Genomic DNA, 114,974 nt, shown 5'->3' with positions numbered 1-114,974 from the left:
CCAGGTCGCGCGGCGGCAGGAAGTCCGCGTGCAGGGTCGCTCGGATGTCCAGTACGTCCCGCAGGTACGCCAGCGCTCCGCCCTGGATCTGCTGGCGGATATCCCGCGCGGCCAACTCTTCTTCGCCCAGCTCTTGGAACCGGGCAAGCAGGCTGCCATCGGCTTCCAACTGGTAATGGTTGACCTGGGCGTCGTCGGCGCTGAGCAGTTGCTCGAGCAGGAAGTTCTGGTCGAACAGGCAGCAGTTGCCACGGCTAGCACGGGATACGCGGTCGGAGAAGCATCCGTCGGCGAAGACTTCGTAGTGACCGGCGAAAGTATCGACCAGTTCGTCGGTGACCATGTAGTAGCCGTTGATCGGTCTTTCCAGCCAGGCGTTCAGGTGGCGCTGGATGGTGCCGGAATAGCCGACATCGACGACAGCCAGTTTGCCTTCGCCGGTCAGCCCGGATTCCTCCAGATAGCGTTGCAGTGCCGGGGCCTCGAGTTCGGCCTGGGCGATAATGCGGGGCATCAGATGGCGCAGTACCGGCTCGATCTGGCTGACGTCGTTGTTGCCGATATCGAGCAACCGCCGGACACTCCACAGGCCTCGTGCTTCCAGGTCGCGCAGCTCGGCGTCGTCGAGAACGACACCGAAGCGAGCGGCGAGCAGATTCTCCAGAGTACCGGCGAAGTAGTTGGGCCGGGCGAGGGTCAGAATGTCGTCGAAATCACCCAGGCGCGGAACGCTGACTGCCCGGCGCGACAGCACGAGGTAATGTGCTGACGCCGTGCCAGGCTCGCGTTCCTCCCACAGATCGAAGGCCGCCTTGAGCAGCTTGCCTTCGCGGGAGAGGAAGTAGAGGCGGTCGGTGCCATCGCGCTCGGCACGCTCGCGTAGCCAGGTCACGAAATGGGTGAGCAGCGGTCCGACCACGTTGTAGCCTAGCAGCTCGGCTGAGCCCTGGGAGAAGGCCGCTGGGCGGAAGGTGCCGAAGGCGATCTTGGCGAAGTTGCGGCGCAGCAGCAAACCCAGGGCCAGTTCGGCGCTGAGGTCGTCACGACCCCGGATGCTTTCCACCAGGCGGCTCCAGTGCGGCAGGCCGCGCGCGAGGTCTACCGGTTTGAGCACGTGCAGCAGGTCCAGGCCCATGTCGCCAGGTATCTGTACATCGGAGCGCTCGTTGTCGCCAATCATGAGCATCTGCTCCGGCAGCAACTGCTCCTGGCGCAGGGCCAGTTCGTAGAGCTGCCCGGTATCCTTGCGCACCCCGACTTCTCCGGAGATGTACAGCTTGTCCCACTGCAGGATGCCGGACTTCTGCAGCATGGCGGTGATCACCGGCTGTGGCAGGAACATGTCGCTGAGCAGCACGACGCGTTTGCCCAGGCGCTTGGCATAGCGCAGCAGTGCGATACTGTCGGCGCGCGGAGTGACACAGGCGAATTCGGTCTCCTCCTCGCGCTGGCGCAGGGCCAGGAGGGTACCTTTCTCGATGCCGGCCAGGCGGCCCAGTTCGTCGAAGATTTCCGCGGTGGTGATGTCGCGGCCGGCTTTCTCGCGGGCGCGAGCTTCGGCGATGGCTCGGTAGCGCAGGTACTTTTCCGCCGTGCCCTTGTCCACGCGCTGGGCGGTCAGGCGCTTGATCGATTCCGGGTCGAGCAGCGGACGCAGCAGCAGGGTGTCGAAGATGTCGAATGCGACTGTCTTGATGTTCGGGTTGGCTACCTGTCGTTGCAGGTCCTGTTCGCTGCGCGCCAAGTAGTTGTCGAAGCGCCAGGCCGACCAGGAGTTGGTGTGCTGGCAGCGCAGGATGGCGGGCGGCAGTCCCTGGCTCCGGCTGGTGAGTACCAGCAGGCGTTCCAGGCAATGGGCGAAGGTACCGTCGGTCTGGCCGGCCTCCTCGGCGAAGTCTTCCAGGGTGATACCGGCCTCGAACAGCGGTGCCAGTGCCTGCCGGGAGGCCCAGAACATGCTGCCGGCGGGGAAGTGGAAATAGCTCTCTGGAATGTCGGTGATGCCCAGGCGCTGGCACCATTGGTGGCCCATGGCGCGGTTGGCCAGCCAGGTGTTGGCCACGTAGTGGAGGCGTTCGAAATTCTGTGGATAGACGATGCCGGCCTGGCGCGACGACAACAACTTGAAGATCGCGCGGATCTGCCGCTCGCTGCCGGCCAGGCTCTGGCACAGGTACTCGCGCCAGCCATCGGTGGCACCGTTGTTGAATAGCGATTTCTTGCTGTGCAGGTGCAGCAGATAGTCGTACTGCTTTAGTGCTTCGCCAAACTGGCAGAACATGGGAGCGATGTCCCGGCCACGGTTGGGGACGATCTCGACCTGCAGGGAGCCCTGGTGGGGCAGGTTGGCGAACGTCGCTTTGCAGGCCCGCAGCCCCACCTCGTCCTTGACCGAAACGTACAGGTCGTAGGGGAACGGCATGTGGCTCAGGTAGCCGCGGAATTCCTCGGCCAGATCGCAGTAGTACATGTGCAGGTGGATGGCGATGCGGCCATCCAGCGCCTCGCACGGAGCGACCTGATAGATATCCGTCAGCTCGGTGGGCCAGTGTGCCGGCGGCTGCGCCTGCTGGTCGAGCTGGCGCTTCCAGCGCTCGTAATGGCCCAGGCCCTGGAACGCGAAGCCGAAGCGGCGGTAGGCAGTCAGCAGTAGCCTTTCGCGCTGCGCGGCCGGGATGCGCCAGTAGATCGAGCGCCCGATCTGATGCAGGTAGTTGCGCAGGCTGACCAGCGCTTCCCCGCGTCGGCCGCGGGCCATGCGCGAGGCGAAACGCACGGGCTTGGTCAGCGTCCAGGAAACCGAGCGCTGAATCTCGTCCAGCGAGCCGCGGGCGCTGGCCAGGAGCGATTCACTGTGTTCCAGGTTGGCGGTGAGGCGGGCAATATCATTCAGCCGCTGTTGCGCGTCTTCCAGCTCAAGATTCTGTTTGGCAATCACAAATTGCAGGCTGTCGATGGTGGCCCGCGATTCCTGGAGCGCCGCGAGGTGCAGGCAGTCCTGCTGGTGCAGGGCCTCCAGTGTGGGGCGTAAGGTTCGGCAATGCTCACTCAGCCGCTCGATCTGCAGCATGGCTTCGGGGCTGCCGAGGGCCAGTTCGTCGGCGGCCAGGCGATGCAGCAATTCGAAGCATTCGACGACTTCTTCAGGAGCACGCTCGACCAGCTCATTACCGTCACGGGAGAAGCGGCTGTGCTGCAGATCGGCGCTGAGGAACTTCTCGATGTACTCGCTGAGTTCCGATTGCGCAGGAGCCGGCAGGTTCAGCTGCGTGGCCAGTCGCCGTATCTGCTCGGCCGGCGCACTCATCAGGCGGTCATAGCTGAGTACGGTGGCCTGCTGGCCGCGGCTGTGCAGCAGCCCCTGCAGCATGTAGTCGAGCCAGAGGTAAAGCCCCTTGGCTTCGCTGAAACCGTCGCGTTTATGCAGCGAGCTGGCCACGCTCAGGGGGTGGCGCAGACTGAGGATGAAGGCCGGTTCGATACCGGCCAACTCGAAGACGCGCAGCCAGAAGGGCAGCAGCAGCGAGATGCGCGGGTCCTTCAGGCCGAATACCGGCGCTTGGGAAAAGAACTCGCGAAGGTAATCCAGCGCGCGCTTCTGCAGTGCGGAACCGTCGAAGCTGGCGAGCCTCTCCGCGCTCAATGGTTTGAGCGAGTGCCAGGTGTGTCCGAGCTCCTCGAGGACATCGGTGTTGATGTCGACGATTTCCTGATCTTCCCAGAAGCCGCGCTCATTATTGCTCTGCGCCGCCGGCATCAGGTTATCGCCCAACTCCACGCCCAGTGTCGTGAGCCCCCTGGCAATCGCACTGGTACCGCTGCGGTGCATGCCGAGAACGACTATGGCTCGTTGACGTTCTTGCACACTGAATCTCCGACGTTCTTGTAGTTATGGTCGATCTTGGCCACCTCAGGCAGGCGGCCGTCGGTCACGAGAAGAGCTCGGCCTCTCCGAGTGCGAGGCCCTGGCGGTCCTTGCCGGACAGCTCTGGCTCGCCCTGCAATGGCCACTCGATCGCCAGTACGGGGTCATTCCACGCGATGCAGCGCTCATGCTCGGGAGCCCAGAAATCGGTGGTCTTGTAGAGGAATTCGGCGCTTTCGCTGGTGACGACGAAGCCATGGGCGAAGCCCTCCGGAATCCACATCTGCAGCTTGTTCTCGGCGCTCAACATTTGTCCGACCCAGCGACCGAATGTGGGAGAGCCACGGCGCAGGTCGATGGCTACGTCAAACACTTCCCCCTGGACCACACGGACGAGTTTCCCCTGCGCCTGGCGAATCTGGTAGTGCAGGCCGCGCAGGACATTGCGGGCGGAGCGAGAGTGGTTGTCCTGGACGAACTCGACCGGGTGCCCCACGGCCTGCTCGAATTTCCTTTGGTTGAAGCTCTCGAAGAAAAAGCCGCGGCTGTCGCCAAAAACCTGTGGTTCCAGCAGCAGTACATCGGGAATCGCCAGCGGAGTGAATTTCATCAGTAGACCGTTTGCGTCAGAAGGCGTTGGAGGTAAAGGCCATACCCGCTCTTGGCGAGCGGCGCGGCCAGGCGTTGCAGCTCCTCGGCGCTGATCCAGCCCTGGCGGAAGGCGATTTCCTCAGGGCAGGCGACCTTGAGGCCCTGGCGATTCTCCAGGGTGGCAATGAACTGGCTGGCTTCCAGAAGCGATTCGTGAGTGCCGGTGTCGAGCCAGGCATAGCCGCGGCCCATGATCTCGACCGACAACTCGCCCCGCTCCAGGTAGGCGCGGTTGACGTCGGTGATCTCTAGCTCGCCACGTGCCGAGGGGCGAATGCTCTTGGCGATCTCGACCACGTGCTTGTCGTAGAAATACAGGCCGGTCACTGCGTAGTTGGACTTGGGAACGGCTGGTTTTTCTTCCAGGCTGATCGCCTTGCCCTGGCTGTCGAACTCCACGACGCCATAACGCTCCGGGTCGTGGACGTGGTAGGCGAACACGCTGGCGCCGCTGTCGCGCTGCATGGCGCTGACCAGTAGTTCCTGGAAGTCATGGCCGTGGTAGATGTTGTCGCCGAGTACCAGGGCGCTGAGGTTGTCACCGATGAACTCCTCGCCGATCAGGAAGGCCTGCGCGAGGCCGTCGGGAGATTCCTGTACCGCGTACTGCAACTCCACCCCCCAGCGTTTGCCATCGCCCAGCAATTGCTGGAAGCGCGGCGTGTCCTGGGGGGTGGAGATGATCAGGATTTCCCGGATGCCCGCGAGCATCAGAGTGCTCAGCGGGTAGTAGATCATCGGCTTGTCGTAGACCGGCAGCAATTGCTTGGATACCGACAGCGTGGCCGGATGCAGCCGGGTGCCGGAGCCGCCGGCGAGAATGATGCCTTTGCGTTTCATGTAGCCTTGTTTCCAATCAGTTCGACCAGCATGCGCCGGACGTGGAACTGCCAGTCCGGCAAGGTGAGGCCGAAAGTCTCTCTGAGTCGGGTCGTGTCGAGCCTGGAGTTCGCAGGCCGGACGGCAGGCAGCGGATATTCCTGCGTGGTAATCGGCAGTACCCGCACCGCGGGCGTGCGCAGGGACATGCCCAAGTTCGCTGCTTCCGCGATGACAAAGCGAGCGAAACCGTGCCAGCTGGTTTCGCCCCCCGCGGCCAGGTGATAAATCCCCGTCAGTTGCTCTGCCTGCGGATGCTGGCGCAGGGTAGAGAGCGCCTGGGCTGTCACATCGGCAATCAGTTCGGCACTGGTCGGCGCACCAACCTGGTCGGCGACGACGCGCAGTTCGTCACGGTCGGCCGCCAGACGCAGCATCGTCTTGGCGAAGTTGGCGCCACGAGCCGCGTAGACCCAGCTCGTGCGGAAGATGAAGTGGCGACAGCCGCTTTCGCGAATCGCCTGCTCGCCGGCCAGCTTGGTCCGCCCATAGGCATTGAGCGGTGCGGTCGGGTGTTCCTCGCGGAATGGGTGTTCGCCCTTGCCGTCGAAGACATAGTCCGTGGAATAGTGCACCAGCCAGGCATCCAGCTCGCCGGCCAGTTTGGCGAGCAGGCAGACGGCCTCGGCGTTCACGCGATGCGCGCGCTCCGGGTCGGCTTCAGCCTTGTCCACGGCCGTGTAGGCGGCGGCATTGACGATGATGCGGGGCCGCAGCTCCCGGATCAGGGCTTGCAGGCCCTCGAGGTCTTCCAGATTGCCGCGTTGGCGGTCGCAGGCGACCAGTTGGCCAAGAGGAGCCAGCGAGCGCTGGAGCTCCCAGCCGACCTGGCCGTTGGCGCCCAGGATCAGGATATCGTTCATGCGTACTGCTGGCTCAGCCACTCCCGATAGGCACCGCTGGCGACGTTCTCGACCCAGGCCTGGTTGTCCAAGTACCAGCGCACGGTCTTGGCAATTCCGGTTTCGAATGTCTCGGCCGGCTTCCAGCCCAGTTCGCGTTCCAGGCGGGAGGCATCGATGGCATAGCGGCGGTCGTGGCCGGGGCGATCCTTCACGAAGCTGATCTGCTCGCGGTAACTGCGGCCATCTGTGCGTGGGGCTTCCTGATCGAGCGTGTCGCAGATGCGGTGTACGACGTCCAGGTTGGCTTTTTCGTTCCAGCCACCGACGTTGTATGTCTCGCCCACCTGGCCCGCCTCCAGCACGCGGCGAATGGCGCTGCAGTGATCCTTGACGTACAGCCAGTCGCGGATCTGCTGGCCATCACCGTAGATCGGCAGTGTTTCGCCGGCCAGTGCATTGCGGATTATCAGCGGGATCAGCTTCTCGGGGAAGTGGTACGGGCCGTAGTTGTTCGAGCAATTGGTGGTCAGCACCGGCAAGCCGTAGGTGTGATGGTAGGCGCGCACCAGATGGTCGGACGCCGCCTTGGATGCCGAGTACGGACTGTTGGGTTGGTAGGGGTGCTGTTCGGTGAACGCCGGAGCGTCTGCCTCCAGGGAGCCATAAACCTCGTCGGTGGATACATGGAGGAAGCGAAATTCGCTCTTGCGCTGCTCGTCCAGCGCACCCCAGTAGGCGCGCACGGCTTCGAGCAGGTGGAAGGTTCCCACCACGTTGGTCTGGATGAAGTCTTCTGGGCCGAGAATCGAGCGATCCACGTGGGACTCGGCGGCGAAGTTCAGCACGGCCCTTGGCTGGAGCTGCTGCAGCAGGGACGCCACCAACTGCGTATCGCCGATGTCGCCGTGCACGAAATGATGGCGCTCGTCTCCCTCCAGGCTCGCCAGGTTGTCGCGATTGCCGGCATAGGTCAGCTTGTCCAGGCTGACGACGGTTTCGTTGTGTATCCCCAGCCAGTCGAGCACGAAGTTGGAGCCGATGAAGCCGGCGCTGCCGGTTACGAGGATCGTCATTGGGTCACAGCCTCTGAATAAGCGATGCGGCAACCAGTCCGAGGTTGCCGGGAAGCGTTTGTCGATAAACCCCTGACTGACTGATCAGCGACAGCTTGCGATGCAGCGGCGCACGGCGCGCACTGCCGAACAACTCGAGGATCTGCTGGTTCTCGTGGGTCAGGTGCTCCCTGAAATGGGAGACGGCCTCAAGGTTCACGTCGTTCCAGTGTCGGAACGTTCCTTTCAGCATGCGTTGGAGACGGACAAACCGGTCCCTGACGCTCGAGTTCGAGCCTATCAGGTTATTGCCGTGTTGGCGGTAGTTGATCGCCGGGTGTGCATCGTAATTCACGCGGCCACCGCACCCGGTCACGATGATGTACGCCCACCAGTCGTGGGAAATGATCGGGATATGCGTGGGCGTCATGCGGAGCAAGCGCGCGGTGGTGACATTGAAGAGCATGGTGTTGCCGCCGGCGATGCTCTGCACGAGGGCATTGGCGAAGCTGGGGGCCCGTCGGAACAACGGCGAAAAGCCTATACCTTGGCCGTTGGCGTCGATCAACCGCGTACGAGAGCAATACAGCAGAGGAAGGCCGGCAGGGTGCGAAGCTGCCCAGGCAAGTCCACGCTCAAGCTTTTCCGGCTCCCACAGGTCGTCCTGGTCGCAGAATGCGAAGTACTCGGCCTGGTCGCTGGCGCGCCTGATCAGGGAGAGGAAGTTGGCGGCGAATCCTTGGCGAGGGCCCGCGTGGATCTGCAGACGCTCACTACCCAGTTGACACTGGTATTCCTGCAAGACGCCCAGCGTGGCATCGCTGGAGCCGTCGTCCGAAGCATGGATCACCCAGTCCTGGAAGGTCTGGGCAATCAAGGAATCCAACTGTTCACGGAGGTAGGCAACTCCGTTGAAGGTGGACAGCAGTATGGCGACCGTGGCCGGGCGGTTGAGGCTTGTACAAGGCACGGCAAGAGCTGAATGCTGTCTTTCCAAAGCGGCATCCCCTGCTTCTTATTAATTATTTATCGCTTATATGACCCAGAATAAGTGTCTAGGACGCGCCTGGGCAACCCTGCTGCGGAATGACCGGCCAGTCAGTTTCCCTGCGGTCGATTCGCTGGACCTCAGCCATCCTCCTGCGACTCCTGCGTCCGCATCAGAACTGGCTGATCAGCTCGATGAAGCGAGCCCGCACCTTGTCTTCGGAGAAGATCGATCTGCAGCGCTGCAGCCCGCCATTCCCCAGCGCCGCGAGCCGCTCCGGGTCGTTCTGCAGGGCGATGATCGCCTCGGCCAGCTTGCCGGGATTACCCGCCTCTATTGTGACCGCAGCCTCGCCATCGGGGGCGACCCAGTTTACACCGGTCTGCAGCCAGCAGTTGATGATCGGCCTGGCGCACGCCATTGCATCCAGTTGGGCGATGCCGAAGGCTTCCGAGTAGTACACGGAGGGGAACAGGAATATCTTGGCGTAGCGGATCAGGTGGTACTTGTCGACTTCGCTGACGAAGGTACTGATGTAGTGCACCCGCGCTGGGTAGTCTTTGGCGAGGCTGATGAATCGATGTGCTTCAGGCCCCCTGCCGAAGACCAGGAGATTGACCTGTTCTTTACGCTCCATGAGCAGTCGGAACGCCATTTCCAGTGATTCGGACCCTTTGTAGCTCACCAGGCGGCCGAAGAATACGCAGTAGCCTTCGCGGATGAAGCTTTCGGGCAGCAGTGCCTTGGGCGAGTGGGCCAGGCAATGCTCTACATGTAAGAGATTCGCAGTGTACGGCAGCACTTCGACTTCGCGGCCAATATTGCCAAGCACTTCGGAGCGTTCTTTTAATGCAGGGCTTCCACTGAGCAGAAGATCGGCCTGGCGTGCGGCATAGCGATCAAATAGATAGGTGAACTTCTTGAGGTGCCGCTGGCGATAGACATCGCAGTGATAGCTGACGACAATTTTTCCCTTGATCAACTTTCTAGTCATCCACAAGGCGATGCTGGCCAAGGGGAACTGGAGATTGAGGTGGAGAATCCTCGATTGTGCAGCGAGAAGAGCAAAGTGCCAAAAGAAAGTGGGACTCAGCGGGACTGACAGCAGGTTTCCCAAGGATGCAACGCGTAGCACTGTGACTCCGTCAATCTGCTCCATTCGAGAACGAGCTGCTCTTTCGCTCGCACAGCACAATACCACTACCCGATACCCTTGTTCGGTATACCAGTGTGCGTACTGCTTTACGGCTGTCTCGATACCACCCGTGGATGGGGAGTAGTATTTGTTTATGAGGAGAACATCTGTTTTTGGCACTGTGTTGGGGGTTTCAGTGAGGATATATTGGCCTGAACTAATGTTCAGGCCACCTAGGCCGCGAATTAGATCCGCTTGAGCAGCGTTGCGCCGTTCCTGAGCGGAATGGGCCTCCACCCGTTTTGCACCGCTGAGTCCAGGAAGCTCTGCAAGCTTTTGTCGCTGAGACCTTTAGCGTATTCCTTCATCCTGGGAGATACCATCACAGCATCAATTCCTTTTTGCTCGATGTATTGAGCCGCACTTGTGTCTGCTGGAATGTCGCTGGCGAATATGAACTGGCAGGAAAGATAGATACACCAACCTCCATCCACTTCCAGCATCTTTTGTATGGTCGTGCTGTTGCGAATATCCAGGATCGAAGAGAAATTTACCCGGTCATGAGCAGCAGGGGAGGGGATCAGAAGGTAAAGTGAAATTAGAAGTGAAAACGAGGTGATCGGGGTGTTGGCCAGGCGTTCACTGGTCAGCAGAGTCGCCAACAACAATGAGCAACAGCAGAATATGATAAGAGTGTAATGAGCTCTTGGGTATATTGAGAAAGTGGAAATCAGCGGAGGTGCACTGGCTAATATGAGGAATATAACAACCCCTTTTCTACTTCTGGCCTCCCTAAGGATTTTTTCTGAGTTGTGGCGAGTGAGAATATTTTTCGCTAGCATGAGTAGGGCGAAAGCTAAAATTGCAGCCGCGATTGTTCCTTGGGAAAATGGTGAGGAGAAAATATTTGAAATGCTGGTCAGGAAGTCGCGTGCATTGGCTAGGATATGATCTATCAGGACTCTCGGGTAGTGCCTGAGCATGTCGGATATACTATTCGTATCCGGTGCATCCTTGTGGAGGATGCTGAGCCAGTTCAGCCAGGGGTCAACGTTGGTCTGTCCCGATTCGAATTTTCTCAAAGCATAATGCTGGCCAAATGCAAGGAATGAACGGCCGCCCGAACTCAGTACCGGAAAGCTCGATATCACAGAAAGAGCGATCAGTGCTGCCAGAGAAAATACACTTGTTCGCAAGAGGGAAAGCTGGTCGAGGAGGTCACCTTTTAATGCGATCCTGAGCTGATTTGCAGCCAGGAGCATGGTAAGGAATAGGGACGCGTAAAAGCTTATTACAAACTCTGGCCTGATAAAGCAAAGAAGAAAGAATATCAGTGCGGAAATGCTGCAGGCGTCAAGGGTTGAGCCTCTGGTGTAAGTGAGCATTGCTCCGATGGATATTAGGGAGATAGCCAGGAAGCTGATGTAGGGCCAGACTTCGATCAGGTTGCTGCTGATCAAGAAGATGAAAACTAGAGTGCAGTATGAGAGTGAGCGCGTCAGTTTGTATGTGGCAAGCAGCAGCAATCCGACGCTCAGGGTGATGTTTAGTGCAGGTCCGATTATGTAAAGATTTAGTGGGTCCGAAATCTTCAGGCTCACTAAGTAGTGGTAAAGGGAATAGAGCGGGGATCTTTCATACTGGCTGAAGCTTGGAAGTTGTCCGAGGCCTTGCGATAGATATATGCTCTCGTCAAATAAAGATATGTCGATCCTGGTGCATAGGGATAAAGCAAGGAAAATAATGAAAAGAGCAAGAATGGCTCCTCCGCCCAGCTCCAGCTTGCGATGAAGATCAAGCATTTTTATTTTCCATTACTTTGTTGTAGAGCATGTAGTATTTTTCTGACATATCGGTTGCGCGGAATAGTCGCTGGTAGCGTTCTCGGGCGTTTCTACCCATCGCGTTGGCTGACTCCGGGTTTTCTATGAACCATTTCATGGCATGGTTCAATTCAGTTGGTGAGCCCGGCGGTATCACCAGACCAGTCTCGCCATGTATATTTATATAGGTTGTGCCAGTTCCTATTTCGCACGAAATAAGAGGCTTCCCATACATCGCAGCTTCCAGCAAGGATATACCGAACGCCTCTGAGCGCAGGTGCGAGGGGAATACGGCGGCCTGGCAAAGCTGAAGGAGCGCAACCTTGTCTGCGTCCGGTAGCGCACCGAGAAAGTGAATGTTGTCGAGGCCACACTGCAGTGCGGTTTGCCGAAGCCTCGCTTCCTCTGGGCCGGAACCTACGATAACCACGGGGTAGGGCAACTTTTCACATGCCTGCAGCAGCGTGTCGAGGCCTTTGTAGTAGCGGAGGACGCCTACAAACAGGAAGAAGGGTTTTGGAAACCTGGCCCTCCACGCTTGGAATGTTCCCGGCTCAGGTTTTGTATATGTATTCTCGTCCAGGCCGATAGGGATTATTTCGGTCTTTTCGGCGTACTGGCGAAGTATAGGGCTGCTCTGAATATAGTTCGGCGAGGTCGCGACTATTCTATCGACGGAACCAAGGAAACGATGCATCAGAGGCGAATAGATCTTCATTGCTGTTTTTTGTCTGACGACGTCAGAATGATAGGTCACAACGCTGGGATTGTCTATTCTTGCAATGATGTGTGCCATGTCCATGAATGGCCATGGGTAATGATAGTGGATGACGTCAACTTCCTTCGAAAGGCTCTTCAGCATCGAAATGGCCGCTGTCGAGAAAGGCGTTGAAAGCAGTTCGAAGTTCTTTTTCACAGAAACTGCGTTGTGCTGGCCAACTCTTTGGGAAACTCCTTCTCCACTCGTTGTGGACAGCACGGTACTTTCAACGCCTCGAGCGTGCACGCCCTCGCAGATCTGAAAGATGACTTGCTCTACTCCCCCAAAGGTTTCGGGGTAATAGGTCTTGTAAAAGTGCAATACCTTCATTGTCTTTTCTCAAGACGATTCCTGAGCGTCTTGAACCAAACAGCATACGGCTGGTAGGCCCACCACTTGAGGGGCACTTTTCCATGGTATTTGGCGACGACTGCCATGGCTTCCCGATAGTGGGCACTTCGTTGAGTGCTTGTCTTGGTTTCGGAATGCTCTCGGTTGGTGGCCACGAAATCTTCCAGGAAAACCGGTTGGCCGCCATGTTTGTAAAGACGCCACCAGAGATCGTAGTCCATGGCCATGTGCAGGGATGCATCAAGGCCACCTATCGCCTCCCATGCACTGCGGCGAATCAGTGTCGCAGGCTGTGAAACGATGCAGCGAAGCGCCAGGCGGCGCTCCGTGAACGGTTGGGTCCATACCGGCGAGCTGCTGCCATCCGACTCTTTCAGATTCCATGCCCTGGCATAGGCGAATGGGGCGGTCGGTGATGCTTCAAGGGTATGTACCAGTTTGTCCAGGCCACACGGTTCGAACAGATCATCGCTGTTCAGCCAGCAAACATAGGGAGCGCTCCCTTTGGCGATGGACTCATTGATCGCCGCGGCCTGTCCTGCGTCAGGATGGCTGCGCCAGCCCGCGAGCCTTGGCTCCCAGGCTTTGATGATATCCACCGAATTGTCGGTAGATGCAGCGTCCGCTACATATACCTCCATCTTGGTCGTGTTTCCAAAGATTGAGGAAAGTGCTGCTTCGAGGTATTTCCCTTGATTGAACGAGGGGACCGCGACAGTGACCAGAGGAGCGCTCAAACTAGATTCTCGTGCTTTGCTGGAAGTCGATGTAGGCCTGCTGAAGGCCTTCTGCCAAGCTGGTTTGAGGAGCCCAGCCCATTGCCTTCAGGCGCTCGATGTTCATCAGCTTCTGCGGAGTGCCATCAGGCTTGGTCGGGTCAACCTGTATCGAACCGGTATAGCCGACGGTCTGCGCGACCAATTGAGCGAGTTCCAGGATGCTCAGGTCAGAACCATAGCCGACATTGATGTGCGAAAGGGTCGGCTGCGTGACCTGCTGATAGGCTTCCAGTCCCAGTTCCATGACATGCACGGATGCCTTGGCCATGTCGTCCACATAGAGGAACTCCCGGCGCGGAGTGCCGCTTCCCCAAATGCTGACAGCGGGGGCGTTGGCCAGCTTGGCTTCGTGGAAGCGCCGAATCAGAGCAGGGATGACGTGGCTGTTCTCGCCGTGATAATTGTCGCCCGGACCATAGAGATTGGTCGGCATGACGCTGCGGAAGTCGCAGCCGTACTGGCGATTGTACGATTCGCACAACTTGATCCCGGCAATCTTGGCAATCGCATAGGGCTCATTGGTGGACTCGAGCGTCCCGGTGAGCAGTGCGTGTTCACTCATGGGCTGAGGTGCCAGCCTTGGATAGATGCAGCTGGAGCCCAGGAACAGCAGGCGCTCGACGCCGTGCTTCCAGGCCGAGTGAATGATATTGGCTTCAATCATGAGGTTTTCATAAATGAAGCTTGCCGGGTAGGTGTTGTTGGCATGAATGCCACCCACCTTCGCGGCAGCGAGATAGACCTGCTGGGGCTTCTCGTCGGCAAAGAACTGCTCGACCTGGCGCTGATCGCACAGGTCGAGTCCCTGACGGTCCCGGGTCACGATGTTCTCGTAACCGCGGCTCCGGAGCTCGCGCAGGATGGCAGAGCCCACCATCCCGCGATGCCCCGCCACATAGACTTTTTCAGTGTGTGGCATGTTCATCGTTACTCGTGGTAGTTGAACGCGCTGTAGCCGTGACGCTTGACCAACTCATCGCGCTCGGCCGATTTGAGGTCTTCCCGGACCATTTCGGTGACCAGTTCCTGGAAGGTGGTCTTCGGGGTCCAGCCGAGCTTGTTCTTCGCATTGGAAGCATCGCCCAGGAGCGTCTCTACCTCGGCAGGGCGGAAGTAGCGCGGGTCCACGGCGACGATGCAGTTGCCTTTCTCGCCGTAGCCCTTCTCGTCGACGCCTTCACCTTTCCAGGTGATGCTGAGCTCAAGCTCCTTGGCCGCGGCATTGACGAAGTCGCGAACGCTGTACTGGATGCCGGTCGCGATCACGAAATCTTCCGGCTTTTCCTGTTGCAGCATCAGCCACTGCATTTCGACGTAGTCACGGGCATGACCCCAGTCGCGCTTGGCGTCCATGTTGCCCAGGTACAGGCAGTCCTGCAGGCCGAGCTTGATACGGGCGAGCGCACGGGTGATCTTGCGGGTCACGAATGTTTCGCCGCGAATCGGCGACTCGTGGTTGAACAGGATGCCGTTGCAGGCATACATGCCATAGGACTCGCGATAGTTCACGGTGATCCAGTAAGCGTACAACTTGGCCACCGCGTAGGGGCTGCGCGGGTAGAACGGCGTGGTTTCGCGTTGCGGAATTTCCTGTACCAGGCCGTAGAGTTCGGACGTGGAGGCTTGATAGAAGCGGGTTTTCTTCTCCAGGCCGAGGATCCGGATGGCTTCCAGAATACGCAGGGCACCGAGGGCGTCGGAGTTCGCGGTGTATTCCGGCTCTTCGAAGCTGACGGCGACGTGAGACTGGGCGGCGAGGTTGTAGATCTCGTCCGGCTTCACCTGCTGGATAATGCGGATCAGGCTGGTCGAGTCGGTCAGATCACCGTGATGGAGAATGAAGTTCCGGTTCTTGACGTGCGGGTCCTGATAAAGGTGGTCAATACGGTCGGTATTGAACAGCGACGTACGACGCTTGATGCCGTGGACCTCATATCCCTTGCTAAGCAGCAATTCAGCGAGATAGGCGCCGTCTTGGCCGGTGACTCCCGTGATCAGGGCTACTTTCATGATGTTCTCCATTTACTTGCTTGCGGCCTTCAGAAAGGCTGAAAGCCTTTTGTCTTCTTGAATGTGCTTGAGCAGAAAGATGAAATGCCTGAACGGCATCTGAGCTCTCGAAAGAAGCGTAGGGGCATGTCGGCTCCGAATCCGCTTCATTTCGCGAACACCATTGCTTCCGTACTCGCTGCTGGTTTTCTGATCCTGGTGGATACGGAACCCACCCAGGAAGTGGGGGATATGGGAAAAACGTGCGCCGCAGTCGAGGAATCTCAGGAGGAGGTCCCAGTCGAGGGCAAACGCCAGTTTATCATCCAGTCGAGCACCGGAGCGCGCCCACAGGTCTCTTCGCCAGAACAAGGTTTCCTGCGGGATATAGTCGATGTGCCGCATCAGTTCGCCATCATGTCTGGGCAATATCCAGCGACCGACGATATTGTCTTCGGTGTCAATCAGAACGCGGTTTCCATAAACGGCATCGATTTCCGGGTTCTCCTGGAACAAGCGGGCCACATACGCCAGTGTTCCCGGGAGCAGAATGTCGTCGGAATTCAAGAATGCCATGATCTCACCATTGCATCGGGAGAAGCCCCGGTTTATGGCATCTGCCTGCCCGCTATCCTTTTCGATGAAGTAGTGGAAGTCAGGGGAGTTCTCAGCCCGGAGCACATCCAGCGTGCAGTCGGTCGACTGATTGTCCTGAACTATATATTCAAGATTGGAATAGCCTTGCGATAGAACACTTCTAATAGTGCTTGCGATGAAGCGCCCCTGATTGAATGACGGGGTCACTATCGAAATTCGAGGCGGAACTTGCCCGGTGCTGGATGGCAGTTCCAGTGTTTCGGTCAGTTGGAATCGCTGGCTACCCTGCTCGAGCACGCCAAGTTTGATGCCGAGCAGGATTCGCAGGCGCGTGCCGAGAGATAGGGACTGGGACATCGATTCTCTCAGCTTTCCGTGCAGATTCTGGCGCTGGAGTCCACGCCAGCCATCCCATAGAAGGGCTGCGCCTGGAAGCCCATGTGGCCTTGTGGAACGATGGAGAAACTGGAGGCGTTGGTGATGACGCAGTGGCGCGACGAAGTAGACTCGATCTCCGCCATCGAGGAGTTCTCGAGGTTGCGATGAAGCGCCCTGGGCCAGGTCGCGAAGCCGATATCCAGTGCGTATTCGCCGGTAGCGAATGCCAGGGGGATATCGAAGGAGGCGCGTACCGTGCTGCCTTTTTCCAGTCGCGACGGGACAGGCGTAGCGCACTGCCCCGAGTTCCTGCCATGAATCACCACGCCGCGATCGGTCCTGAGGACAAATCCGATAACGGGCGTCTCGAGCGCTTCGTGGACCACGAATTCGGCGTAGATGCGCAATTTCTCGAATTGCCTGAAGACCTGGCGGGTGTCGTCGAACTCGTCGGTGATGGCCATGCGAGTGCATTGCACCAAACCGTCACCCGTCTGCTCGCGGTCAGTCATGTCCATGCCGGCGCTTTCAGGCCAACGGAACTGCTCATCGCTGAATTCCTGCGGGGAGTCGTCCAGGTGTGAAGCGCTCTCGTTCAGTCGGCGCGCGTCGTCACTGAGCATCTTCTTGGCGTTGATGTGGCCCAAGGCGTAGTAGCGGTTGATCGCCTCGGTGGCATCACCCTGGTAGACCACATTGCCGTGATGCAGCAGGAGTACTTCATCGCAGTAATGCATCACGTCATCCATGCTGTGCGTTACCAGAATGACGGTACAGCCGCGCTGGCGAAGCCGCTCTAGGCGCTCGTAGCATTTGAGCCGGAAGAAGATGTCACCCACGGCGAGGGCTTCGTCGACGATCAGAACGTCCGGATCGATGCAGGCCTGAACAGCGAATGCCAACCTTACGAACATGCCGCTCGAGTAGGTCTTTACCGGTGAGTCGATGAACTCGCCAATGTCCGCGAAAGCTTCGATCTCCGGCAGGATGCGATCAAAGTCCTTGCCCGAAACGCCGAGGATCTGGGCATTCAGCCGGGCGTTTTCACGGCCGGTGAACTCGGGGTTGAAGCCCGCCCCCAACTCGAGCAGGGCGGCAATGCGACCGTAAACGGTGACGTGCCCGCTGGAGGGCTGCAGGATGCCGCTGATTATCTGCAACAGGGTGGACTTGCCACTGCCGTTCTGGCCAATGATGCCGAAGAAACTCCCTCTTCTGATTTTCAGCGACAGGGGCTTGAGCGCCGTGAAGGTTTCCTGCTTCTGCCGCCGACCGAGCAGCAGGCCGCGCACGCGTTGCAGCGGGCTCTTGTACAGGTCGTACTGCTTCGAAACATTATCGACGCTGATGGTGTGGTCAGAGCACATCGGCGAATCCTGGGCGCATTCTGTGGAAGACAACGTAGCCAAAGGCCGCGATGGCAGCCGCTACGATCGCGTAGACGCCCAGCGCCGACCAATCCATGTCGTTGTGGGAGAAGATCAGTGTGCGAACTGTCTCCACCGGGATCGTGAGTGGGTTGATGTTGAGCAGCCAGCGGAATTGCTGGGGGACCATTTCCGCCGGATAGCAGATGGGGGCGGTGAACAGCATGATGGTCGCCAAGCTGGTTGTCAGTTGCGGCAAGTCCCGGAAGAAGACGCCGACGGCGGACAACAGCCAGCCCAGTCCTGCGGTGAGTACAAAGAGCAGGAGCAGGGGAACGGGTAGCCAGAGCGCGTGCAATGGCAGGGTTCCCGAGTAATAGAGTGTGCCGGCCAGCAGGATGCCAATGCCGAAGATCACGCCGACCGCGGTCCCGGCAGCGCCCACCAGTGGAAGGATTTCCAGTGGGAAGATGACCCGCTTTACATAGGATGTGTTGCTGACGATCAGCGACGGCGCGCGGACCAGGGTATCGGCGATCAGGCTGTGCAGCAGGATGCCGCAGAACAGCAGCAGCCCGAAGGGCACGTCGCGGCCGTCGGGCGTCTGGATGCCCCATCGGGAGCGCAGTACGACCTGAAACACAAATCCGTAGAGCAGTAGTTGCAGCAGCGGTTGGCCGATCATCCACAGGCTGCCAAGAAGGGAGTTCTTGTAGCGCATGGAAATATCGCGGCGAGTCATCTGCACGATGAGTCCCCGGTTGCCCACGATTGATCGAATGCCGCTGACGAGTCCTGTACCCACGATCTGGCCCTTAGGGTTTGGGAGTATTCATAACGGAGTGAACGACGCCCATGAACGAGTCGGCGAACTCCTGCTGGTATTTTCCGTAGTCAAGCGCCTTGCGAGCAGGCGGCGCCTTCGCGTATTTCTCCAGCAGCGCAGCAAGCGCGGCGGAGTCGGTCGCATCGAAGAACTCGATGTTTTCTTCTGCCTGCTCCACATTCGCGGGCAGGCGCGAGGCGATCACATACTGTGACACCGACTTGGCGTCTTCGATCACTGTCGACCAGCCTTCGAACAGGGAAGGCTGCACGATGCAGGTCGCGTGGCGGAAGATAACCATCTGATCTTCCCGCGGGATGAAGCCGAGGAAGCGGACATTCTCGCTCAGACCCGACTGCGCAACCTTGTTGCGGAGCTTGTCGGAGTGGTCCGGTGCGCGGTGGTCGTGCTCCTTGCCCGAAAATGCCACTACGACCTCGACTCCGCGATCCTTCAGTATTTTCACTGCATCAATCACGGTCTCGTGGTTCTTGTGGATCCAGAACTGGTTCGGGCAGTAGAAGAAGTGTTCCGGCAGCTGGTATCGGTTCAGTACGTCTGCGGGTGCCAGGTCTGGCTGCATGGGTTCGAACGTAGCGAAGTGAACGACGTACTTCTGGACATCCGCTTCGGGATAGAACTCTTCGAAGTCGGTTCGGGCGGCTTTGCTGCTGAAGACGATGTGCCGAAAATCATTGAAGTAGGATCGATGCTGCGCTTCGCGTGCCTTGAGCTCGTCCGTGCTGAAAAATTCCGGGAGCCGCTTGTCCTGGAAGTCAGGTATCCAGCAGGCGGTCTGCTGCAGCCGGGTATCGATCGGGTAGGGGAAGATCAGGTCGAAGTTGAGCTGCCGCTTCCAGAAACGCGGGGTCAGCCAGGACAACAGTTTCGCCTTGCGGGAAATACCGCCGTCTATGCCATCGATCTGCCCGGGCTTGATCCAGTTGAGACGCGGATATCCCGTCTCTTTCTGAATGAACTCGAATGACGTTTCCGAATGGCTGATGATCCAGACATCCGGTTGCTTGGCGGGAGCGATCAGGTTCAGGGAGCTGACCAGATTCTTGATGTAATACGTTCCACCAATCCAGCTTTCGTCATAGTTGAAAGGGATTCCGATGACGGGGCGTTTCAACAGTTAATCTCCGGCGATTCGCGGGTCAGAGGGTTTTCAGCCAGTTGGCCACATGACCAAGGCCGCTCTGCAGTTCGTACTGGGGCGTGAAGCCAAGGCTGCGAAGGTAGGAAACATCGGCCTGCCAGTAGCTCGGGTCGCCGGTCCGCTCGTTGCCAGTGAACACGACGTCTTTTTCCACCCCGAGTGCGTCGAGCAGCGTGGTGGCGGCAGTCTTGATCGTGGAGGCGGTACCGCTGGCCACGTTGACGGCGCGTCCGTCGAAGTCTCCCCGATGCAGAAGCACATTGAGTGCATGGGCGATATCAGCGACATAGATGAAGTCGCGGGTCTCGCGGCCGGTGCCGAAGAGCTCGATGCGAGGCTGGTGCAGCGATTTCTGGTAGATGTCCCAGAACAGCTGCTTCCTGAGGTGTGGTCCGTAAGCCGAGAAGACACGCAATGAAATGGATTGCGTACCGAACAGCTGGGCGTACTCCAGGCACATTTCTTCCGCGCTGCGCTTGTGCCATCCGTATGGTGACAGGGGGCTGAGAGCATCGCTCTCCTGAATCGGCAGGGTCGTGGACGGATTGCCGTAGACGGCCGCACTGGAGAAGTGAATGAATCGGGTGTGGGCCGAGACCTTGCGAATCGCTTCAAGCGTCTGGGCAATTCGGACGGTGTTCAGGGTGTAGTCGTGCAGCGGATTGGCGAACGATTCCGGGACGCTGGCCGCCCCTGTGCAATTGATGCAGGCATCGGGCTGTACCTGCTGGAACAGCGCTTCGAAATCCGGCGTCTCCGGATGGATGTTCAGGCAGTCGGTGCGCCCGGCCAGGGGGATGTCCGCACCGACGATTTCGTGGCCGTGTTGCCCCAGCAACGTGGCGATGTGGCGTCCAATGAAGCCGTGAACGCCGAGAACTAGAACTTTCATGCCGCGACCTTCTTCTTCTGGGCTACGTAGGTGTACGGACGTCCCGCTATCTGCCGCTCATTGACGCTGGCAATGGTGTGTTCGGAGTGGGGGAAGTAGTTGATCGGGCTCTCCGCGAACTTGTACTCCCGGATCAGGGTCATGTCGGCTTCGTTGATGAAGTCACAGTACTCCTCGCTCCGATAGGCGTTCTCGCCATGCGTATACCGGTGGAAGGGATGGTTCTCCAGGAAGAACTGCATGTCTGCCTCATCGAAGATCACGTGCTCGCGTACGAAGAAGGCAGAACCGTCATCTTTCATGAGGCTGCGGATCTTTTTCAGCGCGACTACTGGATCTCTGAAGTGGTGCACGACCTGCCGGCAATAGACGATATCGAACTGATCGCTCATGGACAGCAACTCGACGGGTTGCTGCACGATCTTCAGCCGGCTCGCGACGGAGGCGTCCAGTTCCTCGGCTGCCAGTGCGAGCAGCTTTCTGGCGGCTTCGGTGCCCACGATGTCATCCGGTGAGGGCTCTGCCAGCGTCACCTCGTAGCCGGACAGCGCAAAGGCCACCGCCATGACGCCACCGGCGCCGCCGATGTCCAGGATCGAGCGGGCATTGGGATTCGCGGCCCGGAACTCTTCAAGCGTATGCAGGAACTCTTCGGTGGCCATGAAACGACGCAGGGAGCCCATCAGATCGCGGTGCAGATAAGCGTCTCGGAGTACCGAATCAAGCGCGGGATTGCCCTGGGATGCATGAATGATTTCTTCCCAGGTCCAGCGCTCCTTGGGCACGAAACTGACGAATCGCGCAGGGGAGCCGGCGAAGACGCAATACGGTGCCACATCACGGGTAACCATCGAGCGGGCGCCGATGACGGCCCCCTTGCCGATGCGCACGCCTTTGAGAATCGCGCATTCGAATCCAACCCAGACGTTGTCTTCGATATGGATCGGCCCGGAAGCAACCTGGGACCAGTCCTTGTACGCGCCCATGCGGCCCGCGTCGACGCCGGCTTTCCAGTCATAGGCATCGTTGGCGCGGATGTCCGGATCCAGCGAGTGTGCATTGGAGTCCATGAGGGTGCAGTCCCAGGACAGCATCACGTTGTTGCCGATGTGGATCCCGTCTTCCTGCGCGCAGATGAACTTGCAGCCGCTCCCGATCGAACTCTTGTCGCCGATGGTGACGGAGCCAATTCCCCGCTCGAATACATAAGTGCCGCCCACATGGCTGTATTCGCCGACGTGGACGTACGGCCTGTTTTCGATCTTCACCCTGACATCGATGTAGATCGGTTCAATCCGAGTGCCAATGCCGGCCTGCAGGAAGCGATGCCCGCTGGCATCGATGCCCACATGGCGCGTGGGATTGAGCATGAACTGCTTCAGGCGCAACAGGCGGGCCACGATCCGGCGCGTAATGGCGTTCTTGATTCTGCCGATGAAGCGCTTGGCGCCGGCTCGGCTGTACTTGGCGCGAATGCGCTGGGCATTCAGCGTGCGATTGATGATCGATGGATCCTTGCTGCGCACTGCCTTGGCGAACAGCTGGGTCGCCCAGTCACCATGTTTCTCACCGAAAGCGAGATCCTCGGGCGTCATGTCCGCATTCAACCGCTCGATGAACTCTCGCTGGTAGGGCTCAGACACGTGTGCGGAGAAGAAGTTGGCGGGCAGGATGTAGCCGGCAACTATGGGCGCGAGGGCTTCGTACTGGTCGAAGCTCTTGAAAAGCTCCAGGCACAACTTGCGGACTGTCAGGAAGTCGAGGGCTTTCTGATCATTGGTCTTGGTGGTCGAGTTTGCGCGCTGGTAGTAGCCGTAACTGATGCTGCCGTCGATATAGACGCGCTGGGCGGTCAGCATCAGGTGAATGGCGAATGGGTGATCTTCATAGAACACGCCTTTCGCAAAGGTGATGCCGTGCTGCACCAGGTGGCTGCGCCGGGAGATCAGACGCCAGGGGGGCGTGTTCCAGCAGGATATCGCCGCAAAGGTTCCGGCGCTTTCCAGTGGGTAAAGCGACTGCCCTGCCAGATGCGGAGGCACCAGGCTCGAGGGGGCTGCGGGCTGATCGTCGAACGTGAATTCGAAGTTGGCAACCAGGACATCCGGGTCTTCCTGCGACAGGATCCGGCTCAGTCGGGGGAGAACGGTCGGCAGCAGCCAGTCGTCGCTGTCGACGAACCAGACGTAGTCGCCGGTGGCCAGTTCCAGGCCGTTGGCTCGTGCCGCTCCCTGCCCGGAGTTCTTCTGGTGGAGCGCCTTGATGCGGCTATCCAGGCGCTGATACTCCTCGATGATCTGTTGAGTGTCATCGCTGGAGCCGTCGTTGACGACAATGATCTCGTATTCGTAATACGGCTGGCGCAGGATCGAGTCCAGGCACTTTCTCAGGCTCGCCTGGGCGTTGTACGCAGGAATAATGAATGAAATCGACATGTTTAATCGTTGGCGAGTCGGGAGCGGAAAAGGCGTTGGATCTTGCGCAGCGCCCTTGCCGTGAGTGAGTTGCTCAGGTGCTGCGCCTGTACAGGTGGGTTGGCCGCAGCGCTCGAGGTCGGGTGTAGTCCAGCCGCAACGGCTTCGGCCAGCAGGGTGTCCGAAGGATACCGGCTCAGGACTGCGGATACCTGGCTGTCGTCAGTCCACCGACGAACTGCCTTGAAGAGGATTTCGGCGTCCTCCGGGCTGGTCCCGGGAAAGTTGCCTGCCACCACGGCGTAGGTCTCGGCCATGATGAGATCATCGTTGGTCGAGGAGGTACCGTTCAGGCTGAAGTGGACCAGGGCGGGCTCGACTCGTGCACAGGTGCAGCCGGCCCGAATGGAGCGGTGTACCCATTCGGCATCGGCGCAGATCTTGTAGTCCAGGTTGTACTGCCCGACGTTGCGGTAGGCTTCGGGCGTCACGTACAGGCTGTTATGGCAGAATGGGATACCGCTTACCAGGGCGCCCGGGCCGTACGCTTCGTCGACGCGAAGGCTGGAGGTCCCGTCCGGCGCTTCCAGCAGTGCCTTGCCGGCTACCATGTCGGTACCTGCGTCGATCCAGGCATCATGGACGGCTTTCAGGGCGCCTTCGGCCAGTCGGTCATCCGAACCGATGACGCAGATCAGGTCGCCGGTTGCCAGCGCTACACCCTTGTTGATCGCATCGTAGATGCCTTTGTCGGGCTCGCTGACGACCTTCAGCTCGAGATCCTGAAAGGACCGCGCAACCTCCACGGTAGTATCCTTGGAGGCTCCATCGATGATCAGCACCTCGACATTCGGCCAGCCCTGATCGCGCACCGATTCAAGAGTCCGCGCCAGTGTCGGTGCCGAGTTGTACGTGGGTATGACAATGCTGAAGCGTGTCGAGTGATGGGGAACTTCAGACATCGACGCGCCCGTACTTGTCACTGAGTCGGACGATATCGTCCTCGCCCAGGTAGTCGCCGCTCTGGACTTCAATGAGCACCAGGTCGATGACGCCGGGGTTTTCCAGCCGATGCTGATGGCCCGCCGGGATGAAGGTCGACTCGTTGCTGTTCAAAAGCATGGTCTTCTCACCATTGACGACCTTCGCCATGCCGGTGACGACGATCCAGTGCTCGCTTCGATGGTGGTGCAGCTGCAGGGAAAGCGATGCGCCCGGCTTCACCACGATCCGCTTGATCTTGAAGCGGTGACCTTCCTCGAGGGTTGTGTAGGTACCCCAGGGGCGATGAACGGTGCGGTGCAGCAGGCGGGTGCTGTGCCCGTTCTTCTTCAGTTGGGCGACGATCTGCTTGACGTCCTGAGTGTGGTCCTTGTGGGCGATAAGCAGGGCGTCGGGTGTGTCGACCACGATCAGGTCCTGCACGCCCACCAGAGCAGCCAGTCGCTCAGGGCTATGCACATAGTTGTGATGTGCGCTGTGGACCAGTACCTCGCCCTCGAGACGGTTGCCCTCTTCGTTCTCGGGGGTCAGCTCGCTGAGTGCGTTCCACGAGCCGATATCGCTCCAGCCAAGATCGCAGGGCACGGTGGCAACCTTGAGCGAGCGCTCCATCAGCGCGTAGTCGATCGATATGTCCGGAACCTTGCCGAACGCCTGCGAATCGAGGGTCAGGCAGCGGTGGTCCGCCCCGGCCGAGAGACGGGAATCGGCAATGGTCAGGGCTACGGAATCGTGAATCTCGGGGGCATGGGTCTTCATTTCGGCGATCAGGGTGCCGACCCGGAAGCAGAACATCCCCGAGTTCCAGAAGTAGTTGCCGGCAGCGAGATACTCCTCAGCCTTCTCCTGGGTGGGCTTCTCCACGAATCGCTTGACTTGCAGGCCGCCGTCGAGCGCGACGCTGTCGCATTCGATGTAGCCGAAGCCGGTCTCCGGATACTGCGGCTGGATTCCGAAAGTGACCAGCCAGCCTTGAGAGGCGAGCTGGGAGGCTCGCGCCACTGCGTCGGCAAAGGCATCCGTGCGCTGGATCAGGTGGTCGGCGGGAAGAACCAGCATCACGACATCAGGGCCGTGGGTCTGCTCCAGTTGCAAGGCTGCCGAAATGACTGCCGCCGCTGTGTTCCGCCCAAAAGGCTCCAGTACGTAGCTGAGGCAACTGGCTTTGGAGTCGAGCTTTCGGTACTCGTCTTCGGTCTTGAAGAACAGCTCGCGGTTGGTGACGGTCATGACTTCAGTCACGCCGTCCAGGTCAGCCGCTCGAAGCAGGGTCTTCTGCAACAGGTTCTGCCCATCGGGCAGCGCCATGAAAGGCTTCGGATGAGCCTCCCGGGATACTGGCCAGAGCCGGCTACCAGCGCCGCCGCATATGATCACAGGGATCAGCATCGATCGTGTCCTTTGAATAAATTCGTCCTAAGCAGCGCGCTTGCCCGATTCAGCTGCTCGACGGATCGCATTCCCCGAATCTCAGGCGCTGCGAAAGATACACAATGAGGCGTGAGACTCATAGTGTCGACTAGGAATCAATTTGAGGGGGCCGCGTGAGCTCGCTTCGACATCTAGCTGCGCCGCGCGTTCCCTGCAGCGTAGGGGAAATTCCTGTTCCGCGTACAGAGATGGCGAACTGATGTCGTCTTGATTCTGAGGCGGAAAAAGAAAAAGGCCCGCTTGACTGCGAGCCTTTTTTGAAGATGGTGCCGGCACCAGGAGTCGAACCCGGGACCTACTGATTACAAGTCAGTTGCTCTACCAGCTGAGCTATACCGGCAAGGAGGGGCGCCATTATAGCCACGGCGACCGGTGTGTAAACCACTGATTTGTCAGAATGATCCGCAGTTTCTGTCAGTGTCCTCCTGCAGCCGCTGCGCCGGGCTTGGCGCCGAAGGGGGGCTTGGCCAGGCAGATGACCACCAGCATGGCGAGGAACAGCCAGCCGAGGAGGGTGAAGTAGTCGATGGTGCTGATCATGTAGGCCTGGCTTTCCACCATGCGTTCCAGCAGTGCTGCGCTGTGCTGGCCGGGGCCGCCCAGTTGCTCGACGGTGGCGCGGGTGGCCGGGTCGTACTGGCTGAGGTTCTCGGTCAGGTAGGCGTGGTGCATGGTCGCGCGGCGGTTCCAGATCCAGGTGGTGAGGGATGCGGCAAAGCTGCCGGCCAGGGTCCGCAGGAAGGTCGCCAGGCCCGAGCCGTCGGCGATCTGGTCCGGTGGCAGGTCGGAGAGCAGGATGCTCAGGATCGGCATGAAGAAGAACGCCACGCCCAGGCCCATGAACATCTGCACCAGGGCGATGTGCAGGTAGTCGACTTCGGTGGTGAAGTCGGCGCGCATGAAGCAGGTCGCCGCCATTGCCAGGAAGGCCAGGCCGGCAAGCAGGCGAAGATCGAAATGGTTCGCGTAGCGTCCGACGAGTGGCGATAGAAATACCGGCAGGATACCGATCGGTGCCGCTGCCAGGCCCGCCCACGTCGCGGTGTAGCCCATCTGCGTCTGCAGCCACTGCGGCAGCAGCAGGTTCATGCCGAAGAAGCCGGCATAGCCACCGACCAGTGCGAGGGTGCCCACCGTGAAGTTTCGGTGCACGAACAGTCGCAGGTTGACGATCGGGTGCTTGTCGGTCAGCTCCCAGATCACGAAGACCGCCAGGGCAATCACGGCGATCACCGTGCCGCCGATGATGAAGCCGGACTCGAACCAGTCCAGGTCGTTGCCTTTGTCGAGGACGATCTGCAGGGCACCGACGCCAATCACCAGCATCGCCAGCCCCATGTAGTCCATGGGCGCGTGCTTGATCACCACCGGGCGGGCGCGCAGCTGCTGGTAGACGACCATCGCGGCGAACAGGCCGATGGGTACGTTGATGAAGAAGATCCACGGCCAGCTGTAGCTGTCGGTGATCCAGCCGCCGAGGATGGGCCCGGCGATGGGCGCCACCACCGTGACCATCGCCAGCAGTGCCAGTGCCATCCCCCTTTTTGCCGGGGGATAGATGGAGATCAACAGGGTCTGGGTGATCGGGTAGAGCGGCCCGGCGACGAAGCCCTGGATGGCACGGAAGCCCACCAGCATGCCCATCTGCTGGGCGACGCCGCAGAGGAACGAGGCGATCACGAAGAGCAGGGTGGCGGCGATGAACAGGCGCACCTCGCCGACCTTGCGGCTGAGCCAGCCGGTGAGCGGCAGGGCGATGGCGTTGCTTACCGCGAAGGAGGTGATGACCCAGGTGCCTTGCTCGGAACTCACCCCGAGGTTGCCGGAGATGGTCGGCAGGGCGACGTTGGCGATGGTGGTGTCCAGCACCTGCATGAAGGTCGCCAGTGACAGGCCAATGGTGGCCATGACCAGGCTGGGTGGGCTGAAACTGCTGCTGTTGGGCTGGCTCATGACGGCGGTCGGATCAGCGCTGCGCGGTGCTGTGGTTGGCGTCGGCCAGGTTGGCCTGGATCAGCTTCTCGATCAGTTGGTCCGCCGAAGCCAGTTGTTCCTGGTACACGTCCGTGGAGAACACCGCTTCGTGCGGCGGTTGCTGGGCCAGCGCCGGGCCGCTCTGGTCGTGCAGGCTGACGTTGACGTCCATGGACAGACCGATGCGTAGCGGGTTCTTCGCCAGTTCCTCGGCGTTGATGCGGATACGTACCGGCACGCGCTGGACGATCTTGATCCAGTTGCCGGTGGCGTTCTGCGCCGGCAGCAGGGAGAAGGCGCTGCCGGTGCCGACGCCGAGGCTGTCTACGGTGCCGGAGTACTTCACTTCGCTGCCGTAGAGGTCGGAGCGGATTTCTACCGGCTGGCCGATGCGCATGTGCTTGAGTTGGGTTTCCTTGAAATTGGCGTCGATCCACACCTGGTCCAGCGGGATCACCGCCATCAACGCGGCACCCGGCTGCACACGCTGGCCGACCTGCACGGTGCGCTTGGCGACGTAGCCGGTAACCGGCGCGATGATCACCGCGCGGGCGTCGTCCAGGTAGGCCTGGCGCAGTTTGGCGGCGGCGGCTTTGACGTCCGGGTGCGAGGCGATCACGGTGTCGTCCACCAGCGCGCGGTTGGTGTCCAGCTGCTGCTCGGAATTGGTCAGCGAGCTGCGCGCGGTGTCCAGGGCGTCGCGGGCGTGGGCCAGTTCTTCCTGGGAGATGGCGCCGTCGTTGGCGAGGTTCTGGCGGCGCTTGAAGTCGGCCTCGGCCTTGGCCAGGGCGACCTTCTTCGCGGCCACGTCGGCCTTGTAGCCATCGACGTTGCTGAACAGACCGCGCACCTGGCGCACGGTGCGCGCGAGGTTGGCTTCGGCCTGTTGCAGGGCGATGTCGGCATCGCTGGGGTCGAACTTCACCAGTACCTGGCCTTTCTGTACCAGGTCGCCGTCATCGGCGCCGATGCTGACCACGGTGCCGGTGATCTGCGGGGTGATCTGCACGACGTTGCCGTTCACGTAGGCATCGTCGGTGTCTTCGTGCCAGCGGCCGTAGACGACTTCCCAGGCGACGCTGGCGAGGCCGGCCAGGATGACGACGGCGAGCAGGATCAGCAGCCAGCGCTTGCGCTTGGGGTTGCTGTTCGGGGTGTCTTGGGTCGCGGTGCTCATGTCAGGTGCCTCGTTCAGTGCGCGGCGGCCGCGTTCGCCTGGGCGAGCGGGGCGGAAGTGGAAGTGGTGTCGGGCTGGTAGCCACCGCCCAGGGCCTGGACCAGTTGCACCGAGAGGTCGATGCGCTGGGCGTCCAGGCTGGCCAGCTGGCGTTCGGCGAGGAGCAGCTGTTGCTGCACGCTGAGGGCGTCGAGGTAGTTGCCGACACCTTCGCCGTAACGGCGCATGGCCAGGTCGAAGTTGGATTTGGCGATGTCACGGGCATCGCGCTGGTCATTGATCTGCTGCTCCAGGGAGCGCAGCTTTCCGAGATCGTCGGTGACCTCGCCGAGGGCGTTGACCAGGGTCTTGTTGTACTGGGCGACGGCCAGGTCGTAGTCGGCGTCCTTTCCTGCGAGGTTGGCGCGCAAGCGGCCGCCGTCGAAGATCGGCAGGGAAATCGCCGGGGCGATCTGGAAGAACCGGCTCGGTGCCTTCAGCACGTCGCTGGTATGCAGGGCGGCAAGACCGACCATCGCCCCCAGGTTCACGTTGGGATAGAACTCGGTCTTCGCCGAATCGATGCTTTTCGACGCGGCCTCGACCCGCCACCGTGCGGCGACGATGTCCGGGCGGCGGCCCAGCAGCTCGGCCGGCAGGTTCGACGGCAGGCTCAGCGCGCCGGGCTTGAGGACCTGCGGACGTTGCAGGTCCTGGCCGCGATCCGGGCCCTGGCCGAGGAGGACGGCGAGGGCGATACGGTCGCTGGCGATCTCCTGTTCCGCGGCGGCCAGTTGCTGCTTGGCGCTGGCGACCTGGGACTGCGTCTGCTGCAACTGGACCTTGCTGTCGAGGCCGGCGTCCATGCGTTTCTGGCTGAGCTGGAAGAGATGCTGCGAACGATCCAGTTCGTCCTGGGCCAGGTCGCGGGCGACGAAGGCATGGGCCAGCTCGCTATACGCGCGGGCGACATTGGTCGAGAGGGTGATGGCAGCCGCCTGGCGGTCGACTTCGGCGGCGTTGGCCTGGCCGAGGGCGGCTTCCCAGGCATCGCGCTGGCCGCCCCAGAGGTCGAGGTCGTAGCTGAAGCTCATCGACAGGTACTTCACCGCCGAGTAGCGGCCGCCAGTCGGCGCCGGCAGGACGCTTTCCGGTGCGCGGATGCCGGCGTAGCTGGCGGTGCCCTTCACGCTGGGCAGGCGAGCGGCGTCCTGGGCCTGGGCGGCGGCGATGGCCTGGCGGGCGCGGGCGCTGGCGATATCCAGGTCCGGGGTGCCACGCAGGGCCTCGCCGATCAGGTTGTCCAGCTGCGGGTCGCCCAGGCTGGTCCACCAGTGTTCGTTGGGCCAGGCGGCGGGGGAAAGCGGGGTGCCGTCGAGGCTGACGCCGGCCTTCAGGCTGGCGGGATCGACGGCCTTAGCGCTGGTATCCAGGCCCGAATAGCTGACGCAGCCGGAGAGTCCCAGCGCAGCGGCGAACACGGTGGCCGGCAGCAGGGCGATGCGGAGGTGGTTCATCGTCATTTCTCCTGCGCCGCGCAGTGCGCCGCGGCGCCGTGGGCGCGCAGGATCTTGTCGAGCAGGCCGGTAAGAGTCTGCAGTTCGTCGCGGGAGAGGCCGCCGACCAGCTCGTTCATGGCGGCGGCGGCGATGCTCGGAGCCTCGTCGTTCACCGCCTGTCCGGCCGGGCTGAGGCTCAGACGCACACTGCGTCGGTCGTTCTGGCAGGGCTCGCGGAGCAGCAGGTCCTTGCGTGCGAGGCGATCGAGCATGCGGGTCATGGATCCGCTGTCGATGGACAACTCGCGGCACAGCTCGGCTGGCGTGTTGGCGCGACCCTGGCCAACGAAGAAGAGCACCTTGAACTGCGCGGCGGTGATGTCCAGGTGGGCGAGATGCTTGTCCATCAGGCGGTCCTTGAGGATCGCCGTCGCGCCCAGCAACTGACCAATGGAGCCTTTGAACGGAAAATCCGCGACGTTGTAATGATTCATGTCAAAACAGATAGCTGCTTAGGCAGTGAAATGTTTCGAAATGATACTGCCTAGGCAGTAATTGACAAAGACTCGATTGTCGCGATTGCGCAACAATCCGTTCGACGAAGCGTTATTGGAGCAGGAAAGGCAACAGGTATGGCAGATTTCCTACGACCTTCCGGACCTTTATGCACAACGGACGTCGATCTAGAGCGAAAATCGCATATGAGGTGTGATATCAATCACGAAGTCACGTAACTGATTGTTTTTTAAAGATTAAGTTTGAGTGATCAGAAAGTGAGCAGATCGTGCCGAGACGGTCTGGATGGTAGGGAAGGGCGTGTTTTTCCAGGGTTACGAACAGAGTTATCCACAGGCTCTGTGGGCGAAGCGCTGGAACGCCCGTCTCAGGTGCGTTCGGCCAGCAACAGCAGGTTGCGAGGTGTCATCCGGGTGGCGCAAAAGGCGCCCAGGGTGGCGCGATAGCCCTGTTCCTCGAGGAATAACGCGCGGTCGAGCAGTAACCAGAGCTCCATGGGGCGACGGAACAGTCCGCGCACCAGTTCGAGATTGCGAACCTGGGCCAGGCGTTGCCAACCCCTGGCTTCCAGTTGCTGCCAATCGACGTCGGCGGGAAGGGCCAGCCCCTTGAGCGCAGCGAGGTCGCGGCAGTAGTCGGCGAATGGCTTGTCCAGCCAGGTCGGCGCTACGGAGGGGAGGGGAAGATACTCAGCGCTGTCGCGGATTTGCCGTTGCAGCTGGTCGAATGCCAGTCGCCGGGCCATCGAGGTGTCGCGCTGTCGGCGCACGCGGGCGCCGGCTGTCACGGTTTCGGCCAGTGGCAGGCGCAGGTCGTCCCGGGAGAGTACGAGGTTGGAGCGCTGCGCAATGTGCGAAAGCGGCTGGTAGTGATCGCTGGCGATGCGGTTGTAGCAGCAGGGCGCCACCGCGAGCTGGCGACATCCTTGGGTGCTGGCCAACTGCAGCAGGCGTACATGCAGGTCGCCGCAAGCGTGCAGGGCGACGGCGGTGTGGCCGGCTTGCAGGTGCTCATGGGCGTCCGCTGCCAGCACATCCTGCTGGCAATGTCGGGCCTGAAGCTGAAGCCGGTCACTCAGGCGTTGGCCGTCCTTCACCAGTGCGCCGTCGAACTCCAGGCTCAGCAGCGGCTTGCCGTCGCGGGCCAGCAGGCGGCCCAGATGGCCTTTTCCGGCGCACCAGTCGAGCCACTGCTGTGGCGCCTCGGCGAAATCCAGGCGGCTGGCGAAGGCTTCGATCTGTTGCCATTTGCGACCGGGAACATCGACGGTCAGCAGGTTCGGCAGCTTGCCGATCGGTGTGGCCGGCAGTACACCGACGATGGACAGCTGCGCTGCCCTGGCAGCCAGGGCTGGGAAGGGCGCGGGGGCGTCGAGTCGCTCGGGTGCGTTGTGTGCCGCGTCGGCGTCGTCAAGGCTTCGGCTACGCAGCCAGGCGGCCAGTTCGGGGTGGTCGCGCTCCCAGGGCAGCTCCAGCGCCGTGAAGGGTTTGGGCCGCCAGAGCATCTGGTGTTCCAGCAGGAAGCCATCCAGTGCCAGGAAGCGCTGGAGGAGGTTGGGGCCGGTCAGGAGTGGGGCGTTCGGGAGCACGATGCGAAGCGAGGAAAATCACGGGGCACGCATTATAGCGGCCCCGTGGGCGACTGGCGCACCGGTCAGCGGCCTTGCATGGAGTCCACCTTCAGCCAGTGTTCCAGCAGGCGGAAGAGGCGAGTCAGCACCAGGGTGATGACCAGGTAGAACAGGCCGGCAAGGCAGAAGAACAGCATGGCCTCGTAGGTGCGCGCGATGATGGTGCGGGTCATGCCCATGATGTCGAACAGGGTCACGGTGTACACCACAGCGCTGGCCTTGAGCATGAGGATCACTTCATTGCTGTAGGCCGGCAGCGCGATGCGCGCGGCGCGCGGCAGGATGATGTGGAACAGTGTCTGGCGACGGGACATGCCCAGCGCGCGGGCGGCCTCCACTTCCCCCACCGGGATGGCGTGGATGGCACCGCGCAGGATCTCGGCGATGTAGGCTGCGGTGTGCAGGGTCATGGCCAGCAGTGCGCACCAGTACGGATCACGCAGATACGGCCACAGCGGGCCCTGGCGCACGCTATCGAACTGCGCCAGGCCGTAGTAGACCAGCGCCAGTTGCAGAAGCAGCGGAGTGCCGCGGAAAAAGAAGACGTAGGCATAGGGCACTGCCCGCACGTACCAGTGGCGCGAGGCGCGGGCGATGCCGATGGGCAGTGCGAGGACCAGGCCGGCCACCACTGCGATGGCAAGCAGTTCGAGGGTCAACTGCGCGCCCTGGAGCATCTTGGGCAGCCATTTGAGGATCAGCTCGAAGTCGGTCATAGCTCGTTCCTCACGAAGCCCTGGCTTGCGCGGCGTTCAAGGAAGTGCAGGACGGCCATGATGAACACGGTCAGTCCGAGGTAGATCAGCGCGGCGGCCATGTAGAAGGTGAAAGGCTCCTTGGTCGCGTTCGACGCGATACCTGCCTTGCGCATGATTTCGTCGAGGCTGATGAGGGAAACCAGGGCAGTGTCCTTCAGCAGGATCAGGTAGAGGTTGCCCAGTCCCGGCAGCGCCACACGCCACACTTGCGGCAGGACGACGCGCCAGAAGATGCGCGGTGCGGAGAGCCCCAGTGCCTGGCCTGCCTCGCGGTGGCCCTTGGGGATGGCCAGCAGTGCACCGCGGAAGACTTCGGTGGCGTAGGCGCCAAAGCACAGACCCAGTGCACAGGTGCCTGCGGCGAAGGGCGAGAGTGCGAATTCCGGGTAGCCGAACAGGCCGCCCAGGGCGTTCAGGCCGGTTACCGTGCCCAGGTAGATCATCAATACCCAGAGTGTCTCGGGTACGCCGCGCACCACGGTGGTGTAGAAGCCGCCGAGCATGCGCAGGAAGCCGTTCTTCGAGGTCTTGGCGACGGCGCCGAGCAGGCCCAGGATCAGTCCCAGACAGACTGAGGCGAGCGAAAGCTTGAGCGTCATCCAGGTGCCGGCGACCAGCTGATCGCCAAAGCCGTGCAGGTCGAAAATCATGGGGAGTCACGCCTGAAGGCGCGCGCCGCCCGGCGAGGGCGGCGCGGCACGTGCATCAGTAGATGCTGAAGGGGAAGTACTTGTCGTTGATCTTCTTGTAGGTACCGTCGTCGACGATTTCCTTCAGAGCGGCGTTCAGCTTGTCGCGCAGGGGGTCGCCCTTGCGCACGGCGATGCCGATCTTGTCGTTGTCGAACACCGGCTCGCCCTTGAACTCGAAGTCCTTGCCGGCGTCGCTCTTCAGCCAGTCGTACTGCACGAACTTGTCGGCCAGTACGCCGTCGAGGCGGCCCGAGGACAGGTCGAGGTAGGCGTTTTCCTGGGTGTCGTAGAGCTTGATGGTGACGGTGTCGGACATGTTGTCCTCAAGCCAGGTGCCGGCGATGGTCGCGCGCTGTGCACCGATCACCTTGCCCTTCAGGTAGCCCTTGTCGGTCTTGAAGTCGGTCGACTTCGGCGCCACGAACTGCAGCTTGTTGGTGTAATAGGGGTTGGTGAAATCAACCGCCTGCTTGCGTTCGTCGGTGATCGACATGGAAGCGACGATGAAGTCGAACTTCTTCGCGTTCAGGGCCGGGATGATGCCGTCCCAGTCGGAGGTGACGACGTCGCACTCGGTCTTCATCTTGGCGCACAGCGCCTTGCCGATCTCGATATCGAAACCGACGACCTGGCCGCTGGCGTCGATACCGTTGAAGGGCGGGTAGGCGCCTTCGGTGCCGATGCGCAGTTTGTCTGCGGCGATGGCCTGGCTCCCCAGTGCGAAGGTGGCCGCGATAGCCAGAACGATCTTCTTATAGTTGTTCATGCAGTGATGCTCCGTTAGCGGTGGCTGGACATGAATTGTTTACAGCGTGCCGATTGCGGGTTGTCAAATACCTGCTGCGGCGGTCCCTGCTCTTCTACCAGGCCCTGGTGGAGGAACACCACCTCGCTGGATACCTGGCGGGCAAAGTTCATTTCATGGGTCACCAGCAGCATGGTGCGACCCTCGTCGGCAAGCGCGCGGATAACGTTAAGCACTTCCTGGACCATTTCCGGGTCCAGTGCCGACGTCGGTTCGTCGAAGAGGATGACCTTCGGTTGCATCGCCAGGGTACGGGCGATGGCGGCGCGTTGCTGCTGACCGCCGGAAAGCTGCGCGGGGAAGCTGTGGCGCTTGTCGGAGATGCCAACCTTGGCCAGCAGGGCCTCGGCGATCTCGGTCGCTTCGGCGCGGGTCTTGCCCAGCACGCGACGCGGGGCCTCGATGATGTTGTCGAGGATGCTCATGTGCGGCCAGAGGTTGAAGTTCTGGAAGACGAAGCCCAGTTCGCTGCGCAGGCGGTTGATCTGCTTGTTGTCCGAGGCGACCAGCGAGCCGTCCTTGGTCTTCTTCAGCTTGAGTTCTTCACCGGCGACCAGAATCTGGCCCTGGTGCGGGTTCTCGAGCAGGTTGATGCAGCGCAGGAACGTGGATTTACCGGAACCGGAGGAGCCGAGAATGGAAATCACATCGCCGTCGCGGGCGGTCAGGGAAATGCCTTTGAGCACTTCCAGGTCACCGTAACGCTTGTGCAGGTTACGGATTTCCAGTGCGGGTATGGCCGTGGCCATAGGGGGCTCCTCTATTGTTATTCGGACGCTTTCGCAGCAGGTCACTGCAGAATCGGGGCCATCCTGGCGAGGGGCAACCTAACACGCACTCCGGGGTGCGCCAAGCGCCCATCTGCCGCGCTCGTCCGCTGTAGTGGCAAGTTGTCGCATTGCCGCTCGGCGTTGTCGCCTGGGCTGAACTAGCTGCGCCGGATGAGGGCGTCGGCGGATGGCGAGGGGGCGGGATAGTGCCAGTTTAGACCGGCCAGTAAAAGTCCGGCGGCCCTGGGGCCGCCGGTTGGCATCACTGCATCATCTGCCGCAGTTGCGGGCTCGGATCTTCGATCGCTTCGGCGGGGGTGATGTCGTCCTGGGATTCCGGTGGCTGGCTAGCCATCAGGTTCGGGTGTCCGGACAGGCGCGGGATCGGCAGAGGTTTGGCGTCGGCCAGGCTGGTACCGCCAGCTTCGGTGGCGTTGATCGTCGACTTGCGCGGTTGGGTCAGCACGTGGAAGTCGGTGATCTCGATGACGCCCTTGCCCTCGGCGAGCAAGTGGAAGGAAAACGCCTTGCGTGCTTCCTCGTTGTCGAAGCCGAAGGTCACTTCCAGCGGCTGGTTGCGTTTCACCAGCGGGAACTCCGGCATCTCGATGGGGACCGGTTTTTCGAAGGAGCGCGTCTTGAGTGTCACTTTCGCCCCATTGGCGTCCATCTGGATGGCGCGGATTTTCAGGCTCACGGTGGTGTGGGTGTTGGCCGGGAATTCCAGGTACTGGGCGCCGATCAGGTTGTCGGTGTACTCGTTATCGATCTGCGGCTTCAGGCGGATGCGCTCCTTGGTCGCAAACTGATATTCGCGGGCCGACTGCGCCTTGGTCACCGACTGGTCGAGGATGTCCGCGCGCGCGGTCATCAGGCGGGCATCGCGGCCGCTGAAGCGCCCGACGAACTTGGCGGTGTCGGCGATGAAGCCATCACTCTGGTAGCGCCGGCAGACCTGCTGGAAGTCGCACTCGGTGAAGTTGCCCTTGCCATCGTGGTAGCGCTGCATGCCGTTGGTGAACGACACCATTTCGCGGCCGGTGGTGTATTCGCGGAACAGTGAACGGCCGGCGATGTCCTGCGGCGCCTTGATGGCGAAGTAGTCGAGGACCGAGGATTCCAGGTCGACGTGGCCGTAGACGCCAGCCTTCACCGGCGGCAGCGCGGCCTGTTCCGGTGCAAGGATGAGGTTCAGGCCCCAGGCCGAGGCAAGGCGCACGTTGTCGATGCCGTGGGATTCGTCGGAGGTCACGATCACCAGGGTGTCCTTGAGCACGCCTTTCTCTTCCAGGCCCTTGAGGAAGGCATCGACGGCGTCGTCGAGGTAGGCGACCGCTGCCTGGCGCGGTGTCGGGTATTTGGCGAGGTATTCCGGCGTGGCCGAATACGGCTGGTGGGTGCCGACGGTGAGCAGCGTGAGCATCCAGGGCTGCTTCTTCTGGCGCAACTGGCCGAGGTAGTCCAGCGCACCTTCGAAGAAGGCCTTGTCATCCATGCCCCAGGCGAATTCGAGATAGGGCTGCTTCTTGAACCAGTCGCGGCCCAGGGTCTTGTCGAAGCCCATGGCGGGCATGACCTTGTCCTTGGCCATGAAGCGCAGGCCTGCGCCCTGCAGGAAGTGGGTGCTGAAGCCGGCCTGGTGCATCTGTGCCGGAAGGCATTCGGCGGCGCGGGTCGGGTTGCCCAGCAGCTCGACGCCCTTGGGCGTGCCGTTGTCCAGCTTGCTGTAGTCGCCGCAAAGCATGGCGTAGAGGCCGCGGATCGTCTGGTGGCTGTGCACCACGTAATCCGGGGTGGTCATGGCGCGCTCGGCCCAGGTGCTCAGGCGCGGCATCATCGATTCTTCGTAGCTGCTGCTCAGCGCGGCGCGGTTGGTGGCCACGTAGGCGCCCGGGATACCTTCCATGGCGATGATCAGCACGTTCTTCGCCTGGCCGCGGCCGGCCAGCAGCGGTGTGCCGTTGAGATCATGCTGGGTCAGGCCGGTGACGTCCGGGCGGACTTCCGGCAAGCCACGATCGCGCCAATCCTGGTAGGCCATCTCGCCTCCAGTGACGGCGCGGGAGACTAGCTGGTGCGGCAGGTTGAACTGCTTCCACATCTCCGCATCGCTGGGTTGGAAGTACTGCACGCCCGCGTGGGCGGCCAGCAGTGCCGCCGGCACCACATAGGCATAACGCGGCAGTGACGCTTCGCGGCGGCGCCAGAGCAGTGCACAGAGCAGGATGGCGACGCCGATGAGGATCGCCAGGTGCAGGTGGTTGAGGCCGCCGCCTTCGGTCGAGTTGGCGACGAAGGTCGGGTCGGCGAGGAAGTGCAGGTCTTCCGGCGCGGGCATTCGGCCCACGGCGCTGACCAGCTCGGCGGTGCCGATCACCGAGAGAGCCCAGATCAGCATCACGGGTATGGCGATGAACAGCCGGCGATTGTGCAGTGCGATGACGAGCAGGGTGCCCAGTGCGAGGTCCGACAGGTAACCCAGCGGTGTGCCCCAGCCAAGGCTGTAGCGGCCGATCAGAGGAATCAGCAGGAAAAGAGCAGAGAGGGAAACCAGGTTGCCCCGTGAATTCCACCAGCTAATGAGTTTGCGCACAGTCACTCCGCTACGAACGTCGAATCCCGGAGGGTATCTCACTGATCTGTGAAAATCGCCCGGATGGTCATGATTCTGAAAGATCGGTGTGCTATGTGCCAGTAGACACTGAAGTCAGGCAAACATTCGATACGAATCGGGGGAGCCGGCGGGGGCGGGGGAGTGACTTGTGCCGGCTTGTATTGGCGGAAACGAAAAAGCCCCTGAAATCGCGAGATTTCAGGGGCTTTCGGAAGGCTTGGTGCCCAGGGACGGAATCGAACCGCCGACACGGGGATTTTCAATCCCCTGCTCTACCAACTGAGCTACCTGGGCAACGTGGCGCGCATTAAAAGGGTTTTCGGAAAGGGTGTCAAGCGTGCCGCGAAAAATTTTTCAAATAATACCGAAGCTTACGCGCTGGGCGGGACGTAGCCCTCGGCCTGCGCGTATTCCTCGCCGGACAGGTACTTGTCCATTTCGGCAGTGAGGAACTTGCGATCCTCGGCATTCATCATGTTCAGGCGACGCTCGTTGATCAGCATGGTCTGGTGCTTCTGCCATTCGTCCCAGGCCTTCTTCGAGACGTGCTCGTAGATGTCCTGGCCCTTGGCTCCGGGATAGGGTGCGCGATCGAGGCCGGGCAGCTCTTCTTTGTATTTGCGGCACATCACCAGTCGGGTCATGACATTTCTCCTGCGTTCAACACGTCGGCGGCTCGTTTGAGCAGCTTCTTCACCGGGGCGGCAAGGCCGAGCCGCGGCGGGGTGGCGAGGTTATACCAGAGCCAATCGGCCTCGGCCACGGCGGGGGCTGCGTCCTCGACGCGCACCAGCCAGGGCTCGATGGCCAGCTGGAAGTGGCTGAAGGTGTGGGTCAGGCCGGGCAGCTCGCGGCGTTCGCCCAGGCGCAGGGCGTGGCGCCGGGCCAGCGGGTCGAGGGCGGCCAGGTCGTCCAGTTCGGGGAAGCTCCAGAGACCGCCCCAGAGGCCGGTAGACGGACGGCGATAGAGCAGGATGTCGCCCTCGCGGTTGGCCAGGATCGGCATCAATGTGCGCTTCTGCGGCAGCGCCTTGCGCGGCTTGGACACCGGGAAGTCGGTCTCGCGGCCGAGGAAGTGCGCGCGACAGCCCTCGCGCAGCGGGCAGAGCAGGCAGCTCGGCTTGCTGCGGGTGCAGAGGGTGGCACCCAGGTCCATCATCGCCTGGGTGTAGTGGTTGACCCGCTCCTGCGGCGTGAAGCGCTCGGCGGCGTCCCACAACTGCCTGGCGACCTTGGGCTCGCCCGGGTAGCCGTCGCAGGCGATATAGCGCGCCAGCACGCGCTTGACGTTGCCGTCGAGGATCGGCGCGCGCAAGCCCATGGAGATGCTGGCGATGGCGCCGGCGGTGGAACGGCCGATGCCGGGCAGCTCGGCGAGCTGTTCGACGTCGCGAGGGAACTCGCCGCCATGCTGTTCCATCACCGTCTTGGCGGTCTTGTGCAGGTTGCGGGCGCGGGTGTAATAGCCCAGGCCCGTCCACAGGTGCAGCACTTCGTCTTCCGCTGCGCTGGCGAGGTCTGCGACCGTTGGCAATGCCGTCATGAAGCGGTCGTAGTAGCCCATCACGGTGCTGACCTGGGTCTGCTGCAGCATGATTTCCGATACCCACACCCGGTAGGGCGTGATGTTCTGCTGCCAGGGCAGGTCATGGCGGCCGTGCGTGTCGAACCAGTCGAGCACGGCCGAATTGAAGCTTTCTGGGGTCACTTCTTGAACAGCCCTTTGAGTGCGTCTTTGAGTTCGGGACTGACCTTGTCGCCGAGCTTCTCTTCGAGTTTCTGGTTCAGCCGGTCCCCGGCCAAACGTGCGGCGATCTTGCCGATGCCGTCCTTGTCCAGGCGGCAGGCCTTGGCGCCCAGTTCCAGCGGGCCGCGGCAGCGCAGCGGCCATTCGATGCCGACGTAGCGCTTGTTCACTTCGCAGGCGGGGTCGGGCATGTCGCTCTTGTCGCCTTCGATGGTCACGCCGACGCGGTAGTCCATGCCCAGCACGCGCAGGTCGAGATCGCCGTTGGCCTTGACGGTCAGGCCGGGGATGCTGGCCTTGAGGTCGGGGTTGCTGGCCACGCCATTCTTGAACACCAGGTTGCCCTGCAGTTCGCGGAACGGGGTGTCCTTGCCGCCATGGTCGGCGGTCAACGACTTGCGGTTGAGGGTGGCGATGCCCTGGCACAGCTGCTGTTCGAGGTTGGCATTGAGCAGCACGCCCTGGGTCAGGACGAAGCGCGCGGTGCCGTTGAGGTTGTCGATCCAGGCCTTCTGACTATTGCCCTGGGTGGTGATGTCGGCGTCCAGGTCCAGCAGGCCCTTCACTGGCGGCTTCTGGCCCTGGGACTCGAGCAGGCGCTCCACCGGCACGTCGGCGATGTGTTTCTTCGCCGTCAGGGTCGGTACGTCCTGGCGTACGTCGAGGGTGGCGGTGGCGTTGAACTTGCCGTCATAGAGTTCGCCACGCAGGTCGTCGAGGTTGAGCAGACCGCCCTGGCCGCGCAGCTTGAGCACGGCGTTCTCGATGGGTAGCTTGTCCAGGGTCAGTTGGCCAAGGTTGAGGTTGGCGTCCAGGTCCAGCGTGCGCAGGCGGCCGATGGGCAGCAGCGGTGCGTCGCTCCAGGCCTGCTGGGTCGGTTGGTTGGGCAGCGGGGTGTCACCCTTGATGGCGCTCTGTTCGGTGTTCGCGACTTCCGCCTTGCGCGCGCTGTTGGCGGCGTCCTGGGCTTTCTTGACCTTGGCCGGCAGGTAGCGGTCGAGGTTCAGCCTGTCGCCGGACAGTTGGGCACGGATCGCCTGCTTGGCGAAGTCGGCGATGCCGAGATTGCCGCTGAAGGCGCTGTCGTCCAGCTTCAGGTTGATGTCGCCCAGGGTCAGGCTGTTGCGGGTGCCGCTCACGCGAGTGGCCAGCTCCAGCTTGGTAAGGGTGGTGGTGTCGGCCATTTCCGGCAGGGTCTGGCCGATGCCTTCGAGGAATTCGCGCAGGTTGAAGGGCGCCAGCGACAGGCCGCCGTCGAACTTGGGATCCTTGTCCAACTCGCGCGCCTTGAGTTCGCCGAGCGCGCGCATCTGGTTGACGGTGACTTTCAGGCCGTTCCATTCGGCGACCTGAGCGGCCTGGTCGAGTACCAGCTGGCCCTGGGCGCTGTAGTTGGCGGTCTTGCCCTGGAACGGATCGCCGGAGACCTCACCGGACAGCTTGGCGTCTTCGAGCTGGTAGCGCTTGAGCGCGCGGTCGAAGCGCAGGTTGCCGGTCAGTTCGGTGCGCGCGCGGATCACCGGCTGGTTGGTGCCCAGGTAGGCGCTGAGCTTCACCGGGATGTTGCTGCCTTCGCGGATGGCGCCGGTGCTCAGCTCTATGCCTTCGACACTGTAGTTCTTGCCGCTCTGGGCGTCGGCGTAGTCGATGCGGGCGTTCTTCACGCTCAGGCTGTCGATGTCCAGCTTCATCGCCTGGTGGCCTTCGCTGGCGGCGGGCTTGGCCGGTTCGCTGGGTGCCGATTGGGCGGCCGGTGTCGTGCCGTTGGCGGGCGTGGCAGGCTGGACGGGCTTGCCGATGCTCTCCCAGTTGCCGGCGCCATTCTTGTCCTTGTTCAGGGTGAGGGTCAGTCCTTCGACGCGGATGTCGCTCATCTGCACCTGCTTGCGCAGCAGGGGCAGCACGCGAACGGACATCGCCAGCAATTGCGCATCGGCGAAGGGTTTGTCCGGGGCTTGCAGGCTGGCCACGCTGGTGTCGTGCAGCTCCAGGCCCAGCCAGGGGAACAGGCTCCAGCCGATATCGCCCTTGAGGTTCAGTTCGAGGTTGGCCTTGTCCCGGGCGAGCTGGCGGATCTCGTCCTTGTAGTCGTTCGGATCGAAGAAATGGGTCAGCACGAAGCCGGCGGCGACGATGAGCAGCAGCAGGACCAGGGCAATGATGCCGATGATTTTGCCGAACGCTTTCATGGACGGGTCCTTGTTCAGGCGGCGAGTGGAGTAGCGGGAAAGTATACCAATGACACGGGAGCGCCCCAGCCCGGAAAGGCGGGTTCGGGTATTGCGGGGTTTGAACGGGGACTCGCCGCGCGGTTCCCTCGCGCGCTCAGTCCTGCTGCGAGCGCCGCAGAACGGCGTCGATCGTTGCGCGGGCCTGCGGGCTGTTCTTCCAGCAACGGCTGCCGGTCAGCGCGGCGCCGTGCTGGAGGATGTCCTCGGTGCTGGCTTCACGCAGCCGGGCGAAGCTGTCCAGGCCCATCTGTTCCAGGCGTTGCAGCACGGTGGGGCCGACTCCTCTCAGGGCGAGCAGGGCGTCGCGTTCGGTGGAATCGAATGGCATGGCACGTCTCCTTGTGCGCTCGGGGTTCAGGCGGGCTCCAGCGTCAGGCCCAGGTGCTCGGCAAAACGCTTGGCGTCGGGCTGGCCATCCGGTGCGTTCAGGCGCAGCGCGGCGCCCTGCAGGACGGCCAGGCGCTGCGCCTCTTCCAGCAGTCGCCGGGCGACGCCGCGGTGGCGGGTGACCTGGCGCACGCACAGTCGGGAAAGCCGCCAGGTGTCGCTGTCACGCTCGATCCAGGCGGCGCCCAGCAGGCGGTCGTTGAAGCGTCCGGTGAACAGCCGGCCTTCGGCGAGCCCGCGGGTGACCAGCTCCTGGGCGTCGGCGAAGGGCGCCAGCAGCCAGTGTGGCGCGTCGGCGTAGATCTTCAGCAGGTCCTGGCGGTCCTGGTCGCTGGGCTGGGTCAGGTGCTGGACGACGACGGGCATGGGCAATCCTCGAAAGGCGAGCCGCGCAGTGTAGGACTATCGGCCAGCGCCGACCACCGCCCATAGCCGCGCAGCGCCCGGCGCGCCTATAATGCCGCCCCTTCTTATAATTACGTGCAGTGTTAGCTGTGGAGCTGGTGATGGCCGAACGCAAGGCATCCGTCGCGCGCGACACCCTGGAAACCCAGATCAAGGTTTCCATCGACCTGGATGGAACGGGCAAGGCCCGCTTCGATACCGGGGTTCCCTTCCTCGAGCACATGATGGACCAGATCGCCCGCCACGGCCTGATCGACCTGGACATAGAGTGCAAGGGCGACCTGCATATCGACGACCACCATACCGTCGAAGACATCGGCATCACCCTCGGCCAGGCCTTCGCCAAGGCCATCGGCGACAAGAAAGGCATTCGCCGCTACGGCCACGCCTACGTGCCGCTGGACGAAGCGCTGTCGCGCGTGGTCATCGACTTCTCTGGCCGTCCCGGCCTGCAGATGCACGTGCCGTTCACCCGCGCCAGCGTCGGTGGCTTCGATGTCGACCTGTTCATGGAGTTCTTCCAGGGCTTCGTCAATCACGCCAACGTCACCCTGCACATCGACAATCTGCGTGGGCACAACACCCACCACCAGATCGAGACGGTGTTCAAGGCCTTCGGCCGCGCGCTGCGCATGGCCATCGAGCTGGACGAGCGCATGGCCGGCCAGATGCCGTCCACCAAAGGGTGCCTGTAATGCAGACGGTAGCCGTCATCGACTACGGCATGGGTAACCTGCACTCGGTGGCCAAGGCGCTTGAGCGCGTGGGCGCCGGCCGGGTGCTGGTGACCAGCGATGCCAACGTGATCCGTGAGGCGGACCGCGTGGTGTTCCCCGGCGTCGGCGCGATCCGCGATTGCATGGCCGAGATCAAGCGCCTGGGCTTCGACAGCCTGGTGCGCGAGGTCAGCCAGGACCGCCCGTTCCTCGGCATCTGCGTCGGCATGCAGGCGCTGCTGGAGCACAGCGAAGAGAACGACGGCGTCGACTGCATCGGCCTGTTCCCCGGCAAGGTGCGTTTCTTCGGCAAGGACCTGCACGAGGACGGCGAGCACCTGAAGGTGCCGCACATGGGCTGGAACGAAGTGGCGCAGAGCGTGGATCACCCGCTGTGGCACGACATCCCGGACCGCGCACGCTTCTACTTCGTGCACAGCTATTACATCCAGGCCGGTAACCCGCGTCAGGTGGTCGGTCGCGGCCATTACGGCGTCGATTTCGCCGCCGCCCTGGCTGACGGCTCGCGCTTCGCCGTGCAGTTCCACCCGGAGAAGAGCCATACCCACGGCCTGCAGCTGCTGCAGAACTTCGCCGCCTGGGACGGGCGCTGGTAAGCCATGGCCCGCCAGAAGGACAAGCCTACGATCCTCGAGCTCGATGGCGCCCAGCGCCAGAGCGCGGCGCGGGCGATCCAGCGTTTCCTCGAAGATCGCTTCGAGCTGGACGTCGGTTCCTTCGAGGCCGAAGAGGCGCTGGACTTCTTCCTGCGCGAGTTCGGCCCGCTGTTCTACAACAAGGCGATCTTCGACGTGCAATCTCACCTGAAAGACCGGTTCGAGAGCATCGAAAGCGACTTGTGGGCGCTCGAGAAGAGCTGACCCGACCCCATTCATCTTTGGATTCGAGCAGGTTCAACCCATGCTGATCATCCCCGCAATCGATCTGAAAGACGGCGCCTGCGTGCGCTTGCGCCAGGGCCTGATGGAAGATGCCACGGTCTTCTCCGACGACCCGGTGTCCATGGCCGCCAAGTGGGTGGAGGGCGGCTGCCGTCGTCTGCACCTGGTCGACCTGAACGGCGCCTTCGAAGGCCAGCCGGTCAACGGTGACGTGGTTACTGCCATCGCCAAGCGCTACCCGAACCTGCCGATCCAGATCGGCGGCGGCATCCGTTCGCTGGACACCATCGAGCACTATGTCCGTGCCGGCGTCAGCTACGTGATCATCGGTACCAAGGCAGTCAAGCAGCCGGAATTCGTCGCCGAAGCATGCAAGGCATTCCCGGGCAAGGTCATCGTTGGCCTGGACGCGAAAGACGGCTTCGTCGCCACCGACGGCTGGGCGGAAGTGAGCTCGGTACAGGTCATCGACCTGGCCAAGCGTTTCGAGGCCGATGGTGTCTCGGCGATCGTCTACACCGACATCGCGAAGGACGGCATGATGCAGGGCTGCAACGTCGAAGCCACGGCGGCTCTGGCCAACGCCACACGCATCCCGGTGATCGCGTCGGGCGGCATCCACAACCTGGGTGACATCCAGAAGCTGCTGGACGCCCGCACCCCGGGCATCGTCGGCGCCATCACCGGCCGCGCGATCTACGAAGGCACCCTGGACGTCGCCGAGGCCCAGGCACTGTGCGACGCCTTCAAGGGCTGAGCTGAACGCAGGCTGGGCATGCCGCGAAACGGCATGGCCCGGCCCTGAGGACCTGGGGTGGTCCGGCAGCACGGGTATCGCTGCGCTCCACCCATCCGACGAGAGCATTGCTATGGCACTGGCTAAACGCATCATTCCCTGCCTCGACGTGGACAACGGCCGCGTGGTGAAGGGCGTCAAGTTCGAGAACATCCGCGACGCCGGCGACCCGGTGGAAATTGCCCGCCGCTACGACGAGCAGGGCGCGGACGAGATCACCTTCCTCGACATCACCGCCAGCGTCGATGGCCGCGACACCACCTTGCATACCGTCGAGCGCATGGCCAGCCAGGTGTTCATCCCGCTGACCGTGGGCGGCGGCGTCAGGACGGTGCAGGACATCCGCAACCTGCTCAATGCCGGTGCGGACAAGGTCTCGATCAACACCGCCGCGGTGTTCACGCCGGAATTCGTCGGCGAAGCCGCTGCGCGCTTCGGCTCGCAGTGCATCGTAGTCGCCATCGACGCCAAGAAAGTCTCGGGCCCCGGTGAAACCCCGCGCTGGGAAATCTTCACCCACGGTGGCCGCAAGCCCACCGGGCTCGATGCGGTCGAATGGGCGAGGAAGATGGAAGGCCTGGGCGCCGGTGAAATCCTGCTGACCAGCATGGACCAGGACGGCGTGAAGAGCGGCTACGACCTGGGCGTAACCCGCGCCATCAGCGAGGCCGTGGGCGTGCCGGTGATCGCATCCGGCGGTGTCGGCAATCTGGAACACCTGGCTGCCGGCATCATCGAGGGCAAGGCCGACGCGGTCCTCGCGGCGAGCATCTTCCACTTCGGCGAGTACAGCGTGCCGGAAGCGAAGGCCTATCTGGCCAGCCGCGGCATCGTCGTGCGCTGATCCCTTCCGGGCCGGGGTTCTCCCGGCCCGCTGGCTCTACACTGAGTCATCCTGCCCCTGCGTCCGGTGGACGCATGCCCTTCCTGCGCACGAAGCTTGCTAGCTAAAGGCTTCGGTCAAGGTAATGGCGTTCCCAAGTCAAGGTACTGGCGTTTTTAAACCGATGTACTGGCGTATCTATGTCCCATCGCCATATTCATAGGGTTTATTGACGTCAATTCTCCGAGTAAGCTCTGCGCCTTCTCAGAAATGTCATATGCAGGAAATATCTCGATGCTGAAGCGCATTCTGCTCGCATGGCTAGGCTGCGGCCTGCTTCTGGCCAGCGCGGCACAGGCTGAAACGGATTCTTCGGACTACAGCGTGGTGCTGCTCACCGAGAACTTCCCTCCCTACAACATGGCTATCAACGGCAAGAACTTCGCCCAGGAAGACAGCATCGATGGCATCGCCGTGGATATCGTCAAGGAGATGTTCAAGCGTGCCGGTGTCCAGTACAGCCTGACCCTGCGCTTCCCCTGGGACCGTATCTACAAGCTGGCACTGGAGAAGCCCGGCTACGGGGTGTTCGTCACCGCGCGCCTGCCCGAGCGCGAGAGCCAGTTCAAGTGGGTCGGCCCGATCGGCCCCGACGACTGGGTCCTGCTGGCCAGGGCCGACAGTAAAATCAGCCTGAACAACCTGGATGAAGCCAAGAAGTACCGCGTCGGTGCCTACAAGGGCGACGCCATGGCTGATTATCTCGCCGAGCATGGCTTCGAGCCGGTGCTGGCGCTGCGCGACCAGGAAAACGCCGGCAAGCTGCAGGACGGCTCGATCGACTTGTGGGCGAGCGGCGACCCGGCGGGCCGCTACCTGGCCAAGCAGGTCGGCGTCACCGGCCTGAAGACCGTGCTGCGCTTCAACAGTGATCAGCTGTTCCTCGCCCTGAACCGCGAGACCCCGGATGCCGTGGTGCAGAAGCTGCAGGCAGCGCTGGACAAGATGCGCTCCGAAGGCTTCGTCGACGACGTGCTCAACAGCTATCTGTAACACCCGAAGGCCGGCCACTCGCCGGCCTTTGTGTTTGGCGCCGACATCCCTCGGCGCCGGTTTTGCCACGGAAGGCAGACGAGCGAAGTATTCCGTCCCCCCTGCAGGGATGCCGCAAGCCCAATAACGATAACCAAGCGAGCGGTATGACCATGCTGAAAGTCCTGATCAAGACCCTGACCGTGGGTCTGTTGTTGGGGGCCTCCACGGCCCGCGCCGAGTTGCCCACCGATTACAAGATGGTGCTGCTCACCGAGAACTTCCCGCCCTTCAACATGGCGGTGGACGACAAGAACTTCGCCCGCGACGAGGGAATCGACGGTATCAGCGCCGATATCGTCCGCGAGATGTTCAGGCGTGCCGGCATCCAGTACAGCCTGAGCCTGCGTTTCCCCTGGGACCGCCTGTACAAGCTGGCCCTCGACAAGCCGGACTACGGGCTGTTCTCCACCACCTACACCCCTGAACGCGTGCCGCTGTTCAAGTGGGTCGGCCCGATTGCCAAGACCAGTTGGGTGCTGCTGGCGCCGCCGGGCAGCTCGATCAAGGTGAAGGACCTCAAGGACGCCGCCAAGTACAAGCTCGGCGCCTACAAGAACGACGCCGTCAGCCAGAACCTGGAAAGCCAGGGCATCCCGGTGCTCAACGCGCTGCGCGATCAGGAAAACGTGAAGAAGCTGACCACCGGCGAGATCGACCTGTGGGCCACCACCGATCCGGTCGGCCGCTACCTGGCCAAGCAGGAGGGCGTGTCGGGCCTGCAGACCGTGCTGCGCTTCAACGAGGCCCAGCTGTACCTGGCGATCAACAAGGACACCCCGGACGAGGTGGTGGCGAAGCTGCAGAAGGCGCTGGATGAAATGCGTGCCGATGGCTTCATCGAGCAGGCGACGAATAACTACTTGTAAGCGTCAGACGCTCAGCCTTGCCGGTTGACGACGATGCTGCGCCTCACTCCGATTGCCTCCCTCTCCCTTCAGGGAGAGGGTTGGGGAGAGGGGCTAGCAGGCAACGCCGGCGTTAAGGGTTGCCCTCTCCCCCGCCCTGGCTGCGCGCCCCGCTCCGAAGGGATAGGGGGCTATTCGTGCGAGCCCCAGGTTCCGCGCCCGCCGACCGCTGAATCAGCGATAAACCCCGTCCCGCCCATGCCCCGCCATGGCGCGGTTGCCGCGCTCGGCGATCATCAAGGGCGGCTGCACCAGTTCGAACCCCTGGGCCTTGAGTGTCGGTAGAACGCGCCTGAGCACCGCCAGCGTGGCCGGCTTCGGGTGGCCGATCATCACGACCGTGCCCTGTTTTCGTGCCAGATTCAGGCCGCGCTGCATCTGCTCCATCACTGCCGCTTCGCTCGGATCGTCGTCGAGGAACACGTCCCGCGACAGGCTGGCGAGACCGATCTTCTGCGCCTCGGCAGCGGCCACCGTGGCGGCGCTGGTCCGGCTGTCGAGCAGGAACAGGTGGCGCCGCTGCAGTTCCGCGGCCAGCCAGGCCATGGCCGGGCGGTCGGCGGTCATGCGGCTGCCTTCGTGGTTGTTCACGCCCTGCACGTAGGGCACTTTCGCCAGCGCAGCGTCGAGACGGCGGGCGCGCTCTTCCTCGGTCAGTTCCGGGCGCCAGGCGTAGTCACCGCCCGCCGGGTCCATCGGCATGTGCAGCATCACGGTACGCCCGAGATGGTGTGCCTCGCGCGCCAGTTCTGCCGCGTGGGGCGTGTCGGGAATGATCGCCAGGGCGATGGAGGGGGAAATGTCGAGCACCTGGCGATCGCGCGCCAGGTTTTGCCCGAGGTCGTCGATGACGATGGTGACCAGTGGCTTGCTGCTATCCGGCCGGGGTGCGGCGGCCACCGGCAGGCACAGCAGCGCGCCCAGGCACAGGCCGAACAGCAGCCGGGCCGGGCGCATCGATCAGTTGCTGCCGCGGCTGACGCTGAGTCCTTTCAGCAGGCTGAGGGCTTGGCTGAGCTGGTAGTCGCCATCCTGCGGGCGATCCACCGGGGGTTTGCCGGCGGTGGTCGGACGGTCCTGGCCGCCATTGCCGTTGGCCAGATGACCTTGCAGGTCGGCTTCCTTGAAGCCGTCGAAGTCGCTCTGCTCGCGGGTCACCTTGGCGCGCTCCACCTCGATGTCCGGGGTGATGCCCTGGGCCTGGATGGAGCGGCCGTTGGGGGTGTAGTACAGCGCGGTGGTGAGCTTCAGGGCGCGGTCGTTGTTCAGCGGCAGCACGGTCTGCACCGAGCCCTTGCCGAAGCTGTCGGTGCCCATGAGGATGGCGCGCTTCTGGTCCTGCAGGGCGCCGGCGACGATTTCCGCCGCCGAGGCGCTGCCGCCGTTGATCAGCACGACCAGCGGTACGCCGTCGCTCGGGTCGGCCGGGTCGGCGGAGAAGCGCAGCTCGGAATTCGGGATGCGGCCCTTGGTGTAGACGATCAGCCCCTTGGTGAGGAAGGCATCGGCCACTTCCACTGCCGACTGCAGCACGCCGCCCGGGTTGTTGCGCAGGTCCAGCACCAGGCCCTTGAGCTTGCCCTTGTTGTCGTTACGCAGCTTAGACAGCGCCTTGACGGTCTCCTCGCCACTGTTCACCTGGAACTGCGTGATGCGCAGGTAGCCGTAGCCCGGTTCGAGCATCTGGCTCTTGACGCTCTTGACCTTGATGACAGCGCGCTTGAGGGTGATGTCGAACGGCTTGCCGCCACCGCGCACGATGGTCAGGGTGATCGGCGAGCCGGCCTTGCCGCGCATGCTGTCCACCGCCTCGTTCATGGCCTGGCCCTTGGTCGGCTTGCCGTCGATCTTGACGATCAGGTCGCCTGGCTGGATGCCGGCGCTGGCAGCCGGGGTGTCGTCGATCGGCGAGATCACCTTGACGAAGCCATCCTCGCTGCCGACCTCGATGCCGAGGCCGCCGAACTCGCCGCTGGTGCTTTCCTGCAACTCGGCGAACTCTTCCGGACCGAGGTAGGCCGAGTGCGGGTCGAGGTTGCTGAGCATGCCCTTGATGGCATTCTCCAACAGCGTCTTGTCGTCCACCGGCTCCACGTAGGCCGCCTTCACCCGGTCCAGGACCTCGGCAAAGGTGCGCAGCTCGTCGAGCGGCAGCGGAGCCTCCTTGCCGTTGGCCGCGGGAGATGCGGCTGGCGCGTCGGCGGCCTGGACCGCACCGACGCCAAGCAGCAAGGCCAGGGCCAGGGTAGAGAGACGGAAAGCTTGCGACATGTTTGGCTCCTAATGCGTGTACGCCGCTTATCCTTGCGTGCGACACCAGGTCGAAGGGTCCGCCGGGCGGCCCTGATGGCGAATGGCAAAATACACCGCCGGGGTACTCTGACCCCCGCTGGCTCCCACGGTTGCAATGGGATCGCCCGCTTTGACGGTATCGCCGGCGTCCTTCAGAAGACTTTGATTATGCCCATAAAGGCTGAGGTAGCCACCACCGTGGTCGAGAATGACCAACAGGCCTGAGCCGCGCAGCCAGTCAGCGAACACCACGCGGCCGCCGTGCACCGCGCGCACGGTGCTGCCGGCGGAGGCGCCGATCAGGACGCCATCCCAGGTAGCGCGGGGGTCGTCGCCACGCGGGCTGCCATAGCGCGCCAGCACGCGGCCATCCACCGGCCAGGGCAGCTTGCCCTTGGTGGCGGCGAAAGCGCCGCCGAAGCCCGCGCCGCTGGACACCAGCGGGCCGCTGTAATCGGGGCGCCTGGACGGTGTGTCGGGTTTCTCGCCGCGGCTGGCCAGTTCCTGCTCGCGTTTGACCCGCTCGCGCTCGGCGGCCAGGGCGCGCTGGCGCGCTTCCTCGGCTTCGCGGGCCTGGCGGGCGAGGGTTTCCTCGATAGTCTTGAGGACCTTGTTCAGGTCTTCCTGGCTCTGCTCGCGATCCTTGAGCTTGCTGCTGCCATCCTTCAGGTCGCTGTTGAGCTTGGCCAACGTCTCCTGGCGCGCCTTGCGGGCGTCGGCCAGTTCCTGGCGGCGGGCTTCGAGGGCGCTCTGCTGGGCGACCTGCTCGTCCTTCTGCGAGGTGATTTCCTGCTCGACGTTGCTCAGCTGGCGCAGGGTCTCGTTGAAGGCCGAGAGCTGTTCCAGGCGCGCCTTGTTGATGTAGTCGTAGTAGGTGAGGGTGCGGCTGAACTTCTCGGGGTGCTCCTGGTTCAGCAGCAGCTTGAGGTATTCCTGGCGGCCGCTCTGGTAGGCGGCGCGCGCCTGGATGGCGATCAGGCGCTGCTGCTCAAGGCGTGCGCCCTGGAGTTTTTTTTTCTCCCCGTCGAGGCGCTGCAGCTCTTCCTCGTTCTTCTTCATCTCGTCCTGGATCTGCTTGATCTGCTTTTCCAGGTCGCCCATCTGGGTTTCGGTGGACTTGAGCTGCTTCTGCACCCCGGACTTCTCGTCCTGGATGTTCTTCAGGTTCTTTTTCAGCTCGTTGATGTCTTTCTGCGTCTGCTCCAGCTGACGTTGGGCGTCGGCGCGTTCGTCGGCAATGACCGCGAGCGGGCTCAGGAGGCAGATCAGCAGCAGCGGGAGGAGGGCGCGAGGCATTGGGTGGCGGGCACCTGGATTCTGGACCGAGCTAGTATGCCCGTGGTGGGCGCTAAAAAAAACGCCCCAGGCCGCATGGCGTGGGGCGTTTGCTCTGACCGACGGGAGATGGCTCACGTTCCCGCCGAAAGTTCGTCCTTAAAGAAGGGTGACGATCGATTGGCCGGTCATCTCTTTCGGCTGCTCCAGGCCCATCAGATTCAACAGGGTCGGGGCCACGTCGGCGAGCACGCCACCCTCGCGGATGCTGACATTACGCTTGCCGACGTAGACGAAGGGCACCGGCTCGCAGGTGTGCGCGGTGTGCGCCTGGCCGGTCATCGCGTCTTCCATCTGCTCGACATTGCCGTGGTCGGCGGTGATCAGGGCTTCGCCACCGACCTTGTCCAGCGCCTCGACGATCCGACCGATGCAGGTATCCAGGCACTCGACGGCTTTCACCGCCGCCTCGAACACGCCGGTGTGGCCAACCATGTCGCCGTTTGCGTAGTTGACGATGATCACGTCGAAACGCTGGTGCGCGATGGCATCGACGATCTTGTCGGTGACTTCCGGGGCGCTCATCTCCGGCTGCAGGTCATAGGTGGCGACCTTGGGCGACGGGATGAGGATGCGTTCTTCGCCTTCGAACGGCTCCTCGCGGCCGCCGGAGAAGAAGAAGGTCACGTGGGCGTACTTCTCGGTCTCGGCGATACGCAGCTGGGTCTTGCCGTTCTTGGCCAGGTATTCGCCCAGGACGTTGTCCAGGGATTCGGGTTTGAACGCGCTGGGCGCGGGGATGCTCGCCGCGTACTGGGTCAGCATCACGTAGTCGGCCAGGTGCAGTTCGCGCTGGCGCGGGAATTCCTTGAAGCCCGGCTCGACGAAGGCGCGCGACAGCTCGCGGGCGCGGTCGGCGCGGAAGTTCATGAACACCACGGCGTCGCCGTCCTCCACGCGCACCTGCTCGCCGATGCGGGTGGCCTTGACGAATTCGTCGCTCTCGCCGCGCTCATAGGCGGCATTCAGCGCGCCCACGGCGGTGTCGGCGGCGAATTCGGCGGTGCCGTCGGTGATCAGGTTGTAGGCGGCTTCGACGCGGTCCCAGCGATTGTCGCGGTCCATGGCGAAGTAGCGGCCGATGATGCTGGCGGTACGGCCCTTGCCGATGCGGGCGAAGGCGTCGTCGAGCAGCTTCAGCGACGGCTCGGCGCTCTTGGGCGGGGTGTCGCGGCCGTCGAGGAAGGCGTGCAGGTAGATCCTCTCGGCGCCACGCTGGGCGGCCAGTTCGGCCATCGCGATCAGGTGGTCCTGGTGGCTGTGCACGCCGCCATCGGAGAGCAGACCGAGGATGTGCACGGCCTTGCCGGCACCGGCGGCCTTGTCGACCGCAGCGGTCAGCACCGGGTTCTGGAAGAACTCGCCGTCGCGGATGGCCTTGGTGACGCGGGTGAAGTCCTGGTAGACGACGCGGCCGGCGCCCAGGTTCATGTGGCCCACCTCGGAGTTGCCCATCTGGCCGTCGGGCAGGCCGACGTCCATCCCCGAGCCGGAGATCAGGCCGTGCGGCTGGCTGGCCAGCAGGCGGTCCCAATTGGGCTTCTTCGCGGCGTAGATGGCGTTGAATTCAGGGCTATCGCTATGGCCGAAGCCGTCCAGAATGATCAGGACCAGCGGTTTGCGCGTTGCAGTCATAGGTACGGCTCTTTCCGAGAATAGGGGTCAGAAAAGGACCGACATTTTACCGATTGGTGCCGACAGACGCCATGAGCGGCAGGGTTCAGCCGTCAGATACGCGCGTGTATACTGGCCGGCATTTTTACGTCTGGATGTCCTGCGCATGTCTTCGTTTCTTCCTCGTCTGATCGAATTCGCCACCCACCACTACCTGCTGGTCGGTGCCCTGGTCATCCTGCTGGTGCTGCTGGCCCTGCACGAAATGCGCAAGGGCGGCCGCGCGCTGTCCACCCGCGAACTGACCGCCATGGTCAACGCCGAGCAGGCCGTCGTGCTGGATATCCGCCCGACCAAGGAGTTCGCCACCGGCCACATCGTTGGCGCGCTGAACATCCCGGCCGACAAACTGAACGCCCGCCTCAGCGAGCTGGACAAACACAAGGCCAAGACCATCATCGTGGTCGATGGCATGGGCCAGCATTCGGGCACCTGGTGCAGCGTGCTGCAGAAGGCCGGCTACAACGCCGCCAAGCTCTCCGGTGGCATCGGCAGCTGGCGTGGCGACAACCTGCCCCTGGTGAAGTGAGATGTCGTCGATCTTGATCTACACCAGCGCGTGGTGCCCCTATTGCATTCGCGCCAAGGCCCTGCTGGACAAGAAGGGAGTCGCCTACGAGGAGATCTCCGTCGACGGCAAGCCTGGTGTGCGTGCCGAGATGGCCAGCAAGGCAGGTCGCACTTCGGTGCCGCAGATCTGGATCGACGGAACCCATATCGGCGGCTGCGACGATCTTTACGCGCTGGAACGCGCGGGCAAGCTGGATACGCTGCTCTCGGCGTGATCCCTCATTCTGAAACGATGCACAAGAAGGTTCCGAAATGACTGAACAAGCCAGCAACGGCGCAGCCGAGCAAGACAACAACCCGCAGTTCTCGCTGCAGCGCATCTATGTGCGTGACCTCTCCTTCGAGGCCCCCAAGGCTCCGGAAATCTTCCGTCAGGAGTGGCAGCCGGCGATCAGCATGGACCTCAACACCCGTCAGAAGCAGCTAGACGGCGACTTCTACGAAGTGGTCCTGACCGTGTCGGTCACTGTGAAGAACAACGAAGAAACCGCCTTCATCGTGGAAGTCCAGCAGGCCGGTATCTTCCTCATCAAGGGTCTGGACGCATCCAGCATGAGCCACACCCTGGGCGCCTTCTGCCCGAACATCCTCTTCCCGTACGCGCGCGAAACCCTGGACAGCCTGGTTGTCCGCGGTTCCTTCCCGGCGCTGATGCTGTCCCCGGTGAACTTCGATGCGCTGTACGCGCAGGAAATCGCCCGCATGCAGGCTTCCGGCGAGATTCCGGCTCAGTAATCACTGATGCCGCATGACAAAGGCGCCTTCGGGCGCCTTTTTCTTTGCCCGGCGTTCGGTGCTGGCCTCCGTGGGGCCATGCCTGCGGACACGTGCCGGCAGCCGGGCGGCGTTCAAGTTTGGTGCATGCGCACTAGCAGGGCGCAGGGCGCGGCGCGGCGGGGAGACCCTGGAATTCCGGTGTGAACACCGGCGGGCGCTGGTATGAGGACTTGGGGGTATCCCCGCAAGCCTCTGATTCCGGGGCTTTCAGCCAGCCAGAGAGCAACCCGGTAGTGGGGCGTAATGCTCTGCGAGCAATCTTGGCACGTCCTCTGCAGTAGCCCTGATAACAGCGATTTCAGGGGCCTCGGTACAGGCAGGCTGGGGAACCCCTCTTTTACATCTTGCGAGCGTGCCGCCCGAAGCGGTGGCCGTCGTAGCCGGTTCGGGGGTCCTGGTACAGGCAGGCCGGGAAAGCCCTCTTTTTATGCCCGCGGGCGCGCCACGGCGCGCCGCGCACCCGTTAGGGGTCCTGGTACAGGCAGGCCGGGTAAACCCCTCTTTTATGCCGCGATCCTCTCTCCGGAGGACTCGCTTCCCGCTTCGGGGCCCCGGACCAGGCAGGCCGGGAAAACCCCGCTTTTATTCGGGCTGGGCGTTGACGGTCAGGCGCCAATGGCCCTCAACCTCGGTGCTGTCCCAGGTCCCCGTGAGTCGTCGGGTCGAGAGCAGCGTCAGCAGAACTCCATTCTCCCGTGGCTCCAGCTTCCAGCGCACCGGCGCCTTGCCGATCCGCAACTGGCCCTGCTGGGGCTTGCCGTTGGCGTCGATCTGCACAGCCAGGGCACCGTCCAGCTGGCCGGCGCGCACTGCAGGCTGGGCATCGAGAATGATCACCAGACCGTCCGGCGCAGGCTCTACGTCGAGTATCTGCGCAGGGCCTTCGTGCGGCGGGCTGACCAGCCGGCCAAGCATCAGGCCCACCAGCAGGCCGAGCACGCTCAGCGAAACCATCACCTTCAGCCAGGGCCTGGGCCGCATTTGCTCCTTCGCGGGGGTAGAATGCCCGCCGTTCTCAGGTTCGGAGCGCTGCATGTTCCACGTAATCCTTTTTCAACCGGAAATCCCCCCAAACACCGGCAACATTATCAGGCTGTGTGCCAATGCGGGCTGTAGCCTGCACCTGATCGAGCCGTTGGGCTTCGAGCTGGACGACAAGCGCCTGCGCCGCGCCGGGCTGGATTACCACGAGTACGCCAGCGTGCGCCGCTATGCGAGCCTCGAGGAGTGTCTGGAGCAGCTCGGGCAGCCGCGCTTGTTCGCCTTCACCACCAAGGGCTCGCAACCGTTCCACGAAGTGGTCTACGCGCGCGGTGACGCGTTCCTGTTCGGTCCGGAAAGCCGCGGCCTGCCGGAAGAGGTGCGTGACGCCCTGCCGCCCGAGCAGCGCGTGCGCCTGCCGATGCGTCCGGGCTGCCGCAGCCTGAACCTCTCCAACACGGTGGCTGTGACCGTCTACGAAGCCTGGCGCCAGCACGGCTTTGCCATGGACTGAGCATTTTCTGATCGATCCGCGCAAACCCGCGCCGGGCGGGGAGCGCAGCGGCTTGCCCCAAGCTTATCCACAGGCGGGCGCACAGTGGATGTGGGCAAGCCGAAAATTCCTGCACAGAAACCACGCAAACCCCTAGACCGCGCGTGCTCTGGGCTGTAGCACGTTCCTTCCCCGTTCCGTGCACAGTGTTATCCACAGGTTTTGGGGATAGATGTTGCGGGCATGTGACCGTGCCTCGAGGACGTCGAGCCAGGGCGCGTCCGGTGTCGGTTAAGCGTGAGGCAAGAAAAAGGGGCCTTGCGGCCCCTTTTCCATGGGAAGGACGTCAGTCCTCGCCATCCTCGTCCGGGCCGTCGATCTTCATGCCCAGTTCCTTGATCTTGCGGGTCAGGGTATTGCGGCCCCAGCCCAGCAGCACAGCGGCATCGCGGCGGCGGCCGGCGGTGTGCTTGAGCGCCGTCTCGATCATGATCCGCTCGAAGGCCGGCACGGCGGTGTCCAGCAGGTTGGACTGGCCGCGCGCCAGTGCCTGGTCGGCCCAGTGGCGCAGGGCCTGTTCCCAGTTGGCAGCCGGCAAGCTGTCCTGCGGCTGGGTCATCAGCTCCGGCGGCAGGTCGTCGATGTGCACCTCGCGGCCCGAGGCCATGACGGTGATCCAGCGGCAGGTGTTTTCCAGCTGGCGCACGTTGCCCGGCCAGCCGAGGTTCTTCAGGTATTCCTCGGTTTCCGGCTTGAGCAGCTTGGGCTCCACCGCCAGCTCCTGCGCGGCGCGGGAGAGGAAGTGCCGGGCCAGCGCGGGGATGTCCTCGCGACGGTCGGCCAGGCGCGGGATATGCACGCGGATGACGTTCAGGCGGTGGAACAGGTCCTCGCGGAACTTGCCCTCGCGCACCAGATTCTCCAGGTTCTGGTGGGTCGCCGCGATGATCCTCACGTCCACTTTCACCGGGGTGTGGCCGCCCACGCGATAGAACTCGCCGTCGGCCAGTACGCGCAGCAGGCGAGTCTGGGTGTCGGCGGGCATGTCGCCGATCTCGTCGAGGAACAGCGAGCCGCCATCGGCCTGTTCGAAGCGGCCGCGACGCTGGTTGGCCGCGCCGGTGAAGGCGCCTTTTTCATGGCCGAACAGCTCGGATTCCATCAGGTCCTTCGGAATCGCCGCCATGTTCAGCGCGATGAACGGCGAGGCTGCGCGCGGGCTGTGGCGGTGCAAGGCGTGGGCGACCAACTCTTTACCGGTACCCGACTCGCCGTTGATCAGCACGGTGATGTTGGAGTGCGAGAGGCGGCCGATGGCGCGGAACACCTCCTGCATCGCCGGCGCCTCGCCGATGATCTCCGGCGTGCGCGTCTGGTTGGCTGGCGCTTCCAGTCCCTGCTGTTCCTGGGCGTGCTGGTTGGCGCGCTTGACCAGGGAGACGGCTTCGTCGACGTCGAAGGGCTTGGGCAGGTATTCGAAGGCACCGCCCTGGTAGGAGGCCACCGCGCTGTCCAGGTCCGAGTGCGCGGTCATGATGATCACCGGCAGGCGCGGATGCACTTCGCGGATCTGCGCGAGCAGGTCCAGGCCGCTGGAACCGGGCATGCGGATGTCGGAGATGATCACGTCCGGTTGTTGCCGGCCCAGGCGGCTCATCACGCTGTCGGCGCTGTCGAAGCTGACGGTGGTCATGCCTTCCTGCTGCAGGGCTTTTTCCAGTACCCAGCGGATGGAGCGGTCGTCGTCGACGATCCAGACGGTCTCTGATCGGCTCATGGTCAATGGACTCCTTGTTCCAGGGGCAGGAACAGACTGAATACGGTGTGGCCCGGATGGCTGTCGCATTCGATCAAGCCCTGGTGCTGGCTGATGATGTTCTGGGTGATGGCGAGGCCCAGGCCGGTGCCGTCGGCGCGGCCGCTGACCATGGGATAGAAGATGGTGTCCTGCAGTTCAGCCGGGATGCCCGGGCCGTTGTCGATGATCTCCACCTTGCAGACCAGGCGATGGCGCGTGTGGCCGATGGTGAACTGGCGCAGGGTGCGAGTGCGCAGGGTGATGCGCCCCAGCTTGAGTTCGTTCTGCGCGGCAATCGCCTGCATGGCGTTGCGCACGATGTTGAGCACCGCCTGGATCATCTGCTCGCGGTCGATCAGCAGGTCGGGGATGCTCGGGTCATAGTCGCGCACCAGCGGAATGGTGCCCTGGGTCTCGGCCTCTACCAGGCTGCAGACGCGCTCCAGCACTTCGTGGACGTTGGTCACCGAAAGCTGCGGCAGCTTGTTCGAGCCGAGCATGCGATCCACCAGGTTCCGCAGGCGATCGGCCTCTTCGATGATGACGTTGGTGTAGTCCTTGAGCGACTCTTCCGGCAGCTCGCGGGACAGCAACTGCGCTGCGCCGCGAATGCCGCCCAGCGGATTCTTGATCTCGTGGGCCAGGCCGCGCACCAGCAGCTTGGTGGTTTCCTGCTTGGACAGCTGCGCCTCTTCCTTGGTGATCCGCAGCAGTCGGTCGCGCGGGTGGACTTCCAGCAACAGCAACGTATCGCGGCGATCGAGGATCGGCGTGACCGCGTAGTCCACGGTGATGGTCTGGCCGGTCAGCGACGTCAGGGTCGCTTCGCGCTTGGTGAAGGGGTGCGCCTCTTCCACCGCCTGGCGCAGCGACTGCAGCGCCTCGGGCGATTCGGTGAACAGCTCGCTGATGAACTGCCCATGGCTTCGCTGGCCACTGACCGCCAGCAGCATTTCCGCCGCCGGGTTCATGTACTCCAGGCGCAGCTCGGCGTTGAGCAGGATCACCGCCGTGGTGAGGTTGTCGAGCAACAGGCGGAGCTGGGTTTCTGTAGGCATGGCGTAAGAGATGTCCCAAGACTGTGCGGGAAAATGCAAAAAGCAAACCAGGCCCTGAAAAGACGCGTATTTCGCGGCATCGCGCTGATTTGCGGTGCGCAGGCAGCCGATCCGGTCAGCAGAAGTGACCCGAAATGGGGAGAGTATAGAAAGTGGTGCAGGCATGTGCACCGATATGGTGCATATTGGGTCAGCCGCACGCCGTGCTCAGCGACGGTCGGCGCTGAGCGGCTGGGCGGTGTCCAGATGGGTCGATGAGGCCACGGACACGCGGAACATGTGGAACGGCTGGCTAGGCGTCTGCTCGATGGTGCGGCCGAGGGTATCGATGATCTCCACTGACAGCAGGTGAGTCCCGCGGTCGATGTTGTTCAGCGGGAACACCGGGCTGCGGCCGGGCTCGCCGACGGGCTTGCCATCCAGCAGCAGGCGGTAGAGATGGCCGGGCAGGAGCGCTGGATCGCTGGTGGCGGAGACGATCAGTGCGCCGTCATTGGCCCGCACGGTGGCGTCAGGCTCGGGCACGATGATCCGCAGCAGCTGGTAGGCCGGCGGGCCGGGCGGCAGCGCGGGAGTGGCCGGCGCGTAGAGCGGCGGGGGCATGCGCACGCCATTGGGCGAGCCGGGCTGGGAATTGATCGGCGCCAGCTGCAGCTTCTGCGCGTTGCCACGCGGCGGCTGGTCGGTGAAGACGCGGTTGCCTTCCTTGTCGATGTAGGTATAGACCTCGGCGCTGGCCGACAGGCAGCACAGCGCCGACAGCAGGAAAATGACCAGGTGGCGCATCGTCAGCCGCCCGCCCTGGGCTGGACCTTGGGTCGCTGCGGGCTGTGGGTGCTGATGCGCTGCAGGGTGAAGCTCACCGGGGCGCTGGTCTGGATCACGCGGCTGCCCTGCAGCACCTGGACGGCCAGGGTGTGGTCGCCACGGTCGAGGCTCTGCAGGCCGATGCTGGTGCTGCTGGTCGGTGCGCCGTAAGGCTGGCCGTCGAGCACCAGTTGCAGCTGATGGCCGCCAGCCAGGGCCGGCTGCACCACGACATTGACGACAAAGGTACCGTTGTTCTGCCGCAGCGATTCGTCGTCCGGCAGGTTGCTCAGGGCAAGAATCGCATAGGCATTGCTGGCCTGGTTCACGGTGCCGCTGTCGGCGGGGGCGGCGACCGGCGCCTGCGGGCCGACGGTGTTGGTTGGCGGCAGCTCCACCGGCTTGGCGTCGACATTGGTCGGCGGCTGGTTGGTGAATACCGTCTTGCCGTTGGCGTCGGTGTACTTGTAGATCTGCGCGCTGGCTGGCAATGCGGCGGCGAGCAGCAGGGCGGTAAGGATCAGGCGCATGAGGAATCTCCGGATGGTCTTGCCAAGCCTTGCACTGCCGACGGCGGCTGGCAAGTTGCCTATTGTCTTTCAGCAGGGCGCCGCGCGTTGTGCGCTGCTGCTCGTCGAAGGACCTTTCTCGTGCAAGGCGGGTCCGAGCCTGTCGCGGGCGTCTGTATGATGCGGGCGTGCGTCATTTTCCATCGTTGTGGGGTATGCCTGTGAGTCCGATTCGTTACCTGCTTCGTCAGTGGCTGCTGCTGTGCTGCCTGGGTCTCGGCTTGTCCGTCGCCGGGCCCGCGCTCGCGGCGCTTCCCGGGCCGCTGGCCGGGGTGACGGGCAGTGGCGAGGCGAAGGTGAGCGACGCCCAGCTGGAGCAATCGCTGAACCAGGTGATCAAGACCCTGGAGAGCGACCAGCAGCGCGCCGACCTGCTGAAGAAGCTCAAGCAGTTGCGCGACGCCACGCAGAAAGGCGCCGAAGAACAGGGCGGCGTTCTGGGGCTGATCGGCGATACGCTCGGCAGCCTGGAGAAGCAGTTCGAGGGCGCCAACAGCCCGCTGGTACGCTGGTCCGAGTTGTTCCAGGGCGCCGGCTTCGAACTGGATGCACGCACGCCATCGTTGGCGGAATGGCCGGGGATGATCCTCGATTTCGCCCTGGTCATCCTCATCTGGGCCTGCGTCGCTCTTGGCCTGCGCTGGATCGCCGGGCGAATGCGCCAGCGCTTCGGCCTGGAAGACGAACTGCCGCAGCACCCCAAGACGCGCGACCTGCTGCTATTCGCCCTGCGCAAGCTCGGCCCCTGGCTGGTGGCCTTCCTGATCACTGTCTACCTGTCCGTGGTGCTGCCCAGCTCGCTCGGCAAGCTGGTGGCGATGGTGATCGCCTACACTCTGGTGTGCGGCACGCTGTTCTCCGCGCTATGTGTGATCTCCCTGTCACTGCTCAGCGGCCCGCACCGCATGCGCGCGCTGGATATCCTGCGCCGCCGCGCCTTCCGCCCGCTCTGGCTGATCGGCAGCCTCGCGGCGCTGGGCGAAGTGATGCATGACCCGCGCGTCATCGAGAGCCTGGGCATGAACATCTCGCTGTTCGTCGGCTCCGTGGCGAACATCTGTGCAGCGCTGCTCACCGCGCTGTTCGTCCTGCAGTTCCGTCGCCCCATCGCCCACCTGATCCGCAACCAGCCGCTGGAGCGTCGCCTGAAGCGCCGCGGCCTGAGCGACCTGGTGGAGCTGATCGGCTCGATCTGGTTCCTGCCCGTGCTGGTACTGGTGGGCATCTCGCTGTTCGCCACCGTTGTCACCGCCGGCGACAGCAGCTACGCCCTGCGCCGTGCGCTGGTCTGCGCCGCCGTGGCGGTGGTGGCGATGACCGTCAATGGCCTGATCCGTCGTGCGCACCTGCGTTCGGCCCGGCGCGGCGCGCGTCGCCACGCGCCGTATATCGAGCAGTTGCAGAGCTTCGGCTACACCCTGCTGCACATCGCCAGCCTGCTGTTCTTCCTGGAGATCGGCCTGCGTGTCTGGGGCATGTCGCTGATTCGCTTCGCCGAAGGCGATGGTTCGCAGATCAGCCTCAAGCTGTTCAGCTTCGGCACCACCCTGCTGGTTGCCTGGCTGGTCTGGATTCTCACCGACACTGCCGTGCAGCACAGCCTTGGCCTGGGCGGCAAGAAGAGCGCCAACGCCCGCGCGCTGACCATGTTGCCGCTGATTCGCAACGTACTGTTCGTGACTATTGCGGTGATCGCCTTGATCGTCGCGCTGGCCAACATGGGCATGAACGTCACACCGCTGCTCGCCGGTGCCGGTGTGATCGGTCTGGCTATCGGCTTCGGTGCGCAATCGCTGGTGGCGGACCTGATCACCGGCCTGTTCATCATCATCGAGGACTCGCTGTCCATCGACGACTACGTCGACGTCGGCGGCCACCTCGGCACGGTGGAAGGACTGACCATCCGTACCGTGCGCCTGCGCGACCTGGACGGCGTGGTGCATACCATCCCGTTCAGCGAGATCAAGAGCATCAAGAACTACTCGCGGCAGTTCGGCTATGCCATGTTCCGCTGGCCGGTGCCGGCGAGCATGCCCATCGACGACGCGCTCGCGCTGGTCAAGGAAGTCTCCGGCGAGTTGCGAGGCGACCGCACCATCAATCGCGCCATCTGGTCCCCGCTGGAAATCCAGGGCATCGAGAGCTTCGACGCCGGCCAGGCGATCCTGCGCTTCCGCTTCAAGACCGCGCCGATCCGCCAGTGGGAGGTGCAGCGCGCCTTCAACCTGCGCCTGCGGCAGAAGCTCGACAAGGCCGGGCTGGAGCTCTCCATGCCGCGCCTGAACGTGCAGCTCTCGCGCATGCGCAAGGCGCGCCGCGAGGATGACGAAGAGCAGGGTGTGCCGGCGGACGGCGGAATCTGATCCTGCTTCGCGGCGGCTCTTCGTAGGATCGAGCTTGCTGGCGAACGGGATATTCGGCTGCTCCGGTGTTGAGCGGTTCGCGAGCAAGCTCGCTCCTGCCGTGACGCAGCGCTCACCTGTAGGAGCGGGCCATGTCCGCGATCGCGCACATGGCGCGCTCCTGCAAAAGTGCCTGTGTGCTTTCCCGAGGGCATAAAAAAGGCCTCCCGAAGGAGGCCTTAATGCTGTCGCTATTTATAGGTATTCGTGGATCAGACGCTGTAGTACAGGTCGTATTCCAGCGGGTGCACGAAGGTGCGCACCTTGATTTCTTCTTCCGACTTCAGCTCGATGTAGGCATCGATGAACTCGTCGGTGAACACGCCGCCCTTGGTCAGGAACGCGCGGCCCTTGTCGAGTTCTTCCAGCGCCTCTTTCAGGCTGCCGCAAACCTGCGGGATTTCCTTCGCTTCTTCCGGCGGCAGGTCGTACAGGTTCTTGTCGGCGGCGTCGCCGGGGTGAATCTTGTTCTGGATGCCGTCCAGGCCCGCCATCAGCAGCGCGGCGAAGCACAGGTAGGGGTTGGCAGCCGGGTCCGGGAAGCGCGCTTCGATACGGCGGGCTTTCGGGCTGGAGACGTACGGGATACGGATCGAGGCGGAGCGGTTACGGGCCGAGTAGGCCAGCATGACCGGGGCTTCGAAGCCCGGAACCAGACGCTTGTAGGAGTTGGTGGCCGGGTTGGTGAAGCCGTTCAGGGCCTTGCCGTGCTTGATGATGCCGCCGATGAAGTACAGGGCGGTATCGGACAGGCCGGCATAACCTTCGCCAGCGAAGGTGTTCTTGCCATCCTTGGAGATGGACATGTGAACGTGCATGCCCGAACCGTTGTCGCCGTACAGCGGCTTCGGCATGAAGGTCACGGTCTTGCCGTAGGCGTCGGCAACGTTGTGGACGCAGTACTTCAGGGTCTGGACTTCGTCAGCCTTGGCAACGAGGGTGTTGAACTTCACACCGATCTCGTTCTGGCCGGCGGTGGCCACTTCGTGGTGGTGAACTTCCACGACCAGGCCCATTTCCTCCAGGGCGTTGCACATGGCGGTACGGATTTCGTGGTCGTGGTCGACCGGCGGTACCGGGAAGTAGCCGCCCTTGACGCCCGGACGGTGACCTTTGTTGCCGGTCTCGATGTCAGCGTCGGTGTTCCAGGAAGCCTGCTCGGAGAAGATCTTGAACATCGAGCCGGAGATGTCGGACTTGAACTTCACTTCGTCGAAGATGAAGAACTCCGGCTCCGGGCCAACGAATACGGTGTCACCGATACCGGTGGACTTCAGGTATTCCTCGGCACGCTTGGCAATGTTGCGCGGGTCGCGCTCGTAGCCTTGCATGGTGCTCGGCTCGATGATGTCGCAAACGATGATCAGGGTCGGCTCTTCGGTGAACGGGTCGAGCACGGCGGTGCTGTCGTCCGGGAGCAGGATCATGTCGGAGGCTTCGATGCCCTTCCAGCCTTCGATGGAGGAACCATCGAACATCTTGCCGGCTTCGAAGAACTCGTCGTCCAGCGCGTCGCGGGCGGGCATGGTGACGTGCTGCTGCTTGCCTTTGGTATCGGTGAAGCGCAGGTCAACCCACTTCACGTCATGATCTTTGATCAGTTGTTGCGACTTGTACGACATGCTGTCCTCCAGGAGGGATTAGAGCTGGGAGCTTTTTTGTGCCCCAGTATCGGGTGATGCCGGCCGGAATACTCCGCCAGGGCAACCTGCCTCACAAGAGAGCAAGTTGCGTGCCAGTGCCCGTAAATGGGCAGATGCCCTGATTTCCGGGCTTTCAGCGGCCGGTCCAGACAAATGCACGATAATTGTGCACCGTTTCGGTGCCTTGTCGTGGTGCGCCCGTCCATTTTGGTGCACCAAAAAGAAAGTCTCCGATTTCTGCTCAAGTCTTGAGCAATTTCGGATATAATTCCGCCCCTTTTTTTCAGTCCCATGGCAATCGCCCGGTTCGCATGAAACTCATCGTCAAGGTCTTCCAGGAAATCACCATCAAGAGCCGGCCGGTGCGCAAGCGCTTCATCCGCCAGCTGGCGAAGAACATTCGCACGGTGCTCCGCGACCTCGACCCTGAGCTGCTGGTCGAAGGCGAATGGGACAACCTCGAGGTCGAGACCAGGGTCACCGATCCCAAGGCCCTGCGCGAGATGATCGAGCGCCTGACCTGCACGCCGGGCATCGGTCACTTCCTGGAGGTGCACGAGTACCCGCTAGGCGATTTCGACGACATTCTCGAGAAGTGCAAGGCGCACTTTGGCGACAAGCTGCCGGGCAAGATCTTTTCCATGCGCTGCAAGCGCGCCGGCAAGCACCCGTTCACCTCTATAGATGTGGAACGTTACGTCGGCGGCGGCCTGCGTCAGCACTGCGGTGCGGCAGGCGTCTCGCTGAAGAACCCGGAAGTGGAAGTGCGCGTGGAAATCCGCCATGACCGCCTTTACGTGATCCATGCCCAGCACGACGGCCTTGGTGGCTACCCGCTGGGTGCGCTGGAGCAGGTGCTGGTGCTGATGTCCGGTGGTTTCGACTCCACCGTGGCGGCCTACCAGATGATGCGCCGCGGCATGATCAGTCACTTCGTGTTCTTCAACCTCGGTGGCCGCGCCCACGAACTGGGCGTGATGGAAGTCGCGCACTACCTGTGGAAGAAGTACGGCAGTTCCCAGCGCGTGCTGTTCGTCAGCGTGCCCTTCGAGGAAGTGGTCGGCGAGATCCTCACCAAGGTCGATGACAGCTACATGGGCGTGACCCTGAAGCGCATGATGCTGCGTGCCGCCAGCCGTGTGGCCGAGCGCCTGGAGATCGACGCGCTGGTGACCGGCGAGGCGATTTCCCAGGTGTCCAGCCAGACCCTGCCGAACCTCTCGGTGATCGACCGGGTGACCGACACCCTGGTCCTGCGCCCGCTGATCGTCAGCCACAAGCAGGACATCATCGACACCGCCACGAAGATCGGCACCGCCGAGTTCGCCAAGCACATGCCGGAATACTGTGGGGTGATCTCGGTGAACCCGACCACCCAGGCCAAGCCGTACCGCGTCGACCACGAAGAAACCAAGTTCGACATGGCCGTGCTCGACCGCGCCCTGGAGCGCTCCACCCAGATGACCGTCGACCGCGTGATCGACGAGCTGGGCAAGGATCTGGCCGTGGAAATGGTCGACGACGTGCTGGCCGGCCAGATCGTGGTGGACATCCGTCATCCCGATGCCCAGGAAGATGAACCGCTGGTCATCGACGGCATCGAAGTGCTGCCGATGCCGTTCTACGCGATCAACAGCAAGTTCAAGGAACTGGACCCCAACCGCCAGTACCTCCTGTATTGCGACAAGGGCGTGATGAGTCGCCTGCACGCCCACCACCTGGTCAACGAAGGGCACACCAATGTGCGTGTTTACCGTCCGCAATAAAGGCGCGGACCAGCGCCGCCAGCCCGGACTGTTCGGCGGCAGCATCCGCCACCGACCTCCCGACACATTCGGTGCGTAGGCTCACGCCCTGACCTTTTGCACCGCCGCGCCAAGGCCCGGCCCCCGCTGCCGAGAACGGCAGCCGAAGATTCACTATCGAGACTGACACTGTGATCGAAAAACTGCGCAACATCGCCATCATCGCCCACGTCGACCATGGCAAGACCACCCTCGTGGACAAGCTCCTGCGCCTGTCCGGCACCCTCGACCGCAAAGAAGCGGAAAACGAGCGCGTGATGGACTCCAACGACCAGGAAAAAGAGCGTGGCATCACCATTCTGGCGAAGAACACCGCCCTGAAATGGAACGACTACAGCATCAACATCGTCGACACCCCCGGCCACGCCGACTTCGGCGGTGAGGTAGAGCGCGTGATGTCGATGGTCGACTCCGTGCTGCTGGTGGTCGACGCCCAGGACGGCCCGATGCCGCAAACCCGCTTCGTGACCCAGAAGGCATTCAAGGCCGGCCTGCGTCCGATCGTCGTGGTGAACAAGATCGACCGTCCGGGCGCGCGTCCTGACTGGGTCATCGATCAGATCTTCGACCTGTTCGACAACCTCGGCGCCACCGACGAGCAGCTGGACTTCCCGATCGTCTACGCCAGTGCCTTGAATGGCATCGCCGGCATGGACCACGAGAAGATGGACGACAACATGGACGCGCTGTTCCAGGCGATCATCGACCACGTCCCGGCGCCGAAAGTCGACGTCGACGGCCCGTTCCAGATGCAGATTTCCCAGCTGGACTACAACAGTTTCCTCGGCGTGATCGGCATCGGCCGTATCGCCCGCGGCAAGGTCAAGACCAACACCCCGGTCGTGGCCATCAGCGACGACGGCACCAAGCGCAACGGCCGTATCCTGAAGATCATGGGTCACTCCGGCCTGCAGCGGGTCGAAGTCGCTGAAGCCGAAGCCGGCGACATCGTCTGCGTCTCGGGCATGGACGAGCTGTACATCTCCGACACCCTGTGCGACCCGCAGAACGTCGAAGCGCGCCCGCCGCTGACCGTCGACCAGCCGACCGTGAGCATGACCTTCCAGGTCAACGACTCGCCGTTCGCCGGTAAAGAAGGCAAGTTCGTCACCAGCCGCAACATCAAGGACCGTCTGGACAAGGAACTGCTGCACAACGTGGCCCTGCGCGTCGAGCAAGGCGACTCCCCGGAGAAGTTCAAGGTCTCCGGCCGTGGCGAACTGCACCTCTCGGTACTGATCGAGACCATGCGCCGTGAAGGCTTCGAGCTGGCCGTAGGCCGTCCGGAAGTGGTCATCATCGAGACCGCCGAAGGCGAGAAGCAGGAGCCGTACGAGAACGTCACCATCGACATCGAAGAGCAGCACCAGGGCTCGGTGATGGAGCAGATGGGCCTGCGCAAGGGCGATCTGACCAACATGATCCCCGACGGCAAGGGCCGCGTGCGCCTGGAATACACCATCCCGGCGCGTGGTCTGATCGGCTTCCGTAACAACTTCCTGACCCTGACCTCGGGCACCGGCATCCTGACCTCGACCTTCAGCCACTACGGCCCGATCAAGGCCGGCGAAGTGACCAACCGTCAGAACGGCGTACTGGTCTCCATGGCCACCGGCACCGCGCTGACCTACTCGCTGGAAACCCTGCAGAGCCGCGGCAAGCTGTTCCTCGGCCCAGGCGACGAGATCTACGAAGGCCAGCTGGCCGGCATCAACAGCCGTGACAACGATCTGGTGATCAACCCCACCAAGGGCAAGAAGCTCGACAACATGCGCGCTTCGGGCAAGGACGAAGTCATCGCCCTGGTTCCGCCGATCCGCTTCACCCTGGAGCAGGCGCTGGAATTCATCGCCGATGACGAGCTGGTGGAAGTGACGCCGAAGTCGATCCGTCTGCGCAAGAAACTGCTCAACGAGAACGACCGCAAGCGCTACGAGCGCGCCAAGGTCTGATTCAACGGGTAGCAAGGAAAAGCCGGGCATCTGCCCGGCTTTTTCGTTTCTGCGTGGCCGAAAGGCTGTGTCGTGACGTCTGATTCGATGAAGCTGAGAGTTAGTGGACGCAGGCCAGGGAGCCGTGCCGATATACTCAGCTTCCCGGGCGTTACCGTCCGGTTCGGGATGGATTCGAACAGAACCTCAAGGATTCGAAAGCATGCAATGGATTTTCATGCTGGTCGGCCTGGTCTTCGGCGCCGCTGCGGGCGAGTCGATCACCGGCGCTGTATTGGGCGCGGTGGTGGGTCTCGCGCTGGGACAGACCTTTGCGCTGCACAGCCTGAAGCGGGAGAACGCCAGCCTTCGCGGTGAGCTGAAGGCCTTCGGCGAGCGCTTCGACCAGGGCACCAAGGTACTCTACGAGCGGCTGCTCCAGGTGGAGCGCGGTTCCGCCGGGCAAGCGCCGCCGGCGAGCGTCGAGTATGTCGCGCCCGAGATGCCGGTAGCGCCGGTCGAGGTCGAGGTCCAGGTCGAGCCCGAGGTCGATGTCGCCGCCAGCGGAGCTGCCGCCACTGAGCTGGACTGGAGCATAGAACTGCCGGCCGATACGCTGGCGCCCGCACCAGCGGCCGCCGCGCGGGTGGACGCGCCCGTCGAGTGGTCGGACCTGGTGCTCGAGCCGATGCAGAAGCCTGCTGCCCATGCTCGCGTCGACGAGCCCGAGGTTCAGGCGCCGCCAGCTCCTGCCGCGCCGCCGCTGCCGCCGGTTCCGCCCGTTCCGTCGTTGTTCGACCGCGCCTTCGGCGCCGCCCGCGACTGGCTGCTGGGCGGCAACACCGTGCTGCGTGTCGGGGTCGTGCTGCTGTTCCTCGGCCTGGCCTTCCTGCTGCGCTACGCCACCGAAGGCATGACCATGCCGCCGCAGGGGCCGTATATCGGCACCGCCGCCGCTGCATTGGCGCTGCTCGGGCTGGGCTGGTGGCTGCGCCATCGGCGACCGGCCTACGCGCTGATTCTCCAGGGGGCCGGCGTGGCCGTGCTCTACCTGACGGTGTTCGCCAGCATCAAGCTGTACCCGGCGATGAACCATGGCGACGTGTTGATCGACCCGAAGGCCGGCTTCGTCCTGCTGGTGGCGGTCACCCTGTTCTCGGCGATCCTCGCGATTTTGCAGGACGCCCTGGGCCTCGCCGCAGCCGCCGCGCTGGGCGGCTTCGCCGCGCCGATCCTGGCATCCACCGGTGGTGGCAGCCATGTCGCGCTGTTCAGCTACTTTGCCCTGCTCAACGCCGGTATCTTCGCCATCGCCTGGTTCAAGGCGTGGCGGATGCTCAACCTGATCGGCTTCTTCGGCACCTTCGGCATCGGCCTGGCCTGGGGACTGCGCTCGTACAAGCCGGAGTTGTTCGCCACCACAGAGCCCTTCCTGATCCTGTTCTTCCTCACCTACGTCGCCATCGGCCTGCTGTTTGCCCGTCGTCGCCTGCGCGAGGCCGCGGGCGCGCCGGAGGACGATTCCCGCGAAGCGCTGCTGCGCTGGTCGGCGCGGCAGACCGACTACGTCGACGGCACCGTGCTGTTCGGCACGCCGCTGGTGGGGTTCGGCCTGCAGTACGCGATCGTCCAGCACCTCGAATTCGGCGCAGCGTTCAGCGCGCTGGCGCTGGGGCTGTTCTACATGGTCCTCGCCCGCCTGCTGGCCGGGCGCACCGCCGGCCGCGCGCTGCTGCTGGTGGAAACCTGCCTGGCGCTGGGCGTGGTGTTCGGCACCCTGGCGATCCCGCTGGGCCTGGACGCACGCTGGACTTCCGCCGCCTGGGCGGTGGAAGGCGCCGGCATCTTCTGGCTCGGTTTGCGCCAGCAGCGGCCGCTGGCACGCATCTTCGCCCTGCTGTTGCAGATCGGTGCAGCACTGGCGTTTCTTGACGGTTTGCATGATGACCCGCAGTCGCTGACGCTGCTCGACGGTGCGCCGCTGGGCGCGCTGATGCTCGGCGTGGCCCTGCTGTTCAGCTTCTGGAATCTGCGCAACGCGGATCCACAGGTCCTGCGCAGTTGGGAGCCGAACGTTCGCCCGGTACTGGCCGTATTCGGGCTGGGCTTCCTCTACCTGATCGCGCCACTGCTGATGGGCGCGGACGGCACGGCCATGACCTGGGCCGTGGCTGGGCTGGCCACCCTGTTCGCTGCGCTGCGCCTGCGCTCGCGGACATTCCTGGCCTGCGCCTTCGCGGTGCAGTTGCTGGGCGGGGCGGTGTTCCTCCTGCATCTGCACGGCGCGCAGGAGGGCAGTGGCGTGCTCGGTTCCGGCTGGCGCGGGCTGGTGACGGCCTCGCTGGTCGGCCTGGCGCTGATCGCCGGCATGCTGATCGCCGCGCGGGATCCGCTGGTGCGTGACGACCGCCGGTTGATGCTCGGTCTGAGCATCGTCCTGCTGCTCGGGCTGGCCTTCATCAACCTCGCCGTGCTGTTCGTGCTGCCGTGGCAGACCGCCGCCGCCGTCTGGGCCGGCAGCGGCCTGCTGATCCTCTGGCTGAGCCTGCAATTGCAGCAGCGCGCCGCCTTTGTCTTCGGCCTGGCGCTGCAGGTGGTTGGTGCGGGTGCCTTCCTGCTTGGCGGCTCGGCGTTGTTCGGCGATCTGCCCAGCGAGGGGCTGAAACCGCTGGCGCATATGGGCTTCTGGACGCCGGCAGTGCTGGCGCTGGCCGCGATGATCGGCGCCTGGCGCCTGCACCGGTCCAGCGAGCGCGAGCGCAACCTGGCGCTGGGCGGCCTTGGTCTGGAGCAGCTGTCGCAACTGCTGCTGGTGTGGGGCGCTGGCTGGTGGGCGCTGACCGCTGTCTGGGAAATTGCCCGCTTTGTACCCAGCGAGATGCGTGAGCATGTGGCGCTGCTGGTGGCAGCGGTCAGCGTCGGCCTCTGGTCGCTGCTGGCGCGCCGCGAGCAGTGGCGCGCGCTGGCGCTGCTGTGCCTGGCGCTGGTGCCGGTTGCGCTGGTCGCGCTGGCCAGTGCCTGGAACCTGCAATACCACCCGTTGGCAGAGCTGGGCTGGCTCGGCTGGCTGGCGGTGTTCGTCGTTCACTTCCTTGTGCTGCGCCGTCTCGACGCACTGCTGCCGCGCCTCGGTGCACGGGCGGCCCATGTGCTGGGCTGCTGGCTGATCCTTGGGGTGCTGGCACTGGAGCTGCGCTACCTGTTCTTCGCCCTGGCCGAGCATTACAACGCGTGGCGCTGGCTGGGCTGGGCGCTGGTGCCGAGCCTGTTCCTGATCCTCATGGGCGGCGTCGCCCGTCTGCCGTGGCCGGTGGCGGCCTTCGAGCGCGAGTACCGTGCCATTGCCGCCGCGCCCGTTGCCCTGGCGCTGCTGGGCTGGTTCTGGCTGGTCAACCTGTTCAGCAATGGCGCGGCCGATCCGCTGCCTTACCTGCCGCTGGTGAACCCGCTGGAGCTGGGCATGCTGATCGTGCTCGCGGCGATCTTCCAGTGGACGCGCCTGGGCCTGCCGCAACTGGGCGTGGCGGAGTCGACCCTGCGCCTGCCGGTGCAGGCGGTGCTCGGGGCTTCGCTGTTCGCCCTGCTGACCATGGCGGTGTGCCGCACGGCGCATCACTGGGGCGGCGTGCCGTTCGAGTCCGACGCACTGAGCCAGTCCATGCTGGTGCAGGCCGGGCTGTCCATCGTCTGGGCGCTGATCGCCCTGGGCCTGATGATCGCCGGGCACCTGCGCGGCCGCCGCGACTTCTGGTTGGTCGGTGCGGTGCTGCTGGTGGTCGTGGTGATCAAGCTGTTCCTCGTCGACCGCGCCAGCGGTGGCAGCCTGGAGCGCATCATTTCCTTCATTGGCGTCGGCGTGCTGATGCTGATCGTCGGCTACTTCGCGCCGCTGCCGCCACGGCGCGCCGAGCCCGAAGAGTCATCGCAACAGGAGCAACCCTCCGCATGAAGCTGAATACCCTCGTACTGCTCACCGGCGCCTGCCTGCTGGGCGGTCACGCCAGTGCCGCGCCGACTCCGGCGGATTTCATCAACCGTGTGCCGCTGGAGGTCTCCGGCGATGGCCCTTGGTACCGCGTGCAATTGCCCATCGACGTGCTGTTCGCCGCGCGCCATGGCGACCTGCGCGATGTGCGGATCTTCAACGCCGAAGGCGAGGCGCTGCCCTACAGCCTGCGCACCAGCTCGGCCAGCGAGAAGGAAGTGCGCAGCGAAGTGCAGGCGCGCATTTTCCCGTTGCGCGGGGCGTCGGGGAGCGCGGCCGGCGACAACCTGAAGATCGTCCGCAGCACCACGGGCACCATCCTGGAAATCACCCCCACCGCGCCGACGCAGGACAAGACCCAGGTGCTGCGCGGCTGGTTGCTGGAGACTGGCTCCGGTGACCTGCCGCTGGACCGCCTGCAACTGGACTGGACCGCCGACAGCGACGGCTTCCAGCGCCTGCGCATCGAGGCCAGCGATGATCTGGAACACTGGCGTTCCCTGGGCGAAGGGCAACTGGCGCGGCTCGACTTCAACGGCCAGCGCATCGAGCAGAACGACATCGCTCTGCCCGGCGAGGCGGCGCGCTACCTGCGCCTGTGGTGGGAGTCGCCCGAGCAGGCGGCGCAGCTGGTCGGCGCCACGCTCAGTGGCAGCCGCAGCAGTAGCGGCCCGGTGCCGATGCTCTGGTCCGAACCCTTGGCGGCCCAGGCCGACAACAACGGGGATTTCAGCTGGAACCTGCCGCTGGCGCTGCCGGTGGAACGTGTGCGGATTCCGCTGCAGCAGGCCAATACCCTGGCGCCGGTGGTGATTTCCGGTCGCCACGACGGCAACGTCCAGTGGGCCCCGCTGGCGCGCGGGGTGCTGTATCGCCTGCCAGGGCAGGGCGGTGAAATCACCCAGGAAGAGCTGGAGCTGCCCGGCACCACGCTGGGCCAGCTGCGCCTGCAGGTGGATTCGCGCGGGGGCGGTCTGGGTGGCTCGACGGCGCACCTGAGCGTCGGCGTGCGGGCCAGCGAGTTGGTGTTCCTCGCCCGCGGTGGCGCACCCTACGAACTGGCAGTGGGCAGCGGTTCGGTCACTGATGGCAGCCTGCCGCTGGGTACCTTGGTGCCCGGCTACGAACCCAAGCGCCTGGCGAGCATGGGCGAGGCCCGGCTCAAGGGCACTCTGCAGGCACCGTCGACACAATTGCCGGCCAATGCAGCGAAAGCCGATACCCACTGGAAACGCTATGGCTTGTGGGCGCTGTTGCTGGCGGGTGTGGGCCTGCTTGCGCTGATGGCGCTGAGCCTGCTGCGAAGCAACCGCCAGGCGAGCTGATCGACGCGGATCGCCGCAAGATAGGGGTGTCGCCTGTAGAAATTCTGATACTGTCTTGGTTGTTCTGATTGCCCGAATAACAACAAGCATGGAGTAGCAGAATGATCAGAAAGGCGCTCACCCCGCTGGCGGCCGCGTGCGTCATGGCGATTGCCGCGCAGGCCTCCGCAGCCCCTTCGCCGTATTCCACCCTGGTCGTCTTCGGCGACAGCCTGAGCGACTCGGGGCAATTCCCCGATGCCGGCGGCCCCGCTGGCGCCAGCACCCGCTTCACCAACCGTGTCGGCCCCACCTATCTCGATGGGAGTGGCGAGATCTTCGGCCCCACTGCACCGATGATCCTGGGCGGCAAGCTGGGCATCAATGCCGCCGACCTGAACCCTTCGACCTCGCTGGTCCCCGGTACCGTGGACGGCAACAACTGGGCGGTCGGCGGCTACCGCACCGACCAGATCTACGACTCCATCACCGCTGCCGGTGGCTCGACGGTCACTGCCGGCGCCGACAGCCGTACCCGCGACGGCTATCTGGTGAACAACCGCGCCGACCCGAACGCGCTGTACTACCTCACCGGGGGCGGCAACGACTTCCTCCAGTTGCGCATTACCAACGATCCCACTGCCCGTGCCGCTGCCGGCCGACTGGTGGATAGCGTGGATGCGCTGCACAACGCCGGGGCGCGCTACATCATGGTCTGGCTGCTGCCTGACCTGGGCCAGACGCCGGCCACCAATGGCACCGCGCTGCAGGGTATCGGGACCCAGCTGTCGGGCATCTTCAACGAAGAACTGGTCAGCCAGTTGGCCGCCTCCAATGCCAACGTCATCCCGCTGAACATCCCGGCGATGTTCAAGGAAGTGCTGGCCAACCCGGGCGCCTACGGCCTGGCCACCGGCCAGAATCTGGTCGGCACTTGCTTCAGCGGCAACAGCTGCCCGGAGAACGCCGTCTACGGCCGCCACGGCAGCAGCCCTGATCCGACCAAGCTGATCTTCAACGACGGCGTGCACCCGACCATCGCCGGCCAGACGCTGATTGCCGACTACGCCTACTCGGTGCTCTCCGCTCCGTGGGAAGCGACCCTGCTGCCGGAGATGGCTCTGGGCACCTACAACGCCTACCAGGACCAACTGCGCAGCCAATGGCTGGCGGACTGGGAGAACTGGCAGGGCACTGGCCAATGGCGCGGCTTCGTCACCGGCGGTGCGCAGCACCTGGACTACGACGACCAGGACAGCGCGGCCGATGGATCCGGCTACGGCGCCAACCTGACTCTGGGCACCAGCTACCGCCTCGACGATGCCTGGCGCGTCGGCGGCTCCCTCGGCTTCTACCGGCAGAAACTGGAACTGGGCGCGGATGACTCCGACTACAGGCTCAACAGCTACCTGGGCAGCCTGTTCGTGCAGTTCCAGCAGAACCGTTGGTGGGCCGATGCTTCGGTGACTGGCGGCAAGCTCGACTTCGACGATGCGAACCGCAAGTTCTCCATCATCAACCACGAGGTCGAGGAGAAGGCCGATACCGACGGCAACCTGCTGGCCTTCAGCGGACGCCTGGGCTACGACATCGCCCAGGGCGGCGAGAACTGGCACCTGTCGCCCTTCGTCAGCGCCGACTGGGCACGGGTGAAAGTGGATGGCTACGAAGAGGGCAGCGGCCGCTCCACCGCGCTGGCCTATGACGAGCAGAACCGCTACTCCCGCCGTCTTGGCGTCGGCCTGCAGGGCAAGCTGGACCTGTCCCAGGAAACCCAGCTGTTCGGCGAGGTTGCCGTGGAGCGCGAATACGCCGACGACACCCAGAACATCGGGATGAACTTCACCAGCCTGCCGGACGTCGGCTTCAGCCTGCAGGGCTACACCCCGCAGAGCCACCTGCAGCGTGCCACCATCGGCTTCGCCCAGAAGCTGACCCCGGAGCTGTCGCTGCGCGGCGGCTACAGCGCGCACCGCAGCAGCGACGACCTGGCCCAGGGCGTGAACCTGGCGCTGAGCCTGGACTTCTGATCGTCTGAGGCGAGCGTGGCGGGGTGACGGTTGGTTGCGGCCGTTACCCCGCCTGCTTTAGCAGTGGACTGCACGCCGCGCGGCCGAAGGTCGCGGGGCCTGATTGGCGTTGGGAACTGCCCGTGCGTAATGGGCTCCAAGCATTCGGCGAGCCTCCGCGCAAGGAGGCGTCGCGGACGTTTCCACGCTAGAATGCGCCCTGATTTTTTCTACCTTCTCCCCCGGAGCCTTCCATGTCCCGCGTTACCCTGAGCCGCTACCTGATCGAGCAGACCCGCAGTCACAACACCCCGGCCGACCTGCGCTTCCTCGTCGAGGTAGTAGCGCGCGCCTGCAAGGAAATCAGCCATGCCGTCTCCAAGGGCGCCCTGGGCGGCGTTCTAGGCAGCATGGGTACCGAGAACGTGCAGGGTGAAGTGCAGAAGAAGCTGGACGTGATCTCCAACGAGATCCTCCTGGAAGCCAACGAATGGGCCGGCAATCTGGCCGGCATGGCGTCCGAGGAAATGGACCATCCCTATCAGATTCCGGGCAAGTACCCCAAGGGCGCCTACCTGCTGGTCTTCGATCCGCTGGACGGCTCCTCCAACATCGACGTCAACGTCTCGGTCGGCACCATCTTCTCCGTGCTGCGCTGCCCGCAGGAGGACCTGAGCCAGAACGACAGTCTGCGCGAGGAAGCCTTCCTCCAGCCGGGTACCACCCAGGTTGCCGCCGGCTACGCCATCTACGGTCCGCAGACCATGCTGATCCTGACCCTCGGCAACGGTGTGAAGGGCTTCACCCTGGACCGCGAGCTGGGTAGCTTCGTGCTGACCCACGAGAACATCACCGTTCCCACCAGCACCGCCGAATTCGCCATCAACATGTCCAACGAGCGCCACTGGGAAGCCCCGGTGAAGCGCTACGTCAGCGAACTGCTGGCAGGCAAGGAAGGCCCGCTGGGCAAGAACTACAACATGCGTTGGATCGCCTCCATGGTGGCCGACGTGCACCGCATCCTGACCCGCGGTGGCGTCTTCATGTACCCGCGCGACTCCCGTGAGCCGGAGAAGCCCGGCAAGCTGCGCCTGATGTACGAAGCCAACCCGATGTCCTTCATCATCGAGCAGGCCGGTGGCGCCGCCACCAACGGCCACCAGCGCATCCTCGACATCCAGCCGGAGAACCTGCACCAGCGCGTTGCGGTGTTCCTGGGCTCCAAGGAGGAAGTCGAGCGCGCCACCGCCTACCATCAGGAAGGCTGATGGCTACCGCGCCCTGGCAAGCGCTGCTGGACTGGTGGTTCGGCAGCGCGCTGGATGCCAGCGAAGTCGCCGCCCAGCGCAATGCGCTGTGGTTCGGCAAGAGCGCCTGCCAGGACGTGGACTCTGAAAACCGTTTCGGCGGCCTGGTGCGCCAGGCCCTGGACGGTGCCCTGCAGGAGTGGGAGCGCGAGCCGCAGAGCTGGCTGGCGCTGATCCTGCTGCTGGACCAGCTGCCGCGCATGGTCTTCCGCGATACCCCGCGCGCCTACGCCGGTGACGCCCGCGCCCAGCAACTGGTGCGCCAGGGTCTGGAGGCCGGTTTTGACCGCCAGCTGCCGCGCATCGAGCGGGTGTTCGTCTACATCGTCCTGGAGCATGCCGAAGACCTGGCCTGCCAGAACGAGGCGGTGCGCCTGTACGAAGCACTCCAGGCTGAATCCAGCGACAGCGAAAAAGTGCTGTTCGCCGGCTACCTTGCCTACGCGCGCAAGCATCAGGTGGTGATCGAGCGCTTCGGTCGCTTCCCCCACCGCAACCTCATCCTGGGGCGTGAGTCCACGGCTGAAGAAGCGCAGTTCCTCACGGAACCTGGCTCACGTTTCTGACTCCAACCCGGCGGCCGAATCGGTCGCCCTGTGCCAAGCTTGTTGGCCTGCCCCCCAAACAATGGAGTTGTCGATGTCCTTCCGCCGCCTCGTGCTCGTCGCGTTCTGTGTCGTCCTGGCTGCTTGCAGCAAAGTGAACCAGGAGAACTATTCCAAGATCAAAACCGGCATGACCAAGGCCGAAGTCGAGGACCTGCTCGGCAAGCCTGCCGAATGTTCCGGCGCACTGGGCGTTTCCAGCTGCACCTGGGGTGACGACAAGGCCTTCATCAGTATCCAGTACGCTGGCGACAAAGTGCTGCTGTTCTCCGCCCAGGGCCTGAAGTAACTGCTGCCCTGGCAGGGCAGGCAGCCAAGGAGAAGCGAATGCGTCGATCCATCACCTGGCTGGTCTGCCTCCTCGTGCTGAGCGGCTGCGCCGGTTCCACCCAGCAACCGCCGCAGACCGTGCAGGTCGATCTCAAGCGCTACGAGGGCACCTGGTACGAACTGGGGCGCAAGCCGATGTTCTTCCAGCGCCAGTGCGTGCAATCCGAAGCCCATTACCGACTGCAGGCCGACGCCAGCATCGCGGTGACCAATCGCTGCCTGACGAAGGATGGCCAGTGGGACCAGGCGACCGGCCGCGCCGAAGCGCAGGTGCCGGGCCGTACCGACAAGCTCTGGGTGCGTTTCGACAACACCTTCTCGCGGATCTTCCCCGCCCTCGCCAAGGGCGACTACTGGGTGCTCTACGTCGACGACGACTACCAGACCGCGCTGGTGGGCAATCCCAATCGTGAGTACCTCTGGCTGCTCTCGCGCCAGCCGGTGGTGCCGGACGCTACCCGCATGAAACTGCTGGAGCTGGCGCACGAGCGCGGTTACCAGACCGACGACCTGATCTGGCGAGCCGGGGAAACCTCCTCCGCGCCCTGACGAAAAAACGCCCCGAGGGGCGTTTTTTCATGGGGCATGTTGCGAGCGCTCGCTCCTGCTAGGTTATTTCAGTCCAGCAGCTCGCGGAGCACGCCAGCGAACGCACGGGAGCTCTGTTCTTCCAGCGCATGCTTGCCGTTGCGCACGCGCCACTGGCCGCCCACCATCACATCGCGAACCTGCCGATCACCGCCGGCAAACAGCCAGCGGTTGAGGATGGCGTCGCCACGGGCGGTCTGCAGGTAAGGATCGCCGCCATCGAGTACCAGCAGGTCGGCGCGCTTGCCCACCGCCAGGCCACCCGTGGGCTGGCCGAGGGCCTGGGCGCCGCCGGCCAGTGCCGCGTCGAACAGGGTGCGACCGACCATTGGCTGGTCCTGCCCGTAGAGGCGGTTGCGCCGCTGGTCACGCAGGCGCTGGCCATATTCCAGCCAGCGCAGTTCCTCGACCACGCTGAGCGAGACATGGCTATCGGAGCCGATGCCGAAACGGCCGTGCTGGGCGAGGTAGTCCACGGCCGGGAAGATGCCGTCGCCCAGGTTCGCCTCGGTGGTCAGGCAGAGGCCAGCCACCGCGCCGCTGCGGGCCATGGCCGTCACTTCATCGGGTTCCGCGTGGGTGGCATGCACCAGGCACCAGCGTTCGTCCACCGCGATGTTTTCGTACAGCCATTGCAGCGGACGGCGACCGCTCCAGGCCAGGCAGTCGTCGACTTCCTTCTGCTGCTCGGCAATGTGGATGTGCACCGGGCAACCGCTGGAGTCGGCGCCCAGCACCTCGCTGATCTGCTGCGGCGTCACGGCGCGCAGGGAGTGGAAGCACAGGCCGAGGCCCTGCTGCGGCTGCGTCGCCAGGTGCCCGCGCAGGCCATCGATCAGCTTCAGGTAGTTTTCCGTGCTGTTGATGAAGCGGCGCTGGCCTTCGCTGGGGGCCTGGCCGCCGAAACCGGCATGGGAGTAGAGCACCGGCAGCAGGGTCAGACCGATGCCGGCGTCCGTCGCCGCCTGGCTGACGCGCAGGGCAAGCTCCGCCGGGTTGGCGTAAGGCTTGCCATCGACGTCGTGGTGCACGTAGTGGAATTCGGCGACGCCGGTGTAACCGGCCTTGAGCATCTCGATGTAGAGCTGGCGGGCGATGATCCCGACCTGCTCGGGCGAGAGGCGGCCGACCAGGCGGTACATCAGGTCGCGCCAGGTCCAGAAACTGTCGTTGGGGTTGCCGGCGACTTCCGCCAGGCCCGCCATGGCGCGCTGGAAGGCGTGCGAATGCAGGTTCGGCATGCCTGCCAGCACTGGCCCGGAAGTCCGTTCTGCGCCCTCTGCGCTGGCGTCCGGGGTGATCGCGGTGAACAGACCGTTGGCATCGATCTCGAGGCGGACATGGCGCGCCCAGCCGGAGGGCAGCAGGGCGGATTCGGCGAACAGGACGGACATGCGCGGCTCCTCGCAGGTTTCTTGGAATTTGTATATACATATACAGACGTTTGCCGAGACCGTAAACTGCCAGGCACCCGACGGTCGTCTCAGGACTTGTATGCACGGGTCGAATCCGGTACATGCCGGAGTCAGACCGCAGTCGCGCTCAAAAATGAGTACCGTCGCCACGACAAGGAGTTTCCCGTGCCCGCATCGCCCACGCCTACCCCGCCCGCCGAGGGTTCGTCGCTCGCCGCGCAGATGGGGGAAATTCCCGCGCCGCTGTATGCCCGCGTCAAGCAGATGATCATCCAGCAAATCCAGTCCGGTACCTGGCCGCCGCACCATCGCGTGCCGTCCGAAGCGGAGCTGGTCGCCGAATTGGGCGTCAGCCGCATGACCATCAACCGCGCGCTGCGCGAGCTCACTGCCGACGGGCTGCTGGTGCGCATGCAGGGCGTGGGCACTTTCGTCGCCGAGCCCAAGGGCCAGTCGGCGCTGTTTCAGGTGCAGAACATCGCCGAGGAAATCACCGCCCGCGGCCACAAGCATCATCTCGTGGTGATCAGCCTGCTGGAGGAGCTCGCCAGTGCCGAGCGCGCCCTGGCGCTGGACGTGCGCGAGGGCCAGCGCATCTTCCACTCGATCATCGTGCACTACGAAAACGATATCCCGGTGCAGATCGAGGACCGCTACGTCAACGCGGCCGTGGCGCCGGATTACCTGAAGCAGGATTTCACCGGGCAGACGCCGTTCGCCTACCTGACCCAAGTCGCGCCGCTGAGCGAGGGTGAGCACGTCGTCGAGGCGGTGCTGCCCAGCCCCGAGGAATGCAAGCTGCTCTCCGTCGACCGCCACGAGCCGTGCCTGCTGATCCGCCGGCGCACCTGGTCCGGGCGCAATACCGTCACCAGCGCGCGCCTGCTGTACCCGGGCTCGCGCTACCGCCTGGAAGGACGTTTCAGTTCATGACTGCAATCAGATTGCTGCGCGCCGCCGACTACCCGGCGATGCCCTGGAAGAACGGCGCGGGCACCACCCGCGAAATTGTCCGCGACGCCGGCAACGGCCTGGAAGGCTTCGGCTGGCGTGTGTCCATCGCCGACGTCGGCGCGCCAGGACCGTTCTCCGCGTTCACCGGTTATCAGCGCATCATCAGCGTGCTGGAAGGCCAGGGCATGCGCCTGAATGTGGATGGCGACTCTTCCCGCGACCTGCGCGCACTCGACGCCTTCGCCTTCGATGGCGCCAGCGCGGTGGATTGCACGCTGCTGGGCGGCGCGATCCGCGACTTCAACCTGATCTATTCGCCGAGCCGTTACCGGGCGCGCCTGCAATGGCTGAAGCTCGACGGCGCGGCGCACTTCTTCAGTAGTGCATCGACGGTGTTGCTGTTCAGCGCGGGCGAGGGCATCCACGCCAGCCTGAACGGCGCGGCCAGTGGCGTGCTGGGACTGCATGACATGCTGGTTGCCGAAGGCGACGGCGCGTTGCGTGAGTGGCGGCTGACAGTGTCGGGCAATGCGGATATCTGCGTGATCGAACTCGAAGCACGCTGAACAGAAAGGGCGCCGGGAGGCGCCCTTTGCATTTGTAGGATGGCGTGGAGCGAAGCGATACCCATCAACTATTCCACGGCCCGGAAAAAGCACCTTACAGGCGCTGTTCGCGGGCCACGCCCGCTATGGCGCAACGGGCCATCGACGTCAGGTCAGGCATACAACCGCGAATAGCCGATCCACCGACTCATCACCCCGTCCTCCACCCACGCCCGCGCAGCAGCGATGTCAGGGGCGAAGTAGCGGTCCTGCTCGTAATGCGGCACCTGGCTGCGGATCAGCGTGCGCACTTCCTGCAGCTGCGGCGAGCTCTGCAGCGGCGCGTGGAAGTCCACGCCCTGAGCGGCGGCGAGCAGTTCGATGGCGACCACCCCGGCGCTGTTGGCCGCCATATCCTGCAGGCGGCGCGCGGCGAAGGTGGCCATGGAGACATGGTCTTCCTGGTTCGCCGAGGTTGGCAGGCTGTCCACCGAGGCCGGGTGGGCCCAGGTCTTGTTTTCCGAGGCCAGCGCCGCCGAGGTGACCTGGGCGATCATGAACCCGGAGTTCAGCCCACCTTCCTTGACCAGGAAGGCCGGCAGCCCGGACATCGCCGGGTCCACCAGCTGGGCGATGCGCCGCTCGGACAGCGCGCCGATCTCGGCGATCGCCAGCGCCAGCACGTCCGAGGCCATGGCTACCGGCTCGGCATGGAAGTTACCGCCTGACAGCACATCGCCGTCAGCGCTGAACACCAGCGGGTTGTCGGAAACGGCATTGGCCTAGCGCAGGAAAACCCCGGCAGAGAAGCGCAGGTGATCCAGGCAGGCGCCCATCACCTGCGGCTGGCAGCGCAGCGAGTACGGGTCCTGCACGCGCTTGCAGTCGATGTGCGACTGGTTGATCGGGCTGTCGTGCAGCAGCTCCCGGTACAGCGCGGCGACCGCAATCTGCCCCGGTTGGCCGCGCACTTCCTGGATCCGCGCATCGAAGGGGACGAACGAACCCTTCAGCGCTTCAACCGTCAGGCTGCCGGCGACCACCGCCGAGATGAACAGCTTTTCCGCCGCGAACAGCCCGCGCAGGGCCAGCGCGGTGGATACCTGGGTGCCGTTGATCAGCGCCAGGCCTTCCTTGGGCCCCAGCACCAGCGGCTCGGCGCCGGCGATGGCGAGGCCCTCGGCGGCTTCGAGAATGCGCCCTTCATGGCGCACCTGGCCGACACCGAGCAGGGTCGAGGACAGGTGCGCCAGGGGCGCGAGGTCGCCCGAGGCGCCCACCGAGCCCTGCGACGGGATGCACGGGTAGACCCGCGCGCGGTACAGCCTGAGCAGTGTCTCGATCACCGGCAGGCCGACGCCGGAGAAGCCGCGCGCCAGGGAGCCGATCTTCAGCGCCATGATCAGTGCCACGCTGGCGTCGTCCAGCAGCGGGCCGGTGCCGGTGCAGTGGGAGAGGATCAGGTTGCGCTGCAGGGTGGCAAGCTGATCGTCGGCGATGGAGGTGCGCGCCAGCAGGCCGAAGCCGGTGTTGATGCCGTAGACCGTGCGCTGGTCGGCGATGATCTGGCTGACGGTCTGCGCGCTGCGCAGAATGGCTTCGCGGCATTGGTCCGCGAGCTGCAGGTCGGGTTGGTGCTGGTAGATGGCGCGCAGCTGGTCAAGGTCGAACTGGCCGGGCGTCAGGAGCAGGGTTTCGGGCATGTCGGCATCCTGGGAGCGGTGAAGTGTTACCGTTGATTGTTCCTGTATATACAGGTATAGCAATCGCTGTGCCATGGCGCGCCAGGGCCCGGCCCCGCGTCGACAGCCGCGTTGTGAAGCGATTCAGATGAAAGTGAATGTCACCGCCGGTGGCATTTCCAGTCCGGTGGTCGTGGGCAAATCGTGGATCGGCGGCTACACCCAATGGGACATCAACGCGCCCCGGAGACGCCCATGTCCGCCCCCCGTTGCCTGTTCGCCCTGCTGCTGGCCTTCGGGCTCTGCGCGCAAACCCTTGCCGCCGGCTGCCCTTATCCGAAACCTGTGGTATTCGCCGGGCTGAACTGGGAGAGCGGCATGTTCACCACCGAGATGCTGCGCTTCATCCTGGAGAAGGGTTACGGCTGTGAGACCGACGCCGTGCCGGGTAACACCGTGACCATGGAGAACGCGCTGAAGCAGAACGATATCCAGGTCACCGGCGAGCAGTGGGCCGGGCGCAGTACCGTCTGGCAGCAGGCGGAGAAGGCCGGCCAGGTGTTCTCCGTGGGCGAGACGGTGAAGGGCGCCAATGAAGGCTGGTGGGTGCCTGATTACGTGGTGCACGGTGATGCCAAACGGGGCATCAAGGCCTCCGCGCCGGACCTGAAGTCCGTCAGCGACCTGCCCAGGTACAAGACGCTGTTCAAGGATGACGAGGAACCGGGCAAGGGCCGCTTCTACAACTGCCCCACCGGCTGGACCTGCGAGATCGTCAACACGCAGAAGCTCAAGGCCTATGGGCTGGAGAGCAGCTACGTGAACTTCCGCACGGGGGCCGGCCCTGCACTGGACGCGGCGATCAGCTCGGCCATCGCCCAGGGCCGGCCGGTACTCTTCTATTACTGGGCGCCGACGCCACTGCTGGGACGTTTCAAGCTGGTGCAGCTGGAGGAGCCGCCGTTCGATGAGGCGGCCTGGAAGACCCTGACCGACCCGAACAACCCCACTCCCAAGGGCTCGCGCTCGCTGCCGGCGAAGATCAGCATCGGTGTGTCCCGCGAGTTCCATGACAAGGCGCCGGCTTTGGTGCAGGTATTCGAGAAGGTCGATCTGCCACTGCCGCTGTTCAACGCGCTGCTGGCGGACATGGCTGAGCACCACCGGGACGTGGCGGAGGTGCGGGCGAAATTCTTCCGTGAGCACCGCGAGCTGTGGACGAGGTGGGTGTCGGCGGACGCGGCGGCGAGGCTCGATGCGGCGTTGAAGTGAGCGGGTGCCTAGGTGAAGTTGATGGTGCTGGGCGTTCCCTCTCCCTAACCCTCTCCCTGAAGGGAGAGGGGACCGTTCGGTGAAGGGTGAAACCTCAGCGTCAGTCGTCACGGATAGCTCCCTCTCCCTTCAGGGAGAGGGCGGGGGAGAGGGTTTATCCGGGGGACGCTGCACCCCAATCTCGCGCCGATACGCTTGTCTATACAACCTGTGTGCCTTGGTAGCGTGCGGTGTTACCGAACGCAACGAAACGGTGCAGCGAAGCCTTCTTCTGGTGCAATTGTCTGAAAGACGGCAATGGCTAACAGCCTTTCACGAATCCCAGCTTCCACTTTTTATATCTTATAAATCAATAAGATGAAGCAAGTGGCCGACTGGCCGAACGGCTCGCCAGCCAATATTGGCCCTCGCTTTGCTTATACTTGTACATACAAGCATAGACATGATGGTTTCGAGCCCTTCGAGACCATCGAACGAACCGCCAAGCCCTCACCGGCTTATCGATCCGAGCAAGCGAAGGAGCCTTCCGTGACCAAATTCCGCGACGTCGAAATCCGTGCCCCGCGCGGCACCCAACTGAACGCCAAGAGCTGGCTGACCGAAGCGCCGCTGCGCATGCTGATGAATAACCTCGACCCGGAAGTCGCCGAGAACCCGAAGGAACTGGTGGTGTACGGCGGCATCGGCCGCGCTGCGCGCAACTGGGAGTGCTACGACAAGATCGTCGAGACCCTGAAGGAACTGAATGAAGACGAGACCCTGCTGGTACAGTCCGGCAAGCCGGTCGGCGTCTTCAAGACCCACGCCAACGCTCCGCGCGTGCTGATCGCCAACTCCAACCTGGTGCCGCACTGGGCCAACTGGGAGCACTTCAACGAACTGGATGCCAAGGGCCTGGCCATGTACGGCCAGATGACCGCCGGTTCCTGGATCTACATCGGCAGCCAGGGCATCGTCCAGGGCACCTACGAAACCTTCGTCGAGGCCGGCCGTCAGCACTACGACGGCAACCTCAAGGGCCGCTGGGTTCTCACCGCCGGCCTGGGCGGCATGGGCGGCGCCCAGCCGCTGGCCGCGACCCTGGCCGGCGCCTGCTCGCTGAACATCGAGTGCCAGCAGAGCCGCATCGACTTCCGCCTCGCCAGCCGCTATGTCGATGAGCAGGCCAAGGACCTCGACGACGCCCTGGCGCGTATCGCCCGGTACACCGCCGAAGGCAAGGCCATCTCCATCGCCTTGCTGGGCAACGCCGCGGAAATCCTCCCGGAACTGCTCAAGCGCGGCGTGCGCCCGGACATGGTCACCGACCAGACCTCCGCCCACGACCCGCTCAACGGCTACCTGCCGGCTGGCTGGACCTGGGAGCAGTACCGTGACCGCGCGCAGACCGAGCCAGCTGCCGTGGTGAAAGCCGCCAAGCAGTCCATGGCCGTGCACGTCAACGCCATGCTGGAATTCCAGAAGCAGGGCATCCCGACCTTCGACTACGGCAACAACATCCGCCAGATGGCCAAGGAAGAGGGCGTGTCCAACGCCTTCGACTTCCCCGGCTTCGTCCCGGCCTATATCCGCCCGCTGTTCTGCCGTGGTGTCGGTCCGTTCCGCTGGGCCGCGCTGTCGGGCGACGCCGAGGACATCTACAAGACCGACGCCAAGGTGAAGGAACTGATCCCCGATGATGCCCACCTGCACCGCTGGCTGGACATGGCCAAGGAGCGCATCAGCTTCCAGGGCCTGCCGGCGCGCATCTGCTGGGTCGGCCTGGGCCAGCGCGCCAAGCTGGGCCTGGCGTTCAACGAGATGGTGCGCAGCGGCGAGCTGAAGGCGCCGATCGTGATCGGCCGCGACCACCTCGACTCCGGCTCGGTGTCCAGCCCGAACCGCGAGACCGAAGCCATGCGCGACGGCTCCGACGCCGTGTCCGACTGGCCGCTGCTCAACGCCCTGCTGAACACCGCCAGCGGTGCCACCTGGGTGTCGCTGCACCACGGCGGCGGCGTGGGCATGGGCTTCTCCCAGCACTCGGGCATGGTGATCGTCTGCGACGGTACCGACGAAGCCGCGGCGCGCATCGCCCGCGTGCTGACCAACGACCCAGGGACCGGCGTGATGCGCCATGCCGACGCCGGTTATCAGATCGCGATTGATTGCGCCAAGGAGCAGGGCCTGAACCTGCCGATGATCACCGGGAAATAATCCGGCAGCAGCCAATCAGGACCAGGGAGGGGGCCGCCGCACGGCGTGGTGCGGCGGCCCGGTCCGTGAAGCAGCAGTGCATCGACAGACAAGAAATCCCTTCGGGAGAACAATAACGATGTCCCAGGCCAGTGAAAGCTCCAAACCCCTGATCGAGGTGCGTTCGATCAACTACATCCCCGAGGCCGAGCGCCACGGCAGGCTCTACAGTCAGTTCACCCTGTGGCTGGGGGCCAACCTGCAGATCACCGCCATCGTCACGGGCGCCCTGGCCGTGGTGCTGGGCGGCGATGTGTTCTGGTCGCTGATCGGCCTGCTCATCGGTCAGTTGCTGGGCGGCGGCGTCATGGCGCTGCACGCCGCGCAAGGGCCCAAGCTCGGCCTGCCGCAGATGATCTCCAGCCGCGTGCAGTTCGGCGTCTATGGCGCGGCCATTCCGATCGTGCTGGTGTGCCTGATGTACCTGGGCTTCACCGCCACCGGCACCGTGCTGTCCGGCCAGGCGCTGGGGCAACTGTTCGGTGTCAGCGACAGCGTCGGCATCCTGATGTTCGCCAGCGTCATCGTGCTGGTGACCGTACTCGGCTACCGGGTGATCCACCTGATCGGCCGCATCGCCAGCGTCATCGGGGTGATCGCCTTCGTCTACCTGTTCAGCCGCCTGATGAGCCAGAGCGATGTCGGCGCGCTGCTGCAGATCCGCCACTTCAGCTGGAGCAGCTTCCTGCTCGCGGTGTCGCTGGCCGCCTCCTGGCAGATCGCCTTCGGTCCCTACGTCGCCGACTATTCGCGCTACCTGCCGAGCAGGACGTCCTCGCTGAAGACCTTCCTCGCCGTGGGCGCCGGTTCGGTGATCGGCGCGCAGGTGGCGATGATCTTCGGCGTGTTCGCCGCCGCCGGGGCCAACGGCCAGTTCGCCGGGCATGAAGTGGCCTACATCGTCGGGCTGAGCGGGAGCGGCGCCGTGGCCGCGCTGCTGTACTTCAGCATCGCCTTCGGCAAGATCACCATCTCCACGCTGAACTCCTACGGCAGCTTCATGTGCATCGCCACCGTGATCAGCGGCTTCCGTGGCCACCTGGAAGTGAGCCGTGTGCAGCGCCTGGTCTTCGTCCTGCTGATCGTCGGCGCCGCGACGCTGATCGCACTGCTCGGCCAGCATTCGTTCCTCGGCGCATTCAAGTCCTTCATTCTCTTCCTGCTGGCCTTCTTCACCCCGTGGAGCGCGGTCAACCTGGTGGACTACTACTGCATCACCCGTGAGCACTACGACGTGCCGGCGCTGGCCGACCCGGAGGGCCGCTACGGCCGCTGGAACCTTCCCGGCATCAGCGTCTACGTGATCGGCGTGCTGGTGCAGCTGCCCTTCATCTCCACCAAGTTCTACACCGGCCCGCTGGTGGACGCCCTGGGTGGCGTGGATATCTCCTGGATCATCGGCCTCGTGGTTCCGGCCGTTCTCTATTACCTGGTCGCCCGGCGTGTCACGCGGGCAGTACCGGACCGGCTGATCCTGCCGGCCCGCACCTGAACAGACCGGCCTGGCCGCGCAGCCACAAGCAGGCGCGGTCCTTGCTCTGCCCCAACCTCATTCACGTTTAGGAGCATCAGATGAACAACACCAAGAAGACGCTGCTGGGCCTGTTCCTGTCCGCCGGACTGCTGGGCGGCAACCTGGCTTCGGCCCAGGCTGCCGGCTGGTGCGAGAGTGGCAAGCCGGTGAAATTCGCCGGGCTGAACTGGGAGAGCGGCATGCTGCTCACCGACCTCATGCAGATCATCCTGAAGAGCGGCTACGGCTGTGACACCGACAGCCTGCCGGGCAACTCCATCACCATGGAGCAGGCGCTGGCGAACAACGACATCCAGATCTTCAGTGAAGAGTGGGTCGGCCGCAGCGATGCCTGGAACAAGGCCGCCGCCGCCAACAAGGTGGTCGGTGTGGGCGCGCCCATCGTCGGCGCGACCGAAGGCTGGTACGTGCCGCGCTTCGTGATCGAAGGCGACAAGGCACGCAACATCGAAGCCAAGGCGCCGAACCTGAAGGCCGTGACTGACCTGGGCCAGTACGCCGAGCTGTTCCGCGATCCGGAAGAGCCGGGCAAGGGCCGCTTCTACAACTGCCCCGCCGGCTGGACCTGCGAGCTGGAGAACTCCGAGATGCTGAAGAAGTACGGCCTCGAGGACAAATACACCAACTTCCGTCCCGGCACCGGCCCGGCCCTGGATGCCGCCGTGCTGTCGAGCTACAAGCGCAAGGAGCCCATCCTCTTCTATTACTGGTCGCCGACGCCGCTGATGGGCCAGGCCGACCTGGTGAAGCTGGATGAGCCAGGCGTGAACAAGGACGTGAAGATCCAGGTCGGCCTGTCCAGGGCCTTCCACGACCAGGCCCCGGAACTGGTGGCCGTGCTGGAGAAGGTCAACCTGCCGATCGACCTACTGAACCAGAACCTGGCGAAGATGGCCAAGGAGAAACTGACCTCCGAGCAACTGGCCAAGGCCTTCCTCAAGGAGCACCCGGAGGTGTGGACCACCTGGGTCAGCGAGGACGCTGCGAAGAAGGTCCAGGCCGCGCTCTGACGCCGCCGATTCCGGGGATGCCCAGCGTCCCCGGTGATGCCCACTCCTGACGAGTACGTGCCATGTTTCCCGAACGCTTCACCTTCTCCATCGCCGACTGGGTCAACGGTTGGGTCGATGCCCTGGTCACCAACTACGGCGACGTGTTCCGCCACATCTCCGACACCCTGCTGTGGGCCATCGTCAACCTGGAGAGCGTGCTGCGGGCCACGCCCTGGTGGCTGATGCTGGCCATCGTCGCCGGTATCGCCTGGCACGCCACCCGGCGCATCCTGCCGACCGTGGTCATCGTTGGCCTGCTGTTCCTGGTGGGCGCCGTGGGCCTGTGGGACAAGCTGATGCAGACCCTCGCGCTGATGATGGTCGCCACCCTCATCTCGGTGCTGATCGGCATCCCGCTGGGCATCGTCGCCGCACGCAGCGACCGCTTCCGCGCCGTGCTGCTGCCGATGCTGGACATCATGCAGACCATGCCCAGCTTCGTGTACCTGATCCCGGTACTGATGCTGTTCGGCCTGGGCAAGGTACCGGCGATCTTCGCCACCGTGATCTATGCCGCGCCGCCGTTGATCCGCCTGACCGACCTGGGGATTCGCCAGGTCGATCGCGAAGTGATGGAAGCCATCACTGCCTTTGGCGCCAACCGCCGCCAGCAACTGTTCGGCGTGCAGCTGCCGCTGGCGCTGCCGAGCATCATGGCCGGCATCAACCAGACCACCATGATGGCGCTGTCGATGGTGGTCATCGCCTCGATGATCGGCGCCCGCGGCCTGGGTGAGGACGTCCTGGTGGGCATCCAGACGCTCAACGTCGGCAAGGGCCTGGAGGCGGGGCTCGCCATCGTCATCCTCGCCGTGGTCATCGACCGCATCACCCAGGCTTACGGCCGCTCGCGCCACCATGAGGCCAGCAAATGAGCAAGATCCAGGTCAAGAACGTCTACAAGATCTTCGGCGCCAAGGCCGACACCGCGCTGGCCATGATCCGCCAGGGCAAGAGCAAGGCCGAGGTACTCGCCGCCACCGATTGCGTGGTCGGCGTCAACGACCTCTCGCTGTCCATCGAGGCCGGGGAAATCTTCGTCATCATGGGCCTGTCCGGTTCGGGCAAGTCGACCCTGGTGCGCCACTTCAACCGCCTGATCGACCCCACCAGCGGGCAGATCCTGGTGGATGGCGAGGACGTGCTCGCCTATGACGCCGCCGCGCTGGAAAACTTCCGCCGGCGCAAGATCAGCATGGTGTTCCAGAGCTTCGGCCTGCTGCCGCACAAGAGCGTGCTCGACAACGTCGCCTACGGCCTGAAGATTCGTGGCGAGAGCAAGGCGCTGTGCCAGGAGCGCGCGCTGCACTGGATCAATACCGTGGGCCTGAAGGGCTACGAGAAGTCCTACCCGCACCAGCTCTCCGGCGGCATGCGCCAGCGTGTCGGGCTGGCCCGTGCACTGGCCGCCGACACGGACATCATCCTCATGGACGAAGCCTTCAGCGCCCTCGACCCGCTGATCCGCGCGGACATGCAGGACCAGTTGCTGGAGCTGCAGAAAACCCTGCACAAGACCATCGTCTTCATCACCCACGACCTCGATGAAGCGGTGCGCATCGGCAACCGCATCGCCATCCTCAAGGACGGCCAACTGATCCAGGTCGGCGCGCCGACCGACATCCTGCACAAGCCCGCCGACGAGTACGTCGACCGCTTCGTCCAGCGCCGCGTCGCGGCGATCTAACGTCATTCACCGGCGGGGAAGGGGGCTTCCCCGCCTACAGGAGTTCCGCATGTCGTCCGCTTCCATCATCACCTTCGGCAACGGCCTGCTGCGCTGGCAGGACCTGGTCGCGGTGGCGCGCCAGGGGGCGCGCCTGCAACTGGCGCCGGCGGCCTGGGCACGCATCGACAACGCCCACGGCATCGTCGAGCGCATCGTCAGCCGAGGTGAACGGGCCTATGGCATCAGCACCGGCCTGGGCGCGCTGTGCAACGTGGTGCTGCAGGGCGAGCAACTGGCGCAGCTGTCGCGCAACACCCTGCTCAGTCATGCCTGCGGTGTGGGCGAGCCGCTCAAGGACGAACAGACTCGCGCGATCATCGCCGCCGCCATCGCCAACTACAGCCACGGCAAGTCCGGCCTGCACCGCCGCGTGGTGGAATCGCTGCTGGCGCTGCTCAACCATGGCATCACCCCCCGCGTACCGTCCCAGGGCTCGGTGGGCTACCTGACCCACATGGCCCATGTCGGTGTGGCATTGCTGGGCATCGGTGAGGTGAGCTATCGCGGCGAAGTCGTACCCGCGGCCCGCGCGCTGGCCGCCGAAGGCCTGGAGCCGGTGCAACTGGGCGCCAAGGACGGGCTCTGCCTGGTCAACGGCACCCCGTGCATGACCGGCCTGAGTTGCCTCGCCCTCGACGAGGCGACCCGCCTCGCGCAGTGGGCCGACGTGATCGGTGCCATGAGCTTCGAAGCCCTGCGCGGGCAGATCGATGCCTTCGACGCCGAGATCATCGCGCTCAAGCCGCACCCGGGCATGCAGAAGGTCGGCGCCAACCTGCGCGCGCTGCTCGAAGGCAGCGAAGTGATCGCCGCCAGCAAGGGCATCCGTACCCAGGACGCCCTGAGCATCCGCTCCATGCCGCAGATTCACGGCGCCTGCCGCGACCAGCTGGAGCACGCGGCGAGGCAGATCGAGACCGAACTCAACTCCGCCACCGACAACCCACTGGTGCTGGGCACGCCGGACGACTACCGGGTGGTGTCCCAGGCCAACCCCCACGGCGAATCCGTGGCCATGGCTGCCGACCTGCTGGCGATCGCGGTGGCGGAGCTGGGCGGCGTCTCCGAGCGCCGCCTGGACCGTCTGGTGAATCCGCTGGTCAGCGGCCTGCCGGCCTTCCTGGTGAGCCAGCCGGGCGTCAATTCGGGGATGATGATCGCCCAGTACGTTGCTGCCTCCCTGGCCGGTGAGAACCGTCAACTGGCGCAGCCCGCCGTACTGGACAACTTCGTTACCTCCGGCTTGCAGGAAGATCACCTGAGCCTGGGCACCAGTGCCGCGCTCAAGCTCGGCCGTGCCCTGGACAATAGCCGGCGCATCCTCGCCATCGAATACCTGCTGGCCGCCCAGGCCTTCGAATTCCTCAAGCCGCAGCGCTTCGGCGCTGGCACCGACTGCGCCTGGAGCCTGCTGCGCGAGCAGGTACCGGCCTATGACAGCGACCGCTGGCTCGCGCCGGACATTGCCCTCGCCGCTGAGCTGCTGGCCAACCCGGCGGTCTTGCACAGCATCGGCGCGAGCATCGGGAGACTGCAATGAAACACCTCTGGCAACACTGCCACGCCGCGACCATGAAGGACGGGCGCTACTCGATCATCGAGGACGCCGCGATCATCACCGAGGGCAAGCACATTGTCTGGATCGGCCCGCGCGCCGAGCTGCCCGAGCGCCCGGTGCAGAGCACCGACCTGGGCGGCGCCTGGGTCACGCCCGGCTTCCTCGACTGCCATACCCACCTGGTGTTCGGCGGCGACCGCAGCGGCGAATTCGAGCAGCGCCTGAACGGCGTCAGCTATGCCGAGATCGCCGCGGCCGGCGGCGGCATCGCCAGCACCGTGCGCGCCACCCGCGAGGCCAGCGAGGACGAACTGCTGGCCAGCGCGATCAAGCGCGCCCGCCCGCTGCTGGCTGATGGCGTGACTGTGATTGAAGTGAAGTCCGGCTATGGCCTGGACCTGGACAGCGAGCGGCGCATGCTGCGCGTGGCCCGCCGCCTGGAGCAGGAACTGCCGGTGACGGTGCGCACCACCTGCCTGTCCGCCCACGCCCTGCCGCCGGAATACGCCGGCCGCGCCGACGACTACATCGAGCAGGTCTGCACGCGCATCCTCCCGGCGCTGGCCGAAGAGGGGCTGGTGGATGCCGTGGACGCGTTCTGCGAGCACCTGGCGTTCTCCCCGGCGCAGGTCGAGCGGGTGTTCCAGGCGGCACAGCGCCTGGGCCTGCCGGTGAAGCTGCATGCCGAGCAATTGTCCTCGCTGCACGGCTCCACCCTGGCCGCGCGCTACGGCGCGCTGTCGGCCGATCACCTCGAATTCATGGACGAGAGCGACGCCATCGCCATGGCTGAGGCCGGCACCGTCGCCGTGCTGCTGCCGGGTGCCTTCTTCGTCCTGCGCGAAACCCAGCTGCCGCCGATGGACGCCCTGCGCAAGCACGGCGTGAACATCGCCATCGCCAGCGACCTCAACCCCGGCACCTCGCCGGCGCTGTCCCTGCGCCTGATGCTGAACATGGCCTGCACCGCCTTCCGCCTGACCCCGGAAGAGGCCCTCGCCGGCGTCACCCTCAACGCCGCGCGAGCATTGGGCTTGGCCGACAGTCACGGCAGCCTCGAGACTGGCAAGGTCGCCGACTTCATCGCCTGGGACATCCAGCGTCCCGCCGAACTCGCCTACTGGCTCGGCGGCGACCTGCCCAAGCGCGTGATTCGCCACGGCGAAGAGCTGTGAATTCGCTTTTCTCGCTTTTTGCAGGAGCGAGCTTGCTCGCGAACAGCCCCGCTGCGAAACCAAGAGCAAAGGCCCCTCTCCCTAACCCTCTCCCGCAAGCGGGAGAGGGGACCGTTCGGCGCAGGTTGAAACCTCAGCTTCAGTCGGCACGGATAGCCCCCTCTCCCTTCGGAGCGGGGCGCGCAGCCAGGGTTGGGGAGAGGGGAAAGCATTGGCTCCGACATTCAGTTCGACAATGAACTCATCTCGCTTGGTGTGGAGATAACTACCCATGGATAACGTTCTCGAATTCAAACGCGGCCGCGTGCCCCTGCTGATCAGCATGCCGCACCCCGGCACCCGCCTGACCCCAGTCGTGGAAAACGGCCTGGTCGACGAGGCCCGCGGGCTGGACGATACCGACTGGCACATCCCGCGGCTCTACACCTTCGCCGAGGAGCTGGGCGCTAGCACCCTGGCCGCCGGCTACTCGCGCTACGTCATCGACCTCAACCGCCCGGCCGACGACAAGCCGCTGTACAGCACCGCCACCACCGGCCTCTATCCGGACACCCTGTTCGACGGCCGCCCGCTGTTCAAGGACGGCCAGACGCCGTCGCCCGAGGAGCGCGCGCGTTACCTCGCCGATGTCTGGACGCCGTACCACCGCACCCTGGCCGACGAGCTGGCGCGCCTGAAGGCCGAGTTCGGCTACGCGCTGCTGTGGGATGCCCACTCGATCCGCTCGGTGATCCCGCACCTGTTCGACGGCACGCTGCCGGACTTCAACATCGGCACCCACAGCGGCGCGAGCTGCGATGCGGAAGTGGCCGAGCGACTGGTCGCCGTCTGCGCCGACGCCCCGGCCTATCGGCACATCCTCAACGGCCGCTTCAAGGGAGGACACATCACCCGCCACTACGGCCAGCCGCAGGACAACGTCCATGCCGTGCAACTGGAACTCGCCCAGTGCAACTACATGGACGAGCAGGCGCCCTTCGACTACCGCGAAGACCTCGCCGCGCCCACCGCCCAGGTGCTCCGCAAGATGCTGGAAACCTTCATAGCCTGGGGCCGCGAGCGCTACGGCCGCTGAGTTTTACGCAGCCTCCTGCCGCGCCGGGGCTTCTCGGCGCGGCGCCGCCGGACCACGCATCCCGGCGACGCTTCCCCGGTGCGGCAGGGGGCTGTCTTCTCATTCCTGGCTGACAAGTCCAACTATTCTGCGTCTGGTTGTTGGTTCTACCGCTTCGTTGGCTTTCCCTTTCCGTAAGTTACGCTGGAAAAGTCCGATTCATTCTCCTGGCGACCAGAGCATCTGGCTCCGCTGTTAGTTTTCAGACCTTCGGTATGGCGCCGTCGACATGAAATACAACAGGGAGATAGCGAATGAGGGCTTTGGCTTGCCTGGGCGATATTACGACGTTCGGGAAAATCATCAGTGCCACTTCCACCTGGCTCGAGGGTAATAAACCCATCGCGCAGCGGGGCGATCTTGCCTGGTGTAGCAAATGTAATAACGCCTTTCCCATCTATGGCACGGCGGATGATTGGTTTGAGGCTCAGCCTTATGTAGCTACTGGCGACAAGGTGCTCTGCCGTTGCCCGAACCATGTGGTGTATGGCTCTGCTACTCAATACACCAACAGCGCTCCCATGGCTCAGGGTTCCACCACGGCCGGTACTGCATCAATTAGTTCAGGTCAGCCTGCCGAAGATGACCCTGATAAAAGAATTACCAAAATCTACTGGTCGTACGGCGAGAGTTTCAATCGTCTGGATGGGCCCTCGAGGCATTACGTGGACCTGAATATTCATGTGGAAACTGAAAACTATAAGCCAGGGGAAAGTATTGGTGTGAATATTGGTTACTCCGATGGTGATGCCTTGATGAGTGATAATCAGTGGCTTGAGTTGGTTGGGGTGGTTGATTCAAAGGGAGAGATGATTTTTCGAAATGTATTTAAGGATAAAACTTTAAACCTTAAGTGATAAGGATATCTTGGATATGGTATCGATAGTCGCGCGGGCCGGAGATGTAACTGCTGGCGTTAAACCGAACAGGCCGTCATGGAGGGATATGAGTGGCAACTACAAAGGAGAGGAGACTGTTAGTTCAGATTTTTATCCGCTAATTTCAAGGCGGTTGGTAAAGTTAGTGGAAGAAAATCCTAGCGATTGGGCAAATACGTGCGCTGTGAGAATGTCGTATGCATTGAATAGGAGTGGTGTTCGGTTGCCGAAGGCATATTCGACCGGCGGAACAGTGGTGGGAGAAGATGGCTTTAATTACTGGATAAGAGTAAAGGACTTAAAGCAGTATCTGAGAGATCGTTTCAAAGGCGGGGATTTTGAACATACTTCCAAGCCAATTAAAACTCTCACGCAAGACTCTGTCGACGAGAGAGTACAAGATGCCTATGATGGGATGATAAATAAAATCTTCGGAAAAAAGGGGGTTATAGTTTTTGATGTGACGGGATGGCGAGATGCATCTGGGCACTTTACTCTATGGGATGGTAGTAGTCTCGTTTATGTTGGTCCTGGTGATCACAATAATCCTCGGTCACTAGAGTATTATTTTTGGCTGTATAGGGAGGTATCTGGTCGACCACCAGCGCAAACTGTAAAAACCACCTTTTGGGAACTCAAATGAGAACAGGATTTCTGGCTGGATACGTGATGCTGTTTTGGTCTTTCTCGGCTCTTGCTATTGAAGTGACGGCAGACCATAAGGGAGCGGTTTCATTGGATGCGCAGAAAGTACCACATCCTGAGAATTTCTTGGGGGAGGGGTACACAATTACGCAGCGTGAATTTGCTTTGAAGGTGTGTTTGAATAGTAACTATGAGAGGCTCGGGGTTTATAAGACTAAAGCTCTTAGAGATTACACTCGTGTGCAGCAAACGCTAGATCCTCAGAGGAGCATGAGGTTGATTGATTTTATAGAGAGAAATACAGGTAAGTTTTATACTGAAAATTTACCCATAGATTCTGAGCTTGACCCTCCTCCTTACAATGCAATTTTTGGGCGGTGTATTAATTTCTATAAGTCTAGTGAGTTGAATGGTTTTCTCTTAGAGCTTGGTCGTGAGAAAAGGTAGTTAGCTATTTTCTCTGGCGTGTGCGTTTTACTGGTGTCCGGACCATGCTATAAGGGAACAGAAGAAGGAAAAGGGGAAGTGATAAGGTTTTTTGGGCTTCTGTTTGTTTTTCTAATTTTATTCTCAGCATTTAGTTTGGAGGTGGATAGGTATTTCTCTGGAGAGATTTATGGAAAGGTATATGGATTTCCAGTGTTTTGGCATGGAGATGGAAGCAGTTCATTGGCTAGGGCTGTATATATTCCAGGTATGTTCGTTTGTATGTTGTTCTACATTATTTTAAGCTTTTCTGTGTTAAGTGTTCTTGAGGTTTTAGTAAGGGTTTTTAAGGTTGGTCGTCGTGTTGGAATGATTTTTTTGCTGCAGGAGGTTTTTCTGCTGTAATGCTGGCTGCGGCTTTTTTGGTGAATTTTATTCATCCGGAATTTAGTATGTCATCTGATGTGTTGGGAGACTATTTTTCTAGTGGAAGTCTCCATTTTGGGGTTGTTTTTAAGTAATTTCTATTTTGTGGCAAGTTCGTTATTTCGAAATGTTGATTAACGGCGGTTTATTATTCGAAGCGGTGCTGCGCCAGTTGCCCTTCGGCATGCCGCACCAGCATCTCCAGCAACAACGCCTGGGTATGCGGCGGCGTTTCGTCGGCGCGGGTGAGGGCATAGAGCGTCACCCTGACCGACGGCGATAGCGGGCGCAACTCGGTGAGTTGCTTGTCCGCGCCGAGTGCCGTGAAGGGGTCGACCAGCGCCAATCCCGTCCCGGCCTCCACCAGTGTGCGCGCCAGTGCGTAGGTCTGTACTGAAATGCGCACGCGTGGCGGCGGTTCGACGTTCGCCAAATGGCTTTCCAGGCGCGCCGACAGCGGATCGGACGTGGACAGCCCGATCATCGGCTCGCCGGCCAGTTCGTCCAGCATCAGAGGTTGACCTAAACGATCTTCCGGCCAGTGCCCGCTTGGCGCCAAGGCCACCAGCGGGCCGCTGGCAATGGGCTGCGAGCGCAGGCCGGGGTGGTCGGTCTGCTGCAGGGTGAGCGCCAGGTCGAGTTCGCGCATCAGCAGGTTCTGCACCAGCTCGCGGGAGTGCTGGGTGGCCAGCTCGCAGCTGCTCTGCGGGTAGCGGTCGGTCCATTCACGGATCACCGGCGGCAGCAGCGACAGCGCCATGGCCGGCGTGGCGCCCACGCGCAGGCGGTTCTCCGGCTGGCCGCGCAGGCTCTGCGCCAGTCGACGCACGCCCTGCAGGCTTTCCGTGACCTTGGCGACTTCGCGCTCCAGCTCCAGCGCTTCGGGGGTCGCCTGCAGCTTGCCGCGCACGCGCAGGAAAAGCGGGAAGCCCAGCTGCTGCTCGGCGTGCTGCAGCACCTTGGTCACTGCCGGCTGGGAGACGTGCAGCAAATGCGCGGCGCCGCTGACCGAGCCGGTCTCGCGGATGGCCTGGAACACTTCGATATGGCGCAGGCGCATGGCTTGCCTCCGTCAGCGGATTCGCCAAGGTATAACCCTGGTTTATGGGTTGCCTATGTTTATTCATTGTTCGCCGCCTGTCATCCCGCCCTAAGGTCGAGGCCTGAAATCGATGGGCAGCGAGAGAGCAATGGCACAACGGGTTTGCATCATCGGCGCGGGCGTGGTCGGACTGGCCACCGCCCAGGCGCTAGTCCTCGAAGGATTCGACGTCACCGTGCTGGAGGCGCGGGATGCGGCCGGGCTGGAAACCAGCTTCGCCAACGGCGGCCAGTTGTCCTACCGCTACGTCGCGCCGCTGGCCGATGCGGGTATGCCGCAGCAGGCGTTGGGCTGGCTGCTGCGCGGGGACTCGCCGTTGCGTCTGCGCCCGCGCCTGGACCCGGCGCAGTGGCGCTGGCTGCTGCAGTTCACGGCGGCCTGCCGGCGCTCGGTGAACCAGGCCAATGCGAAACACCTGCTGCGTCTCGCCCTGTTCAGCCAGGGCACGCTGGCGCAGTGGCGCGAGGATGGGCTGGACGGCTTCGACTGGCGGCGCAACGGCAAGCTGGTGGCCTTCCGCGATGAGAGCAGTTTCCGTGGCGCACGGCAGAACCTGTCCGATCCTTCCGCGCAATTCGTGCTCTCGGCGAAGCAGTGCCGCGAGCTGGACCCGGCGCTGGAGCGCGCGCCCTTTGTCGGTGGCATCCATACGCCGGACGAAGAGGTCGCCGATTGCTTCCTGTTCTGCCAGCGACTGGCCGAGCGGCTCCAGGCGTCCGGCCGTTGCCGACTCGTCTACGGACATCCAGCATCGAGGTTGGTCCTGCGCAATGGCACCGTGGCCGGTGTAGAGGCGGGTGGCCAGACGTTCGAAGCCGATCACGTCGTCCTCGCCGCCGGCTATCGCAGCGCCGCGTTGCTGCCGGGCGGGCCGCGCCTGCCACTCTATCCGCTCAAGGGCTACAGCCTGACCACGCCGATCCGCCCCGGCGACCAAGCACCGGACGTTAGCCTCACCGACTACGACCGCAAGGTGGTTTACGCCCGCATCGGCGACCGCCTGCGCATCGCCGCCATGGTCGACATCGTCGGCTTCGACCCGCGCCTGGAGCCCAAGCGGCTGGCGCTGATCCGCCAGCAGGCGATGGATACCCTGCCGGATGCCTGCGACTACGGCGCGACTATCGAATGGGCCGGCATGCGCCCGGCCACGCCTACCGGCGTGCCATTGGTGGGTGCCTCCGGGCCGCGTGGACTGTGGCTGAATCTTGGCCACGGCGCGTTGGGCTTCACCCTGGCCTGCGGCAGTGGACAACTGGTCGCCGCGCAGATCGCCGGGCGCCGCCCGGATATCGACACCAGTGGCCTCACGCCCGAGCGGTTGGCCGGCTGATTCCTTCGGATTTGGAGACTCACCATGCAACTCACCCGCATCGCCACCAACGACCGCCTCTCCGGCGCTATGGTCTTCGGCTCGCTGGTGTTCCTCTCCGGGCAGGTGCCCGGCCAAGTCACCGACATCCAGGGCCAGACTCGCGAAGTGCTGGCGAAGATCGACGCGCTGCTGGCCGAGGCCGGCAGCGACAAGGCGAGCATCTTGAGCGCCACGATCTACCTGAAGGACATCGCCAGCGACTTCGACGCCATGAACGGCGTCTGGTCCGCCTGGCTGCCGGAAGGCTGCGCGCCGACCCGCACCACGGTGCAGGCGCTGCTGGCGCGGCCGTCTGTGTTGGTGGAAATCACGGTGATCGCCGCGCGGCCCTGAACCTCAACCCGACTCACAACAACAAGAGGGATCGAAACGATGAAACGACTCGCACTGGCAATGCTGGCGGCGTCCAGCCTGGTCTGCGCGCTGGCGCAGGCGAACGAAGCGCTGGATGGCACGCTGAAGAAGGTGGCCGAGCGCGGCACCATTACCCTGGGTTATCGCGATGCCTCGGTGCCATTCTCCTACCTGGGCGACAACAGCGGCCAGCCCATGGGTTACTCGGTGGACCTGGCCGGCAAGGTGGTCGAGCGCATCAGGCAGAAGCTCGACAAGCCGGACCTCAAGGTGAAGTACAACCTGGTGACTTCGCAGACACGTATCCCGCTGGTGCAGAACGGCACGGTCGACCTGGAGTGCGGCTCCACCGGTGTCACCGCCGAGCGCCTGAAGCAGGTCGCCTTTTCCTACGGCTTCATCTATGTGAAGGGTCAACTGCTGACCGCCAAAGACAGTGGCATCCAGGGTTTCCCCGACCTCAAGGGCAAGAATGTGGTGACCACCGCCGGGACCACCAACGAGCGCTACCTCAAGGCCTACAACGCCGAACACAAGCTGGGCATGAATGTGGTCAGCGCCAAGGACCACGGCGAAGCCTTCCTCATGCTGCAGTCCGGCCGCGCGGTGGCCTTCTACATGGACGACGCCCTGCTCTACGGCGAGAAGGCCAAGGCCCGTGATCCGCACCAGTGGGTGGTGGTGGGCGAGCCGCAATCGCGGGAAATCTATGCCTGCATGGTGCGCAAGGACGATCCGCAGTTCCTCGCGCTGGTCAACCAGGCGCTCGCCGACCTGTACGCCTCCGGCGAGATCAAGAGCATCTACCGGCGCTGGTTCGAGCAGCCGATCCCGCCGAAGAACCTCAACCTGGAATTCCCCATGACCGCCGAGTTGCAGGCGATCATCGCCAAGCCCACCAGCGAGCCGGTGCAGTAACGCCGCTAGCGCTGCAGGCCGAGGTGGCGGATCAGCGGCTGCGCCTCGGCCAGGCGTTCCCAGACGTCGTCGAGCAATTCGGCGGGGTAGAAGGAGGGCAGGCGCGGCAGTTGCGCGCGCGGTACCCAGGCGACCTCGCGGATATCGAACTCGTCGCCGCCCAGGCCGCGCAGGTTGTCCAGGCTGACCCGGCCGTCCCAGGCGTCCACGCGGTAGAACAGTTCCATGTGGAAGCGCCCGGCCACCGGCTCGGCGAATTCGCGCACGTAGACCAGTGGGCCAACCTCCACCGCCAGCCCGGTTTCCTCTCGGCATTCGCGGCGCACCGTGTCGCGGGTGGAGTCGTCCTTGTCCGACTCGAAGCCGCCACCTGGCGGAATCCAGTACACGTCACCACCGACCTCGTGACGCACCAGCAGGATTTCGTCGTTGCGTACCAGCAGGCCGGCGGCGCGGATACGGTGTTGCAGGGGAGTGGTCATTGCCAGTCGAGCCTCGCCAGTTTCCACTCGGCGCCGTCACGCCACCATTCCAGCTTCACGGAGTAGTGCCCGGCACTGTCGGGGATGAGGTTCTCGGCACCGGTGAGGGCGACCTGCGCGTCGGTGTGGCCGCGATTGGCATAGGTCGGGTCGATGCGGCTCTCGCTGCTGAGCAGGATCACCTTGACCTGCTGGTGGCGCAGGAACATCAGCGTCATGGTGCGCTTGGCCCAGTCGCGGTCGAACTCGCCATTCGCGCGGAAATCGCCGGCGAGCTGGTCGATCACAGCCCCGCTATTCTTGGCTTCGAGGTTGTCTTGCAGCTGCTTGACCGCGGCATCGAGTTGCGCGCGCGGGTCGTCCCGTCCGCAGCCGCTCAGCGCGAGCAGGATCAGAAATAGAGAAAGAAACAACTTCCGTGGCATGGCTCACTAACTCCCTTATGGGTTTTTCGCTGGCCCGAGTATCATGCCCGACACCGTGGGGGCCGAAGACTTTCGATGGAAGTCACGCTGCGGCAACGCGACTTTCTATAAGTAGGCGACAGGCCCTAGGATGGTTACTGGTCCGGAGCGACCGTACGCACTGATCCAGGAGCGAGCCATGCAAACTTTGTATCCGGAAATCAAGCCTTACGCCCGCCATGAACTGGCCGTCGAGGAGCCGCACGTCCTCTATGTGGACGAGAGTGGCACGCCCGACGGATTGCCGGTTCTGTTCATCCATGGTGGCCCGGGCTCCGGTTGCGATGCCATGTCGCGGCGCTTCTTCGATCCGAATATCTACCGCATCGTTACCTTCGACCAGCGCGGCTGTGGCCGCTCCACGCCCTACGCGAGCCTGGAGAACAACACCACCTGGCATCTGATCCAGGATATCGAACGCATCCGCGAACACCTCGGCATCGACAAATGGGTGCTGTTCGGCGGCTCCTGGGGCTCGACCCTGTCGCTGGCCTACGCCCAGACCCATCCCGAGCGGGTGCTGGCGCTGATCGTGCGCGGCATCTTCCTCTGCCGTCCGCAGGAGATCCGCTGGTTCTACCAGGAAGGCGCGAGCCGCCTGTTCCCCGACTACTGGGAAGACTACCTGGCGCCGATTCCTGCCGATGAGCACGACGACCTGCTGCACGCCTTCCATCGCCGCCTGACCGGTCCGGACCAGATCGCCCAGATGCACGCCGCACGCGCCTGGTCCACCTGGGAAGGGCGCACGGCCACGCTGCGGCCGAATCCGGCGGTGGTGGATCGCTTCGCCGACCCGCACCGCTCGCTGTCCATCGCCCGCATCGAGAACCACTACTTCGTCAACGATGGCTTCCTCGAGCCTGATCAGTTGCTGCGCGACATGCACAAGATCGCCCATCTGCCGGGCGTGATCGTCCACGGCCGCTACGATGTCGTCTGCCCGCTGGACAACGCCTGGGCGCTGCACAAGGCCTGGCCGAACAGCGAGTTGCAGATCGTCCGCGACGCCGGCCATGTGGCCGGCGAGCCGGGTATCACCGATGCGCTGGTACGCGCCACCAATGAGATAGGCCGGCGCCTGCTGAACCTGCCGCCGGAGGCTGAATGAAGGGGCTGATCCAGCGGGTGCGTGGCGCGCGTGTCGAGGTCGAGGGCGAAATTGTCGGTGCCATCGATCACGGCCTGCTGGTCCTGGTGGGGGTCGAACCCCAGGATGATGAGGCGTCGGTGAACCGTTTGTTGCACAAGCTGCTTAACTATCGAGTGTTTGGCGACGATGAAGGTAAAATGAACCTTTCATTGAGCGACGTTGGTGGCGGCCTGCTGCTGGTGTCGCAGTTCACCCTGGCCGCGGATACCCGAAAGGGGCTGCGGCCGAGTTTTTCCAGCGCGGCGCCACCTGAAAAGGGCGCCGCGTTGTTCGATCTGCTGGTGGAACAGGCGCGGGAGCGTCATCCGCTGGTCGCCACTGGCCGTTTTGGCGCCAACATGCAGGTCCACCTGGTCAATGATGGTCCGGTGACCTTTCTACTGGAGGCTTGAACGCGCGGCAGCTTGTCATATCGCCGTGGGATGATGGTTAGGGCTTATGCACTTAGAACAATGCGCCTCCGGGAGCTCGAAGTACCCCTGGAAAAAAGCGGGGAATCATTCAGGCTCACCGGGGTCGGAATTCAATCGCCAGCAGATTGGCATCGCCTTTGCTGGCTTTAATCGTTTTGTGTTCACGGACGAGGGGGACTCGTGATTTTCCGTTCCGTTCAACAACCGCTTTCGCGCCACATCCTTCGCGGACTGGTCGGCTCCGCCCTGCTGGCGTTGAGCGCAACCCACGCCTGGGCCTTCAACCTCGACGACGTTGGCGAACAGGCCAAGGCGCTGGCTGCTGAGAAGTACAGCGCACCGACGAGCAACCTGCCATCGGAATTCAGCGAAATGAAATTCGCCGATTACCAGCAGATCCGCTTCCGCAACGAGAAGGCCTACTGGGCCGACGAGAAAACCCCCTTCAAGATCAGCTTCTATCACCAGGGCATGCACTTCGACACCCCGGTGAAGATCAACGAGGTCACGGCGACCGACGTCAAGGAAATCAAGTACGATCCTTCCCGTTTCGACTTTGGTTCGCTGAAGTTCGACGCCAATGCCACCAAGGACCTGGGCTACGCGGGCTTCCGCCTGCTGTATCCGGTCAATGCCCCCGACAAGCAGGACGAAATCGCCACCTTCCTGGGTGCGAGTTACTTCCGCATCATCGGCAAGGATCAATGGTGGGGGCTGTCCGCACGCGGCCTGGCGCTGGACACCGCGCTTCCGTCGGGTGAGGAATTCCCGCGCTTCCGCGAGTTCTGGATCGAAAAGCCCAAGCCCAAGGACAAGCACCTGGTGATCTTCGCGCTGCTGGATTCGCCCCGTGCGACTGGCGCGTACCGCTTCACCATTCGTCCGGGCAATGACACCGTGGTCGATGTGAAGGCCCGCGTGTACCTGCGCGACAAGGTGACCAAGCTGGGACTGGCACCGCTGACCAGCATGTTCCTGTTCGGCTCCAACCAGCCTTCGCCGGAACACAACTTCCGTCCGGAACTGCATGACTCCACCGGCCTGCAGATTCATGCTGGCAACGACGAGTGGATCTGGCGCCCGCTGAACAACCCGAAACACCTGTCCGTCAGCGCGTACAGCGTCGAGAACCCACGTGGTTTCGGCCTGCTGCAGCGCGGTCGCGAGTTCTCCCGCTACGAAGACCTGGACGACCGCTACGATCTGCGTCCGTCCGCCTGGGTCGAGCCGCAGGGTGACTGGGGCAAGGGCACCATCGAGCTGGTGGAGATCCCGACCCCGGACGAGACCAACGACAATATCGTGGCCTTCTGGAACCCCGAGAAGCGTCCGGAAGCCGGCGAGCCGCTGGACTTCGCCTACCGCATGCGCTGGACCAAGGACGAGGACGCTCTGCACGACGCCAAGAATGCCTGGGTCAAGCAGACCCTGCGCTCGGTCGGCGACGTGAAGCAGAAGAACCTGATCCGCCAGCCTGACGGCAGCGTGGCCCTGGTCGTCGATTTTGTCGGCCCGACCCTGAAGGCGCTGGCAGGCGATGCGCCGGTGACCACCCAGGTGAGCACCGACGACAACGCCGAGGTGAAGGAAAACAGCCTGCGCTACAACGCGGTGACCCAGGGCTGGCGTCTGACCCTGCGGATCAAGGTCAAGGATCCGAAGAAGCCGACGGAGATGCGTGCTGCGCTGGTGAACGGTGGCCAGACCATTTCCGAAACCTGGAGCTACCAGCTGCCTGCCGATGAATAACTCCTCCGCTACCACCGCGCCGGTGGCCGACTACCTCGCGCACCTGCCCCTTTCGGCGCAGGAGCGTGAGCAGCTGGCCCAGGCCGGTTCCATCAGCGAGCTGCACGAGCAGCTCGCTGGCGATGTCCAGGGTAACGATGCTGCGCTGGCCTCGGTCGGTGCGCGTCTGCGCCATGGCTACGGGCCGGACCTCGACGACGCCCAGATGCTGGGTATGGATGACAACGGCCGCACCTACCTCAAGGCCGCGCCGCCGATCCAGCGCACCAAGGTGATTCCCGAACCCTGGCGCACCAACCCGATCATGCGCGGCTGGCGTCGCCTGACTGGACGCAGCAACCCCTCCAAGCCTTTGCGCGACCTGCCCAGGGCGCGCTGGCAGCGGGTCGGCTCGTTGCGTCGGTTCATCCTGGTCCTGCTCATGCTCGGCCAGACCAGCGTCGCCACCTACTACATGAAAGGCATCCTGCCCTACCAGGGCTGGGCCTTCGTCGACCTCGAAGAGATCAACCGCCAGACCTTCCTGCAGACCCTGGAGCAGGTGCTGCCCTACGTTATCCAGTTCGGCGTGCTGGCCCTCTTCGCCATCCTCTTCTGCTGGGTCTCGGCAGGTTTCTGGACGGCCCTGATGGGCTTCTGGGAGCTGCTCACCGGTCGCGATCGCTACCGTATCTCCGGCAGCAGTGCCGGCAGTGAGCCGATCGCCGCCGACGCGCGCACTGCGATTGTCATGCCGATCTGCAACGAGGACGTTCCGCGCGTCTTCGCCGGCCTGCGGGCGACCTACGAGTCGGTGGCGGCCAGCGGCGAGCTGGATCGCTTCGACTTCTTCGTGCTCAGCGACACCAATCAGCCCGATATCGCCATGGCCGAAGAAAAGGCCTGGATCGAGCTGTGCAAGGAAGCCTTGGGCTTCGGTCGCATCTTCTACCGTCGCCGCCGGCGCCGGGTGAAGCGCAAGAGCGGCAATATCGACGACTTCTGCCGTCGCTGGGGCGGCCAGTACAAGTACATGGTCGTCATGGACGCCGACAGCGTGATGAGCGGCGACTGCCTGACCAAGCTGGTGCGCCTGATGGAGGCCAATCCCGAGGCCGGCATCATCCAGACCGCGCCCAAGGCGTCGGGCATGGATACGCTCTATGCACGCATGCAGCAGTTCGCTACTCGCGTGTACGGCCCGCTGTTCACCGCCGGCCTGCACTTCTGGCAGCTCGGTGAGTCCCACTACTGGGGCCACAACGCGATCATCCGGGTGAAACCCTTCATCGAGCACTGCGCCCTGGCGCCGCTGCCGGGCAAGGGGTCCTTCGCTGGTGCGATCCTCTCCCACGACTTCGTCGAAGCCGCGCTGATGCGCCGCGCCGGCTGGGGCGTGTGGATCGCCTACGACCTGGAAGGCAGCTACGAGGAATTGCCGCCCAACCTGCTGGACGAGCTCAAGCGTGACCGCCGCTGGTGCCACGGCAACCTGATGAACTTCCGCCTGTTCCTGGTCAAGGGCATGCACCCGGTACACCGCGCGGTGTTCCTCACCGGCGTGATGTCCTACCTGTCGGCGCCGCTGTGGTTCTTCTTCCTGGTGCTGTCCACCGCGCTGCTGGCGGTGCACCAGTTGATGGAGCCGCAGTACTTCCTGGAACCACGCCAGCTGTTCCCGATCTGGCCGCAGTGGCACCCGGAGAAGGCCATCGCCCTGTTCTCCACCACCCTGACCCTGCTGTTCCTGCCCAAGCTGCTCAGCGTCATGCTGATCTGGGCCAAGGGCGCCAAGAGCTACGGCGGCGTGATCAAGGTGACCCTGAGCATGCTCCTGGAGATGTTCTTCTCGGTGCTGCTCGCCCCGGTACGCATGCTCTTCCACACCCGCTTCGTGCTGGCCGCGTTCCTCGGCTGGGAGGCCCAGTGGAAGTCGCCGCAGCGTGACGACGACGACACCCCGTGGAGCGAGGCGATTCGTCGCCACGGTCTGCAGACCCTGCTGGGCCTGTGCTGGGCGCTGCTGGTGGCATGGCTGAACCCGCGCTTCCTGTGGTGGCTGTCGCCTATCGTCGGCGCCCTGATGCTGTCGATCCCGGTCTCGGTGATCAGCAGCCGGGTGAAGCTGGGCCTCGCCTCGCGCGACGAGAAGCTCTTCCTCATCCCCGAGGAATACGACACGCCCCGCGAGCTGCGTGCCACCGACGAGTACACCTACCAGAACCGCTGGCAGGCGCTGAAGGACGGTTTCGTCCGTTCCGCCGTCGACCCGGTGCTGAACGCTCTGGCCTGCGCCATGGGGACTGCCCGCCACGGCCAGTCCGCCGCCATCGAAGCGACCCGCACCGCGCTGGTCGAGAAGGCGCTGGAAGCCGGTCCCGAGCAGCTCGACGGCAACCGCCGCCTGGCGCTGCTGAGCGACCCGGTGGCGTTGTCGCGCCTGCACCTGGCGCTCTGGCAGGGCGACAAGGAACAGTGGATCGGCCCCTGGCGGCAATCGCTGAAGGCCGATGCCCATGCGCCGGCCGTACCCCTGGCGCCGGTCGCGGAGCAGGGCGCCATGGCGCTGCCCGCCGCGCAATCCTGATCCGGCGTCTCCCCATCCCGCTCGGGATGGGGAGACGTGGCGGTTTAGCCTGTTTTCCCCGCGCACCGCTGCTGGTACCCTGCGCCAGCTATCCAGAAAAGATTGAGATATCCGCCGCATGGGGTACGCTTCGCACCCTTTGCGCGCACGGCATGCCTTGGTGCGCCTGGTTCGATCGCTGGAAAAAACAACACGTTCTTTCACTTGCTTGGGAGTATGGGGATGAAAAAGTACCTGGCATCGCTGGTGATGGGCGTCTGCGCCCTGGTCAGCGTGAGCGCGGCTCAGGCCGGCGCCATCGATGAAGCGGCCAAGCGCGGCACCCTGCGCGTGGGCATGGACCCGACCTACATGCCGTTCGAGATGACCAACAAGCGCGGTCAGATCGTTGGCTTCGAAGTGGACCTGCTCAAGGCCATGGCCAAGTCCATGAACGTCAAGCTGGAGCTGGTCTCCACTGCCTATGACGGTATCATCCCGGCGCTGCTGACCGACAAGTTCGACATGATCGGCTCGGGCATGACCCTGACCCAGGAGCGCAACCTGCGCGTCAACTTCTCCGATCCCTTCATCGTGGTCGGTCAGACGCTGCTGATCCGCAAGGAGCTGCAAGGCGAGATCAAGTCCTACAAGGACCTGAACGATGCCAAATACCGCATTACCTCCAAGATCGGTACCACGGGCGAGTTCGTTGCCAAGAAGCAGCTGTCCAAGGCTCAGTACCACGGCTTCGACAACGAGCCGGAAGCGGTCATGGACGTGGTCAACGGCAAGGCCGACGCCTTCATCTACGACTCGCCGTACAACGTCGTTGGCGTGAGCAAGTTCGGCGCCGGCAAGCTGGTACATCTGGACCAGCCGTTCACCTACGAGCCGCTGGCCTTCGGTCTGAAGAAGGGCGACTACGACTCGATCAACTTCATCAACAACTTCCTCGAGCAGATCCGTGAAGACGGCACCTATGATCGTCTGCACGACAAGTGGTTCAAGAACACCGACTGGCTCAAGGACATGGAATAATCCACGTCTGACGCTGGTTGACCCGACGCGCAGGCCCTGAGCCTGCGCGTTCGCATTTTCACGGTAGAGATTCGTGGCTAGAACGAAACGCGCAACCTGGCCCTGGCACGGGCTGACCGGACTGATCCTCCTGTTGATCGGCCTGGCCCTCTGGTACTCCACATCGCTGATCTCCTACGAGTGGCGCTGGAATCGCGTCCCGCAGTACTTCGCCTACCAGGCCGAAGAACCCCTGCGTGCGGACGTCATTTCGCGGGTGGAGAAGATCGAGGATCAGGGCGGTAATGCCCGCGTCACCCTGGTAGACGAAGACGGCAAGCAACAGGTGCTGACCGTGGCCGCCGACAGCCTCCAGTTCTCCGAGAACGACGATGTCGCCGAGGGCGATGTGGTCGGCGCGACCCGCCACTGGGCGGCCGGCCCGCTGGCCTGGGGCCTGTGGACCACGCTGTGGATCTCCTTCGTTTCCGGCGCGCTGGGCCTGGTCATCGGCCTCTTCACCGGCCTCTGTCGCCTGTCGAAGAATCCTACGCTGCATGACCTGTCGACTCTCTATGTCGAACTGGTACGTGGCACGCCGCTGCTGGTACAGATCTTCATCTTCTACTTCTTCATCGGCACCGTGCTGAACCTCTCCCGCGAGTTCGCAGGCGTCGCGGCGCTGGCGCTGTTCACTGGCGCCTACGTGGCCGAAATCGTTCGTGCGGGTGTGCAGTCCATCGCGCGTGGCCAGGATGAAGCCGCGCGCTCCCTGGGCCTGAACGCCGCGCAGTCGATGCGCCACGTGATTCTGCCGCAGGCCTTCAAGCGCGTATTGCCGCCGCTGGCCGGGCAGTTCATCAGCCTGGTCAAGGACACTTCCCTGGTCTCGGTGATCGCCATCACCGAACTGACCAAGAGTGGCCGCGAGGCGATCACCACCTCGTTCTCCACCTTCGAGATCTGGTTCTGCGTCGCTGCCCTTTATCTCGTGATCAACCTGCCGCTGTCGCATATTGCGGGGCGCCTGGAGCGGAGGCTCGGTCAAAGTGATTGAAGTCCGTAACCTGACCAAGGTCTTCGATACGCGCGGGCAGGTCGTGCGCGCGGTGGATGACGTCACCACCGGCGTCGCCAAGGGCGAGGTGGTGGTGGTGATCGGGCCGTCCGGCTCGGGCAAGTCCACCTTCCTGCGCTGCCTGAATGGCCTGGAGGAGTTCGACTCCGGCTCGGTGAGCATCGACGGCGTCGACCTCGCCAACCCGAAGACCGACATCAACGCCTACCGCCGCGAAGTCGGTATGGTGTTCCAGCACTTCAACCTGTTCCCGCACATGACCGTGCTGGAGAACCTGTGCCTCGCGCAAAAAGTCGTGCGCAAACGCGGCAAGGCCGAGCGCGAGGCCAAGGCCCGTGCGTTGCTGGAGAAGGTCGGTATTGGTCAGAAGGCCAACGAGTACCCGTCGCGCCTCTCCGGCGGCCAGCAGCAGCGCGTGGCGATTGCCCGTGCGTTGTGCATGGAGCCGAAGGTGATGCTGTTCGACGAGCCCACCTCGGCGCTCGACCCGGAGATGGTCGGCGAGGTGCTGGACGTGATGAAGACCCTGGCTCTGGAAGGCATGACCATGGTTTGCGTGACCCACGAAATGGGCTTTGCCCGTGAAGTGGCCGATCGCGTGCTGTTCTTCGATCATGGCAAGCTGCTGGAAGACGCCGCCCCTGCGGCGTTCTTCGCGCAGCCGAAGGATGCTCGTGCGCAGTCGTTCCTGCGCCAAGTGCTGTGAGGTTGCTGCCTCGCTGAAGAAGCCGCCTTCGGGCGGCTTTTTTGTGCCCTTGATTCAGTAGGAGCGCGGCACTAGACGGCAATCCTGCACAGCCCAGGCAAAAAGAAACCGCCCCGGAGGGCGGTTTTCTCTACAGCATCACTCGCGGTTGCGGGTCAGCAGCGCGGGACGCTCGGTCTTGCGGCGCGGTTCCAGCTCTTCCAGCTGCTCCGGCGTCGGGAAGCGGTCGGTGCGGACCAGGTCGCGCTTGTTGATCACCACCGGCTGGCGGGTCGGCTTGGCGGCGCCGTACTCGCTCGGCTCGCGCAGCGGGGCGTCGTTCATGCGCGAAGCCGGAGCCTTGCCACCGCGCTTGCGCTGGCCCTGCTTGCCCTGGCCGTTGGCGCCCTGCCCTTGGCCCTGAGTGCGGCCGCCGCCATTCGGCTTCTTGGCGGCGCGGCCTTGACCTTGGCTGCGATTCTGACCTTGGCCGCTGCCCTGGCCACCCTGGCCGCGAGCGCGCTGCTGGCCCTGCTGGTTCTGACCCTGACCGCCACGGCGGCGCTGGCCGCGTTGCTGGTCCTTGTCCGGGTAGGGGCTGACGTAATCGGCGCGGTTGCCGAAGTTGTCGAAGTCGTCGTCAAGGAATTCTTCCGGATCGCGATTTCCATCGACGGCTTTCGGCGCGCGTGTCGGCTTGGGCTGCTGCTGGCGGCCCTGACCCTGCTGGTCCTGCTGGCGGGACTGGCGCGGTTGTCGGGGCTCGCGCGGCTCACGTGGCTGAGCGTTGGCATTCGGCTGAGCGTCGCCGCCCTGGCCATCGCCCTTCTTCTTGCCGCGACCGCCGCGGCGGCGGCGCTTGCCGGCAGGCTTGTCGCCGTCCGCAGATTCGCCTTCAGTGGCAGGGGCGGCGTTCTGCTGCTCCTCGCTTCGGGCCTGCTGCGGTTTATCGTTGTTGCGGTCCTTGCGCTCACCGCGCTTGGCCTTGTCCTTGCGCGGCTGGCGCTGGGGGGCTTCCTTCGACTCGGCCTGCTGGACTTCCGGCAGCACGGTGTCGGGGTCGAAGCCCAGCATGTCGCCATCGGGGATGCGCTGCTTGGTCAGGCGCTCGATGGCCTTGAGCAGCTTGTCCTCGTCCGGGGCGACCAGCGAGATGGCCTCACCGGTGCGACCGGCACGGCCGGTGCGGCCGATGCGGTGGACGTAGTCTTCCTCGACGTTGGGCAACTCGTAGTTGACCACGTGGGGCAACTGGTCGATGTCCAGGCCGCGGGCAGCGATGTCGGTGGCGACCAGGATGCGCACGTCGTTGGCCTTGAAGTCGGCCAGGGCCTTGGTGCGCGCGTTCTGGCTCTTGTTGCCGTGGATCGCGGCGGCCGGCAGGCCGTGCTTGGTCAGGTATTCGGCGAGGCGGTTGGCGCCGTGCTTGGTGCGGGTGAACACCAGCACCTGTTCCCAGGCACCCATGGTCACCAGGTGCGCGAGCAGGGCGCGCTTCTGCACGGACGGAATACGGAACACGCGCTGTTCGATACGCTCGACGGTGGTGTTCGGCGGGGTGACCTCGATGCGCTCCGGGTTGTGCAGGAGCTTGTTGGTGAGGTCGATGATGTCTTTCGAGAAGGTCGCCGAGAACAGCAGGTTCTGGCGCTTGGCCGGCAGCTTCGCGAGGACCTTCTTCACGTCGTGGATGAAGCCCATGTCGAGCATGCGGTCGGCTTCATCAAGGACGAGGATTTCCACACGGGAGAGATCGACACTGCCCTGTCCGATCAGGTCGAGCAGGCGGCCGGGGCAGGCAACCAGGACATCGACGCCCTTGGACATCGCCTGGACCTGCGGATTCATGCCGACGCCGCCGAAGATGCAGGCGCTCTTCAGGGGCAGGTCGCGGGCGTAGACCTTGAAGCTGTCATGCACCTGGGCGGCCAGCTCGCGGGTCGGAGTCAGTACCAGGACGCGGGCCTGGCGCGGGCCATGGCGGTGTTCGCGGTCGGGGTGGCCTTCGGGGAACAGGCGCTCGAGTACCGGGAGGGCGAAGCCGCCGGTCTTGCCGGTGCCGGTCTGGGCGGCAACCATGAGGTCACGACCTTGCAGTACGGCGGGGATGGCGCGTTCCTGAACGGGAGTGGGGCGCGCGTAGCCGGCGGCTTCAACGGCGCCTGCCAGGGCCTCGGAGAGACCGAGGGAGGAAAAGGACATGCGGGGTTCCTGTAGGCCGGCGACCTGCCGGCTCGAGGGCGCGTGATTTCAAGCTCGGGGCGAGCGCTCAGCCGATGGCTGGAAGCACCCCGTCCACGATGCGCCGGCGTTGCGCTGGCCGGGATCGCGGACGGTAAGCCCGGAGCAATGATCCTCAGCGGGGGAGCTTGAGGTTGTTCCAGAGCGCCAGGCTGGGTTCAGCCTGGTTCAGGGTGTAGAAATGCAGACCGGGTGCGCCACCTTCAAGGAGGCGTTCGCACATGTCGGTGATGACCTGCTCACCAAAGGCCTGGATGCTGGCGATATCGTCGCCGTAGGCTTCCAGCTGCTTGCGAATCCAGCGGGGGATTTCCGCGCCACAGGCGTCGGAGAAGCGTGCCAGTTTGGTGTAGTTGGTGATCGGCATGATACCCGGTACGACCGGGATGCTGACACCGAGTTTCTCCGCACGCTCGACAAAATGGAAGTAGCTGTCGGCGTTGAAGAAGTATTGTGTGATGGCAGAGTCGGCGCCGGCTTTGACCTTGCGCACGAAATTCGCCAAATCATCCTCGAAATTACGCGCTTGCGGGTGAACTTCCGGATAGGCGGCAACTTCGATGTGGAAGTGATCGCCGGTTTCGGCGCGGATGAATTCCACCAGTTCGTTGGCGTAGCGCAGCTCGCCGCTGGCCATGCCCATGCCCGAAGGCAGGTCGCCGCGCAGGGCGACGATGCGGCGGATGCCGGCATCCTTGTAGTGGGCCAGCAGGGCGCGCAGCTCGGGCTTGGTGTCGCCGACGCAGGACAGGTGCGGTGCAGTCGGCACCTGCACGTCACCGTCCAGCTGCAGCACGGTGGTCAGGGTACGGTCGCGCGTGGAGCCGCCGGCACCGTAGGTGCAGGAGAAGAAGTCGGGCTTTTTCGCGGCCAGCTGGCGCGCGCTGGCCAGCAGTTTTTCATGGCCGGCTTCGGTCTTGGCGGGGAAGAACTCGAAGCTGAAACGGCGTTCTTTCTGACTCATGGTCGTTCCTTCGGCGCCGCGTCATTGCGTGGCTGCCGGCATGTGCCGTCGACTTCAGAAGTAACGGCGGTAGTTGTCTATCTTCGTGCGCAGTCGCTCGGCACTGGGCTCGTGCGCGTGGCCGAGGGCGGCCAGGATGCGCTGCGACTGAGCATGGTATTCGGCGATCTTGCTCCGCGCCCAGGTCGAGGGTGGCGGCTGCAGGTTGGTTATCCGGTCGCACAGCTTGACGATCGCATACTGCGGCGCGCCGGTCGCCAGCCTTTCGAGGTAGATATCGAACGGCAACTTCTCGCCATTCACCACCTTGCTCAGGCGCTGGGCGCCGTCGGCGACGAATCCGCCGAAACGCATCTGCAGCTCCTCGAAGGGCACCGGGGTGTCTTCGAGCACGTCGTGCAGCAGGGCAATCTGGACGGCTTCCGCCAGGCGCTCGATGGGCGCTTCGCGGTCGGCCGCCATCACTTCATTGGCCACCATCGCCAGGTGGACCGCGTAGGGCAGCGTCGAGGCGGTCAGGGTCTGCCCGGCATGTGCGCCGGCGGCGAAGAGCCAGGCCTGGTTGTAGCTGTCCTGCAGGTCCATGCGGTGGTCGTCCGGATAGCAAAGAGGGCAGACGATTGCTCGTCTGCCCCCTGGCACATCAGTAGCGGTAGGTGTCCGGCTTGAACGGGCCTTCCACGGTCACGCCGATGTACTCGGCCTGTTTCGGGGTCAGCTGGGTGACGACGCCACCGAAGCCTTTCACCATCTCCAGAGCCACTTCTTCGTCCAGTTTCTTCGGCAGGACTTCGACGGTCAGGCGTTCGGCTTTCTTCTCGGCGGAGAGGTCAGCGTACTTCTGCTCGAACAGGAAGATCTGCGCCAGCACCTGGTTGGCGAAGGAGCCGTCCATGATGCGGCTCGGGTGGCCGGTAGCGTTGCCCAGGTTCACCAGGCGGCCTTCGGCCAGCAGGATCAGGTAGTCGTCGTTGGCCGGATCGAAATCGCCAGCGCCGGTGCGGTGGATCTTGTGCACCTGCGGCTTCACCTCTTCCCAGGCCCAGGTCTTGCGCATGAAGGCCGTGTCGATCTCGTTGTCGAAGTGACCGATGTTGCACACCACGGCGCGCTTCTTCAGGGCTTTCAGCATGCCGGCGTCGCAGACGTTGACGTTGCCGGTGGTGGTGACGATCAGGTCGATCTTGCCCAGCAGAGCGGCATCAACGCTGGCTTCGGTGCCATCGTTCAGGCCGTTCTTGTACGGGGATACCAGCTCGAAGCCGTCCATGCAGGCCTGCATGGCACAGATCGGGTCGATTTCCGAGACCTTCACGATCATGCCTTCCTGACGCAGGGACTGGGCGGAGCCCTTGCCCACGTCGCCGTAGCCGATCACCAGGGCCTGCTTGCCCGACAGCAGGTGGTCGGTGCCGCGCTTGATGGCGTCGTTCAGGCTGTGGCGGCAGCCGTACTTGTTGTCGTTCTTGCTCTTGGTCACAGCGTCGTTGACGTTGATCGCCGGGACTTTCAGGGTGCCGGCCTTGAGCATGTCGAGCAGGCGGTGCACACCGGTGGTGGTTTCTTCAGTGACGCCGTGGATGCGCTCGAGCATCTGCGGGTACTTCTTGTGCAGAATCTCGGTCAGGTCACCACCGTCGTCCAGCACCATGTTGGCGTCCCACGGCTGGCCATCCTTCAGGATGGTCTGCTCGATGCACCACTCGTACTCCTGCTCGGTCTCGCCTTTCCAGGCGAACACCGGGATGCCGGCGGCGGCGATGGCGGCAGCGGCCTGGTCCTGGGTGGAGAAGATGTTGCAGGACGACCAGCGGACTTCCGCGCCCAGCGCGGTCAGCGTCTCGATGAGGACGCCGGTCTGGATGGTCATGTGGATGCAGCCGAGGATCTTCGCGCCTTTCAGCGGCTGGCTGGCGGCGTA

General features: G+C 63.5%; 97 protein-coding genes, 2 tRNA genes and 2 pseudogenes (2 of these 101 cut by a window edge). 45 read left to right on the top strand and 56 right to left on the bottom strand.

The window, feature by feature from the left end; translation table 11 throughout:
* The 37 genes from AC1ZV1_RS28145 to panM all read right to left on the bottom strand — a co-directional run.
* Positions 1-3,865, bottom strand: the 5' portion of a protein-coding gene (locus tag AC1ZV1_RS28145; RefSeq protein ID WP_484294631.1) for a rhamnan synthesis F family protein. The gene continues 110 nt to the left of window position 1, outside the view; 3,865 of the gene's 3,975 nt are visible here — the first part of the coding sequence; the start codon lies at positions 3,863-3,865; its stop codon lies beyond the left edge, outside the window.
* Between the two features lie 64 nt (positions 3,866-3,929).
* Positions 3,930-4,475 (bottom strand): dTDP-4-dehydrorhamnose 3,5-epimerase, encoded by a 546-nt coding sequence (gene rfbC / locus AC1ZV1_RS28140; RefSeq protein ID WP_484294630.1) that lies wholly within the window; start codon positions 4,473-4,475, stop codon positions 3,930-3,932.
* Positions 4,475-5,356, bottom strand: a complete 882-nt coding sequence (rfbA, locus tag AC1ZV1_RS28135) for a glucose-1-phosphate thymidylyltransferase RfbA (RefSeq protein WP_484294629.1) — start codon at positions 5,354-5,356, stop codon at positions 4,475-4,477. The genes rfbC and rfbA overlap by 1 nt, the downstream gene beginning before the upstream one ends.
* Positions 5,353-6,258 carry a dTDP-4-dehydrorhamnose reductase gene (gene rfbD / locus AC1ZV1_RS28130; RefSeq protein WP_484294628.1) on the bottom strand — a complete coding sequence of 302 codons (906 nt, stop codon included), beginning with the start codon at positions 6,256-6,258 and terminating at the stop codon, positions 5,353-5,355. The genes rfbA and rfbD overlap by 4 nt, the downstream gene beginning before the upstream one ends.
* On the bottom strand, positions 6,255-7,313 hold the full coding sequence (rfbB, locus tag AC1ZV1_RS28125) for a dTDP-glucose 4,6-dehydratase (protein WP_484294627.1): 1,059 nt from the start codon (positions 7,311-7,313) through the stop codon (positions 6,255-6,257). The genes rfbD and rfbB overlap by 4 nt, the downstream gene beginning before the upstream one ends.
* 4 nt (positions 7,314-7,317) lie before the next feature.
* The gene (locus AC1ZV1_RS28120; RefSeq protein WP_484294626.1) at positions 7,318-8,289 is read right to left on the bottom strand and encodes a glycosyltransferase family 2 protein; all 972 of its coding nucleotides are present in this window, start codon (positions 8,287-8,289) and stop codon (positions 7,318-7,320) included.
* A 163-nt stretch (positions 8,290-8,452) separates the two neighbouring features.
* Complete coding sequence (locus AC1ZV1_RS28115; protein WP_484297657.1) at positions 8,453-9,595, bottom strand: glycosyltransferase; 1,143 nt, start codon at positions 9,593-9,595, stop codon at positions 8,453-8,455.
* 65 nt (positions 9,596-9,660) lie between these two features.
* On the bottom strand, positions 9,661-11,217 hold the full coding sequence (locus AC1ZV1_RS28110) for a hypothetical protein (RefSeq protein WP_484294625.1): 1,557 nt from the start codon (positions 11,215-11,217) through the stop codon (positions 9,661-9,663).
* The gene (locus tag AC1ZV1_RS28105; RefSeq protein ID WP_484294624.1) at positions 11,210-12,328 is read right to left on the bottom strand and encodes a glycosyltransferase family 4 protein; all 1,119 of its coding nucleotides are present in this window, start codon (positions 12,326-12,328) and stop codon (positions 11,210-11,212) included. The genes AC1ZV1_RS28110 and AC1ZV1_RS28105 overlap by 8 nt, the downstream gene beginning before the upstream one ends.
* Positions 12,325-13,086: a glycosyltransferase gene (locus AC1ZV1_RS28100; protein WP_484294623.1), complete on the bottom strand. Its 762-nt coding sequence runs from the start codon at positions 13,084-13,086 to the stop codon at positions 12,325-12,327. Before AC1ZV1_RS28100 ends, AC1ZV1_RS28105 begins: the two co-directional genes overlap by 4 nt.
* A gap of 1 nt (position 13,087) precedes the next feature.
* Positions 13,088-14,053 carry a GDP-L-fucose synthase gene (fcl, locus tag AC1ZV1_RS28095; protein WP_484294622.1) on the bottom strand — a complete coding sequence of 322 codons (966 nt, stop codon included), beginning with the start codon at positions 14,051-14,053 and terminating at the stop codon, positions 13,088-13,090.
* 2 nt (positions 14,054-14,055) lie between these two features.
* Positions 14,056-15,138, bottom strand: coding sequence for a GDP-mannose 4,6-dehydratase (gene gmd / locus AC1ZV1_RS28090; protein WP_484294621.1), 1,083 nt, complete (start codon positions 15,136-15,138; stop codon positions 14,056-14,058).
* Between the two features lie 12 nt (positions 15,139-15,150).
* Positions 15,151-16,071, bottom strand: coding sequence for a glycosyltransferase family 2 protein (locus tag AC1ZV1_RS28085; RefSeq protein WP_484294620.1), 921 nt, complete (start codon positions 16,069-16,071; stop codon positions 15,151-15,153).
* An 8-nt stretch (positions 16,072-16,079) separates the two neighbouring features.
* A complete protein-coding gene (locus AC1ZV1_RS28080; protein WP_484294619.1) occupies positions 16,080-17,384 on the bottom strand; it encodes an ABC transporter ATP-binding protein in 1,305 nt (434 codons plus the stop codon).
* A 64-nt stretch (positions 17,385-17,448) separates the two neighbouring features.
* Positions 17,449-18,180 (bottom strand): ABC transporter permease, encoded by a 732-nt coding sequence (locus AC1ZV1_RS28075; protein ID WP_484294618.1) that lies wholly within the window; start codon positions 18,178-18,180, stop codon positions 17,449-17,451.
* A gap of 94 nt (positions 18,181-18,274) precedes the next feature.
* A complete protein-coding gene (locus AC1ZV1_RS28070; RefSeq protein ID WP_484294617.1) occupies positions 18,275-19,420 on the bottom strand; it encodes a glycosyltransferase family 4 protein in 1,146 nt (381 codons plus the stop codon).
* Positions 19,421-19,445: 25 nt separating this feature from the next.
* Positions 19,446-20,339, bottom strand: a complete 894-nt coding sequence (locus AC1ZV1_RS28065; protein ID WP_484294616.1) for an NAD-dependent epimerase/dehydratase family protein — start codon at positions 20,337-20,339, stop codon at positions 19,446-19,448.
* A complete protein-coding gene (locus AC1ZV1_RS28060; protein ID WP_484294615.1) occupies positions 20,336-22,774 on the bottom strand; it encodes a glycosyltransferase in 2,439 nt (812 codons plus the stop codon). Before AC1ZV1_RS28060 ends, AC1ZV1_RS28065 begins: the two co-directional genes overlap by 4 nt.
* A 2-nt stretch (positions 22,775-22,776) precedes the next feature.
* Entirely contained in the window at positions 22,777-23,715 is a 939-nt protein-coding gene (locus AC1ZV1_RS28055) for a glycosyltransferase family 2 protein (RefSeq protein WP_484294614.1), read from the bottom strand.
* Positions 23,708-25,144: a mannose-1-phosphate guanylyltransferase/mannose-6-phosphate isomerase gene (locus AC1ZV1_RS28050; protein ID WP_484294613.1), complete on the bottom strand. Its 1,437-nt coding sequence runs from the start codon at positions 25,142-25,144 to the stop codon at positions 23,708-23,710. The genes AC1ZV1_RS28055 and AC1ZV1_RS28050 overlap by 8 nt, the downstream gene beginning before the upstream one ends.
* Positions 25,145-25,450: 306 nt before the next feature.
* Positions 25,451-25,526: transfer RNA gene (locus AC1ZV1_RS28045), tRNA-Thr, on the bottom strand.
* Between the two features lie 74 nt (positions 25,527-25,600).
* Positions 25,601-27,139, bottom strand: a complete 1,539-nt coding sequence (locus AC1ZV1_RS28040; protein ID WP_484294612.1) for a DHA2 family efflux MFS transporter permease subunit — start codon at positions 27,137-27,139, stop codon at positions 25,601-25,603.
* 13 nt (positions 27,140-27,152) lie between these two features.
* Positions 27,153-28,337, bottom strand: a complete 1,185-nt coding sequence (locus AC1ZV1_RS28035; RefSeq protein WP_484294611.1) for an EmrA/EmrK family multidrug efflux transporter periplasmic adaptor subunit — start codon at positions 28,335-28,337, stop codon at positions 27,153-27,155.
* Positions 28,338-28,351: 14 nt separating this feature from the next.
* On the bottom strand, positions 28,352-29,839 hold the full coding sequence (locus AC1ZV1_RS28030) for an efflux transporter outer membrane subunit (protein WP_484294610.1): 1,488 nt from the start codon (positions 29,837-29,839) through the stop codon (positions 28,352-28,354).
* Entirely contained in the window at positions 29,836-30,309 is a 474-nt protein-coding gene (locus tag AC1ZV1_RS28025) for a MarR family winged helix-turn-helix transcriptional regulator (protein ID WP_484294609.1), read from the bottom strand. The genes AC1ZV1_RS28030 and AC1ZV1_RS28025 overlap by 4 nt, the downstream gene beginning before the upstream one ends.
* 389 nt (positions 30,310-30,698) lie before the next feature.
* Positions 30,699-31,919, bottom strand: a complete 1,221-nt coding sequence (locus tag AC1ZV1_RS28020) for a methyltransferase (protein ID WP_484294608.1) — start codon at positions 31,917-31,919, stop codon at positions 30,699-30,701.
* A gap of 65 nt (positions 31,920-31,984) precedes the next feature.
* Positions 31,985-32,677, bottom strand: coding sequence for an ABC transporter permease (locus tag AC1ZV1_RS28015; protein WP_484294607.1), 693 nt, complete (start codon positions 32,675-32,677; stop codon positions 31,985-31,987).
* Positions 32,674-33,369, bottom strand: coding sequence for an ABC transporter permease (locus tag AC1ZV1_RS28010; RefSeq protein ID WP_484294606.1), 696 nt, complete (start codon positions 33,367-33,369; stop codon positions 32,674-32,676). Before AC1ZV1_RS28010 ends, AC1ZV1_RS28015 begins: the two co-directional genes overlap by 4 nt.
* 55 nt (positions 33,370-33,424) lie before the next feature.
* Positions 33,425-34,177 carry an ABC transporter substrate-binding protein gene (locus AC1ZV1_RS28005; RefSeq protein ID WP_138523706.1) on the bottom strand — a complete coding sequence of 251 codons (753 nt, stop codon included), beginning with the start codon at positions 34,175-34,177 and terminating at the stop codon, positions 33,425-33,427.
* Between the two features lie 14 nt (positions 34,178-34,191).
* Complete coding sequence (locus AC1ZV1_RS28000; protein WP_192433090.1) at positions 34,192-34,965, bottom strand: ABC transporter ATP-binding protein; 774 nt, start codon at positions 34,963-34,965, stop codon at positions 34,192-34,194.
* Positions 34,966-35,248: 283 nt separating this feature from the next.
* Positions 35,249-37,579 carry an LTA synthase family protein gene (locus AC1ZV1_RS27995; protein WP_484294605.1) on the bottom strand — a complete coding sequence of 777 codons (2,331 nt, stop codon included), beginning with the start codon at positions 37,577-37,579 and terminating at the stop codon, positions 35,249-35,251.
* A 239-nt stretch (positions 37,580-37,818) separates the two neighbouring features.
* A tRNA-Phe gene (locus AC1ZV1_RS27990) sits at positions 37,819-37,894 on the bottom strand.
* Between the two features lie 77 nt (positions 37,895-37,971).
* On the bottom strand, positions 37,972-38,244 hold the full coding sequence (locus tag AC1ZV1_RS27985) for an oxidative damage protection protein (RefSeq protein ID WP_484294604.1): 273 nt from the start codon (positions 38,242-38,244) through the stop codon (positions 37,972-37,974).
* Positions 38,241-39,308, bottom strand: a complete 1,068-nt coding sequence (gene mutY, locus AC1ZV1_RS27980; RefSeq protein WP_484294603.1) for an A/G-specific adenine glycosylase — start codon at positions 39,306-39,308, stop codon at positions 38,241-38,243. The genes AC1ZV1_RS27985 and mutY overlap by 4 nt, the downstream gene beginning before the upstream one ends.
* Positions 39,305-41,536, bottom strand: coding sequence for an AsmA family protein (locus AC1ZV1_RS27975; protein ID WP_484294602.1), 2,232 nt, complete (start codon positions 41,534-41,536; stop codon positions 39,305-39,307). The genes mutY and AC1ZV1_RS27975 overlap by 4 nt, the downstream gene beginning before the upstream one ends.
* 136 nt (positions 41,537-41,672) lie before the next feature.
* Entirely contained in the window at positions 41,673-41,906 is a 234-nt protein-coding gene (locus tag AC1ZV1_RS27970; RefSeq protein WP_484294601.1) for a helix-hairpin-helix domain-containing protein, read from the bottom strand.
* A gap of 26 nt (positions 41,907-41,932) precedes the next feature.
* On the bottom strand, positions 41,933-42,331 hold the full coding sequence (gene panM, locus AC1ZV1_RS27965) for an aspartate 1-decarboxylase autocleavage activator PanM (protein ID WP_484294600.1): 399 nt from the start codon (positions 42,329-42,331) through the stop codon (positions 41,933-41,935).
* Between the two features lie 140 nt (positions 42,332-42,471).
* On the opposite strand from panM, the gene hisB reads away from it, so the two are divergent.
* From hisB to AC1ZV1_RS27930, 7 genes are all read left to right on the top strand, one after another.
* On the top strand, positions 42,472-43,065 hold the full coding sequence (gene hisB, locus AC1ZV1_RS27960; RefSeq protein ID WP_015479330.1) for an imidazoleglycerol-phosphate dehydratase HisB: 594 nt from the start codon (positions 42,472-42,474) through the stop codon (positions 43,063-43,065).
* Positions 43,065-43,703 (top strand): imidazole glycerol phosphate synthase subunit HisH, encoded by a 639-nt coding sequence (hisH, locus tag AC1ZV1_RS27955; RefSeq protein WP_484294599.1) that lies wholly within the window; start codon positions 43,065-43,067, stop codon positions 43,701-43,703. The genes hisB and hisH overlap by 1 nt, the downstream gene beginning before the upstream one ends.
* A 3-nt stretch (positions 43,704-43,706) precedes the next feature.
* On the top strand, positions 43,707-43,967 hold the full coding sequence (locus AC1ZV1_RS27950) for a DUF2164 domain-containing protein (protein ID WP_484294598.1): 261 nt from the start codon (positions 43,707-43,709) through the stop codon (positions 43,965-43,967).
* Between the two features lie 40 nt (positions 43,968-44,007).
* The gene (gene hisA, locus AC1ZV1_RS27945) at positions 44,008-44,745 is read left to right on the top strand and encodes a 1-(5-phosphoribosyl)-5-[(5-phosphoribosylamino)methylideneamino]imidazole-4-carboxamide isomerase (RefSeq protein WP_484294597.1); all 738 of its coding nucleotides are present in this window, start codon (positions 44,008-44,010) and stop codon (positions 44,743-44,745) included.
* 112 nt (positions 44,746-44,857) lie between these two features.
* Positions 44,858-45,628 (top strand): imidazole glycerol phosphate synthase subunit HisF, encoded by a 771-nt coding sequence (gene hisF, locus AC1ZV1_RS27940; protein ID WP_484294596.1) that lies wholly within the window; start codon positions 44,858-44,860, stop codon positions 45,626-45,628.
* Positions 45,629-45,904: 276 nt separating this feature from the next.
* Positions 45,905-46,660 (top strand): substrate-binding periplasmic protein, encoded by a 756-nt coding sequence (locus AC1ZV1_RS27935; protein WP_484297656.1) that lies wholly within the window; start codon positions 45,905-45,907, stop codon positions 46,658-46,660.
* Between the two features lie 152 nt (positions 46,661-46,812).
* A complete protein-coding gene (locus AC1ZV1_RS27930) occupies positions 46,813-47,568 on the top strand; it encodes a substrate-binding periplasmic protein (protein ID WP_484294595.1) in 756 nt (251 codons plus the stop codon).
* Positions 47,569-47,781: 213 nt separating this feature from the next.
* Here the strand turns inward: AC1ZV1_RS27930 and AC1ZV1_RS27925 are convergent, their stop codons facing one another.
* From AC1ZV1_RS27925 to gpmI, 4 genes are all read right to left on the bottom strand, one after another.
* Positions 47,782-48,564, bottom strand: a complete 783-nt coding sequence (locus tag AC1ZV1_RS27925; RefSeq protein WP_484294594.1) for a divergent polysaccharide deacetylase family protein — start codon at positions 48,562-48,564, stop codon at positions 47,782-47,784.
* 3 nt (positions 48,565-48,567) lie between these two features.
* Entirely contained in the window at positions 48,568-49,878 is a 1,311-nt protein-coding gene (locus AC1ZV1_RS27920) for a S41 family peptidase (RefSeq protein ID WP_484294593.1), read from the bottom strand.
* A gap of 27 nt (positions 49,879-49,905) precedes the next feature.
* Entirely contained in the window at positions 49,906-51,195 is a 1,290-nt protein-coding gene (locus AC1ZV1_RS27915; protein ID WP_484294592.1) for a murein hydrolase activator EnvC family protein, read from the bottom strand.
* A 138-nt stretch (positions 51,196-51,333) separates the two neighbouring features.
* Positions 51,334-52,869, bottom strand: coding sequence for a 2,3-bisphosphoglycerate-independent phosphoglycerate mutase (gpmI, locus tag AC1ZV1_RS27910; protein ID WP_484294591.1), 1,536 nt, complete (start codon positions 52,867-52,869; stop codon positions 51,334-51,336).
* 145 nt (positions 52,870-53,014) lie between these two features.
* Between gpmI and AC1ZV1_RS27905 the strand changes: the two genes are divergently transcribed.
* From AC1ZV1_RS27905 to secB, 3 genes are read left to right on the top strand one after another with little or no spacing between them, the layout of a single operon-like run.
* Positions 53,015-53,437 carry a rhodanese-like domain-containing protein gene (locus AC1ZV1_RS27905; RefSeq protein WP_484294590.1) on the top strand — a complete coding sequence of 141 codons (423 nt, stop codon included), beginning with the start codon at positions 53,015-53,017 and terminating at the stop codon, positions 53,435-53,437.
* 1 nt (position 53,438) lies between these two features.
* On the top strand, positions 53,439-53,693 hold the full coding sequence (grxC, locus tag AC1ZV1_RS27900) for a glutaredoxin 3 (RefSeq protein ID WP_484294589.1): 255 nt from the start codon (positions 53,439-53,441) through the stop codon (positions 53,691-53,693).
* A gap of 37 nt (positions 53,694-53,730) precedes the next feature.
* Positions 53,731-54,213: a protein-export chaperone SecB gene (gene secB / locus AC1ZV1_RS27895; protein WP_024762250.1), complete on the top strand. Its 483-nt coding sequence runs from the start codon at positions 53,731-53,733 to the stop codon at positions 54,211-54,213.
* A 624-nt stretch (positions 54,214-54,837) separates the two neighbouring features.
* Here the strand turns inward: secB and AC1ZV1_RS27890 are convergent.
* Positions 54,838-55,236 carry a hypothetical protein gene (locus AC1ZV1_RS27890; protein ID WP_484294588.1) on the bottom strand — a complete coding sequence of 133 codons (399 nt, stop codon included), beginning with the start codon at positions 55,234-55,236 and terminating at the stop codon, positions 54,838-54,840.
* Between the two features lie 52 nt (positions 55,237-55,288).
* On the opposite strand from AC1ZV1_RS27890, the gene trmL reads away from it, so the two are divergent.
* Positions 55,289-55,750, top strand: coding sequence for a tRNA (uridine(34)/cytosine(34)/5-carboxymethylaminomethyluridine(34)-2'-O)-methyltransferase TrmL (gene trmL, locus AC1ZV1_RS27885; protein WP_484294587.1), 462 nt, complete (start codon positions 55,289-55,291; stop codon positions 55,748-55,750).
* Between the two features lie 325 nt (positions 55,751-56,075).
* Here trmL and ntrC read toward each other — a convergent pair whose 3' ends face one another.
* The 4 genes from ntrC to AC1ZV1_RS27865 all read right to left on the bottom strand — a co-directional run bounded on the left by ntrC (position 56,076) and on the right by AC1ZV1_RS27865 (position 59,922).
* Positions 56,076-57,506 (bottom strand): two-component system response regulator NtrC, encoded by a 1,431-nt coding sequence (gene ntrC / locus AC1ZV1_RS27880; RefSeq protein WP_484294586.1) that lies wholly within the window; start codon positions 57,504-57,506, stop codon positions 56,076-56,078.
* A 2-nt stretch (positions 57,507-57,508) separates the two neighbouring features.
* Complete coding sequence (gene glnL / locus AC1ZV1_RS27875; protein ID WP_484294585.1) at positions 57,509-58,585, bottom strand: nitrogen regulation protein NR(II); 1,077 nt, start codon at positions 58,583-58,585, stop codon at positions 57,509-57,511.
* A gap of 207 nt (positions 58,586-58,792) precedes the next feature.
* On the bottom strand, positions 58,793-59,377 hold the full coding sequence (locus tag AC1ZV1_RS27870; protein ID WP_484297655.1) for a DUF4124 domain-containing protein: 585 nt from the start codon (positions 59,375-59,377) through the stop codon (positions 58,793-58,795).
* Positions 59,374-59,922, bottom strand: coding sequence for a DUF4124 domain-containing protein (locus tag AC1ZV1_RS27865; protein WP_484294584.1), 549 nt, complete (start codon positions 59,920-59,922; stop codon positions 59,374-59,376). Before AC1ZV1_RS27865 ends, AC1ZV1_RS27870 begins: the two co-directional genes overlap by 4 nt.
* Positions 59,923-60,116: 194 nt before the next feature.
* On the opposite strand from AC1ZV1_RS27865, the gene AC1ZV1_RS27860 reads away from it, so the two are divergent.
* The gene (locus tag AC1ZV1_RS27860; protein WP_484294583.1) at positions 60,117-62,324 is read left to right on the top strand and encodes a mechanosensitive ion channel family protein; all 2,208 of its coding nucleotides are present in this window, start codon (positions 60,117-60,119) and stop codon (positions 62,322-62,324) included.
* A gap of 251 nt (positions 62,325-62,575) precedes the next feature.
* Here AC1ZV1_RS27860 and glnA read toward each other — a convergent pair whose 3' ends face one another.
* Positions 62,576-63,985 carry a glutamate--ammonia ligase gene (glnA, locus tag AC1ZV1_RS27855; RefSeq protein WP_017517179.1) on the bottom strand — a complete coding sequence of 470 codons (1,410 nt, stop codon included), beginning with the start codon at positions 63,983-63,985 and terminating at the stop codon, positions 62,576-62,578.
* Positions 63,986-64,317: 332 nt separating this feature from the next.
* On the opposite strand from glnA, the gene thiI reads away from it, so the two are divergent.
* The 9 genes from thiI (at position 64,318) to AC1ZV1_RS27810 (ending at position 77,831) form a co-directional block, all read left to right on the top strand.
* The gene (gene thiI, locus AC1ZV1_RS27850; protein WP_484294582.1) at positions 64,318-65,772 is read left to right on the top strand and encodes a tRNA uracil 4-sulfurtransferase ThiI; all 1,455 of its coding nucleotides are present in this window, start codon (positions 64,318-64,320) and stop codon (positions 65,770-65,772) included.
* A 170-nt stretch (positions 65,773-65,942) separates the two neighbouring features.
* On the top strand, positions 65,943-67,763 hold the full coding sequence (typA, locus tag AC1ZV1_RS27845) for a translational GTPase TypA (RefSeq protein ID WP_484294581.1): 1,821 nt from the start codon (positions 65,943-65,945) through the stop codon (positions 67,761-67,763).
* Positions 67,764-67,965: 202 nt separating this feature from the next.
* The gene (locus tag AC1ZV1_RS27840; RefSeq protein ID WP_484294580.1) at positions 67,966-71,691 is read left to right on the top strand and encodes a DUF2339 domain-containing protein; all 3,726 of its coding nucleotides are present in this window, start codon (positions 67,966-67,968) and stop codon (positions 71,689-71,691) included.
* Positions 71,688-73,052, top strand: coding sequence for a DUF3999 domain-containing protein (locus AC1ZV1_RS27835; protein ID WP_484294579.1), 1,365 nt, complete (start codon positions 71,688-71,690; stop codon positions 73,050-73,052). Before AC1ZV1_RS27840 ends, AC1ZV1_RS27835 begins: the two co-directional genes overlap by 4 nt.
* Before the next feature lie 101 nt (positions 73,053-73,153).
* On the top strand, positions 73,154-75,061 hold the full coding sequence (estP, locus tag AC1ZV1_RS27830; protein WP_484294578.1) for an esterase EstP: 1,908 nt from the start codon (positions 73,154-73,156) through the stop codon (positions 75,059-75,061).
* A 233-nt stretch (positions 75,062-75,294) separates the two neighbouring features.
* On the top strand, positions 75,295-76,308 hold the full coding sequence (locus AC1ZV1_RS27825) for a class 1 fructose-bisphosphatase (RefSeq protein WP_484294577.1): 1,014 nt from the start codon (positions 75,295-75,297) through the stop codon (positions 76,306-76,308).
* Entirely contained in the window at positions 76,308-76,913 is a 606-nt protein-coding gene (locus tag AC1ZV1_RS27820) for a DUF924 family protein (RefSeq protein WP_484294576.1), read from the top strand. Before AC1ZV1_RS27825 ends, AC1ZV1_RS27820 begins: the two co-directional genes overlap by 1 nt.
* Positions 76,914-76,986: 73 nt before the next feature.
* Positions 76,987-77,241, top strand: coding sequence for an outer membrane protein assembly factor BamE domain-containing protein (gene bamE, locus AC1ZV1_RS27815; protein WP_484294575.1), 255 nt, complete (start codon positions 76,987-76,989; stop codon positions 77,239-77,241).
* Between the two features lie 38 nt (positions 77,242-77,279).
* Positions 77,280-77,831 (top strand): lipocalin family protein, encoded by a 552-nt coding sequence (locus AC1ZV1_RS27810; RefSeq protein WP_484294574.1) that lies wholly within the window; start codon positions 77,280-77,282, stop codon positions 77,829-77,831.
* Between the two features lie 68 nt (positions 77,832-77,899).
* Here AC1ZV1_RS27810 and AC1ZV1_RS27805 read toward each other — a convergent pair whose 3' ends face one another.
* Positions 77,900-79,264 carry a formimidoylglutamate deiminase gene (locus AC1ZV1_RS27805; RefSeq protein ID WP_484294573.1) on the bottom strand — a complete coding sequence of 455 codons (1,365 nt, stop codon included), beginning with the start codon at positions 79,262-79,264 and terminating at the stop codon, positions 77,900-77,902.
* Positions 79,265-79,507: 243 nt separating this feature from the next.
* Between AC1ZV1_RS27805 and hutC the strand changes: the two genes are divergently transcribed.
* Positions 79,508-80,218, top strand: a complete 711-nt coding sequence (gene hutC / locus AC1ZV1_RS27800; protein WP_484297654.1) for a histidine utilization repressor — start codon at positions 79,508-79,510, stop codon at positions 80,216-80,218.
* The gene (locus tag AC1ZV1_RS27795; protein ID WP_484294572.1) at positions 80,215-80,805 is read left to right on the top strand and encodes a HutD/Ves family protein; all 591 of its coding nucleotides are present in this window, start codon (positions 80,215-80,217) and stop codon (positions 80,803-80,805) included. Before hutC ends, AC1ZV1_RS27795 begins: the two co-directional genes overlap by 4 nt.
* A 152-nt stretch (positions 80,806-80,957) precedes the next feature.
* On the opposite strand, the pseudogene hutH (AC1ZV1_RS27790) reads toward AC1ZV1_RS27795, so the two are convergent.
* A pseudogene (gene hutH / locus AC1ZV1_RS27790) lies at positions 80,958-82,487 on the bottom strand (histidine ammonia-lyase).
* Between the two features lie 234 nt (positions 82,488-82,721).
* On the opposite strand from hutH (AC1ZV1_RS27790), the gene AC1ZV1_RS27785 reads away from it, so the two are divergent.
* The 12 genes from AC1ZV1_RS27785 (at position 82,722) to AC1ZV1_RS27730 (ending at position 96,105) form a co-directional block, all read left to right on the top strand.
* Positions 82,722-83,738 (top strand): ABC transporter substrate-binding protein, encoded by a 1,017-nt coding sequence (locus AC1ZV1_RS27785; protein WP_484294571.1) that lies wholly within the window; start codon positions 82,722-82,724, stop codon positions 83,736-83,738.
* Positions 83,739-84,266: 528 nt separating this feature from the next.
* Entirely contained in the window at positions 84,267-85,934 is a 1,668-nt protein-coding gene (gene hutU, locus AC1ZV1_RS27780) for a urocanate hydratase (RefSeq protein ID WP_484294570.1), read from the top strand.
* Positions 85,935-86,052: 118 nt separating this feature from the next.
* Complete coding sequence (locus AC1ZV1_RS27775; protein WP_484294569.1) at positions 86,053-87,465, top strand: purine-cytosine permease family protein; 1,413 nt, start codon at positions 86,053-86,055, stop codon at positions 87,463-87,465.
* An 80-nt stretch (positions 87,466-87,545) separates the two neighbouring features.
* Positions 87,546-88,517 (top strand): ABC transporter substrate-binding protein, encoded by a 972-nt coding sequence (locus AC1ZV1_RS27770; RefSeq protein ID WP_484294568.1) that lies wholly within the window; start codon positions 87,546-87,548, stop codon positions 88,515-88,517.
* Between the two features lie 62 nt (positions 88,518-88,579).
* A complete protein-coding gene (locus AC1ZV1_RS27765) occupies positions 88,580-89,434 on the top strand; it encodes an ABC transporter permease (protein ID WP_138213885.1) in 855 nt (284 codons plus the stop codon).
* Positions 89,431-90,246, top strand: coding sequence for a quaternary amine ABC transporter ATP-binding protein (locus tag AC1ZV1_RS27760; protein ID WP_484294567.1), 816 nt, complete (start codon positions 89,431-89,433; stop codon positions 90,244-90,246). Before AC1ZV1_RS27765 ends, AC1ZV1_RS27760 begins: the two co-directional genes overlap by 4 nt.
* 49 nt (positions 90,247-90,295) lie before the next feature.
* Positions 90,296-91,828 (top strand): histidine ammonia-lyase, encoded by a 1,533-nt coding sequence (hutH, locus tag AC1ZV1_RS27755; RefSeq protein ID WP_484294566.1) that lies wholly within the window; start codon positions 90,296-90,298, stop codon positions 91,826-91,828.
* A complete protein-coding gene (hutI, locus tag AC1ZV1_RS27750; RefSeq protein ID WP_484294565.1) occupies positions 91,825-93,021 on the top strand; it encodes an imidazolonepropionase in 1,197 nt (398 codons plus the stop codon). The genes hutH (AC1ZV1_RS27755) and hutI overlap by 4 nt, the downstream gene beginning before the upstream one ends.
* 271 nt (positions 93,022-93,292) lie before the next feature.
* Entirely contained in the window at positions 93,293-94,096 is an 804-nt protein-coding gene (hutG, locus tag AC1ZV1_RS27745; protein ID WP_484294564.1) for an N-formylglutamate deformylase, read from the top strand.
* Positions 94,097-94,389: 293 nt separating this feature from the next.
* On the top strand, positions 94,390-94,992 hold the full coding sequence (locus AC1ZV1_RS27740; RefSeq protein WP_484294563.1) for a PAAR domain-containing protein: 603 nt from the start codon (positions 94,390-94,392) through the stop codon (positions 94,990-94,992).
* Positions 94,993-95,080: 88 nt separating this feature from the next.
* Positions 95,081-95,656, top strand: coding sequence for a type VI secretion system amidase effector protein Tae4 (locus AC1ZV1_RS27735; RefSeq protein WP_484294562.1), 576 nt, complete (start codon positions 95,081-95,083; stop codon positions 95,654-95,656).
* A complete protein-coding gene (locus AC1ZV1_RS27730) occupies positions 95,653-96,105 on the top strand; it encodes a hypothetical protein (protein WP_484294561.1) in 453 nt (150 codons plus the stop codon). Before AC1ZV1_RS27735 ends, AC1ZV1_RS27730 begins: the two co-directional genes overlap by 4 nt.
* A 553-nt stretch (positions 96,106-96,658) precedes the next feature.
* On the opposite strand, the pseudogene AC1ZV1_RS27725 reads toward AC1ZV1_RS27730, so the two are convergent.
* A pseudogene (locus AC1ZV1_RS27725) lies at positions 96,659-97,637 on the bottom strand (LysR family transcriptional regulator).
* Between the two features lie 63 nt (positions 97,638-97,700).
* Between AC1ZV1_RS27725 and AC1ZV1_RS27720 the strand changes: the two are divergent.
* Genes AC1ZV1_RS27720 through AC1ZV1_RS27710 form a run of 3 tightly spaced genes read left to right on the top strand, consistent with a single transcriptional unit; the run spans position 97,701 to position 100,259 of the window.
* Complete coding sequence (locus AC1ZV1_RS27720; RefSeq protein WP_484294560.1) at positions 97,701-98,945, top strand: D-amino acid dehydrogenase; 1,245 nt, start codon at positions 97,701-97,703, stop codon at positions 98,943-98,945.
* A 24-nt stretch (positions 98,946-98,969) separates the two neighbouring features.
* On the top strand, positions 98,970-99,320 hold the full coding sequence (locus tag AC1ZV1_RS27715) for a RidA family protein (RefSeq protein ID WP_484294559.1): 351 nt from the start codon (positions 98,970-98,972) through the stop codon (positions 99,318-99,320).
* Positions 99,321-99,359: 39 nt separating this feature from the next.
* On the top strand, positions 99,360-100,259 hold the full coding sequence (locus AC1ZV1_RS27710) for a transporter substrate-binding domain-containing protein (protein ID WP_484294558.1): 900 nt from the start codon (positions 99,360-99,362) through the stop codon (positions 100,257-100,259).
* 5 nt (positions 100,260-100,264) lie between these two features.
* Here the strand turns inward: AC1ZV1_RS27710 and AC1ZV1_RS27705 are convergent, their stop codons facing one another.
* Together AC1ZV1_RS27705 and AC1ZV1_RS27700 are read right to left on the bottom strand one after the other, a co-directional pair.
* A complete protein-coding gene (locus tag AC1ZV1_RS27705; RefSeq protein ID WP_484294557.1) occupies positions 100,265-100,741 on the bottom strand; it encodes an NUDIX domain-containing protein in 477 nt (158 codons plus the stop codon).
* Positions 100,738-101,166: a hypothetical protein gene (locus AC1ZV1_RS27700; protein ID WP_484294556.1), complete on the bottom strand. Its 429-nt coding sequence runs from the start codon at positions 101,164-101,166 to the stop codon at positions 100,738-100,740. The genes AC1ZV1_RS27705 and AC1ZV1_RS27700 overlap by 4 nt, the downstream gene beginning before the upstream one ends.
* 178 nt (positions 101,167-101,344) lie before the next feature.
* Here AC1ZV1_RS27700 and pip point away from each other — a divergent pair, with 178 nt between their 5' ends.
* From pip to AC1ZV1_RS27665, 7 genes are all read left to right on the top strand, one after another.
* Positions 101,345-102,316 (top strand): prolyl aminopeptidase, encoded by a 972-nt coding sequence (gene pip / locus AC1ZV1_RS27695; protein WP_484294555.1) that lies wholly within the window; start codon positions 101,345-101,347, stop codon positions 102,314-102,316.
* The gene (dtd, locus tag AC1ZV1_RS27690) at positions 102,313-102,750 is read left to right on the top strand and encodes a D-aminoacyl-tRNA deacylase (protein ID WP_484294554.1); all 438 of its coding nucleotides are present in this window, start codon (positions 102,313-102,315) and stop codon (positions 102,748-102,750) included. The genes pip and dtd overlap by 4 nt, the downstream gene beginning before the upstream one ends.
* A gap of 201 nt (positions 102,751-102,951) precedes the next feature.
* Positions 102,952-104,520 (top strand): glucan biosynthesis protein G, encoded by a 1,569-nt coding sequence (locus AC1ZV1_RS27685; RefSeq protein WP_484294553.1) that lies wholly within the window; start codon positions 102,952-102,954, stop codon positions 104,518-104,520.
* Positions 104,513-107,086, top strand: a complete 2,574-nt coding sequence (gene mdoH, locus AC1ZV1_RS27680) for a glucans biosynthesis glucosyltransferase MdoH (RefSeq protein WP_484294552.1) — start codon at positions 104,513-104,515, stop codon at positions 107,084-107,086. The genes AC1ZV1_RS27685 and mdoH overlap by 8 nt, the downstream gene beginning before the upstream one ends.
* A gap of 222 nt (positions 107,087-107,308) precedes the next feature.
* On the top strand, positions 107,309-108,106 hold the full coding sequence (locus AC1ZV1_RS27675) for a transporter substrate-binding domain-containing protein (RefSeq protein WP_484294551.1): 798 nt from the start codon (positions 107,309-107,311) through the stop codon (positions 108,104-108,106).
* 73 nt (positions 108,107-108,179) lie between these two features.
* Entirely contained in the window at positions 108,180-109,142 is a 963-nt protein-coding gene (locus AC1ZV1_RS27670) for an amino acid ABC transporter permease (protein WP_484294550.1), read from the top strand.
* Positions 109,135-109,869, top strand: a complete 735-nt coding sequence (locus AC1ZV1_RS27665; protein WP_484294549.1) for an amino acid ABC transporter ATP-binding protein — start codon at positions 109,135-109,137, stop codon at positions 109,867-109,869. The genes AC1ZV1_RS27670 and AC1ZV1_RS27665 overlap by 8 nt, the downstream gene beginning before the upstream one ends.
* A gap of 138 nt (positions 109,870-110,007) precedes the next feature.
* Here the strand turns inward: AC1ZV1_RS27665 and rhlE2 are convergent, their stop codons facing one another.
* The 4 genes from rhlE2 to ahcY form a co-directional block, all read right to left on the bottom strand.
* Positions 110,008-112,050 (bottom strand): RNA helicase RhlE2, encoded by a 2,043-nt coding sequence (gene rhlE2 / locus AC1ZV1_RS27660; protein WP_484294548.1) that lies wholly within the window; start codon positions 112,048-112,050, stop codon positions 110,008-110,010.
* A 154-nt stretch (positions 112,051-112,204) separates the two neighbouring features.
* Complete coding sequence (gene metF / locus AC1ZV1_RS27655) at positions 112,205-113,053, bottom strand: methylenetetrahydrofolate reductase [NAD(P)H] (protein ID WP_484294547.1); 849 nt, start codon at positions 113,051-113,053, stop codon at positions 112,205-112,207.
* A gap of 54 nt (positions 113,054-113,107) precedes the next feature.
* Positions 113,108-113,638 carry an HD domain-containing protein gene (locus AC1ZV1_RS27650; RefSeq protein WP_484294546.1) on the bottom strand — a complete coding sequence of 177 codons (531 nt, stop codon included), beginning with the start codon at positions 113,636-113,638 and terminating at the stop codon, positions 113,108-113,110.
* A 58-nt stretch (positions 113,639-113,696) separates the two neighbouring features.
* Positions 113,697-114,974: the 3' portion of an adenosylhomocysteinase gene (gene ahcY, locus AC1ZV1_RS27645; RefSeq protein ID WP_484294545.1), read on the bottom strand. 132 nt of this gene lie beyond the right edge of the window; the window shows 1,278 of its 1,410 coding nt (coding positions 133-1,410); the start codon falls outside the window, past its right edge — the gene reads right to left on this strand; its stop codon occupies positions 113,697-113,699.

The organism is Pseudomonas sp. BB438 (assembly GCF_057180225.1).
This window is presented reverse-complemented; position numbering and strand designations above follow the sequence as displayed.

Bases quoted from the DNA above. Each gene is read 5' to 3' on its own strand.
- rfbC (WP_484294630.1), bottom strand. From the start codon at position 4,475: ATGAAATTCACTCCGCTGGCGATTCCCGATGTACTGCTGCTGGAACCA.
- rfbA (WP_484294629.1), bottom strand. From the start codon at position 5,356: ATGAAACGCAAAGGCATCATTCTCGCCGGCGGCTCCGGCACCCGGCTG.
- rfbD (WP_484294628.1), bottom strand. From the start codon at position 6,258: ATGAACGATATCCTGATCCTGGGCGCCAACGGCCAGGTCGGCTGGGAG.
- rfbB (WP_484294627.1), bottom strand. From the start codon at position 7,313: ATGACGATCCTCGTAACCGGCAGCGCCGGCTTCATCGGCTCCAACTTC.
- AC1ZV1_RS28110 (WP_484294625.1), bottom strand. From the start codon at position 11,217: ATGCTTGATCTTCATCGCAAGCTGGAGCTGGGCGGAGGAGCCATTCTT.
- AC1ZV1_RS28105 (WP_484294624.1), bottom strand. From the start codon at position 12,328: ATGAAGGTATTGCACTTTTACAAGACCTATTACCCCGAAACCTTTGGG.
- fcl (WP_484294622.1), bottom strand. From the start codon at position 14,053: ATGAACATGCCACACACTGAAAAAGTCTATGTGGCGGGGCATCGCGGG.
- gmd (WP_484294621.1), bottom strand. From the start codon at position 15,138: ATGAAAGTAGCCCTGATCACGGGAGTCACCGGCCAAGACGGCGCCTAT.
- AC1ZV1_RS28085 (WP_484294620.1), bottom strand. From the start codon at position 16,071: ATGTCCCAGTCCCTATCTCTCGGCACGCGCCTGCGAATCCTGCTCGGC.
- AC1ZV1_RS28075 (WP_484294618.1), bottom strand. From the start codon at position 18,180: ATGCGCTACAAGAACTCCCTTCTTGGCAGCCTGTGGATGATCGGCCAA.
- AC1ZV1_RS28065 (WP_484294616.1), bottom strand. From the start codon at position 20,339: ATGAAAGTTCTAGTTCTCGGCGTTCACGGCTTCATTGGACGCCACATC.
- AC1ZV1_RS28060 (WP_484294615.1), bottom strand. From the start codon at position 22,774: ATGTCGATTTCATTCATTATTCCTGCGTACAACGCCCAGGCGAGCCTG.
- AC1ZV1_RS28055 (WP_484294614.1), bottom strand. From the start codon at position 23,715: ATGTCTGAAGTTCCCCATCACTCGACACGCTTCAGCATTGTCATACCC.
- AC1ZV1_RS28050 (WP_484294613.1), bottom strand. From the start codon at position 25,144: ATGCTGATCCCTGTGATCATATGCGGCGGCGCTGGTAGCCGGCTCTGG.
- AC1ZV1_RS28040 (WP_484294612.1), bottom strand. From the start codon at position 27,139: ATGAGCCAGCCCAACAGCAGCAGTTTCAGCCCACCCAGCCTGGTCATG.
- AC1ZV1_RS28035 (WP_484294611.1), bottom strand. From the start codon at position 28,337: ATGAGCACCGCGACCCAAGACACCCCGAACAGCAACCCCAAGCGCAAG.
- AC1ZV1_RS28030 (WP_484294610.1), bottom strand. From the start codon at position 29,839: ATGACGATGAACCACCTCCGCATCGCCCTGCTGCCGGCCACCGTGTTC.
- AC1ZV1_RS28025 (WP_484294609.1), bottom strand. From the start codon at position 30,309: ATGAATCATTACAACGTCGCGGATTTTCCGTTCAAAGGCTCCATTGGT.
- AC1ZV1_RS28015 (WP_484294607.1), bottom strand. From the start codon at position 32,677: ATGACCGACTTCGAGCTGATCCTCAAATGGCTGCCCAAGATGCTCCAG.
- AC1ZV1_RS28010 (WP_484294606.1), bottom strand. From the start codon at position 33,369: ATGATTTTCGACCTGCACGGCTTTGGCGATCAGCTGGTCGCCGGCACC.
- AC1ZV1_RS28005 (WP_138523706.1), bottom strand. From the start codon at position 34,177: ATGAACAACTATAAGAAGATCGTTCTGGCTATCGCGGCCACCTTCGCA.
- AC1ZV1_RS28000 (WP_192433090.1), bottom strand. From the start codon at position 34,965: ATGGCCACGGCCATACCCGCACTGGAAATCCGTAACCTGCACAAGCGT.
- AC1ZV1_RS27985 (WP_484294604.1), bottom strand. From the start codon at position 38,244: ATGACCCGACTGGTGATGTGCCGCAAATACAAAGAAGAGCTGCCCGGC.
- AC1ZV1_RS27975 (WP_484294602.1), bottom strand. From the start codon at position 41,536: ATGAAAGCGTTCGGCAAAATCATCGGCATCATTGCCCTGGTCCTGCTG.
- AC1ZV1_RS27970 (WP_484294601.1), bottom strand. From the start codon at position 41,906: ATGCCATTCGATTCCACCGAACGCGACGCCCTGCTCGCCCTGAGAGGA.
- panM (WP_484294600.1), bottom strand. From the start codon at position 42,331: ATGCCCGTCGTCGTCCAGCACCTGACCCAGCCCAGCGACCAGGACCGC.
- hisB (WP_015479330.1), top strand. From the start codon at position 42,472: ATGGCCGAACGCAAGGCATCCGTCGCGCGCGACACCCTGGAAACCCAG.
- hisH (WP_484294599.1), top strand. From the start codon at position 43,065: ATGCAGACGGTAGCCGTCATCGACTACGGCATGGGTAACCTGCACTCG.
- AC1ZV1_RS27950 (WP_484294598.1), top strand. From the start codon at position 43,707: ATGGCCCGCCAGAAGGACAAGCCTACGATCCTCGAGCTCGATGGCGCC.
- hisA (WP_484294597.1), top strand. From the start codon at position 44,008: ATGCTGATCATCCCCGCAATCGATCTGAAAGACGGCGCCTGCGTGCGC.
- hisF (WP_484294596.1), top strand. From the start codon at position 44,858: ATGGCACTGGCTAAACGCATCATTCCCTGCCTCGACGTGGACAACGGC.
- AC1ZV1_RS27930 (WP_484294595.1), top strand. From the start codon at position 46,813: ATGCTGAAAGTCCTGATCAAGACCCTGACCGTGGGTCTGTTGTTGGGG.
- AC1ZV1_RS27925 (WP_484294594.1), bottom strand. From the start codon at position 48,564: ATGCGCCCGGCCCGGCTGCTGTTCGGCCTGTGCCTGGGCGCGCTGCTG.
- AC1ZV1_RS27920 (WP_484294593.1), bottom strand. From the start codon at position 49,878: ATGTCGCAAGCTTTCCGTCTCTCTACCCTGGCCCTGGCCTTGCTGCTT.
- AC1ZV1_RS27915 (WP_484294592.1), bottom strand. From the start codon at position 51,195: ATGCCTCGCGCCCTCCTCCCGCTGCTGCTGATCTGCCTCCTGAGCCCG.
- gpmI (WP_484294591.1), bottom strand. From the start codon at position 52,869: ATGACTGCAACGCGCAAACCGCTGGTCCTGATCATTCTGGACGGCTTC.
- AC1ZV1_RS27905 (WP_484294590.1), top strand. From the start codon at position 53,015: ATGTCTTCGTTTCTTCCTCGTCTGATCGAATTCGCCACCCACCACTAC.
- grxC (WP_484294589.1), top strand. From the start codon at position 53,439: ATGTCGTCGATCTTGATCTACACCAGCGCGTGGTGCCCCTATTGCATT.
- secB (WP_024762250.1), top strand. From the start codon at position 53,731: ATGACTGAACAAGCCAGCAACGGCGCAGCCGAGCAAGACAACAACCCG.
- AC1ZV1_RS27890 (WP_484294588.1), bottom strand. From the start codon at position 55,236: ATGCGGCCCAGGCCCTGGCTGAAGGTGATGGTTTCGCTGAGCGTGCTC.
- trmL (WP_484294587.1), top strand. From the start codon at position 55,289: ATGTTCCACGTAATCCTTTTTCAACCGGAAATCCCCCCAAACACCGGC.
- ntrC (WP_484294586.1), bottom strand. From the start codon at position 57,506: ATGAGCCGATCAGAGACCGTCTGGATCGTCGACGACGACCGCTCCATC.
- glnL (WP_484294585.1), bottom strand. From the start codon at position 58,585: ATGCCTACAGAAACCCAGCTCCGCCTGTTGCTCGACAACCTCACCACG.
- AC1ZV1_RS27865 (WP_484294584.1), bottom strand. From the start codon at position 59,922: ATGCGCCTGATCCTTACCGCCCTGCTGCTCGCCGCCGCATTGCCAGCC.
- AC1ZV1_RS27860 (WP_484294583.1), top strand. From the start codon at position 60,117: ATGCCTGTGAGTCCGATTCGTTACCTGCTTCGTCAGTGGCTGCTGCTG.
- glnA (WP_017517179.1), bottom strand. From the start codon at position 63,985: ATGTCGTACAAGTCGCAACAACTGATCAAAGATCATGACGTGAAGTGG.
- thiI (WP_484294582.1), top strand. From the start codon at position 64,318: ATGAAACTCATCGTCAAGGTCTTCCAGGAAATCACCATCAAGAGCCGG.
- AC1ZV1_RS27840 (WP_484294580.1), top strand. From the start codon at position 67,966: ATGCAATGGATTTTCATGCTGGTCGGCCTGGTCTTCGGCGCCGCTGCG.
- AC1ZV1_RS27835 (WP_484294579.1), top strand. From the start codon at position 71,688: ATGAAGCTGAATACCCTCGTACTGCTCACCGGCGCCTGCCTGCTGGGC.
- estP (WP_484294578.1), top strand. From the start codon at position 73,154: ATGATCAGAAAGGCGCTCACCCCGCTGGCGGCCGCGTGCGTCATGGCG.
- AC1ZV1_RS27825 (WP_484294577.1), top strand. From the start codon at position 75,295: ATGTCCCGCGTTACCCTGAGCCGCTACCTGATCGAGCAGACCCGCAGT.
- AC1ZV1_RS27820 (WP_484294576.1), top strand. From the start codon at position 76,308: ATGGCTACCGCGCCCTGGCAAGCGCTGCTGGACTGGTGGTTCGGCAGC.
- bamE (WP_484294575.1), top strand. From the start codon at position 76,987: ATGTCCTTCCGCCGCCTCGTGCTCGTCGCGTTCTGTGTCGTCCTGGCT.
- AC1ZV1_RS27810 (WP_484294574.1), top strand. From the start codon at position 77,280: ATGCGTCGATCCATCACCTGGCTGGTCTGCCTCCTCGTGCTGAGCGGC.
- AC1ZV1_RS27805 (WP_484294573.1), bottom strand. From the start codon at position 79,264: ATGTCCGTCCTGTTCGCCGAATCCGCCCTGCTGCCCTCCGGCTGGGCG.
- hutC (WP_484297654.1), top strand. From the start codon at position 79,508: ATGGGGGAAATTCCCGCGCCGCTGTATGCCCGCGTCAAGCAGATGATC.
- AC1ZV1_RS27795 (WP_484294572.1), top strand. From the start codon at position 80,215: ATGACTGCAATCAGATTGCTGCGCGCCGCCGACTACCCGGCGATGCCC.
- AC1ZV1_RS27785 (WP_484294571.1), top strand. From the start codon at position 82,722: ATGTCCGCCCCCCGTTGCCTGTTCGCCCTGCTGCTGGCCTTCGGGCTC.
- AC1ZV1_RS27775 (WP_484294569.1), top strand. From the start codon at position 86,053: ATGTCCCAGGCCAGTGAAAGCTCCAAACCCCTGATCGAGGTGCGTTCG.
- AC1ZV1_RS27770 (WP_484294568.1), top strand. From the start codon at position 87,546: ATGAACAACACCAAGAAGACGCTGCTGGGCCTGTTCCTGTCCGCCGGA.
- AC1ZV1_RS27765 (WP_138213885.1), top strand. From the start codon at position 88,580: ATGTTTCCCGAACGCTTCACCTTCTCCATCGCCGACTGGGTCAACGGT.
- AC1ZV1_RS27760 (WP_484294567.1), top strand. From the start codon at position 89,431: ATGAGCAAGATCCAGGTCAAGAACGTCTACAAGATCTTCGGCGCCAAG.
- hutH (WP_484294566.1), top strand. From the start codon at position 90,296: ATGTCGTCCGCTTCCATCATCACCTTCGGCAACGGCCTGCTGCGCTGG.
- hutI (WP_484294565.1), top strand. From the start codon at position 91,825: ATGAAACACCTCTGGCAACACTGCCACGCCGCGACCATGAAGGACGGG.
- hutG (WP_484294564.1), top strand. From the start codon at position 93,293: ATGGATAACGTTCTCGAATTCAAACGCGGCCGCGTGCCCCTGCTGATC.
- AC1ZV1_RS27740 (WP_484294563.1), top strand. From the start codon at position 94,390: ATGAGGGCTTTGGCTTGCCTGGGCGATATTACGACGTTCGGGAAAATC.
- AC1ZV1_RS27735 (WP_484294562.1), top strand. From the start codon at position 95,081: ATGAGTGGCAACTACAAAGGAGAGGAGACTGTTAGTTCAGATTTTTAT.
- AC1ZV1_RS27730 (WP_484294561.1), top strand. From the start codon at position 95,653: ATGAGAACAGGATTTCTGGCTGGATACGTGATGCTGTTTTGGTCTTTC.
- AC1ZV1_RS27720 (WP_484294560.1), top strand. From the start codon at position 97,701: ATGGCACAACGGGTTTGCATCATCGGCGCGGGCGTGGTCGGACTGGCC.
- AC1ZV1_RS27715 (WP_484294559.1), top strand. From the start codon at position 98,970: ATGCAACTCACCCGCATCGCCACCAACGACCGCCTCTCCGGCGCTATG.
- AC1ZV1_RS27710 (WP_484294558.1), top strand. From the start codon at position 99,360: ATGAAACGACTCGCACTGGCAATGCTGGCGGCGTCCAGCCTGGTCTGC.
- AC1ZV1_RS27705 (WP_484294557.1), bottom strand. From the start codon at position 100,741: ATGACCACTCCCCTGCAACACCGTATCCGCGCCGCCGGCCTGCTGGTA.
- AC1ZV1_RS27700 (WP_484294556.1), bottom strand. From the start codon at position 101,166: ATGCCACGGAAGTTGTTTCTTTCTCTATTTCTGATCCTGCTCGCGCTG.
- pip (WP_484294555.1), top strand. From the start codon at position 101,345: ATGCAAACTTTGTATCCGGAAATCAAGCCTTACGCCCGCCATGAACTG.
- dtd (WP_484294554.1), top strand. From the start codon at position 102,313: ATGAAGGGGCTGATCCAGCGGGTGCGTGGCGCGCGTGTCGAGGTCGAG.
- mdoH (WP_484294552.1), top strand. From the start codon at position 104,513: ATGAATAACTCCTCCGCTACCACCGCGCCGGTGGCCGACTACCTCGCG.
- AC1ZV1_RS27675 (WP_484294551.1), top strand. From the start codon at position 107,309: ATGAAAAAGTACCTGGCATCGCTGGTGATGGGCGTCTGCGCCCTGGTC.
- rhlE2 (WP_484294548.1), bottom strand. From the start codon at position 112,050: ATGTCCTTTTCCTCCCTCGGTCTCTCCGAGGCCCTGGCAGGCGCCGTT.
- metF (WP_484294547.1), bottom strand. From the start codon at position 113,053: ATGAGTCAGAAAGAACGCCGTTTCAGCTTCGAGTTCTTCCCCGCCAAG.
- AC1ZV1_RS27650 (WP_484294546.1), bottom strand. From the start codon at position 113,638: ATGGACCTGCAGGACAGCTACAACCAGGCCTGGCTCTTCGCCGCCGGC.